Genomic DNA, 115,343 nt, shown 5'->3' with positions numbered 1-115,343 from the left:
CAAGCTCTTGCGATGTTCTTTGAAAAAGTGAAAATGTGGCAAGAAGGAAAATAATAAAAAAGGTATCCATATTTGGATACCTTTTTATGTATTGCTTATTAAGCTTCTGGTGTACGGATAACAAGTACGTCACAATTAGCTGAACGTACGATTGCTTCTGAAACTGAACCGATTAGGAAGCGTTCTACTGCATTTAAACCAGTAGCTCCACAAATAATTAAATCTGCATCTACGATTTTAGAAAGCTCTTTTGTAATAATATTTTTAGGAGATCCATACTCAATTATTAGGTTTACGTTTGCTAAGCCTTCATCTTCAGCTTGTTTTTTGTAACCATTTAATAATTCTTCTGAGAAAGCTTGTGCACGTTCTGCAATTGAACGGTCATATGCTTCGATAGCAGCGAATGAACGTGTATCAATTACGTTTACTAGGTTTAATACAGCACCTTCGTTACGTTTAGCAACATCGATTGACTTACGAAAAGCGTACTCCGCTTCTTTAGAACCGTCTACTGCAACTACAATGCTTTTATAATGATTAGCCATTTGTATTACCTCCCTATTTGTATAATGTAATTATACCAAATCATTTTCTAAAGGAAATACTTTCCGGAGAAAATTTGTGAATAAGTAAAGGCGTTTACTATGAAATACCTCGTTTCAACTGATTAGTAGTAATATTTAGTATTTTAAAAATGTTACGAATTTAATTAGTATTTGCTTTAATTAAAGCATTTTTTTCACTTGTTTGGTAAGATGGAAGTGCAAGGGGGTCATCATCTACGAGGAATCGTATTTTGGTGAGATATTGCTTAGTTCATAGGTTATGAAAGGGGATTGGAAATATGAAGATTGGTATTCCAAAAGAAATTAAAAACAACGAAAATCGCGTAGCAATGACACCAGCAGGGGTTGTCTCGTTAACGCATGCTGGCCACGAAGTGTATATTGAAGCAGGAGCTGGTATTGGTTCAAGCTTTACAGATGCAGATTACGCGGCAGCGGGTGCACATATTGTTGCATCAGCAAAGGAAGCATGGGCTCAAGAAATGATTTTAAAAGTAAAAGAACCCGTAGCATCGGAATACGATTACTTTTATGAAGGACAAATCTTATTTACCTATTTACATTTAGCGCCGGAGCGTGAACTAACGCAGGCATTAATAGATAAAAAAGTTGTAGGTATTGCCTATGAAACAGTACAACTTGCAAATGGCTCTTTACCTTTATTAACGCCGATGAGTGAAGTTGCAGGTAAAATGGCAACTCAAATTGGTGCACAATATTTAGAGAAAAATCATGGTGGTAAAGGTATTTTATTAGGTGGAGTATCTGGAGTACAACGCGGAAAAGTAACAGTTATTGGTGGCGGAATTGCTGGCACAAATGCTGCGAAAATCGCTGTTGGTATGGGAGCGGATGTAACGGTTATTGATTTAAGTCCGGAACGTCTACGTCAATTAGAAGACATGTTTGGTCGCGATGTACAAACGTTAATTTCTAACCCTTATAATATTGCAGAATCAGTGAAAAGCTCAGATTTAGTTGTAGGGGCTGTTCTAATTCCTGGTGCTAAAGCACCGAAGCTAGTATCGGAAGAAATGATTCAATCGATGCAACCAGGCTCTGTTGTCGTGGATATCGCCATTGACCAAGGTGGGATTTTTGCGTCATCTGATCGCGTGACAACACACGACGATCCAACATATATTAAGCATGGAGTTGTACATTACGCTGTTGCCAATATGCCAGGTGCTGTACCACGTACGTCAACGATTGCTTTAACAAATAATACAATTCCATATGCGCTACAAATAGCAAACAAAGGCTATAAGCAAGCATGTATAGACAATCCTGCATTGAAAAAGGGTGTTAATGCATTAGATGGGCATATTACTTATAAAGCAGTAGCAGAAGCTCAAGATTTGCCATATGTGAATGTTGATGAATTAATAAAATAAAATACTAAAATAAATATAGAAAAATTTTGCGGTTCATTACCGTTACGTACGGATGATATAAAAAGTGTTAGATTGACGGCAGTCAATCTAACACTTTTTTGCTATGCTGTTGATGTCCGCTACGGCGGGTATACTGTAAGCCGCAACCCTCACTGACGCGTGGTTTGTTGCGACTTACTATGCGTGCGTTTCCGCAGGAGTCGCCGCCTCCGCTACCATCAACTAGTGCTCTCTTATGATTGCAAAAGAAAGAAAAGCTAACATTTTATTCATTTTACATAGTGGAAATTTATTAACAACTTTGAATGAAACACCAAAGTAATTAGTTCCATCCTCTACAACTGTAAAACAGTTTGTTAATTACAGTACAATTAAGTCTTTAGGGAATTTTGTTAAAACTTCTACACCATCATTTGTCACTACGACATCATCTTCAATTCGTACACCTGTCACATCTGATTTGTAAATACCGGGCTCGATTGTAAACACCATACCTTCTGCCATAACCATGTCATTCGCTCCTGTAACAGATGGGAATTCATGTACGGAAATACCAAGTCCATGACCAAGTCGATGTGTGAAATATTCTCCATAGCCTGCATTAGTAATCGTATCGCGAGCAATTTTATCTAAATCCATTGCGCGTACTCCAGGTTTTACTGCCGCAATTGCATTTGTATTAGCAGCTAATACGGCATCATAGATTGCTTTTTGTGCCTCAGAAGGCTCTCCAAATGCAACTGTACGTGTGATATCTGAGCAATAGCCATCGTAAATTACCCCTAAGTCAAATAAAATCATATCGCCTTTTTCGACTTTACGAGAGCCTGGTTTACCATGTGGTGAAGCCGTTTTAGGACCACTTAACACCATTGTCTCAAAGGACATTTTACAGCCCTTTTCTTGAATAGCGCTTTCAATAGCTGTTAAGATTTCCATTTCAGTTTTACCTTCAGCAATTTCTTTACAGCCTACTTCAATTGCGTAATCTGCAAGCTGTGCGGCTTTACGAAGCTTGTTCAACTCATCTTCATTTTTAATAACACGCATTGCATTAATTTTTTCATCTAGACGTACAAAATTTGCCTGTGGAAATGATTGTTGTAAAGCTTCTAAGCGCTCTACAATAAGCTGTGCTTTTTCAATTGCAAACGTTAATGGATTTACATTACGAGCAATAATTGCTTGTGCAAGAATATCCATAGCATTGTCTGTATCTTGGTGACCGATGACTTCATATGACCAGCCTGCAGCTTTTGCATCTGGAATCTCCATTTGTGGACAAATTAAAAAAGGCTCTGCCTCTTTAAAAATCATCACTCCTAGTAATCGTTCGTGGGGATTACTTTTGAAACCAGATACGTAAAAAACATTATCGGGAGTCGTAACGAAAGCAGCATCAATTTGATTTTTTTGTAAATAATTTTGGATTTCTTGTACTTTTGACATCATCCATTTCCTCCTCATATTGCACCTAGTTTGCTGATGTTAGCCTATAGCGTTACGCCTTTATGTAGCTTCAATGATTTAAGGTGAAAGCAAGGCAAAGTTTACTAGTGCCCACTCCTTAAAAGTAAAACACGGCGTGGCTTTTTCTCGGCATTTGTATGTCGGGAAAAGCTAAGCACTATACACTTTTCATATCCTGTTTAAGCATATCAAAAAAAGGGAAAAAGCGCATGGATAGCGAATTAAAAGATGGAGCAAATATTCTCAATATCAGGAGGAACGATTAATGCAAATTAGTTATCATGGACATTCTGTTGTTAAAATTCAAACAAATGGTAAAACAATTTTAATTGACCCTTTCATTAATGGAAATAGCCAAACTGATTTAAAGGTTGCTGAAGAAGCACCAGATATTATTTTGCTTACACATGGGCATAATGACCATGTGGGCGATACAGTAGAGCTTGCAAAGAAAAAGGATGCGCTAGTTATTGCACCGAATGAGTTAGCAAACTGGATTTCATGGCAAGGTGTGAAAGCGCATCCAATGCATATTGGAGGAGCGAGAGAGTTTGATTTTGGAAAGGTCAAATTTACACAGGCATTCCATGGCTCGTCTTATGTAACAGAAAACAATGAAATTATTTATATGGGTATGCCTGCAGGTGTTTTATTGTTTATCGAAGGATTAACAATTTACCATGCTGGTGATACAGCACTATTTAGTGATATGAAATTAATTGGAGAGCGTCATCCAATTGATGTTGCGTTTTTACCAATTGGCGATAATTTTACGATGGGTCCTGAAGATGCGGCATGTGCAGTATCATTTTTAAAGCCGAAGATCGTTGTACCGATCCATTTTAATACATTCCCTCCAATCGAACAGGATCCGCAAATTTTTGCTAATTTAGTGCAAAATGCAGAAGTTCAAATTTTAAAAGCGGGTGAAAAAGTAAACTGTTCCTAATCATTTAAGTTGCTGTACTATAATGATTGACACCACGTGCGTAGTTGAAATAATGGGAAACGTAAAACATTTTACACCTTTATACTCAATATTTTCGCAAAAAATATGGTACACTAATAACAGAATTAATTGCTTGAGAAATAGGTGATATTTTGTCAACAAAACATGAGAAGATTTTACAATACATCGAATCACTACCCGTGGGCGATAAAATTTCAGTACGACAAATTGCAAAGGAAATGCAAGTGAGTGAGGGAACGGCTTACCGTGCCATTAAAGAAGCGGAAAATCGCCGCCTTGTAAGTTCTATTGAGCGTGTAGGAACAATTCGTATTGAGAAGAAAAAGAAAGAAAATATCGAACGATTAACATTTGCAGAAATTGTTAATATTGTAGATGGCCAAGTGCTAGGTGGCAAAACCGGTCTACATAAAACATTAACAAAATTTGTAATCGGTGCGATGCAATTAGAAGATATGATGCGTTATACAGATGCAGGTAGCTTACTGATTGTCGGAAACCGTTTTAAAGCTCATGAAAATGCGCTCCGAGCAGGTGCAGCTGTATTAATTACAGGTGGATTTGATACAACGGATGACAACAAACAGCTTGCCGATTCATTAGATTTACCGATTATTTCTACTAGTTATGATACTTTTACTGTGGCAACGATGATTAACCGTGCGATTTATGACCAGTTAATCAAAAAAGATATTTTATTTATTGAGGATATTTTCGTGCCAATGACCGAGACATCTGTGCTCCATAATGATGAAACGATTCATCACTTCCATAAGTTAAATGAGCGTACAACTCATGGTGCCTTTCCGGTAGTAACTGCTATGAATAAGTTAGTTGGAATGATTACGGTTAAAGACGTAATCGGTAGGGAAGAGGACGAGCTTATTGAGAAAGTGATGACGAAAAACCCAATTGCTGGATCAATGAAAATGAGCGTCGCTTCAGCAGGGCATCGCATGATTTGGGAAGGTATCGATTTACTACCAATTGTTAATGACGATAATGTTTTACAAGGGGTAATTAGTCGACAAGATGTGTTAAAGGCGTTGCAGCTAGCGCAAAGACAGCCTCAACACGGTGAGACCATTGATGATTTAGTGAAAAATGAAATGAAAGTACTTGGCGATGAAGATTTAATCGTGGAGTTTAAAGTGACACCGCAAATGACAAACCAATATGGGGCTATTTCTTATGGAGCATTTACAACTTTACTAGCCGAAGTTGGATCATTTGCATTAAAGCGTCGTAAGCGTGGCGATGCAGTTGCAGAAAACATGACAATTTATTTCATAAAGCCTGTTCAAATGGAGAGCACACTTACTGTCAAACCTCGCATATTAGATATGAGTCGTAAGTTCGTAAAAATGGACTTCGAAGTATTTAATCAGCAAATGCTTGTCGGTAAGGCAATGATGATGTTCCAACTATTAGAGCGTTAAGCAAACAAAAAAGGGATGGCCTAGGGCAAATACTAGGTCATCCCTTTAACAGTTTTTTTCAATTATATGTGCAATGCAGTGTAATAGTTATCGATTAATACGAAACTCTTCATCAACAAATTGACCATAGTGACGAGCCTTTTTAATATTTTCAACAACAACAAAGATGCCTAATACGACAAGAATTGCTACAATGATAAATGTAAACGTTCCAGGGAATAAGTATGCTTGGTTCAATGCAAATGCAAGAATGAAAGAACCTAAACCTATATTTGACTTACTTTTGTACCAATTTTTAGCAATAGGTAATGGAGAACGGAACTGTTTTGTTTTAAAATAAAAATAAAAGACAAATGATATAATTATTGCAAACACAAAAATTAAATTGAACATAGTAAACCTCCTAGCATAACTAGACATTATTGTAACGATAATTGAGGAAAAATGCTAACGGTTATTACTATCATTTTGGGGGAAACCATTTTGAAAAGACAAATCATCGACACAATTGCTTCATATGAGACAATCGTTATTCATCGACATGTACGTCCAGATCCTGATGCATATGGGTCACAGTTAGGGTTAAAAGAATTGATTTTAGCAAATTATCCAGAAAAGAAAGTTTACGCTGTTGGTGAGCATGATACATCCTTGTCGTTTTTAGCTGAACCTGATCAAATAGCGGATGATGTATATGAAAATGCATTAGTTATTGTTACCGACACGGCGAATACTGAGCGTATTGACGATCAGCGCTATACAAAAGGGAAAATGGTCGTAAAAATAGATCACCATCCTAATGACGATCAATACGGAGACTTATTGTGGGTAGAAACAACTGCTAGTTCATGCAGTGAGATGATTTATGAGCTTTTTGAAGAAGGAAAAGAAATCGCTGATTGGAAACTTTCAGATGCATCCGCACGATTATTATTCGCTGGGATTGTAGGAGATACAGGTCGCTTCCAATTCCCAAGTACGACTGTAAAAACATTTAAAGTTGCAGCGGAACTAATTTCATATAACTTTGATCGAAATCAAATTTTCGATGGGATGTATGAAATGGAGCAAAAGCTGTTATCTTTACAAGGATATATTTACCAAAATTTCATTATGGATGAAAATGGCGCAGCGTATGTTAAGCTGACAAAAGAATTGCTTGCCGAATTCAAAGTTGTACCATCTGAAGCCTCGCTTTTAGTAGGTTGCCTAGGTAGCGTAAAGGGAATTTGTGCATGGGTAATTTTCATAGAAGAGGAAGACCAAATTCGTGTCCGTCTGCGTTCTAAAGGTCCGATTATTAACACATTAGCGAAGGAATTTAATGGTGGTGGGCATCCACTTGCTTCTGGTGCAACTGCCTATTCATGGCAAGAAGCGGATCGCGTCACTACACGTTTAAAAGACATTTGTAAGGCATATCAATAATTTTTGAAAGGCAGGGATTCTTTTGACACATGTATATACACAAATGCATACGAGCGCGGATTTATTAAAAAGCACGATTCGGCTTGAACAATTGATCCCTTTTTTACAAGAACAAAATACGCAGGCCTGTGCAATCGTCAATTCGAAGTTGTACGGGCTTTTGCCTTTTTGTAAAGCAATGCAGCAGGCAAATATTCATGCTGTAATAGGGCTTTCGGTGAAGGTGCAATGGGATAATAAAATAATACCGCTCGTGCTGTATGCACAAACACAGGAAGGTTACCAGCATCTTTTAAAGATTAGTAGTGCTGTTTCTATTCGAGAAGATGAGGTATTGCCTTGGAGATGGCTTGAAGGCTATGCAGCGGGTTGTATAGCATTACTTTCGGCAATGGATGTAGCGGAAATAGCAGAATGGACAGAAATGACAAGTGCTTTACAACAAGTATTTGGAAAACGTTTATATGTAGGAATTGCAAGATCAGGAGGAATAATAGCAGACAATGAAGCTATGATTTCACATTGGTGCGAGACAAAAGAAATTACAATCGTAGCTACTCAGCGTTGTTATTTTTTACAACCTGAAGATCATTTTGCTTATGAGGTTGCGAGAGCAATTGATACAGGGGAAAAACTTCAAGACACAATGTTAACAGCCCATTTAGAAAACTATTTTGTACCAACTGAGGAACAGTGGAAGGGATGGTATTTAGACCGTCCTGAATGGATTGAGGGAAGTGTAGGCATGCTTGCAAGCTGTGTAGCAAAAATTCCTGAAATGCATGTTCAAATGCCCAAATTTCCGGTACAAGAGGGTGAAACAGCTGAAAGTTTGCTAGTAAAAGAAACGTTTTCTGGTTTAGCTGAGCGCCTAAAGCTGTCTGAGGTACCTGCAATTTATCGAGATAGATTGCAATATGAACTAGAAATTATATGCTCAATGGGCTATGCTGATTACTTTTTAATCGTTGCAGATTTTATGCGCTTTGCCAAAGAAAATCGCATCTTGACTGGACCAGGACGTGGTTCTTCGGCAAGTTCGCTTGTTGCATTTAGTCTCTCCATTACACAGGTAGATCCACTTGCCTATGGATTATTGTTTGAACGATTTTTAAATCCTGAACGTGTAACATTGCCTGATATTGATATTGACTTTGTTGATAGTAAAAGACAACAAGTTATTCAATACGTCGCACAAAAATATGGCAAGGCGAATGTTGCGCAAATCATTACGTTTGGTACTTTATCTGCGAAAGCAGTGGCGAGAGATGTTGCACGTGTTTTTGGATTTGATGCTGAAGTGATGGAAAAAATATCGAAAATGATTCCGAACAAACCAGGTATGACTTTGCAAAGAGCTGTAGCGGAGTCGCAAAACTTTCAAAGTTGGTTAGCTGAAAATGAATACCATCGACGTTGGCTTGACGTAGCTTTAAAATTAGAAGGCTTGCCAAGAAATGCTTCTACCCATGCTGCCGGCATTGTCTTAGCACCGACGCCATTAGTTGATACGGTCCCAATTGAGGATGGACATGAAGGGATTTATTGTACTCAATGGCCGATGGGGGACGTGGAAGAACGTGGGCTTGTAAAAATGGACTTTTTAGGGTTGCGCAACTTAACAATTTTAGAGCAAGTACGTTGGTCTATATACAAAGCAGGGGGACCGTGGATAGAGTTTGATCTTATCCCGATGCATGATGAGCGCACCTTTCAGTTACTTCAAAAAGGAGATACAGTAGGTATTTTCCAATTAGAGTCAGATGGCATGAAACAAGCATTACGTGATATTCATCCAACGCATTTTTCAGATATTGTTGCTGTCAATGCACTTTATCGTCCAGGGCCGATGGATTTTATTCCTGTCTATGCAAGAAGAAAGGCAGGCAAAGAGCATGTAACGATGCCCCATCCATTGCTAGAGCCAATTTTACGTGAAACATTTGGCGTAATTGTCTATCAGGAGCAAATTATGCAAATTGCTGCAACTATGGCCGGTTTTACAATGGGGCAGGCGGATTTATTACGCCGTGCGGTTAGTAAGAAAAATCGCGATATATTAGAGGAGCAACGCACTGCCTTTGTAGATGGAGCATTGAGACAAGGTTTTGTTAGGAGAGATGCAGAAGATGTCTACGAGCTAATTGTACGCTTTGCGGACTACGGCTTTGCAAAAAGTCATGCTGTTGCCTATAGTGTCATCTCGTATCATATGGCGTATTTAAAGGCTCATTACCCACAAAGCTTTTATGCAGCATTATTAACAAATGCAACAGGAAATGTAGAAAAAATTCAACAGCTTGTTACGGAAGCAAAAGAAAAAGGCATTCCATTTTATCCGCCATCATTATTGCAAAGTACTAAATTCTTTTTAGTAGAAAAGGATGGAATTCGCTATAGTTTATCTGGCGTTAAAGGTGTACCGCACACCTTTTTAGAGAAAGTAGTAACGTTACGTAAAACGAATCCAGATGCCTTTCATAATTTATTTGATTTGGCTGTAGCTTTAAGTGCGCAGCATTTTAAACCGAATGTAATGGAGTCTCTCGTTTATGCAGGTGTGCTCGATTATTTAGGGAAGGATCGTGCTGTACTTGTGGCTACCTTAGAGGCAGCATTAAAACAGGCAGAGCTCGTGCGCCCAACAGAAGATGTAGATATAGAAACAGCAACTGCCTTTAATTTTGGGAAACCGAAGTATATGCAAGCTGAAGCGATGTCTCAGAAGGAAAAACTCCAGCATGAGAAAGAATGTTTAGGTTTTTATATATCTGCTCATCCAGTTACTGAAGAAAGAAGTTACTGGGGAGAAATTACTGTAACATGTGCTGAACTGAAGTATGCGCGTGAAGGAACGTATGTAAAAATGATTGGCTTAATTGAAGAAGTGAAAAAAATAAGGACAAAAAAAGGAGAGCAAATGGCCTTTGTCCAGCTTCAAGATGAATTTGGAATCGTATCAGTAACCTTATTTCCACAAGTATTTCAACTAGTACAGGAAATTTTGATAGAAGATGAATTGCTTTATATTGAAGGTACACTTGAAAAACGTTTTGGGAAATCGCAAGTGAAAGTAAAACATGCACAATCGACTAAAAAGATATGAAATTAAACAAGATTTTAGAAACTGCATAGAATTTTATGCAGTTTCTTCTTTACTTTTAAACAGTTATTTTGTAAGATGTAGTCAATGCTAAAAAAGTGGTCAGACCACTTTTTGATAACGGGAGTTAATCATATGGATAAACAAACCGAACAAAAAAAAGTGTTTTTAGAAATCGTTCAGCAATTGCGTCAACTTATTCGAATGGAAAAAATTCAAGCTGGAGAGAAGCTTCCTTCTGAACGTGTTTTATCAGAAAGGTTAGGTGTTGGGCGATCCTCTGTAAGGGAGGCACTGCGCAGTTTAGAGTTACTTGGACTCATTGAAACGCGACATGGTGGAGGTACATTTCTTGCCTCAACACATAAGCATCAGCTTGTAGAAGTACTGTCGATGTTTATATTAGAAGATGAAAAATCAAAAAAAGATGTCGAATTAACGCGACAAATTCATGAAAAGGAAGCAATTCGCGTAATAAGTTGTACAGAGATTCTTCGTACACTACCTGTGTGGGATAGTTTTTTTGTGAAGCTGGAAATTGAAGGAACAGTAAATTGTCGTGATGTATTGAGAGAAATATTAGTTACGTCAGGCAATCGGCTTTCGCTGAAAATCTGGTTTCAACTTGCAGCATATGACGGTGACCGTTTAAATCGAAACTCAACGGAAGATGAAAAACTAATCCTTCAAACGATGTTGAAATCGATGCAACTTGGCTATGAAAAAGAAGCATTACTAGCTTACGAGCAGTGGATGGGTACTGGTCAAACTTTTTAGACAATAAAGGGGGAGTCAAACATGGCAATACGCGACATATTTAACGCAAATCGAAAAAAGAAACAGGATGGTCAGGAAAAGGCATTTCCAGAAGGACTCATGACAAAATGTCCAGAATGCCGTCATATTCAGTTAACAAAAGAATTGGAAAAGCATCATAAAGTATGCACGAAGTGTGGCCATCATTTTAAAATGACTGCACAAGAGCGTGTTGACTATTTCTTAGATGAAGGATCATTTGTTTCTATGGACGACCATTTACAAACAAGTAATCCGCTTAATTTCCCTGCCTATGTTGAGAAAATTAATGCTGATCAACAAAAAACAGGTTTAAATGAGGCTGTATTGACAGGTTTAGGTACGCTTGATGGAGAAGAAGTTGTAGTAGCGATAATGGATTCTCATTTCCGTATGGGCTCAATGGGCTCTGTTGTTGGAGAAAAAATAACACGTGCGGTTGAAAAAGCAACTGAATTAGGTTTGCCGTTTATTATTTTCACTGCAAGTGGTGGAGCTCGTATGCAAGAAGGTGTACTTTCTTTAATGCAAATGGCGAAAACAAGTGTTGCCTTAAAACGTCATAGCAATGAAGGCTTATTATTTATTTCAATCTTAACGCACCCAACTACTGGTGGCGTTTCTGCAAGCTTTGCCTCTGTAGGGGATATCAATATTGCAGAACCTCAGGCACTAATCGGCTTTGCAGGAAGACGTGTAATCGAAGAAACGGTAAGAGAAAAACTACCGAGTGATTTCCAAACAGCAGAATTTTTATTAGAGCATGGTCAACTGGATGCCATTTTCCATCGTAAAGATTTACGGAAACAAGTATCTGTGCTTGTAAAAATGCATACGAAAGGTGGCGTGCAACATGTCTAAAAATTTAGCTTTTGAAGAGCCAGTAGTTCAACTGCGCGAAAAAATTGATGAATTAAAAACAATTGCTGCTGAAGCGGACGTAGATATGACAGGGGAGATTGAAAAGCTAGAAACGCGTTTAACGCAACTTGAGCAATCAATCTATGCCAATATGAAGCCGTGGGATCGCGTGCAAGTAGCAAGACATCCTGAACGACCAACAACACTACAGTATATTGAAGCTATGTGTGAAAACTTTATTGAATTACATGGAGATCGTACGTTTGGCGATGATGCAGCGATTCTAGGCGGTATTGCCCTTTTTGAAGGACAACCTGTCACTGTTATTGGACATCAACGTGGTAAATCAACAAAAGAAAATATTCGTCGTAATTTTGGTATGCCCCATCCAGAAGGCTATCGTAAAGCGTTGCGCCTAATGAAACAAGCAGAGAAATTTAATCGCCCAATCATTTGTTTCATTGATACAAAAGGTGCCTACCCTGGTAAAGCAGCGGAAGAGCGTGGTCAGAGTGAGGCGATAGCTCGTAATTTAGTAGAAATGGCGGGATTATCAGTACCAGTCATTAGCATCGTTATTGGAGAAGGCGGTAGTGGTGGTGCCCTAGCTTTAGGCGTAGCAAATCGCGTTTACATGTTAGAGAACTCTACTTATTCTGTTATATCTCCAGAAGGTGCTGCTTCAATTTTATGGCGTGATGGTAGCCTTGCTAAGCAAGCAGCTGAAGCAATGCGAATTACTGCACCTGATTTAAAAGAGCTTGGTGTGATTGATGGTATTATTCCTGAGATAACTGGCGGAGCACATCGCAATGTGGCGAAGCAGGCAATCTATATAAAAGAATGTATTAGCGACACACTAAAATCATTAAATTCTTTAAATGGTGAACAATTAATCGAGGATCGATATGATAAATTTAAAAAAATCGGACAATATATAGAAGAATAGACAAATCACATGGCGATGCTCTAAAGGTCTAATCCGTTAAATTAAAGCGAAATATTTTTATAAAATGTTAAATTTTAGATGCTTTGTGATGGAAAGAGTGTGTGAAAGCGCATTCTTTTCATTTTTTATGTAAAAGTTATGTTTTTCTAGCTCCAGAACCCTTACATAGTTTGTTTTTTCGTGTTAATGTGAATAATATTAGATAACACTGCAGGAGGTTGTTCGACAATGAAAAAAATTGCCGTATTAACAAGTGGTGGAGATGCCCCTGGCATGAACGCAGCCATTCGAGCAGTCGTTCGTAAGGCAGCTTATCACGGAATGGATGTTGTAGGAATTAAGCATGGTTATGAAGGTTTAATAAAAGGATCTTTTGAGCCGCTCGATTTAGGTTCTGTAGGTGGCATCATTCAAAGAGGAGGTACCAATTTATTTTCAGCACGGTGCCCTGAATTTAAGGAAGATGCTGTTCAACAGCAAGCAATTGCTAATATGCGTGAAGCAGGTATCGAAGGGTTAGTTGTTATCGGGGGTGATGGTTCTTACCGAGGTGCAATGGATCTTGTAAAAAAAGGTTTTCCAGCTGTTGGAGTGCCTGGCACAATTGATAATGATGTTCCTGGAACAGAATACACAATTGGCTTTGATACCGCGCTCAATACAGTCGTAGAATCAATCGATAAAATTCGTGATACAGCGACTTCCCATGAAAATTCTTTTATTGTTGAAGTAATGGGGCGAGATGCAGGTGATATCGCATTATGGGCAGGGCTTGCAGCAGGTGCTGAAACGGTCTTAATTCCTGAAGAAGAATATGATTTAGACGACATCGTATCACGCTTAGAGCGTGGTGAAGCACGAGGGAAAAAGCATAGTATCATTATTGTGGCAGAGGGTGTAATGTCAGGTGGCGAGTTGGCAAAATTACTGAAAGAAAAGACGGGAAAAGAGACGCGAGTTTCTGTTCTTGGTCATATTCAACGCGGTGGTTCTCCAACAGCACGTGATCGTGTTCTCGCAAGTCAATTTGGTGCACATGCGGTAGAATTATTAATGGAAGGTAAATCTGGTCGAGCTGTAGGAATACGCAACCATACAGTCATTGACTACGATATGCCAGAGGCTTTTGAAAAGAATCATGAGTCTGATGTAAGCTTATATACTTTAATGAAAGAACTATCAATATAATTTTGCGTAAAACGGAGTGGGCAGAGAATGAGAAAAACAAAAATCGTATGTACAATTGGTCCGGCAAGTGAGTCACCAGAAATTTTAGAAAAACTAATTGAAGCAGGTATGAATGTAGCTCGCTTGAATTTTTCACACGGTTCACATGAAGAACATGAAGTGCGTATTAATTTAATTCGTGAAGTTGCAAACAAATTAGGGAAACCAGTAGGTATTTTGCTCGACACAAAAGGACCTGAAATTCGTACGCATAACATGCAAAATGGGGAACTACATTTAAAAGCAGGTCAGGTAATCGACATTTCGATGACGGAAGTAGAAGGAACAGAGGCAAGTTTTTCTGTTACGTATGAACGACTGATTGAAGATGTACAACAAAACTCAATTATTTTATTAGATGATGGCTTAATTCAATTACGTGTGTTAGCAACAGATACGGAAAAAGGGCTTATTCACACAATAGTAGAAAATGCAGGTGTCTTAAAAAATAAAAAGGGTGTTAACGTCCCTGGGGTTTCAGTTCAACTACCTGGAATTACTGAAAAAGATGCACAGGATATTCTATTTGGTATTAATCAAGGTGTGGATTTCATTGCAGCTTCATTCGTTCGTCGAGCTAAAGATGTTTTAGAAATTCGCGAATTACTTGAGCAAAATGGCGGTAGTCATATTCAAATTATCCCGAAAATCGAGAACCAAGAAGGTGTCGATAATATCGACGAAATCATTTTAGTATCTGACGGATTAATGGTTGCACGTGGTGACTTAGGCGTAGAAATTCCAGCTGAAGAGGTACCATTAGTTCAAAAGAAATTAATCTTAAAATGTAACCAGGTTGGCAAACCAGTTATTACGGCAACTCAAATGTTAGACTCCATGCAACGTAATCCTCGTCCAACACGCGCTGAAGCAAGTGACGTTGCGAACGCCATTATTGATGGAACAGATGCGATTATGCTATCTGGTGAAACAGCAGCAGGGACATACCCAGTTGAATCCGTACAAACAATGAACAAAATTGCACAACGTACAGAAGATTCATTAGATTATAAAGCAATCGTTTCTACACGTAGTCGTGAAAAAGAAGCAAATATGACAGAGGCTATTTCTCAGGCTGTAGCATATACTTCGATAAACTTAGGCGTAAAAGCTGTACTAGCACCAACAGAAAGTGGAAACACGGCTAGAATGATTGCAAAATATCGTCCTGGTGTGCCGATTGTCGCTGTTACTGGCTCTGAAAACACTGCAAATACACTAACGCTTGTTTGGGGTGTTTATCCTGTAGTTTGTGAACGCGTTACAACGACAGACGAAATTTTAGAACTAGCAGTTGACGAAAGCTTGAAGCATGGTTTTGTAAATCATGGTGATGCAGTTGTTATTACAGCAGGTGTTCCTGTAGGGGAAGCTGGTACTACAAACTTAATGAAGGTACACATTATTGGCGATTTACTTGCGCGTGGTCAAGGGATTGGCAAAGCGTCAGTAATTGGTAATACAGTAGTAGCAAAAAATGCAGCTGAGGCATTAGCCTATGATACAGAAGGATGTATTTTAGTAACGGTCGGTTCAGATCGTGATATGATGCCAGCTATTGAAAAGTGTATCGGGCTAATTACAGAGGAAGGCGGACTGACAAGTCATGCCGCTGTAGTAGGGTTAAGTCTTGGTATTCCTGTAATCGTCGGTGTAAAAGAAGCAACAACATTAATTCGCCACGGTCAAGAAATAACAATGGATGCTGAAACAGGTGTTATTTATAAAGGACATGCAAGCGTACTTTAATAGATAGTAAAAAGGCTCTAGTATGGGGTAACCGTACTAGAGCCTTTTAAATAACAATGAAAATTAGTATTTACGCCTGTTTATTTTTTAGTTGAAACTTATTGGGCTATAATAACGTATAGAAGGTATAGCTTTTTCAATAGAAAGGAGAAAAATATGAAAAAATTTTTTCTTAGTTTTGTTGTATATGCATTAGCCGAACTGGCGTTATTAATAGTTATTGGTCAAAATATTGGTGTTTTCAATACATTATTGCTTGTTGTCGCAACGACTATCATTGGCATTTATATAGCGAAAAATAAAGGTATCAATTCAGTGAAAAACGTAAAACATATGGTTGCGCGAGGAGAAGCCCCTGGACCAGCATTAGTGGATGCAATGTTGAATTTTAGTGGCGGTGTGCTTTTAGCATTGCCAGGTTTTATAACAGATATAATTGGTTTATTAATGCTACTACCAGTGACACGTAAATTGTTCCAACCACTTGTATTTTATTGGATGCGTAAAAAAATGAAAAAAGGTCAATTTATTATCGTTCAAAAATAGACTTTTCTTTCAGCTTAACAGCTAAAAATAAAAAAATTGGGCTGAGTAAAATACCGTAAAAACCAAATAATAAGATGGAGGCAGCGCTGATGAAAAACGTATGAAACGTTCGTAATTGCAACGTATTTGACCAAAGCATAGATTCAGCGAGCTGCCTTGTTAATTGAACAAACAAATACAAAAGTAAAATCGCACCACATAAAAAGGTATTGCCATTGAAATAGAAGTAAATGCTCATTGGTACAAGAAAGACGCCGATACCAAAGAAGGGTAGTACATCTGCAAATGCTACAATGAATGCTTTAATAATGGCTTGTTCAAATTGAAATATCATAAAGCCCGCGCAAAGTATAAGTAGTGTTATCGTAAATAATTGAAATTCTACGAATACAAAGTAATGAAAAAGTTGCATGACTTTCGAAAAATGAGATTGCCATTGATTTCTATATTTTTTGGGGACATATTGAAAGAACCAGTAACGAGATTTTCTTGTTTCGATTAATGCAAAATAATATGCTACAAGGAATATAAAAACTTCAATGACGTGCTTCATAAATATTTGAAATAAATTTGCTGTATAAACGACGATAGAATCGAAAATAGACATTGATTTTTCTTGCAAAAACTGTATAAATATGGATTCATACTCAGTGAACAATGGAAAGTTTTGAAGTGTGTCACGTATTTCAGGAAAGATGAGAATAATACTGTTTATTGAGATGACTATGAGGAGAACTATACAAGAAAGTATCAATATTTCTACGATAATAGCGGCAATCCAGTAATTGATTTTAAAGTACTTATGAAGGAAATTTATTATAGGATATGTTGTAAATGATAAAAATATAGCAAGTGATACAGGTAAAACGAACCAAAGAATCACTAAATAAAAAACAAATAATAAAACATTAATAGTTCTTTCGTATGAAAAATATTTAATATTCCTCAATTTAACAAATTCACCCCAATTCAAATGAAAATATATTGTCAAAATATACAAAATACCCTCTTTAGTACGCTTATATAGTCGCTCGTCCGACTTTTTCTTAATTTGAAGGTTTTTCATTCACAAAGCTGTCAAAAATGATTATAATAACAATGTAAGCGATTTACTTAATGGTTCATGTGAGCAAAAACGTAAATGCTAAGGTTGAAAAAGCGTTTACAACAAAAATTATTAGTATGAGGGAGCGATAATTTATGTCAGCAACAAAAGGATTAGAAGGTATCGTAGCAGCGGAATCTAAAATCAGTTCAATTATCGATGACACACTTACATATGTTGGTTACAACATTGATGATTTAGCAGATAACGCATCATTTGAAGAGGTAATTTACCTACTTTGGCATACTCGTTTACCTAAAGCGGACGAGCTTGCTGAATTAAAACAACAATTGGCAGACAACATGGCTATTCCACAAGCAATTGTAGACCAATTCAAAACTTACCCACTTTCAACTGTACATCCAATGGCTGCACTTCGTACGGCAGTATCTTTACTTGGTGTATTCGATGAAGAAGCGGATGTTATGGATCCAGAAGCTAACTACCGTAAAGCAATTCGTCTACAAGCTAAAATTGCAACTGTTGTTACTGCATTTGCACGTGTACGTAAAGGTTTAGAGCCAATCCAACCTAAAGCAGAACTTAGCTATGCAGCAAACTTCCTATATATGTTAAAAGGTGAAGAGCCAGCACCAATCGAAGTAGAAGCATTCGATAAAGCGTTAGTATTACATGCTGACCATGAATTAAATGCATCAACATTTACTGCACGTGTATGTGTAGCTACATTATCAGATGTTTATTCTGGTGTAACTGCAGCTATCGGCGCATTAAAAGGACCACTTCACGGTGGTGCAAATGAGCAAGTTATGAAGATGTTAACTGAAATTGGTTCTCTTGAAAACGTTGAATCTTACATTCAAAATAAATTAGATAACAAAGAAAAAATCATGGGCTTCGGTCACCGCGTATACCGCAAAGGCGACCCACGTGCACCACACTTACGTGTAATGTCACAAAAATTAACTGAACTAACTGGTAAACCAGAGCTTTACGAAATGTCAGTTAAAATCCATGACATGATTGTTGAACAAAAGAAATTACCTGCAAACGTAGACTTCTTCTCTGCATCAGTGTACGATTCTTTAGGCATCGATCATGACTTATTCACACCAATCTTTGCAGTTTCACGTACTTCTGGTTGGGTAGCACATATTCTTGAGCAATATGCTAACAACCGCCTGATCCGTCCACGTGCTGAGTATGTTGGACCAGGTATGCAAAAATATGTTCCAATCAGCGAGCGCTAATTTGGAAAATATGCTAGAATATTTGGGACTGTGTTACCTATAACACAGTCCTATGATTATGAATTTAGGAGGCAACAACAATGTCAAACAAAATTGTAGTTGAAAACGGCGTACTTAATGTACCAAACAATCCAGTAATCCCATTCATCGAAGGTGATGGAATCGGTCCAGATATTTGGGCAGCAGCATCTCGCGTAATTGACGCAGCTGTAGAAAAAGCTTATAACGGTGAAAAGAAAATCGAATGGTTAGAAGTTCTAGCTGGTGAAAAAGCATTCAACCAAACTGGTGAATGGTTACCACAAGAAACTTTAGATAAAATTAACGAATACCTAATTGCAATTAAAGGTCCTCTTACTACTCCAATCGGTGGTGGTATCCGCTCTCTAAACGTAGCATTACGTCAACAACTTGATTTATATGTTTGCCTACGTCCAGTACGTCACTTTGATGGAGTACCTTCTCCAGTTAAACGCCCAGAAGACGTTGATATGGTTATCTTCCGCGAAAACACAGAAGACATCTATGCTGGTATCGAATTCGAATCAGGCTCTGAACAAGCTAAAAAAATCATCAACTTCTTACAATCAGAATTTGGTGTAAATCAAATCCGTTTCCCAGAAACTTCAGGTATCGGTGTAAAACCAGTATCTAAAGAAGGTACTGAGCGTTTAGTTCGTTCTGCTATCGAATATGCAATTAAACATAACCGTCCATCTGTGACACTAGTTCACAAAGGAAACATCATGAAATTCACTGAAGGTGGATTCAAAAAATGGGGTTATGAATTAGCTGAAACTGAATTTGCTGATCAAACATTCACTTGGAACCAATATGATGCAATCAAAGCTGACCAAGGTGAAGAAGCAGCAAACAAAGCACAATCTGAAGCTTTAGCAGCTGGCAAAATCTTAGTAAAAGATTCTATCGCTGATATCTTCTTACAACAAATCTTAACTCGTCCAACTGAGTTCGATGTAGTAGCTACAATGAACTTAAACGGTGACTATATTTCTGATGCATTAGCTGCACAAGTTGGTGGTATCGGTATTGCTCCAGGTGCGAACATTAACTACGTAACTGGTCACGCAATCTTCGAAGCTACTCACGGTACAGCTCCAAAATATGCTGGTCAAGATAAAGTAAACCCATCTTCAGTATTACTTTCAGGTGTATTAATGCTTGAACACTTAGGATGGCAAGAAGCAGCTGACATGATCACTAAATCTGTTGAGAATACAATCTCTTCAAAAGTTGTAACTTATGACTTCGCTCGTTTAATGGACGGCGCTAAAGAAGTGAAATGTTCAGAATTCGCTAACGAACTAATTAAAAACCTATAATTTTTACGAATCTGTAAAAATTATCACTGTAACAATCCAGCGTGATTAACAGATATTTGTTTAATGTAAAATTGGTTTGCTACAGTAATATTAGTACCTGGTTTAATGGAGGGAGAGAGAATTTATTCTCCTCCCTTTTTTTAGCATACAACCTAAAAAAGGAGCGTATTCAAATGACTTTGAAACGTAAAAAAATCTCAGTAATCGGTGGCGGATTCACCGGCGCTACTGCAGCATTTTTAGCAGCACAAAAGGAACTTGGCGATGTTGTATTAGTAGATATTCCACAAGCTGAAAACCCAACAAAAGGTAAAGCTTTAGACATGTGGGAAGCTGCTCCAATACAAGGTTTTGATTCTTTTGTTAAAGGTACTTCTAACTATGCAGACACTGCAGATTCTGATGTAGTAATTATTACTGCGGGTATTGCCCGTAAACCTGGCATGAGCCGTGACGACTTAGTTCAAATTAACCAAGGTGTTATGAAAACTGTTTCAAAAGAAATCGCTGCTCATTCGCCAAATGCAACCATTATCGTATTAACAAACCCTGTTGATGCAATGACTTACACAGTATTCAAAGAAACAGGTTTCCCTAAAAATCGAGTAATCGGTCAATCTGGTGTACTTGATACTGCTCGTTTCTGCGCTTTTGTTGCGGAAGAGCTAAACATCTCTGTAAAAGACATCACTGGTTTTGTATTAGGTGGTCATGGTGACACAATGGTACCACTTACTCGTTATTCATTTGCTGGCGGTATTCCTTTAGAAACGTTAATCGCCCCAGAGCGTTTAGAAGCAATCGTTGACCGTACGCGCAATGGTGGTGCAGAAATCGTGAACTTACTTGGAAATGGTTCTGCCTATTATGCTCCAGCAGCAGCACTTATTGAAATGGCTGAAGCAATTATTAAAGATCAAAAGCGTATCCTACCATCAATCGCATACTTAGAAGGTGAATATGGGTACAACGATATTTATTTAGGAGTCCCAACATTACTAGGTGCTAATGGTATCGAAAAAATCTTTGAGCTTGAATTAACTGACAAAGAAAAGGCAGCATTGGATAACTCTGCTGAAGCCGTAAAAGCAGTGATGAAAGTTTTAGCTTAATAAAAGCTTATGAAATCGAGTAGGAATCATTCTTACTCGATTTTTTTATTGTACATAAAGAAACTGTCAAAACAGCCTCTATTATTCTTCATAATATGCATACACATAAAATGGTTATTCTGCTTTTCATTGTACTTTTAGAATAAAATTGATACTATGAAGGTAGTATGATAGAAAAGGGGTTGGCGTATCTTTGCTTCAAAAGAACAGTAAGCTTGGTCTCACTATTGATGAAATTACAGTCGGCGAGAAGATTCATATTACTGAAAAAATAGAAGATAAGGATTTATTGCTTTATTTAGGACTTACAAATGATAATAATCCGCTTTACATTCAACATGATTATGCAGCAATGACGCCTTTTAAAAAGCCGATTGTACCAACTATTATGTTAAATGGTATTATTACGTCAGCGGTGTCGAAGTATATTCCAGGACCTGGTGCGCGTATTATAGAACAACATTTAACCTATTTAGGGCCACTCTATCATTATGAATTATTCGATACGCTTTTAGAGGTAACAGCAGTAAATAAAGTACAGAATACCATTACCGTTTCTGTGCTCTCCTATAATGAACAAAAGCAGCTTGTAATTGAAGGTACATTGCTGGTGACACCACCACTGGCATTATAGCGAGCGTCTTGAGATTTGAAATGGGGGTTTCAAATCACTAACGGAGGCAATACACATGACAAAAACTATTTTAGTTGTAGAAGATGAATTTTCTATTGCGACCTTATTAAAATATAACTTAGAGCAAGCTGGCTATTTAGTTGAAACAGCAGCAGACGGTTTAGAAGGGTTAAATAAAGCAATGGAAATACAGCCTGATTTAATCCTTTTAGACTTAATGCTTCCTAAGCTGGATGGCATGGAAGTTTGTAAACAAATTCGTCAACAACGTATGAATACTCCAATCATTATGCTAACGGCAAAAGATGATGAGTTCGATAAGGTGCTTGGTTTGGAGCTAGGGGCAGACGATTATATGACAAAACCCTTTAGTCCACGGGAAGTTTTAGCACGTGTCAAAGCAGTCTTAAGAAGATTTACACAAAATGTTGTAATAGAGGATAAGGATGAGCCTCAAGAAAAAATGTATGAGTTTGGTCAACTGCGTGTATTTCCTGAGCGATTTGAAGTATTTTTACAAGAAGAAGCACTTGAATTTACACCGAAGGAATTTGAGCTACTCATTTATTTACTAGAAAATAAAAACCGTGTATTAACTCGTGATCAGTTATTGAGTGCTGTTTGGAAATATGATTTTGCAGGCGATACTCGTATTGTGGATGTGCATATTAGTCACCTCCGCGATAAAATTGAAGAAAATAGTCGTAAACCGATGTTTATTAAAACAATTCGTGGTCTTGGCTATAAATTTGAGGAGCCGAAAACTTCATGAAATCAATGAGCAACCGCTTATTCTTGACATTCATGCTCTCGCTCGGATCAATTCTTGCTGTCCTAATGATTGTTATAGGTCAGCTTTTTCCTGTTTATGTAGAACAATACAATGATCGATCGAGTTCCTATAGTCAAGAAGCAATGGAAAAAGTACTTGATGAACGGCAAATTTCCTTATCTGAGGAAGATAAGAAAGCATTATTTGCAGCTCAAACAATCGAAATGAAGGACTCACTGCTGTCATATGTACGTGCTCGGCTTTATGGTGTGTTAGCGATATTATTTACAATTACGCTTATATTAATTGCTATTGTAAGCCGCTATATGATTCGAAATTTTACCGCACCGATTGATAATGTGACCGAAACGGCACTTGAATTGGCAAAAGGAAATTATCGTGCCCGTGCACACGAAAATGAGCATGAGCGCATGATACCACTGAGTCACTCTATCAATATTTTAGCGCGTAATTTACAGGATATTACGACGATAAGAGAGGTAGAGGAAGAAAGGCTAAAAACACTAATTGAAAACATGGGCAGCTCACTTATGATGATTGGTCGTGAAGGCAACATATCAATCGTCAATCGAGTGTTTTTAGAACGTTTTGGAATGCAACTGGAGCATGTGCAAGGAAAAGTCTTCCGCACGATTGGTTTACCGAAAACGCTTGAGCAATTTATTGACCATGTGTTTTTAACGGAAATGCCATATCGACAACAAATAAAGATGGAAGTACAACAAGAGCTATACAATAAAGAAGTATATGGTGCACCAGTAATTGGTGATCACGGACGATGGCTAGGCGTAGTCATTGTCATGCATGATATTACGGAGCTTGTTCGACTTGAGCAAATCCGTAAAGATTTTGTAGCCAATGTTTCGCATGAACTACGTACACCGATTACATCGATTAAAGGCTTTTCTGAAACATTACTGGATGGTGCCTATAAAGATGAAAAGATGCTGCTATCTTTTTTAGAAATTATGCATAAAGAGAGCAATCGTCTACAAATGCTCATCCAAGATTTATTAGAGCTGTCTAAAATTGAACAACACGGATTCACTGTAAATATTATGCCAATGGGCTTGCAGGATGTTCTTATACGTGGTGCAGAATTAACAGGTCCGCGGCTCGATGAAAAAAATATGAGCTTTCAAGTGGATATTGCCCGTGATGTAGAAGTAATGGGGGATGCCAATCGGGTTATTCAAATTGTTACGAATCTAATTACAAACGCGATTACGTATTCACCTGAAAATACAACAGTAACGATTCGCTTGAAGGAAAATGACACATATGGAATTATTGAAATTGAAGATGAAGGTATCGGCATAGAAAAGAATGAAATTGCACGCGTCTTTGAACGTTTTTATCGTGTCGATCGTGCACGTAGCAGAAATTCTGGTGGAACTGGGTTAGGGCTAGCCATTGTGAAGCATCTAGTGGAGGCTCATCATGGACGGATTCAGGTAGAAAGTAAAGTTGGCGTTGGCACAAAGATGATTGTAATGATTCCAAAAAAATTAACAAATTCTTTACAATAATAATATATAAGATTCAAAATAGAGGGCTATACTATTTTATAGAAACCCCCTATTTTGTATGATAAGATGAAAATAATTTTGAAATCTAACTATGCTTGTATGAAGATTTTTTATGGTTACTACTTAGCTTCACCACAGAAAGAATCTATTTCCTATTTTGGGGAAATGGATTCTTTTCTGTTTTACACATCGTTGATTTAGGTGTAAAGTATAGTAGCATAAAAAATTGAGAGAAGGTTGACCATGAAAATCGTCAAAAGTTTCGTGCAAATTGGCTATCTTTATATAGTGTTATTTATAGGAAATAGTATTGCGCGTTTACTTCACTTGCCGATTCCAGGTAGTATAATTGGGCTTGTTTTATTATTTTTACTATTACAGTTTCATCTTATTAAACTAGAATGGATCGAGTTAGGGGCAGGATTATTACTTAGTGAATTGTTATTGTTTTTCATTCCTTCAGCGATAGGCGTCATTGATTATGATGCGTTAATCGGTATACAAGGCATGAAAGTTGTAGTTGTTATTGTAGTAAGTGCATTCGTCGTGATGTTAGTGACGGGTTTTACTGCACAGTGGTTAGAGAGAAAGAAGGGTGACGCTGTATGAGTATAGTTATTGCTGTCATCAGTTTACTAGGAACCATTGCTATTTTTTATGCTTGCAAAGCATTCTATCAAAAGTTTCCTAAAGAATGGCTTACTCCGATATTGATTAGCCCATTAATTATTATTGTATTGTTACTATTAACCGATACATCTTATGCGTCATATAATGCAGGGGCAAATATTTTGTCCAATTTATTAGGGCCTGCAACAGTTGCATTCGCTGTACCGATTTATAAAAATTTTAATCTATTAAAAAAACATGCTTTTGAAATTATTTTTAGCATTGCTGTCGGGTCGGCTGTTGCAATTGCTTCATCATTTATCATTGCACGCGTTGTTGGACTAAATGATGAACTTGTTCATAGCTTAGTGCCACGTTCGGTCACTACTCCTATTGCGATGGATATTTCCAATATGATAGGAGGATCACCTACTCTTACAGCTGTTTTTGTAATGACAACTGGTATATTAGGTAGTTTGATTGCGCCAATCGTTATTCGAATATGTCGTTTCCAAAAGCCATCTGCAAGAGGCTTAATGCTTGGGATGGGTGCTCACGGCACTGGTACATCAAAAGCATTTGAATTAGGAGAACTAGAAGGTACCTTTGCTAGTTTAGCGATGATTGTAGCCGCCCTAATAAGTATTGTTTTATCAACAACATTTTTCCCAGTATTAGAACACCTAGTTATGAATATCCTGTTGCCTTAATGGCGACAGGATTTTTTCTTTTATAAGTGCCAGGCACACAAACAATTCTGAAATTTTCAGTAGGGTTATCCAAGTAAAAATCCACGAAGACTCCTGCGGGAACGCACAAAACGTAAGCCACAACAAACCACGCGACAGCGAGAGTTGTGGCTTACGTGTGTGCCCGCGGAAAGCGAAGTGGATTTTTACAATTTAGAAGCCGCCATTATGTAGGTATCCATGCTAAGTACCAGGCACTCAAACAATTTCCGTGCTAGTCAGACTCCTGTGTGCCCGCGAAAAGCGACCGCACGGAACAGAAATCACCTGCAGTATTTTTTCTTTGTCTATAGTCTGAGTTTACTTTATGAAATTATTTTGAATCTTTTTAAAAGCTATACCGTATACAATAGTACTAAGCAAAAGGGAGGAACAGACATGAGTGTGAAAAAGACACTAATGATGGTGGGACTTGGGATATTCGGCATTGTAGCACTTATCGCTGTATTTACTTCGTGGTACACAGTCGATGAATCGGAGCAAGCTGTTGTTATAACATTTGGTCGTGCTGATGAGATGGTCACAAATCCAGGCTTACATTTTAAATTACCTTGGCCCGTACAATCAGTTGAGATTTTATCGAGAGAAACATTCAGTTTACAGTTTGGTTATAAGCAAAATAAAGAAGGCGAATTGGAAGCCTTTGATGCAGAAACGAAAATGATTACAGGTGATGAATATATTGTTCTAACAGATCTTGTTGTTCAATGGAAAATTACAGATCCTCGTAAGTACTTATTTAATGCACAAAATCCAGAAGAAATTTTACATAGCGCTACATCAAGCGCGATTCGCTCCATAATTGGTAGTTCGACTATTGATGCTGCGCTAACAGATGGAAAAGCAGATATTGAAGCAAAAACAAGAGAATTACTTGTTTCACTCATAGACAAATATGATATTGGAATTGGTGTATTAGGTGTTAAATTGCAGGATGTAGAATTACCGAATGCAGAGGTACGTGCAGCATTTACAGCCGTAACAGACGCACGTGAGACAAAAAATACAAAAACGAATGAAGCTCAAAAATACAAAAACCAACGAATTAGTGAAGCGAATGGTGAAAAAGATGCGATTATTTCAAAAGCAAATGGTGCAAAAACAGCACGTATTGAACAAGCACATGGGGATGTAGCAGTTTTCAATAAAATGTATGAGCAATACAAAGGTAATCAACAAATTACACGCGAACGTTTAATTTTAGAAACTCTTGAAAATGTGTTACCTAAGGCACAAATTTATATTATGAACGATGATGGTAGTACGATGAAGTATTTACCACTACAGGCGTTACAACCAACTACACAACAACAAGCACCAACACAACAACAAGCACAAACAGAGCAACAATCAACGCCAGAGAAAAAAGAAGGGAGCGGTAATTAATGGACCAGAAAAATAAAGATCTTGAAAAATTTCTAAGTTTTTTATCGGGGAAATCAAAAAATACTGCTTCTAGTGATGGAGACAAGGTAATTAAGATGTCAAAAAAGGGCACATTAAATCCTAAAAAGTACATTTCTCTTGTTGTAACATTAACGATTGTTTTTGCTGTTGCGGTTATTCTCTTTGCTAATGTGTATATTGTAAAAGAATCTGAATATGCAGTAGTTCGACAGTTCGGTGAAGTTGTAAAGTTTGAACGTGATCCAGGCTTGAAAATGAAGGTGCCTTTTATTCAAACAGTGACAACACTTCCGAAAAATCAATTAACTTATAATATTTCAGAGGAAGAAATTAATACAAAGGATAAAAAACGTATCATAATTGATAACTATGCTGTGTGGCGTATTACAGATCCGAAAGCGCTTATCTCCAATGCTGGAACGCTAACGAAGGCGGAATCTAGGATGGCGGAGTTTATTTATTCGGTTATTCGAACAGAGCTTGGTCAACTAAGATACGATGAAATCATTAATGATGAAAACTCTTCACGAGGCAGTTTAAATGACCGTGTGACAGCACGTGTGAATGAACTATTACTAAACGATAAGTACGGTATTGAAGTAGTAGATGTGCGCATTCGTCGAACAGACTTGCCAGCAGAAAATGAGCAGTCTGTATTTACGCGTATGGTATCTGAACGTCAATCTACTGCACAGCTATATTTATCAGAAGGTGATGCGGATAAACGCCGTATTGAAGCACAAACAGATAGAGAAGTGCAAGAAATGCTAGCAACAGCCAACAAAGAAGCGGCATTGATTCAAGCGGAAGGAGAAGCGGAGGCAGCGAAAATTTACAATGGCTCATTTTCGAAAGATCCTGAATTTTATTCACTATACCGCACATTAGAATCATATAAGAAAACAGTTGGTGAAGATACGGTCATCATATTGCCTTCAACTTCACCATATGCAAAACTATTATCAGGCTATATAGAGTAATATTGTAATCCTTGCAGGGGTTTAATACATTAGTTGATGGTAGTGGAGTTGGTGACTCTTGCGGAAAGCACCCCCATAGTAGACATCAACTGTTAGCAAAAAAAGTGTTAGATTGACGGCCGTCATTCTAACACTTTTTCTCTTTTGTTCCGTTTAAAGTGCCTGGCACCAAAACAAAGAAAATAATGCAAACAAATAATTGGTGGTGTTATAGATTGCTATTTTCTGATAAAATGATGATGTTTAGAAATAACAAATGGGGGTATTAGCTGTGAAATTATATTTTAGCACGTGGCTCCAAAATTTAGGGATTGCTTGTAGTATTGCATCGCTTTTTACACTTTTCTTTCGTATAACTGATTTTGCATGGGTGACGAAAAGTGTTTATTATATTCCGGTATTTTTTGTAATTTTGTTTTTATTAGGTTTAGTCATTGCAGAGGATGTACGAAAAGTTTTCAAAAAAATGTTCTGGTACGAGAAACGTAAAGAAAAACGTCCAATATGGCAAGTTGGAATTGGCTTTATTTTCTTCTTATCACAAATCGGTGTGATTATGGTATTCAGTACAGGGCTAACACATTTAAAGCTAGGTGGAATGCCTTTATTTTTCGTTATTGCTTTTATGAATGCCTTCATTATGACAGTTATTTATGAGGAAATATTCCACCGTAAAGAAAGAGTTAATAATGTAAGTCAATAATAGTAGGTGAGTCGATTGCAATTTGCAATTGACTTTTTTTATGGATTTAGCAGAAAATACACATGAATTTTTTATCTGATATGCGTCCTATGATTGGTAAAAAGTTTACTTTCCCGATAAAGTAGAGGAAAGAGCATTTTCAAACATACGTTTTCGTTTTACAATTAAAAGAACGACGACTTCAGGAGGATAATAAAATGACTAAGGAAAAATTACTATTACTAGACGGTAATAGTTTAGCTTACCGTGCATTTTTTGCGTTGCCATTACTAACGAATGATAGCGGTATTCATACGAATGCTGTGTACGGCTTTACAACAATGTTGCAAAGAATTTTAGAGGAAGAGCAACCGACGAAGATGCTCGTTGCTTTTGATGCAGGTAAAACGACGTTCCGTCACGATACATTTACAGAATATAAAGGTGGCCGCCAAAAAACGCCACCAGAACTATCAGAGCAGTTTCCTTATATTCGTAAACTTATCGATGCTTATGGGATTAAGCGTTATGAACTTGAAATGTACGAAGCCGACGATATTATAGGAACATTAGCAAAAGAAGCTGCACAACAGGATATGGAAGTAATTATCGTGTCAGGAGATCGCGACCTTACACAGCTGGCAACAGAGAAGGTAACAGTGTACATTACGAAAAAAGGTATTACTGAAATTGAAAAAAATACGCCCGCATTTATTGAAGAAAAGTATGGCTTAACACCTCTTCAAATTATAGATATGAAGGGTCTCATGGGGGACGCTTCAGATAATATTCCTGGGGTACCTGGTGTTGGAGAAAAGACAGCTGTTAAATTGCTAAAAGAGCATGGTTCAGTTGAGGCACTATATGAAGCAATGGATACGCTAAAAGCTTCAAAGATGAAAGAAAAGCTAGTTGCAAATGAAGAACAGGCACTTATGAGTAAAAAGCTTGCTACAATTTTTACAGAGGCGCCAATTGAAGTAACTTTTAATGACCTTGCTTACAGTGGGCCAAATGAAGAAGAGTTAATTAGTGTGTGGCAAGAGCTTGGCTTCAAATCACTACTTGAAAAAAGTGATTTTTCTGTGGAAGAAGAACATCGTGCTCCATTTGACTTTGACATTATACAAGAGGTAAAGCCAGAGCAATTAAAGGATGTCATGGCGATACATTTAGAGTTAGAGGACGAGCATTATCATACATGTCAGCAGTTAGGTATCGCATTAACTGATGGTACTGATACGTTTTATGTGCCATTCGATGTGGTCTCTACATCAGATGAACTTCGTCGTTGGCTAGAGGATGCAACTAAAACTAAATATATTTCAGATACGAAGGCAGCTCAGGCAGCTTTGAAACGAGTAGGCATTCATTTAGCAGGTGTCGAGTTTGACCTATTGCTAGCTTCTTATATCAATAATCCGGCACTTAGCGGTGATGATGTGGCTACACTAGCAAAAGACCTTGGATATCGTGAAGTGCAAGCTAATGAGGCGGTCTATGGAAAAGGAGCAAAACGTGCTATTCCTGCTATCGAAATTTTAGCTGAACATGCCAGTCGAAAAGTGTTTGCTGTGTGGGAATTACAACCTAAGCTAGAGGCATTGCTAAAGGAAAATGAACAGTTTGACTTGTATAAAAACCTAGAACTACCATTGGCTTCGATTTTAAGCGAGATGGAAAGCGAAGGCATCACAGTGAATCGTTCAACACTTGAAACGATGGGGCAAGAGTTGAGTAATAAGATAGTCGTTATTGAGCAGGAAATTTATGCTGAAGCAGGAGAAGCGTTTAATATTAATTCACCAAAGCAGTTAGGCGTTATACTTTTCGATAAGCTTGGGTTGCCAGTCATTAAAAAAACGAAAACAGGTTATTCCACAGCGGCTGATGTGTTGGAAAAATTAAAGCCTGAACATGCCATTATCGAGCATATTTTATTGTACCGTCAGCTTGGTAAGTTACAATCTACTTACATTGAAGGTTTGCTAAAAGAAATTCATGAAGCGGACAGTAAAGTGCATACACGCTTCCAGCAAGCACTAACGTCAACGGGACGTCTAAGTTCAACAGATCCTAATCTACAAAATATTCCTATACGCTTAGAGGAAGGTCGTAAAATACGTCAGGCATTTGTGCCATCACAAGAAGATTGGATTCTTTTCTCGGCTGACTATTCACAAATCGAATTGCGTGTCTTAGCGCATATGTCTGAGGATAAAAACTTAGTGGAAGCTTTCCGCGAAGGCATGGATGTTCATACACGTACAGCTATGGATGTTTTCCATGTTACTGCAGAAGAAGTTGATAGCAATATGCGTAGGGCTGCTAAAGCAGTTAACTTTGGGATTGTTTATGGAATTAGTGACTATGGTTTATCACAAAATTTAGATATTACACGTAAGGAAGCAGCTATTTTTATTGAGAAATATTTTGCCAGCTTCCCAGGTGTTAAAAAATATATGGATGAAATTGTACAAGATGCGAAGTTTAATGGTTATGTCACAACGCTATTAAATCGCCGTCGTTATTTACCGGATATTACAAGTTCGAATTTCAATTTACGTAGTTTTGCGGAGCGTACAGCGATGAATACACCGATTCAAGGAAGTGCTGCAGACATTATTAAAAAAGCAATGATAGATATGGATGCACGCTTGAAAAAGGAAAACATGCAAGCAAAGCTTCTTCTACAGGTACACGATGAATTAATTTTTGAAGCACCTAGGGAAGAAATTGCATTACTAGAAAAAATCGTGCCAGAAGTAATGGAAAATGCCATTGAACTAAATGTTCCTTTGAAAGTGGACTTTGACTTTGGGGCAACATGGTACGATGCAAAGTAAGGAGGGGTTACAATGCCTGAATTACCAGAGGTAGAAGGTGTCGTAAAGGCATTAAAGCCAGAAATTGAAGGTCGCACAATAAAGCAGGTACAGCTTTCAGAAGTTATTCGCTTTTCTTATGATGAAGGAAAGCAATGTATAGTGAAGCAAGCTGAGCCGGATGCATTTGAGATGGCATTATCTCAAATGAAGATTACGAAAATTGAGCGTCGTGCAAAATATATATTTTTTCATTTGATGAAAGAGGAATTGTCCTATGTTTTGGTCAGTCATTTAGGCATGACAGGTGCATGGTTTATTGTGGACACTCCTGAAGATATCAATGAGGAAAAATTTAAAAAGCATATTCATGCGACTTTTCAAATGGCTGACGGCGGCTATTTAATATACTCTGATATTCGTCGTTTTGGTGAGCTGCGGTTTTTAACGAAAATAGAAGATCATGCACCACTAACAAAAATGGCGCCTGAACCGTTTGATGCGGCTGCGAGCGATTATTTTATAGCTAAATCATTGCTACCGAAATATGAGAAAAAGGCTGTTAAAGAAGTAATTATGGACGGACAAGTTATCTCGGGCTGTGGCAATATATATGCCACAGAGGCGCTGTTTGCACAAAAAATTCACCCTGCCCGCAAAATGAACCGCATAAGTGAAAAGCGTAAACGTGCACTTTTTGATGCAATTGTTGCCGTTCTGCGTCAAAGCATTGAAGCAGGAGGTTCGACAATTTCGGATTATCGAAATATTAACGGTGAAGCAGGGAGCATGCAAAACCGATTACAAATGTATGGAAAGAAAATATGCCCGGTGTGTGGTACAGAGACGAGTCAAATGACAATTGGTGGACGTACATCTGTATTTTGTCCAAATTGTCAACATTAAAGGGGAATTAATTATGATTATCGGACTAACAGGAAGTATTGCGAGTGGCAAAAGTACAGTCGCAAAAATGATGACAGCACTTGGTTTACCGATTGTCGATGCAGATGTTGTTGCACGTGATGTGGTAAAACCAGGAACGGAAACGTTAGCACTCATTGTTCAAAATTTTGGTGAAGATATTTTGCTTGATGACGGCAATCTAAATCGTCCAAAGCTTGGGGATATTATTTTCCATGAGCCTGCGAAACGAAAAATTTTAAATGATATTATGCATCCTGCTATTCGTCAGGAAATGCTCCATCAACGTGATGCATATTTAGAGGCAGGACAAAAATATGTCGTAATGGATATTCCATTACTGTTCGAAAGCAAATTGCAGCATTTTGTTGAGCGCATACTTGTAGTTTCAGTTAGCGAAGAGGTGCAGCTTCGACGATTAATGGAGCGCAATCAATTATCAAAAGAAGATGCGTTAGCACGCATGCATTCGCAGTTACCGATGTCTGTGAAAGAAAAAAGTGCACATGCTGTCATTTATAACAATGAAAATTTACAGCAAACAGAAGAGCAGTTAATTAAGATTCTTACTCATTGGGGCGTACTTTAGAAAAGTGCGGGGATAATAGTACTGTCAAAGGCATCAAGAAGTTTACTCTTGATGTCTCTTGTTATTTTTTTAGTCTTTTTAGAATTGAAATGTCATTCAACTACCCAATTGAACATCCTATTTGATCAAATCCCCTTTATAAAGATGTTTTTCATATTTGAATAATCGTTTTTTTAAGTTAGCAAAACACGATTTACGTTGTTTAGTTGATTGGAGCGGAGGGCAGGCGACTCCTGCGGGAACGCACAAAACGTAAGACGCAACAGACCGCGCGTAGCGAGGGTTGCGGCTTACGGTGTGCCCGCGGAAAGCGCCTGCCCAGAGCGGAAATCAACGGTAGTAGCCAAATGCATTCTTTTGCGCAGCGATAATTGCTGCGCATTTTTTTGCTTTTATGCGAAATAATAAGGATGAAGTACTGAATTTTTTCATTTCTAAAAAGGTTCTATTTTTCAGAAAATAAGAACTTTTTTATTATGGATATATAATGTTCATCTTTTTTGAAATTGTGTTATACTAATTAGCATAAAGCATCATAAAGTATATAATGAATATGAGTATGCACTCACAGGAGGATTTTATAATGACAGTCTCAGTTGCTATTAACGGTTTCGGACGTATCGGACGTATGGTATTCCGCCAAGCGATCGTACAGGAAGGTTTAAATATTGTTGCAATTAATGCAAGCTACCCAGCAGAAACGTTAGCACATTTGATTAAGTATGACACAAATCACGGAACATTCGAAGGTACGATTGAACCAGCGGGCGATGCTTTAATTGTAAATGGTAAACATGTCCAAATTATTAGCGAACGTGATCCATTAAAATTACCATGGGCTACAATGGGTGTAGATATTGTAATTGAAGCAACTGGTAAATTCAATGATCGTGAGAAAGCAGCTATGCATCTTGAAGCAGGCGCAAAAAAAGTTATCTTAACAGCACCAGGTAAAAACGAGGATGTTACAATTGTTTTAGGTGTAAACGATGAAAAGCTTGATGTTGAAAAACATGACGTAATTTCAAATGCTTCTTGTACAACAAACTGCTTAGCACCAGTAGCAAAAGTGTTAAATGATACATTTGGTATCGAAAGCGGTTTAATGACAACAGTTCACGCATATACAAATGACCAAAAAAACTTAGATAATCCACATAAAGATTTACGTCGTGCGCGCGGTTGTGCACAATCTATTATTCCAACTTCAACAGGTGCCGCAAAAGCATTAAAATTAGTGTTACCTGAATTGGAAGGTAAAATTCACGGTATGGCACTTCGTGTTCCAACACCAAATGTATCATTAGTTGACCTTGTTGTAGATTTAAATACTGATGTTACAGTAGATTCTGTAAATGCTGCATTTGTGAAAGCTGCAACTGAGGGGCCAATGAAAGGCATTTTAAACTTCTCAATCGAGCCGCTTGTATCTATTGATTACAACACAACAACTTTCTCATCAACAGTTGATGGTCTTTCCACAATGGTAATGGGAAATCGTAAAGTGAAAGTACTTGCTTGGTACGACAACGAGTGGGGCTATTCTGCACGTGTTGTAGACCTAGTGAAAAAAGTTGCAAAAGCATTAGAAACAGTTAGCGCTTAATGAAGTCATAGCACATTGAAATCTTAATGGTTTCAATGTGCTTTTTTTTATAAGCTTACTATTTGACTCTAAAGTGTAAAAATCCACTTCGCTTTCCGTGGGCACGATGTAAGTCGTCGTCTACTGCTGCTTACATTGCGTGCGTTCCGACAGTAGTGTGCATGAACTTTTTATTTGGGAACGGATTAGCAATTGCAAAAGCATTTTTTTGTTGTTTTCGTCTTATTCAAGACGCTTCTAGTACGTTGTTTGCTGAAAAGAAAATGAGGGAAAATGTACACTGTTCTAGGTCTGAAAGCATCTGCCATACTCCGGTTGGATGAATGAGCTTTTCTTACTTGTAGGAAATTTGTTATAATATAAATATCAAATTGTTGTGGAATCAGGAGAGTAAAAATATGAGATGTCCTTCTTGCCAATTTAACGGAACACGTGTAGTGGATTCGAGGCCAGTAGATGATAATAAAGAAATACGTAGACGTCGTGAATGTGAGTCGTGTGGCTTTCGTTTTACAACGTTTGAAAAAATTGAAGAGACACCGTTAGTCGTTGTGAAAAAAGAAGGCTCGCGGGAAGAATTTAGCCGCGAGAAGGTTTTGCGCGGTCTTATTCGTGCTTGTGAGAAACGTCCTGTCGCTCTAGATGTATTAGAGGCACTAGTAATGTCTATTGAAAAAGACCTTCGACGTATTGGAAATGCTGAAGTACGATCAGAGGATGTTGGAGAAATGGTGATGGACCGCTTAGCAAAAATCGATGAAGTTGCCTATGTTCGTTTTGCTTCGGTTTATCGTCAGTTTAAGGATATCAATGTTTTTATCGAGGAAATAAAAGAAATTATTCAACGTCAAACAGAGCAAAAATCATAGGAAAAACAGAGAGGGTGAATGACGTTGATTCATTTGTATAAAGAATTGCAACCAGCAGATACTTTTGACATTCGTCTACCTCATGCGCTTTCCACGATGGAACGTCAATTAGTAACGTTATTTTATCAACCACTAACTGGTGCTGAACCAATTAGTCTTTATTTAACGTTATGGGCTGAAGCAGAGCAAATGCCAAGACAGCAAATGAATCATTATTATTTAATGAATGTGCTCGGGCTGCCAATAGGCAAAGTGTTCGAAGCGCGTATTGCCCTTGAAGCAATCGGTTTATTGCGAACATGGAAAAAAGAAGAGCAAGAACAGCGATGCTTTGTATATGAGCTCATGCGCCCTCTTGATGCAGATAGCTTTATGAAAGATCCACTATTGTCTATGTTTTTGTTTAGTAAAATTGGAGAACAGGCGTATCGGAAGTTGCGCCAACGTTTTATTCAACCTGTAAGAGGTGCAGAATTTAAAGATGTATCACGTGCCTTTATGGATGTTTTTAAACCAGTCAACACCAATATACCTACAGACCTGCAAGGTGGGATTGAAAGCAAAGAAAATTCGCAAAAAGTTTATCCGTTTTATTTTGAGCAATTTGATTTTGAGTTGTTACAGGCAGGTTTATCTGACCAGTTAGTACCAGCAAATTTATTGACGCTTGAAGTGCGCGAAACAATTGCGAAACTAGCATTCTTATATCATTTAACTGCGTTGGATATGCAAAAAGTTGTTATTTTAGCACTTGATGATGATTTAGGTATTTCATTAGAACGTTTGCGAAAAGCAGCAGCTGATTTTTATAAACTCACAGTTTCTAAAGAGCCACCGAAGCTTGCAAAAGTATTTGCTTCCCCAGTAGAGGAAGATGCTGTTCAAAAAACGAAGGATGAGGAGTTGCAACATTATTTAGAATCAACACCTCCTGTCCAAGTGTTACGAGATATTAATAATGGGAAAGAACCATTGCAAACATCTGTCCAGCTAGCTGAGAGCTTAATCGTCCAACATGGTATGCCAGTAGGCGTAGTCAATGCACTCCTTGAGTATGTCATGCTCTCAACGGATATGAAGCTACCAAAGAAGTATGTAGAAACGATTGCCGACCATTGGGTACGAAAAAATATTAAGACGGCGAAGGAAGCAATGGAGCTTGCACGCCAAGAACATGATAAATATACAACGTGGAAAAATAAACCACAGACGCCGACTAAAAATAACCAATATGCTAAAGGTCGAGTAGACAATCAGCGTAAGGAAAAGGTGCCTGAGTGGTTTTATAAACGCAATGAGCAACCCGAAGAAAGCGCATCTTCTTCAAGCGCAATGGATTTTGAAAAAGAGCGTCAAAAAATATTAGCAATGCTAGGGAAAAGCGATAAGTAAGGTAGGTGAATGGCAATCGAACCAATTAACAAGCCATTAAAAAGAGCAATTAATGTACCATCATTTCAAGAGCGATATGAAGCGATGCGTAGAGAAATTTTAGAACACCCTAGAGTGCAAGCTTTTTTAGCAGAGCATGCTGAAGAGCTTAGCTATGATGCCGTCGAACGCAATTTACCAAAGCTTCATGAATTTATTAGTCAATCTACTGTTTGCTGTGGCTGCGATAATACAGCACATTGTACAAACTATTTAAAAGGTTTTATTCCAACATTACGTGTAGTACGCAATACGGTAGAAATTGATTACGTACGCTGTGAACAAAAGGTACGTGAGGATGAACGTCGTGATGTTGCTAATATGATTGCCAGTATGCATATGCCGAAAGATGTGCTTCAGGCGACAATCCAAGATTTAATGATTGATGATGAATCTCGTGTCCTTATTGCGCAAAGAGCGGCACAGTTTGTTAAGAAAACAGAGGAAACAGGGAAGCTTCCAACGAAAGGTTTTTATTTATATGGAAAGTTCGGTGTAGGAAAATCCTTTGTGCTTGGTGCACTTGCTAATGAACTAGCTTCAAAGAAGATTCGTTCAGTCGTTGTTTTCGTACCTGAATTTTTACGTGAAATGAAAAATGCTATCGGTGACAATACTTTAAATGACAAAATAGATTATGTGAAAAAGGCGCCAGTGTTAATGCTTGATGATTTAGGAGCGGAAACGATGTCAGCTTGGACGCGCGATGAAATCTTGGGTACTATTTTCCATTATCGAATGGCAGAGCAATTGCCAACATTCATTACTTCCAATTTTAATTATGATGAATTAGAACATCATTTAGCTCAGTCCCAAAAAGGAATTGAGGTTGTGAAAGCTGGACGTATTATGGAACGTATTAAAGCTTTAACAGAACCAATTGAAATGCGTGGCAAAAATCGACGTTTATAATATTGGCAGTTGCATTTTACGACAATCGAGCGTATACTGTCACATATACTATATATCACAATGCAATGATGAGGACATGAATTTTGTGTAACAGCTTTTAGAGAGGGAAGTCATCGGCTGTAAGCTTCCTAGTTTGGGCACATTTTTTACTACCTACTGAGCAGCGAAAGGGAATATCTTTCGCCGGTCCCTAGCCCGTTAGCTAGCCTTGAGCTTCGTCTGACTATTTTGTCGGAAGGAAGAAGGGTGGAACCACGAGCATACGCTTCGTCCCTTTTGTGAGGGACGGGGCTTTTTTGTTTTTCAGTAGTTTTTATTGCTCAAACTTACACTAAACATAAAGTCCATTGTTTCATCGTGCATCACAAAAACAACCAAATAAGGAGTGCAAAAAAATGTCAGATATGATTAAATTAACGTTCCCTGATGGCGCTGTAAAGGAATTTGCAAAAGGTACATCTACTGATGATGTAGCATTATCTATTAGCCCAGGACTTCGTAAAAAAGCATATGCAGGTAAAGTAAATGGGGAATTAGTAGATTTAAAAACACCAATTGAAGCAGATGCAACAATTGCAATTATTACGCAAGATGATGGGGAAGCATTAGAAATCCTTCGTCACTCAACTGCCCATCTTACAGCACAAGCGATTAAACGTTTATTCCCAGAAGTGAAGCTTGGCATTGGTCCAGTTATTGAAGGTGGCTTCTATTATGATATTGATGCACCAACACCAATCACTGCTGAAGACCTTCCAGCAATCGAAAAAGAAATGAAAAAAATTATCGCTGAAAATCTAGAAGTAGAGCGTAAAAATGTAAGCCGTGCAGAAGCACAAGCAATCTATGAAGAAATTGGCGATGAATACAAATTAGAATTACTTGAAGCGATTCCAGCTGATGAGCAAGTGTCTATTTACTATCAAGGTGAGTTTTTCGACCTTTGTCGTGGTATTCATGTACCATCAACAGGTAAACTACGTGAGTTTAAATTACTATCATTAGCAGGTGCTTATTGGAGAGGAAACTCTGATAACAAAATGCTTCAACGTATTTATGGTACTGCTTTCTTCAAAAAAGAAGAATTAAAGCATCACTTACAAATGTTAGAAGAAGCAAAAGAACGTGACCACCGTAAAATCGGTAAAGAATTGGAGTTATTCACAACTTCTCAAAAAGTTGGTCAAGGTTTACCACTTTGGTTACCAAATGGTGCAACAATCCGTCGTGTTATCGAACGCTATATTGTAGATAAAGAATTATCTCTTGGTTATAAACATGTATACACACCAGTACTTGGTTCAAAAGAGCTTTACCAAACTTCTGGTCACTGGGATCATTACCAAGATTCAATTTTCCCACCAATGGAAATGGACAATGAAACATTAATTATGCGTCCGATGAACTGTCCACACCATATGATGGTTTACAAAAATAGCATGCACTCATATCGTAACTTACCACTACGTATTGCTGAGCTTGGTACAATGCATCGTTATGAAATGTCTGGTGCTGTTTCAGGATTACAACGTGTACGTGGTATGACTTTAAACGATGCACATATTTTTGTTCGTCCAGATCAAATTAAAGCAGAGTTCCAAAAAGTTGTACAATTAATTTTAGAAGTATACAAAGACTTTGATTTAAAAGATTACTCATTCCGTCTTTCTTACCGTGACCCTGCGGATACAGAGAAATACTTTGATGATGATGCAATGTGGGAAAAAGCGCAAAGCATGTTAAAAGAAGCGATGGATGAGCTTGGCCTAGACTACTTCGAAGCTGAAGGTGAGGCTGCATTCTACGGTCCTAAACTTGACGTACAAGTAAAAACAGCGATCGGTAAAGAAGAGACATTATCAACTGTACAATTAGACTTCTTATTACCAGAACGCTTTGACTTAACATACGTAGGTGAAGACGGCAAACCACACCGTCCAGTTGTAATTCACCGTGGTGTTGTGTCAACAATGGAACGTTTTGTAGCATTCTTAATTGAAGAATACAAAGGTGCATTCCCAACTTGGTTAGCGCCAGTTCAAGTAGAGGTAATTCCTGTATCGAACGAAGCACACTTTGATTATGCAAAACAAATCGAAGAACAGTTGACAGCAGCAGGTTTACGTGTTGAAATGGATGACCGTGAAGAAAAACTTGGTTACAAAATCCGTGAAGCACAAATGAAAAAGATCCCTTACATGCTTGTTATTGGAGATAAAGAAGTTGAGGCAAACGGTGTTAACGTGCGTCGCTACGGCTCAAAAGATTCAGAAACAATTTCTTTCGAGGACTTCCTAGCGAATATTAAAGCTGAGGTTACACGTTTTTAATAGAACAAATGATTAGATATTGTTCTTTCGTTGTGCTATAGTACGTATAAAGTTTCATTGTATTGCACATAATAATGATAAGATTGTAAAAAACATATTTGACAATCTAAATTGTACATGCTAATATAATTAAGGTTAATGAATACAAAGTTTGTGGTTGAAGTAGAGGCTGCCCGCTTCTCACCTGATACAACGCTTAGGCTGTGAACAGGTATTACACGTTGAATTGTTTTGCGTACACTTACGCATGCACATATAGCGGGCGGACATCTTCAAAAATGTCCGTCCTTTTTTTATGGACATGACAAGAGGATGTACCGTTCAACCGGGCAAGGCTTTGCCCAAACCATGTATTCGCGACAACTACTTGGAGGTGGATTACTATTAGCAAAGACATGTATGTAAACGAAGGCATTCGCGCACGTGAACTTCGATTAATCGATCACAATGGTGACCAGCTTGGTGTAAAGACACGTAACGAAGCGCTAGAAATCGCCACTCGTGTAAACTTGGATCTTGTCCTTGTGGCCCCTCAAGCCAAGCCGCCAGTCGCTCGTATCATGGACTATGGTAAATTTAAGTTTGAACAGCAAAAGAAAGACCGCGAAATTCGTAAAAATCAAAAAGTCATCGTGATGAAAGAGGTTCGTTTGAGCCCAACAATCGATGAACATGATTTCCAAACAAAGCTACGTAATGCGATTAAATTCCTTGAAAAAGGTGATAAAGTTAAATGTAGCTTACGTTTCAAAGGTCGTGCGATTACACACAAAGATATTGGTCAGCGTGTATTAGATCGATTTGCTGAAGCTTGTGCTGAAGTATCTACGGTTGAACAAAAACCGAAGATGGAAGGCCGAAGCATGTTCTTAGTTCTTCAACCAAAGAACGAGAAATAGTATTAGACGAAACAGTTTAGGAGGAATTCGACATGCCAAAAATGAAAACTCACCGTGGAGCTGCGAAACGTTTCAAAAAAACGGGTTCAGGTAAATTAAAATATGACCGTGCTTATGGAAGCCACTTATTCGCAAACAAATCTACAAAACAAAAACGTCACCTACGTAAAGGTAAAGTTGTATCATCAGGTGACTTCAAACGCATCAAATCATTACTTGTTTACATGAAATGATTGACTACACAAAATAAACTAATATTCATTTTTTAATGAAAAGCAGGAGGTAATTCATATGCCACGCGTAAAAGGCGGAACAGTGACGCGCAAACGTCGTAAAAAAGTATTGAAATTAGCTAAAGGTTACTATGGTTCTAAACATACATTATATAAAGTTGCTAACCAAGCAGTAATGAAATCAGGTCAATATGCATACCGTGACCGTCGTCAGAAAAAACGTGATTTCCGTAAATTATGGATCACTCGTATCAACGCAGCTGCTCGCATGAACGGTCTTTCATACAGCCGTTTAATGCACGGTTTAAAAGTTGCTGGTATCGAAGTTAACCGTAAAATGTTAGCTGACTTAGCTGTAACAGATGCTGCAGCATTCACACAATTAGCAGAAGCTGCTAAAAAAGCAGTAGCTAAATAAAAAAGAGCGACATTAGTCGCTCTTTTTTATTTCTGCCCCGAAAGCGAAGCGGCAGGGGCAAAATAAAGTTATTTCTGTCCCGAAGGGAAGCGGCAGGAGAAAAATAAAGTTTCTGCCCCGAAAGGGAAGCGACAGGGGCAAAATAAAGTTTCAGCCCGGAAAGCGAAGCGACAGGGGTAAATAAATTAGTGTATAGTTAAGACTGATGGGGGTTATTTCATCAGTCTTTTTACATAGGAGGTTGTTTTAATGGCTCAAGCATTACTTGCCTATATGGCAATTGTTTCAGTCGTATTGCTCGTCATGATGGGCATGGATAAATCACGCGCAAAAAAGCATGAATGGCGCATTGCAGAGCGTACGTTATTTACACTAGCTATTGCAGGTGGGGCAGTTGGTGGCGTGTTAGGCATGTATTTATTTCGTCATAAAACACGCCATAACAGCTTTGCGTTTGGCTTCCCATTGATTGCGGCTATTCAAATTTTTATTATTGTGCAATTATGGGGCAGCTCTTTATAGAAATTGTGTGAGTGACTGGCACTTCCGCGGGCACTTTTTGCGTTAAAAAACACATCCTCATGTGGAGGATGTGTTACGCATAAGTTGTTCAATGGGTTGCTTCCAGTTAATTTTAGCGTTAGGGTAGTTAAATAGGATTTCTTGCTGAAGATATTCGAAGTCACTCCTAGTAAACCCTTGTAAAGTTGCGGCATCACGAGCACCAACAAAAATGGTAACGACCTCAAATGCATCTTCTGTTGTGCCTAAGTATTTTTCACCTTCAAAAAGCGCACCTTTAAAAGAAATAAAGAAATTCTTTCGAACATTTTTTACGTCATCATAAAAGTAATATTGGCCTTTTTCATAGGCTTCATCGAGTTTTCGTTTAGGATCGGTTATATATCGAATCGCTTTATAGAATACATAGATAATAAGCGCTATCACAGCAAGTCGAATAAGTAACGGTAACATTTTAAAATTCCCCCTTGAAGAAAGGTTATTCCTACCTATACGATTAGGGGAGACAATTAGTTTCACTTTTTAAAAATATTTTTTAGAAATTTAGGAGAAAAAAATGAATTTACAACAATTATTTTCGATGCAAAAAGAACTAGATCATTTTATTGAAACGACACAAAAAATTGAACGTGATGTTTTTAAAGAAAAGGGCCTCGCATTAATGGTAGAACTGGCAGAACTTGCAAATGAAACACGCTGCTTTAAGTTTTGGAGTACGAAAGGGCCGTCCGAGCGTGATGTGATTTTAGAGGAGTATGTGGATTCTATTCATTTTATTTTATCGCTAGGACTATTAAAAGGGTATACGTCTATTGAAAAATGGCCTGTTGTTGAGGAGAAGCGAGATTTAACAGAAACATTTTTAATGACACAGGATTATATATTAACATTTGTTAACGATCCAACAGAGGATAGATATTTAGCGATATGGCAATGCTATGGTTTACTTGCGTATAACCTCGGTTTCACATTTGAGGATGTCGTGTCAGCATACATTGAAAAAAATGAAGAAAATTATAATCGTCAACGTAGTGGCTATTAATTTACTAGACTAAAGAGTAAAAAAAACACCAATTTTCAGACAAATTCACTAGGAATATTTCGGTAAACGAAGTATAATAGATGAGATACAAAATGTAGGAGGCAAAAGGATGACACAACTAGATTCAACTTTGCAAATGTTTAAAGATTTAACAGACGCGAATGGGATTGCAGGTAACGAGCGTGCACCACGCGAGGTAATGAAAAAATACATCGCACCATACGCAGATACTGTAGAAACAGATCATTTAGGTAGTGTAATTGCTAAAAAAGTGGGCGATGAAAACGGCCCAAAAATTATGGTTGCTGGCCATTTAGACGAAGTAGGCTTTATGGTGACACAAATCGATGAAAAAGGATTCATCAAATTCCAAACAGTTGGTGGCTGGTGGAGCCAAGTAATGCTTGCACAACGCGTAACAATTACAACACGTAAAGGTGAAGAAATTATTGGGGTAATCGGTTCTAAACCACCTCATATTTTACCAGCTGATGTGCGTAACAAAGTGGTAGACATTAAAGACATGTTTATCGATGTTGGCGCAGCTTCAAAAGAAGAAGTACTTGAGTGGGGAGTATGCCCTGGTGACATGGTAACACCTTATTTCGAATTCAATGTAATGAAAAATGACAAATACTTATTAGCTAAAGCATGGGATAACCGTATTGGCTGTGCAATTGCAATTGATGTCATGAAGGCATTGAAAGATGAAAAACATCCAAATATCCTATATTCTGTAGGGAACGTACAAGAAGAAGTAGGTCTTCGTGGTGCGAAAACAGCCACACATAAAATTCAACCAGATATCGGTTTTGCAGTTGATGTAGGTGTGGCAGGAGATACTCCAGGTGTAACACCGAAAGAGTCAAACAGCAAAATGGGTGCAGGTCCACAAATCGTTGTTTACGATGCTTCAATGGTATCACACCGTGGTTTACGTGAATTTGTTTTAGATGTGGCTGATGAAAACAATATCCCATATCAATTTGAAGCAATGGCTGGTGGCGGTACAGACGCTGGTTCAATCCATGTAACTGCAAATGGTGTGCCTGCTTTATCAATCGGTATTGCAACACGCTATATCCACTCACACGCAGGTATTTTACACCGTGATGACTACGATAACGCTGTTAAGCTAATGGTTGAAGTTATTAAAAAATTAGACCGCGATGCAGTAAACAAAATTACATTTGATTAATTGTTACAATAAACAAAAAAGCCTTCTAACTAAAATGTTAGAAGGCTTTTTTTTATGCTTATATCTGAGTAAGTTTGCGTTGTACACTAGCGGTAAAATTGATCAAAACATTAAAGGTTAACTAGATTAACAATAATATTTTGGTGAAATTCAATGTTTTTTTATTGTGAAACGATAAATTTTAGTTTAAAATCAAATTGAAAATAAACCAATGAGGTGTTTTTATGAAAATAGCAACAACTTTGTTTTTAAAAATAGCGGTGATTCTTATGGCCATTCCAGTTCTAGTATTGTGTATTTTTCTTGTGCCTGAATTAGGAGAGCTTGCAGCAAAACTGCTCCCATCGTTTTCAGCAATAAAATATATCGTTTCGATTATTTTTTATGCTTCTTCGATTCCATTTTACTTTGCTTTATATCAAGCTTTTCAACTTTTACGCAACATCGATCAAAATAAAGCATTTTCGGAATTATCCGTTAAGTCATTAAAGAAAATCAAATACTGTGCCATTACAATTAGCAGTTTACATGTGCTAGCTTTGCCACTCTTTTACCTATTTGCAGAGATGGACGACGCACCGGGTGTAATATTTGTTGGATTGCTTGTACCTTTCGCATCTATGGTCATTGCTGTATTTGCGGCGGTACTTCAAAAACTATTACAAGAAGCGATTGATATAAAATCAGAAAACGACCTAGTAGTTTGAGAAGATTGATAGTTGGAGGTGTTTGATGAAACGAGGTGCAACGATATTTTTAAAAGGAGTGATTCTCCTTATAGGAATCGTGACGTTAACTTTATATTTATTTTGTGTGCCTGATATAGCTAGTAGTGATGTAAAAATGAATCCAGGTTCTGCTTATTTACAATATCCTTTTTTACTAGCTGCCTATGCATTGGCTCTCCCATTTTTTATTGCGTTATATCAAGCATTTAAGCTTTTAATTTACATTGATAAAAATAATACCTTTTCGCAATTATCAGTGGGGGCATTAAAGGTTATTAAGTTCTGTGCAATCATCATCAGTGCATTTATTGTAGGTGGAACCTTTTTTGTTGCGGTATTTCTTGATGGAGACAGAGCTGGTATTATGGCATTAGGGTTATATTTTACTTTTGCTTCAAGTGTCATTGCAACCTTTGCTGGTGTTCTCCAACATCTTGTTAAAGAAGTCGTAGATATAATATCTGAAAATGAGTTAATAGTGTGAGGTTGAGGATATGGCAATTATAATTAACATCGATGTGATGTTAGCAAAACGAAAAATGAGCGTAACGGAACTTTCGGATAGGGTTGGCATAACGATGGCTAATCTTTCTATCTTAAAAAATGGAAAAGCAAAAGCGATTCGCTTATCTACTTTAGAGTCGATTTGTAAGGCACTAGAATGTCAGCCAGGAGATATTTTAGAATACCGAAGTGATGAAACTACGCTAGATTAATAAAGGAAACATTAAATTAGCAGTAAATGCTAGCATATTTTTAAATGGAGCTTGCCTACGGGTAGGCTCTTTTTTATAGTGCTTTACATAAGTTTGCAGGATGGACTGGAATCGTTTAGGAGCTTCATTATTCGTTAGCCGATATGCTCTTCGATTGTAGAAAATGCATAAATATTCAAACGGACGCATTTTTGTCACAAACAACATATGAATTCTAACTTTTGAAAATAAACATAAAAATTCAGTTGATTTTATATTTATGCATGTGTATACTAAACTCAACAGTTACAAAAGCAAGGAGAGAAGGCTATGAAATTACTAGAAGAAGTACAGTTAAAGTTAGTATCAAGCTTAAAAGGAAAAGACTTACTAACTTTGCTAGACTATACAAGTGAAGAGGTTCAGCAATTAGTTGCACTTTCGACGCAACTTAAAATGATTACAAAAGAAGGCAAATGTCCGAAGCTGCTTGAAGGAAAAACACTCGGCATGATTTTTGAAAAACATTCAACTCGTACTCGTATTTCATTTGAAGTGGGAATGGAACAATTGGGCGGTAAAGGTATGTTTATGCATGCGCGTGATTTACAAATTGGTCGCGGTGAATCAATATATGATACTGCACATGTGTTATCAGGTTATTTAGATGGAATTATGATTCGTGCAAACTCTCATGCGATGGTTAAAGAGCTTGCAGAGCATGCAACGATTCCTGTAATTAATGGCTTAACGGATATATATCATCCTTGCCAAGCATTAGCTGATTTAGAAACAATCGCTGAAATTAAAGGTGAATTACAAGGTCTTAAAATTGCATATGTTGGTGATGGCAATAACGTGGCGCACTCTTTAGTAGTCGCTTCTGCACACGTCGGTATGAACGTCGCAGTAGCAACGCCTGTTGGCTATGAATGTGATGCAGAGGTTATCGCAAAAGCACAAGCTATCGCAATGGCAAATGGCAGTACAATTACAATTACGAATGATCCAGTAGCAGCAGTTCAAAATGCAGATGTAGTGTATGCAGATGTTTGGACATCAATGGGCCAAGAAGAGGAAGCGGCGAAACGTTTACACGATTTTGCTGGTTATCAAATTAATGATGAGCTAGTGGCACATGCAAAGCCAAATTATATGTTCCTACATTGCTTACCAGCACATCGTGAAGAGGAAGTGGCAACATCTGTTATAGATGGCCCGAATTCTTATATTTTTGAGCAAGCAGAAAATAGACTCCATGCTCAAAAAGCTGTTTTAGCTTCAATTATGGCTTAAAAAAAGGATATGATAGTTGACTCTCTAATTGAGAGTTCCTATATACAAAGTTCACATTCGCAACAGAGGGTGTTAATGTGAGCAACATACTAGTGGCATACAGACAGAGGGATGTAAGCTGCGCGCGATGTACGTTGTCAAGATGGATGACTTCATCGCTACATAGTGAAAGTAACCTGGGAGACGCTGGGTTACTTTTTTTATTTTAATAGCACATATACATAGTTTTCCTATATGTTATAGTGAAATGAAAAATAAATCTATATAATAAGGACAATACGAAATTTTAGGAGGGCTTTAATTGAATATTGATCATATCGAGGCATTTTTATATGTAGTTCATTATAAAAGTATTCATAAGGCTGCTAATGCTTTGTTTTTATCACAACCAACTGTAACAGCTCGCATCAAAACATTGGAACGTGAGTTAAATGTTGAATTATTTTATCGTGATGCGCGAAGTGTTATATTATCGGAAAAAGGAAAGGACTTTTTGCCATTTGCCACACAGATTGTGCAAACGTTCCAGCATGGAAAAAAACAATTGCAGGAAACACATGCTTCAAATGAAGTTTGCATCGGAACAAACGGTGTGACGGCTCAATACTTTTTAGCCTATGCACTACCTAAATGGAAAGAACGTTTTCCGAATATGCGTTTTCAAATCATTACAGGTTCTACTGCGATCATTTTAGAAAAATTACAAAGTCACCAAATTGATTTTGCTTTTATTCAATATGTGCATAAAGAAGGGGTATGCAATGAGTTGTTATTAAATAATGCTGTGAAGCTCGTTATGCATCGCGATCATCCATTTATACAAGAGACCAATATAACAGCAAAAAAATTGGCAAAGCAAAAAATGGTGTTTTTTGAATGCGGTGCGTTTGATTGGAATTATGTGCATAAAATGTTTGAGGTAGAAGGCGTGTCAGCAAATTTTGAAGTTCGTACAGACCATTTAGAAGTAGCAAAGGCATTTATTCGAACGAAAGAATATGTGAGCTTTTTACCACATCTATGTGTGAAAACGGAGCTTGAAAGTGGCGAGTTTGTTGAAATAGATGTGAAGCATTTACTCGATATAAATCAGCATATTTTCTTAACGTATTTAAAGAAGGATACGCTAGAATCAGCTTTTTGGGACAACATTTTAAGTACAGCCACTCAATTTGAAAGTATCCAAAAGCTGCATTGATAAAAAATTTTATAGAACATAAAATTTTTTTCTATTACAAGAACTATTGCATTCACGTCCATTGAACGGTAATATCTTCCTCAATCCTATTTTATTTATGAATGTCCATCTGACAGCATAAGTGAAATATTATTTTTTAGCTTAAAGCATACTTAACCACTAAGTTTAGTAAAAATAATAAATTCGAGGAGGATTAACATTATGGTGAGACAGGATAAAATTCGGTTTGGGGCGATTATACACGGTGTAGGTGGGAATATTTCTAGCTGGCGCCATCCAAAAGTAGCTAGCAATCAAAGTGTGAGTTTACCTTTCTATATACAACAGGCGCAGAAGGCGGAGCAAGGGAAGTTTGATGTTGCCTTTATCGCAGATGGTTTATTTATCAATGAAAAGTCGATTCCTCATTTTTTAAATCGCTTTGAGCCACTAACGATATTATCTGCACTAGCTGTTTCAACAAAAAATATAGGGCTCGTTGGAACGGTATCGACATCCTATAGTGAACCATTTACGGTGGCACGACAGTTTGCATCACTCGATCATATTAGCAACGGTCGGGCAGGCTGGAATGTTGTAACGACGCCATTAGAAAGCTCGGCGTTAAACTACAATAGAACGATAGAACAGCATCCAAGTCATGCAGAACGTTATCAAATTGCAGAGGAATATTTAGAGGTGACAAAAGGACTTTGGGATTCATGGGATGATGATGCCTTTATAGCAGATGTGGAACATGACGTGTTCTTCGATCCGAAAAAATTACACACATTGCAACATAAGGGCAAATACTTTTCTGTGCAAGGACCACTTAATATTGCACGCTCAAAACAAGGTCAGCCTGTAATTTTCCAAGCGGGATCATCTGATGCGGGTGTTCGTCTAGCTGCAAAAGATGCTGATGCAATATTCACGCATGGGGCGTCGTTAGAAGAAGCGCAGAAATTTTATAAAAAGGTGAAAACGGAGGTTGCTGCTTTTGGACGAAATCCTGATGAAGTAAAGATTTTCCCTGGGATATCGCCAATTATTGGGGACACGATTGAAGAAGCGGAGGCAAAGTATCAGGAAATAGTAGAACTCGTTTCGATTGAACGTGCACTTGCTTATCTTGGTCGCTACTTCGATCATCATGATTTTACTCAGTATGATGTGGATGCATTGTTTCCAGAGCTAGGTGATATTGGAGCAAACAGCTTCCGTAGTACGACAGATTATATAAAAAAATATGCCAAGCAAGAGGGGCTTACGCTTCGTCAAGTAGCATTACGTGAAGCAACGCCAAAAACAGCATTCTTTGGCACTGCTGAACAGATTGCCGATTTGGTTCAAGATTGGTTTGAAAAAGAAGCGGCAGATGGTTTTATTGTTGCTGTAACAGTGCCAGGTGCACTTGATGATTTTGTCGATAAGGTTGTACCGATTTTGCAATCACGTGGTATTTACAAAGAGGAATATGAAGCAGATACATTGCGTGGTAATTTAGGCTTACCGTTTAAAGAAAGTCGATACGTCAAACAGTCTGTTTAAAAACCAAGTAAACTTATTCGAATAAATATATTTAGAGGAGGTATTGTATGAGTTATTCTTTAGGCATATTAGACCAAAGTCCTCTTATCGAGGGTGCAACAAACGAGCAAGCATTACAACAAACAGTCGCTTTGGCGCAAAAGGCTGAGCAGCTAGGATATACACGTTTTTGGGTGTCGGAACATCATAATAGCGAGACATTAGCGGGGACATCACCAGAAGTTTTAGTATCGTATTTACTTGCAAAAACGACATCGATTCGTATTGGTTCCGGTGGTGTTATGTTACAACATTATAGCCCCTATAAAGTTGCAGAAAATTTTCATGTGTTAGCATCGTTGGAACCAGGAAGAGTGGACTTAGGCATTGGCAAAGCACCAGGGGGTCTACCGCTGTCCACAAAGGCATTGCAATATGGCACGCTAAACAATGGTGAAGACTTTGAGGAACGGCTAACGTTTTTGCAACAATTAATTGCTAACACGCTACCAGTAGAACATGAGCTAAATGGTGTGCAGGCAACACCTATTCCAAAAATAAAGCCATCGTTATTTTTACTCGGTGCAAGTCCGAAAAGTGCAGAAATTGCAGGAAAACTTGGTATTGCCTTTGTCTTTGCGCGTTTTATCAATAGTGATATCGATGTTTTGACTGAAGCGGCTAAGACCTATCGTACGCATCTGCCGAATGGTCATTTTGCTGTTTCAATTGCAGCACTTGCTGCACCAACAACGGAAGAAGCGCAGGCATTAGTAGGGGAACAAAAAATTACAAAGGTGCATTTAGCAAGTGGGCGTAGTTTGACCCTACAATCGGTTGAATTAGCCGAAAAATTTGGGCAAGAATCAGGGGAGGCGTTCACTGTCCAACAGTATGATGCTGATATTGTATTTGGCACCCCTGAAGATATCAAAGCTACATTAGATGCCTTTCACAAGCAATTTCAAATTGATGAATTCATTGTGCATACGCCTATTTTAAAGGCATTTGAACGACAACGCTCATTTGAACTATTAAGTCCTGTGAATTTACACTTACAACAAAAAGAAACAGTGAGCTAAGGAGGCAGGAACATGGCAAAAAAGATAGATGTAGTCGTTTGGTCAAAGCAAGGCTGTAGTTATTGTGACGAAGTAAAAGCGTATTTACAAGAGTTGGAAATTCCGTATAAAACAGTTGATGTCACACATAACGATGCTTTTCGGGACATTTTACAAGCAAAGTATGGTGTCCGTTATGTACCTATAGTAGAAATTGGGTCAAGTGAAGATGGTGTGTACAAAGCTGTGACAGAAATAGGGCTTGAGCATGTCAAAACAGCACTTGCTATTGATTTACCATCAAAAGTATAGAAAAGAGGGAGATTTTATGAGGAAACTTGCGCTCTATATAACTTGTGTGCTTACGTTATTTTTAACGGCTTGCTCAAGTACTGAAAAATCTCAGGTAGGTACTAGTGACAACGCTAAAGCACAAAGTAAAAATGACGTTCAAACGATACTAGTTGGCACAGGCACACAATTTCCGAATATTTGCTTCCTCGATGAAAAGGGGAAGTTAACAGGCTATGATGTAGAACTTGTTCGAGCGATTGATGAAAAGCTACCTGAGTATAATTTTGAATTTAAAACGATGGAGTTCTCGAATCTATTACTAAGTTTAGAAACGAGAAAAATAGATTTAATCGCACATCAGATGGAAGTTAATCGTGAGCGTGAGGAAAAGTTTCTATTTAACAAGGAGCCTTATAATGTATTCCCATTACAAGTAACAGTGAATGCAAAAAATAATGATATACAATCAATCGCTGATTTAAAAGACAAAAATGTTACTGTCTCACCAACGAGTAACTCTGCAGTCTTTATTGAGCAATACAATAAAGAGCATAATCTAGGGATCAACATTGTGTATTCCTCTGGTTCAGTGGATGTTAATAATCAACTTGCAACTGGTCGTATTGATGCGATAATTACGACACCATTTGCAGTGAGATACTATAACGAAAGCAATGAAGCCCAGCAAAAAGTAGTAGGAGAAGCACTTTTAAACTCAAAAGTTTACTTCCTACTGAACAAGGATGAAGTGACATTACAGGAACGTATCGATGAGGCAATTCGAGAGTTAAAGACGGAGGGAGTCATTAGCGAGCTTAGTAAAAAATGGCTAGGTGATGATTACACTGTAGACTTCTAGACGACATAGGAGAGGGAGAAGGAAGTATGGCAAATGATTTTGACTTGATGCTAATAGCGAATGTACTTCCGATATTGCTTCAATATTTACCCGTAACACTTGAAATTTTAGTATGCTCCATCCTTTTTGGGATGTTACTTGGAATTGTAGTAGCTATACCAAAGCTACTGCAAATACCTATTTTGAAGCAAATAGTCACGGTATATATTTCATTTATTCGTGGCACGCCTATTTTAATACAGTTGTTTTTAGTGTTTTATGGCATTCCAGCAATATTAAAGTTAGTTCATATTGATGTTACAAGAATGGATGCTATTTATTTTGTCATGATAACCTATACATTCAGTAATGCTGCAGCGTTTGCTGAAATTTTCAGAGCAGCTATATTAACGATTGATAAAGGACAAATGGAAGCGGCGTTGTCAGTTGGCTTAAATCGAGCACAAGCATTTTTCCGTATTATACTACCGCAGGCGCTACGTGTTGCTTTTCCAAATATGTCGAATACAATGATTAGTTCGTTAAAGGATACTTCCTTGGCATTTTCAATTGGTGTAATGGATATGGTCGGTCGGGGAGAAACGCTTATTGCTTCGACGACACGGGCCTTAGAAATCTATTTGGCACTTTCAGTTGTTTACTATTTTATTGTGTTGCTATTAGAAAAAGTATTAAAACGCAATGAACGCTATCTCAATCGTTATATGAAAGAAATAGCGACGAGCTAGGGGGATTTGATAATGACGATAGATGTAGCATTTATGATAGATGCGTTGCAGGAAATTATTAAGGTGTTGCCATTAACCTTGTTTATGACTATTACACCTGTATGTTTAGGTATAGTAATCGGTATAGTCGTAGCCTTTGTTCGGATACAACAAATAAAAGGTATAGCACCATTATTAAATTTTTACGTATCCTTTTTTAGAGGCACACCGATTATTATGCATATTATGTTAATTTACTTTAGTGTACCAATTGTTGTGGATACAATCGCGCATATGTTGAAGCTGGATTTTCATTCAAATACTATACCTATATTATTTTTTGTATTACTGGCTTTGACGTTAAGTGCGGGTGCCTACGCTTCGGAGATTATCCGATCTGGTATTTTAAGTGTTCCAAAAGGTCAATTGGAAGCAGCGTATGCTGTAGGGATGACGTTTTCACAGGCAATGCGACGCTTGATTTTACCACAAGCTTTTAGTAAATCGATACCTAATTTTACAAATGTCTTTATTGGCTTTTTACATGCGACTTCTTTAGCGTTTTTTGTGTCAATTAAGGAATTAACAGGCGCTGCAAATATTGTAGCTTCAGTTAATTTGAAATTTTTAGAGGCATTTATAGCAGTCGGCTTAATTTATTGGAGTGTTTCGATTGTCGTTGAATGGATTGCCCATCTAATAGAAAAAAGAGTGACGGCTTATAGTAAGGGTAGCGTGTAGTTATGTTTAAATGACCCCGACAAATAAAAAAGATGAATTGAAAGGAGTGTTGTCTATGGCAGTAGCAGAAATTGTTATTGAACATTTACGACAAGAAGATTATCCAGCTTATTTGGAAGTGCTTGTGGAGAGTTATGCGCAGTATGAGAAGGATTATAAAGATCCAGCACATTGGGCGCAATATTTACAAGATATTCGGGCATCAGTTGGAAATCCGAATGCCGAGACGATATTAGTCGCAAAGCGTGAGCAAGAAATAGTAGGAGGACTGCAGTTATTTACAAACTCTGAAAAAGCATATGGTCTTCCTGAACTTGGTATTGAATCAACAATTGTACGTTTATTAGCAGTTCATCCTAAAGGGAGAGGGCAGGGCGTAGCCAAAAAATTATTAGAAGAAAGTTTTGCTTTTGCTCGCGAGCGTCAAGATCAGTCTCTGTATTTGCATTCAGGTGATATTATGCAAGTTGCAATTAATCTGTATTTATCACTAGGATTTGTTAGAGACGAGTCAAAAGAGTTTTACAAGGGCAATATATTGGTGAAAAGCTTTCGTTATGATTTGTAAAAGAAAACCCGCTGATAAGCATACTATCAGCGGTTTTTTTGTTTAAGTGAGACTGACCTTAAATCGTTCCATATGCAAGGTAAGGGAAAAATCCTTCGAAAAACCGTTCAGTTGCGGGCATGAAATAGGAACCAAAGTGAAAATCGGGATCAAGCGTTGTAACAATCCATTTTCCAGCAGTTGAATGTGCATCTATATAGAGCACAGCTCCACCATCTTCTGTAGCAATTAAAATATCAGCATGCTCAGGCGGCCAAAAAACGCCATGTTGATGCCAAGTGCAATCTGCCAATGAGAGATAGCCATTGAATAAAGAATGCGCTGGATTTTGCAGTACTAAACCACTAGAAGCATCTTTATCAAGCCACCACCAGAAGTTTGTTATGCGTTCTTCCCAATGTTGCGCAGGAATCCAATTCCATGGTTGTGGTCCAAAAGCAACGATAATGCCACCATTTTCTGCAAATGCGTGGATTTTTTTAACGCTTGCTAGCAATAGCTGATAGTTTAATTGGGAGGGGACGATAAGCACATCAAGGTCGTCAATATCGGTTTCTAAAAAATCTGGATGGTAAATTAGCTTTGTAATATATTGATTGAACTTTGGTTCGTGGAACGTACGGTAATGGGATTCATGCCCACTGTAAATAACCCCAATTTTTCTCATTGATCATTGTCCTCCTTTAAAGCTTGTACCTCAGTTTCAAGCCAGGCTAGAAACTGCGGGCGAATGCGATCAGTAGATTTGTTTTCACCTGCATAGCCAAGCAGTTCACGTCCTGCGTGAACTAAAATCGTCCCATTTGTTGAAAAGCGGTCAATGTATGTAACTGGCTTACCATTGGCAAACGTTAATAAAATCTCAGCGTTTGCTGGTGCATGATGATAGCCGCGTGCGAAAAAGCCTGCAACCCCTTTTTTAAATGTCATATCTTCAGTTAAAACGCCCTCGAAAATAGCTGAGTGCTCCGTTGGAAAGACTTCATAATCTTTGAAATTTTGAATGTGTTGGGGCATAAATAGGCCACAGCCTGGCAACCATTCTCGGAATAAATGCCCACAGTATACAACTATTTTTTTGTTTGCTAAAAATGCTGCAATTTTTTCACGTTGTAAATATAACCATTCTTGGTCAATAAAATTTGGAATAAAGAGTACATCTACTTCGTCCAAATCAACCAGTGGGAAATCATATTGATCCACGATTTTTGCTTCATTACCTGTATCTTTCTGCATGCGACCATTGACACCAAAAGCATGTCCTGGATCTAGTTTTAGCATTGTAAATGGAATGCTCATAAACATATCCTCCTAGTAAAATAATTAAATATCCAATCATTTTTTTGGTAATAAATAATATTAAAAAAACATTTAGAATGCTATGTAAATATTGTTTGACCAAAAATATGTTGCGAATATTAGAATTTTATAAAAAGCAAATTGACATTGAGAATCATTATCAATATACTGTAATATATATTCTATTGCAAATGATAATCATTTTCAATATATTTTCAAAAGAAAGTAGGGAATGCTTTGAAACCAATTGCGTATATTGGTATCGATATTCAATTTGCCAGGTTGTCAGACGAGGATCGCAAACGCGGACTGACATTTTTATATTTATACGATTTGCCGTATGCAGATTTACGTGCTTACGCGGGCCTCATTATTACGAATTTAGTAGAGGAGCAGTTTTTGTTAGAGCATAAAGCGATGCTGGAGCAGTATTTAAAACAGGGTGGCGTAATTTTTTCGCTAACTGAGACATCTTTACCTTGGTTAGTAGGTGTGCCTAATTGGAAACGTTCACCAATTCCATTGAAGGATCGTGAAATCGTTATAAAAGATCCTGCCCATCCATTATTTGCGGGAATTGATGCATATGACATTAACTATCGCAAAGGTGTTAGGGGCTTTTTCTCGCGTGGATATTTTGAAAAAATTCCACTGCATGCAGAGATTCTTGTGACTGATCAAAGTGGAGCAGTCATTATTTATGTAGATCATGAATCAACAAATGGAACAATCTTTGCTGGTGCTGGAACAGATATATATCGTGTGTTCATTGATGAGGATAATACCGCTCGTAAACTAAGTGTGCAAATGCTTGCATGCATTCGTGCCGAATATGCACGCAATCAAGCGAAAGGAGCTCAAATACAATGATTGGGATTGTCACAAATGGACTACCATTTCAAAATCGCTTTTTTGCAGAGGAGGAATTTCATTATTTATATGATGATATTTTACATATTCGAGAGCTGCATCGATATGATTTAGCAAATTACGATACGTTAATTTTATCTTGCCGTTTAGATATTCCTCATTTAAAACGTTATCAATCACAGCTTTTAGCGTTCATTGAATCAGGTAAGCGGCTCATTATTTTTGGTGAAATTTTGGATAATTGGTTTCCTACGATTGATTGGCAAGATTCTGAAGTGAATTTTAGCTGGTGGGTGCGAGATGGTGGAGACTTGCCAATGACAGAGCAAAATATGACACACCCATTGTTTAAATACGTAACACTCCGTGATTTAAAATGGCATTATCATGGCTCATTTTTACCGCCAGAAGGTGCACAGTCTTTACTTGATATTCCTGATGGTCGCTCACTATTTTATGTAGATAATGTAAGCTTTAACGGAGAATTAGTCGTAACAACACTTGACCCTATGTTTCATATAGGACTAGGTTTTATAGATCAATCAAAACCGTTTTTACACGGTATAGCAAAATGGCTTAGAGAGGAAGAAGGACAATGAAAAAATACGGATTTCTAGCAACATTAGCATTAGCGGCGATGCTAGCAGCGTGTGGTGATAAAGATGAGGAGGCAGTAACAGAACAACCGTCTGAAACTTCGGATGTTCAAACAACGGCTGAAGAAAAAGTTGTGACAGACCAACTAGGTAGAGAAGTAACAATACCCGGAAAAATTGAACGTGTCGTGACAGGAGGGATATTGCCATATTTCTCTACATGGTATGTAGCGACAAACTCTACAAAAGAGATAGTAGGTATGCATCCAAATTCGTATAATGCTGCGAAAAACTCTATTTTAGCAAAAATTTCACCAGATGTGTTAAATGCGAAAACGTCATTTATTCAAAATGGTGAAGTGAATATTGAGGAATTATTAAAGGTAAATCCCCAACTGTATGTAGAAAATGCGACAGACGAAAATTCTATTAATAAAATTACTGAAGCGGGTATTCCTGTTGTTGGGGTACAAACAATTGATGCAGCAGCTGCTGAACCATTAGCAACTTTCAATAGCTGGCTAACATTAACGAGCAAAATAACTGGAACGACTGATCGTGCGGACCGTTTTTTACAAGAGGGCGAAAAAGTGCAGTCTGAACTAGATGCCAAATTAAAAGATGTAGCAAAAGAGGACAAGCCACGTGCATTAATTTTATTTATGCATAATGATAAATCGATTACGGTAGGTGGTAGCAACTTCTTCGGCAATCAATGGCTAAACGCAACAGGTGCGATAGATGTTGCTGAAAAGGATGTACAAGGAAGAAAAGAAGTAAATATGGAACAAATTTACTCTTGGAATCCTGATATTATTTACATTACAAACTTTACGGAAACACAGCCTGAAGATTTACTTGAAAATAAAGTTGATGGACAAGACTGGAGTCAGGTAAAGGCAGTGCAAGATGGAAAGGTTTATAAAATTCCATTGGGTATATATCGCTGGTTCCCACCAAGTGGCGATGCACCATTAATGCTAAAGTGGATGGCTCAAAAAAATCATCCAGAGTTATTTTCGTATAAGATTGAAGATGAAATTAAAACGTATTACAAAGATTTCTATGAATTTGACGTAACAGATGAGGAAATACATGATATATTAAACCCTTCTTCTGACGCGGCGAAATATTAAGGATTGATTGTTAAATGAAGAAATGGATTATTGCATTGCTATGGTTGCTACCGATTATGGTAGCAATCATTTCACTCGGTGTTGGTCGATTCGAAGTAGGTCTTGACCATATTATAAAAATTTTAACATCACAAGTGTTCCCAATTGAACAAACTTGGACAAAGATGGAAGAAACAGTTGTGATGAATGTTCGTTTACCACGTATTTTGCTCGCTCTTCTAATTGGCGGAGGGTTAGCGATAGCGGGTGCAGGCTTCCAGGGTATGTTTGGCAACCCGTTAGTTTCGCCAGATATTTTAGGTGTTTCAGCAGGTGCAGGTTTTGGTGCATCATTAGGTATTTTATTATTTGGCCAAAATTTTTCGGCACAAATAATGGCACTTCTTTTTGGTTTAGGCGCTATTGGCTTTACATTTTTAGTAGCAGGTGCAAAAAAGAATGCACCTATTTTTATGTTTGTATTGGCGGGTGTTGTAACGTCGGCACTTTTTAATGCCTTGATTTCCCTTATAAAATTTGTGGCAGATCCAGAGGAGAAGCTACCGGCAATTACATATTGGCTATTGGGGAGTCTAGGCACTGCAACCTATAAAGATTTATATATTGGTGGCCCATTAATTTTAATAGGTATTCTATTACTCTATTTACTGCGTTGGCGATTAAATATTTTAACATTGCCAGAGGATGAAGCAAAGTCAATGGGTGTTCCAGTCGCGCGTTTAAAATGGTTCGTTATTTTTGGTGCAACACTTATAACAGCGGCATCTGTAGCTGTGGCGGGAATTGTGGGCTGGGTTGGTTTAATTATTCCACATGTTGCACGCATGCTTGTCGGCAATAACAATCAATTTGTTCTCCCAGTGTCTGTTGCAATCGGTAGCGTGTATTTATTAATTATCGATGATTTAGCACGCACATTAACAGCAACAGAAATTCCATTGTCCATTTTAACAGCGATTATCGGTGCACCATTCTTTGCTTATTTATTACGTCGTTCAGGAGGTGGCTGGGGATGAACATAGAAGTGGTCGATGGCAATTACTATTATGAGAAACGTCGCACAAAAATGCCTAACCTATATGCGAAAGATATTAATTTTACATTAGCATCAGGCGAAATAATGGCTATTCTTGGACCAAACGGTGCAGGGAAAACAACGATGTTAAAGTGTATTACAGGTCTTCTCGATTGGAAAAAAGGCAAGACGATGATTGATGGTAAGCCTCTTGCAACAATGGATCGTAAGGAATTGTGGAAGCGAGTAGGCTATGTGCCACAGGCGCATAAAATGGTATTTGGTTTTACAGTAGAGGAGCTTGTTGTCATGGGACGTGCGCCATATATTAGTACATTGGCTCAGCCTTCAGCAAAAGATATGGAAGCGGCTCATGTAGCACTAAATACAATTGGGATAATGCATCTTGCTAAAAAATCGTGTAATGAAATTAGTGGAGGAGAGCTACAGTTGGCTTTAATTGCCCGTACGCTCGTGTCAAATCCTGAAGTTTTAATATTGGATGAACCTGAATCACATTTGGATATACAAAAGCAAATTGTTATATTGCAAACGATAAAGCGCTTATCCAAGGAGCGAGGTATTTCTTGCATCATTAATACTCACTACCCAAACCATGCCTTTTACCTTGCAGATCATGTGTTGATGACAGCGAAAGAAAAGGATGTTATATATGGCAATGTTCAAGAGGTAATGACTGAGTCTCGGATGAAAGAATTTTTCGGTATAGAGCTGAAAAAAATAATTTACGAGGAAGAGGATTATTTTGTCGAAACGATGGTTCCTCGCGCACTAGGCCAGAATGTAATATGAGTGCCTGGCACCTTTAAGGAAAAACACGGTCCCTACCATAGTGGAGGAGACCGTGTTTTCATTGGTTATGGAATGAATTGCAATTGTGAAAAATTCCTCGCAACTATAAGTTGAAAATTTTCCCTGGATTCATTAAGTTATGCGGATCGAGTGCTGCCTTAATGCTCTTCATTACGAGTAACGAGGCACCATGCTCCATCGATTGATATTTCATTTTGCCAATACCTACACCATGTTCACCGGTACAAGTTCCTCCGCGAAGCAGCGCATATTGCACAATATGCTCATTAAAACGGTCAGCTAGTGCCCGTTCGTGTGCATCAGTGGGGTCTAACATTAACAATGCATGGAAATTTCCATCTCCGACATGTCCGACAATCCCTCCCGCTAGGCCGACGTTGTTTAGCTGTTCACGGGCATACAATATCGTTTCAGCCAATTTCGAAATCGGAACACAAACATCGGTTGACATAAGCTTTTTCCCTGGGTACGCATGAATATATGCATAGGCCAATGAATGTCGTGCCTCCCATAGCTTATTGCGAGCTGCATTGTCTTGCTCAAACTCGACAGACGTACAGCCGAAGTCCTCAAAAATTTCTGTAGCAAATTCAATATCTGCTTGCATACCTGCATCATTACCGTGGAACTCTAAAAACAGTGTCGGTTTTTCATCATAAGAAGTTTCATTATAAATATTAGCTTGTGTAATAGAAGCTTCATCGACAAGCTCTACACGACCAATGGAAATACCAGCCTGTAACAATGCGGCAACTGCACTGACAGCTTCGCCAACTGTTTCAAATATTGCACGGCCCGCAGTTACAAATTCAGGAATACCATATACTTGCAATGTCAGCTCTGTAAAGCAACCTAATGTACCTTCTGAACCAACAAATAAGCCATTCAAATGATAGCCCGAAGATGATTTAGCTGCTAAGCTTCCAGTATGAATAACAGTACCATCTGCAAGTACAACTTCTAAATCACGCACTTGATCGCGCATAACACCATAACGAACAGCTGTAGTACCACTGGCATTCGTTGCTGCCATTCCTCCAAGTGTCGCATCTGCTCCTGGATCTACCGTAAATTGAAGGCCGTGTTTTTTTAATTCTTTATTTAATTGTGCACGAGTCACACCCGGTTGCACTTTAACGAGTAAATCTTCTGGGCGAATATCTAAAATTGTATTCATTTCAGAAAAATCGATAGAAATACCGTTGGCAATCGGAATAGCATTTCCTTCTAAACTTGAGCCAACGCCAAATGGTACGACTGGTATAAGATTTGCATGTGCGATTTTCATGATGGCACTAACGTCTCCTGTAGAACGTGGAAACACTACTATATCTGGCAAGTTCATTGCATGATGGGATTCATCTTTGCCATGTAGCTCTCGTACCGTCTCGTTTGTTGACACCTGCTCATCTGATAATACCTCTCTAAGTTGATTTACTATTAGCTCTACTGCAACAGTCATTCCAATCCCTCCAAACTTTCTGATAAATCTAATTTATCATGCGATTAGTGGAAATGGAATGTACTGTTTATAAAAAATCAGTGTGCAAATACTTTTTCTAGCTTTTGTACGAATGCATCTTGTTCATCTGTAGACGATTGTTGCCACCATTTTTCGAAAAATACGCCTAGCCCTGGTAGTAAATGCTCTTCACCACGTGAAATGGCATCTTGGACTATATCCTTAAATTCTGCTGCTGATTGACCATGGACATTTGCCGTAATGGCATCTCTTATTTGAAAATTCATCTATTTCGCCTCCTTAGTCATAATTTGTCCACTGAAATTAGAAATATGTATAAAAATTAATGCAAAACATAGGAATTTTTTAAATTCTCTCGATTTTTGCTTAAAATTTAGACAGAAATTCATGCAAATCTTTAAAGATTTATTGTAAAAGGGGCATTCGACGTGCTTTCTATCGCAAGTTAAGCTAATAACACCTAGGAATAATGGACTGTGCACAAGTCGTTAGGAAAGTATCAGTGTCATTTGAAAAACATACACAAATTCTTTCGCCAGAACAGCCATTTGAGGAAATATTAGAATTGGTACAGCCGATGATTACCTCCATTTTAGTAAAGTGCCATATTTACAAAGACTTTGAGTATTATCGTCATATTGCAGCTATTGCTGTGTGGAAAGCTTACGAAAATGCTGATCCTTCGAAGGGGCAATATTCTGCCTATATTTATACAACAGTGAAAGGGGAAATTTTGAAAGAACTTACGAAAGAAAGGCGATTTCAGGACAATGTATCATTAGTGGCTGATGACACCTTGAACATTATACGTTGTCGTGAGGAACAAATAAATCGACTAGAAGAGTGCTCATTAGTAGAAAAAATAATGAATCAGTTAAAAGAGGAAGAAAGAAAGATACTGCAACTTTATTACCTAGAAGGTTATAGGTATGAAGAAATAGCTAAAGTACTACAGCTATCAGTCGCCGCAGTCAAAAAAAGACGCACTAGACTAATGAACAAACTGCGTAGTCACTTTTGTCAATAAACTAAATTACTACTAAAAGATAGTAAAAGTATGCTAATATCAAAATAAATTGAATATTAGCATACTTTACTAATTGCATACAAAGTCCAATTAAAATGCTATGATTTGTAAGAAGTCAAAGAAATATACAATTTTAAGGCCTTCGAAAATAATATGTAGGTATAGATACCTATCTATTTTGATTGTGTATATATTGATATGGAGGGTTAGTATTGGAAAACGCGCGTAATCATTTAATTATAGATAAAAGGGAGCTATGGTATAGTGCGATACCGCTGCTTCTATTGATACCTCTATTAGCTTTTAATAATCAGCTTATTACTATTTTTATAGAAGGAAGTATCGTCGATTATTTAAGATTGATTATGAAAATATTAATTGTTGTTTTTACGATGACAATCGCCATTCATTCATGGCTAGTATTTTCGCATTTATTAATTAATCATACATTATACATAGGCAGTGTTTTTTTCCTTATCGCTTTGCTAGAGATTTCTAATATTGTCATATCAGTCCCGCAAAATTTAGACACTGTATTATTAGGCGTCTGGATACAGATTTTAATGCGGATTGCATTAGTAATAGGTATCCTACTTATGATTATAAAGCCTAGAATAAAGTTAACATTGGCTCACCGTAGGGTAGCTTATGGAATCGCCCTTTTTACTGTTACCATTATGCTTCTTATTTTATATAAGGCACAGCCATTGCTTGAAAATAGTTCTCCGATAATACCACATACAGTCCAATTATTGACTGGGATGATCCAAGGTGTTTCTATCTATTTTTTAAGCAAGCATTATAGAAGTGCGCCGAAACAGGTGCTATGGCTCATTAGTGGGTCAGTATACTTAATTTTAAGCGATCTTTTGTTTGTTTTCAGCAAAGACTACAGTGCGATTTGGATGTTTACTGCTCTACTTTACCAGTTTTTAGCTTATTATGTTTTCTTAAAGGCGATTTACTATACTTCTGTGGAAAAACCTTATCTACAGCTATTGAAAATTAAGCAAGACCTGGAACAATCGCAACAGGAGCTAACTTTTCAAGCTTATCATGATGATATTACCCAACTGCCAAATGAGCGTCTTCTGCTGAAAACATTAAAGGAGGAGTTGCATAAGGATGGTAAATGTAAGGCAGTTATTTCTATTGAAATTGACCGTCTTGCAACCATTAGCGACTCATTAGGTATTAGCAATTCCAATAAAATGATGAAACTTGTAGCGGAAAGGATTCAAGCAATGCTACCTCCGCATTATTTTGCAACAAAGTTACGGGAAAGCCAATTCGTTATTTATGTTAATCATGTACAAACACATGAAGAACTAATACAGTTTTGTCTGAACTTAAAAAGTGCAATGGATAAGCCACTACAAGTACAGCTTTTCTCATTAAAAGGTAATGTGAATATTGGCATTGCATTCAATGAAAAATATTGTTCTGCTGAAGAATTATTGATGCATGCACAGCTGGCAATGCGTGAAGCAAGCCAAATACCGCAACGTTTTCTTTTTTATAAAGAGCATATGTCAACTGGCGTGACAGATCGTATATTACTAGAGCAGGAATTACATAGAGCACTCGAACAACAGGAATTTTATTTGGATTACCAGCCTCAAATTAATTTGAAAACAGGGAAAATTGAATCGGTGGAGGCGCTTGTGCGTTGGCGTCATCCAGTTCGTGGCTTTATTCCACCAGATAAGTTTATAGAGATTGCCGAGGAGTCCGGTCTAATTATTCCTCTTGGTAAATGGATACTAGAAACTGCATGCTTGCAAGCGAAGGCGTGGGAGGCACAAGGTCTACCTAAAATGAAGGTTGCAGTTAATTTATCGCTTGGGCAATTATTTCAGCAAGATTTAGTGCAAATGGTGAAGGAGATTTTACAGCAAAGTAAGCTTGAACCAAGCTATCTTCAGTTGGAAATAACCGAAAGTATGACAATGAATATTGATCAAATGACCCAATTATTACATGAATTAAAAGGACTAGGAATTCAAATAGCAGTCGATGATTTTGGGACAGGTTACTCGTCCTTGTCATATTTAAAAGAATTTCCAATTGACTGTTTAAAAATCGACCGCGCTTTTGTACATAATATCCAGCATGACGCTAATGATGAAGCGCTCGTTTCTATGATTTTGTCTATGGCTAAGCATTTACGTCTAAAGGTTGTGGCTGAGGGGATAGAAGAAGTTGCTCAACTGGCATTCCTTATAGCAGGCGATTGCGATTATATACAAGGTTATTTATTTAGTAAACCTATTACTGCCGAGCAGCTGACTGCGACGTTTAAAGATTTACATGTTCATGCTGATCAGATTTTAGAGCAGTTTAAATGCGGTGAAAAATATCACATTTAATGCAGTGAGTGTAAGGAAATAAAAGGCAAAATCCGCTTTGACTTAAGTTAGGACAGCAAATTTGGATGTAATATGCTGGCCGACAAAAGTACAATGCGGATTTTTTTAGGTTGGGGTGTTATTTAATGAACGAGGTATTCTTCTTTTAGCTCGGAAATCGTAACTTCAGAGCGTTCTTCTAGTGAGCGTCGTAAATGAACGGTTGCTGTTTTGCCATCTTCATGTAGCTTATCAATCCATACAGAAACGCCATTATAGCTCACTTCATATTCCTTTGGAGAGGCAACAATTTCTTGTGCGCGTAAATAATCCAATCGAAGACCCTCCTTATTTTTTTTGCTTGTTTTTCGTTACGGAATTAATAAGCTCCGTAAATTCTTGAGAAAATTCTTCTTTTACTTTGTTTGGTGCAATTTTTTGGTTTTTTGGCGTCTGCGGTAATGAACCTTTGTTATTGCTTTGCCCTTGCTTATTATCTCTTCCCATGTTTGGATGCTCCTTTCGCTTTAATATTTCTTAATATGGCTTCGAATTGATATTTTTATCAAGGGAAAAACTAGGGAAACATAAGAATAACATGTAGCAATGCAAAAAAAATGAGTGTATATGTTTGCTTATGAAAGGTCGAGTTTAGGTAAATGATAAGAGCAATATTTATTTCTTTATTGAAAAATTATTATCTAACAGTGCCCAGTTTTGTGGGAAAGGAAAACCTAAAGCCCAATAGCTAATACCACGGAGATTATATTCCTTTGTTAGGTCGAACTTAGCTTGTGCGCTTCTTGCATCTTCAAACCATACTTCATGATTTTTTCCTTGCTTGTCAACATAGCGAAAATAAGGAGATTGTGCCGTTCTGTCATATTGGATAGTTGCTCCATATTGTTGCGCTCTTGCCACCGCTTCTTGCGGGCTAAATGTTTCTGCTTCTTGACCTTTCACGTGTGGAACGAGCCAATCACGTGCATAAATTTGGAAGCCTAAAAATATTTTATTAGCAGGCATTACTGTTAGAGCATATTCTACAACTTTCCTCATTTCATTAATTGGAGAGATTGCCTGTGGAGGTCCAAGTCGATAGCCCCATTCATAAGTCATCAGTATAACGAAATCCGCAATTCTTCCATGTGCCTCATAATCATATGCTTCATAAGTTGACCCTGCTGGAGATGGACCTGTTTTTGGAGCAAGTGCGGTTGATACTAAATAACCTTTCGGGTGAAGGCGATCAACTGCTAATTGAAGGAATTGGTTATAGTTTTCTCGATCTGCGGGTAGGACATTTTCGAAGTCTACATTTAGTACTTTATAGCCTTTATCGTCCATGACTTTTAAAATATTATCGATAACTTTTTCTGATAATTGCTCATTCGATAATATTACATGGGTTAAGTTGGATCCAGTTTCTGTTGATGTGAAGTTCGTAACGGTTAACATCGGAATAATATTTTGAGAATTAGCAGCATCTAGCATTGCTTTGTCGTTCAAAGGTTCTAATGTTCCGTCTGCGTTCATCAAATAAGCAAACGGACTAAAATAAGTAAGAAGATAACCCACTGCATTTAGGGACTGAACAGCTTCATCGGGTGTTTGGTACGTATAGGCATTTACTTCAACGATAGGTTTCGTTCTTGGAATAACTAAGTGTGAACCGACATAAATCATATTGGGGTTTGTAATATCGTTTTCCTCTATAATGGCTTGAACGGTTGTACTATAGCTCCTAGCAATTTGTGATAATGTCTCGCCAGCTTCCACAATATGAATGATTGGAGGAATGATTAGTTTTGTTCCAGGTGTTAAAACATCGGGATTTGTAAGATGATTTACTTGGATAATGGATTGCAATGACACGTTATATTGTTGGGCAATGGACGACAATGTTTCGCCTTTTTTAACGGTATGCGTTGTAAAAGAAGAAGGTATAACGAGCGATTGTCCAATCACTAATTGATTTGGGTCAGGTAAAGCATTCAATTGAATAATAGCACTCATTGGTGCAGCATAGCGGTTCGCAATTTGCCAAAGTGTTTCACCAGCGCTTACCACATGTATTAACATTCGGACTCCTCCTAAATAGGTTTTGTTAATGCATCATATGTAACCAAATATCTACCTAATGATGAAATGTAGTGTAATTTTTAATTGTTTCATCATTCAATACTCATATTTTTTTCTTATTCGTTATACATAGTATAGTACGTGCGAATTGTATCATTTGAGAAAGGAGCTGGACGTTGAAGAAAGTAAAGCTCACAGGAAGAATTGTTAGTCCAGGTGATCCAGATTATGACGAAGCGAGAACAAATAATAATTTAAGTCTGCCGAAATTCCCGAGTAAAATTGTCTTCTGTCAAAGAACAAAAGATGTAATCAATGCTTTAAGGTGGGTCAGGGAAAATAATGAAGATTTTCGAATAAGGAGCGGGCGACATCATTATGAAAATTATTCCTTAGTCAATAACGGTCTAATTATAGATGTGAGTGAAATGAACAACATCACAGTTAATTTGGAAGATGGAACTGCTCGAATTGAGGCTGGTGCTAATCTGGGAAAGGTATACCGTACATTATGGGAGCATGGTATGACAATCCCAGCTGGAACCGAAAGTAGTGTAGGGATTGTTGGCTTAACACTAGGTGGTGGCATTGGCATGCTATCCCGTCCTTTCGGGCTTACTTGCGATCACTTGCTGGAAATTGAAATGGTCAGAGCGAGTGAACATCTAGGAGCCGAGCTAATCCAAGCAAGCCGACAGGTGAATAGTGATTTATTTTGGGCTAGTTGTGGCGGCGGTGGGGGCAATTTCGGTGTTGTTACTGCCCTTACGTTCAAGCTTCAACCAATTTCAGACGTTACAGTTTTCGCTATCGTGTGGGAGTGGGATGATTTTGAGATTGCTTTTGATGCTTGGCAAAAATGGGCGCCATTTACGGATGAACGCATAACTTCACAAATAGAGCTAAAATCACAGGAAGTAGGCGAAATTGTGGTGCAAGGTTTATTTGTTGGTGCGGCTTCTGAATTAAAAAAGCTTTTGCGGCCTTTAAGAAAAAGTGGTTCACCTACGGAAGTGTGGATAAAAGAAGTACCGTACATTAAAGCAGTACGATTTTTTGATGTTGCAAGTGGCAATCAACCAGCATTCCGCAAAAGATCAGGTTCCTTTATTGAAAAGCCTTTTCCGCATGTGGCAATTTCAAAAATGAAACAATTTTTAGCAGATGCCCCTAATAGAAATGCTAGCATCTGGCAACAGTCGCTAAGAGGTGCTGTAGGTCAGGTTGCATCAAGCAGAACCGCCTATTATTATAGAAATGCGCTAATTGCCCAAGAATATATCACTTCATGGGAAAATCATGAAGATGAAAAGGAAAATGTGCAGTGGGTTGAGGATATAAGAAGGACTTTATCTCCTTTTACAATGGGGGATTATGTGAATTTTCCAGATCAATCTATTCAAAATTGGCCTACCGCTTATTATGGACGTAATTTTAGACGACTAAGAGAAGTGAAAACCAAATATGATCCTTACAATGTTTTTACATTCCCTCAAAGTATTCCAACGATTAAAAAGTGGATGTAATGCTAGAACAAGTTTTTTAGAATATCGTTAGATGGAAAGTAGAGTGCATAGAAAATTAGCATTCTACTTTTTTGTTAACTTCACTATTATTATTTCCTTGATAATTATTGAAAGCACAGTCAAAATGGAGATATTACATATATTTCTAGAAGGGGTAAATGCGATGATGGATGTTATGGAACGCAATAATGTGAAGATAATTGGAAAAGGGAAGCAGCCGATACTTTTTGCGCATGGATTTGGTTGCGACCAAAATATGTGGCGCTATATTACGCCAGCTTTTGAGGAGCATTATCAAATTATTTTGTTTGATTATGTTGGTTCAGGTAATTCAGATTTAAACGCTTATCAATCCGAAAAATATCAGTCTCTCCAAGGGTACAAGCAGGATGTTTTAGACATCATTGAGACTCTTGGACTGCAACAAGTCATTTTTATTGGTCATTCGATTAGTTCAATGATTGGTTTGCTTGCATCCATTGAACGCCCTGATTATTTTGAAAAACTAATTATGATTGGCCCTTCGCCACGGTATTTAAATGATGGAAATGGCTATGTTGGTGGATTTGAGCTGAGTGATATTACAGAAATATTAGAAATGATGGAAATGAATTTTTCAGGCTGGGCTAGCTTTCTAGCGCCGATTGCCATGAATAATCCTGATTCTCCAAAACTAACAATAGAGCTTGAACAGACTTTTAAATCTGCTAACCCAGTTATTGCAAGGGAGTTTGCCGAAGTAACGTTCTTATCAGATCATCGAGGCGACTTAATAAAGGCTAGTGTTCCTATTTTAATTATGCAATGTTCGGATGATAGTATAGTTCCAATTGAGGTTGGTGAATATTTGCACAACCATTTAAAAGCAAGCACGTTTCGATTGATGACTGCAAAAGGTCATTATCCTCATATTAGTCACCCAGAGGAAACGATTCAGTTAATTACACAATTTCTGTAATGGAATATGAAAGGATTATGAATAATTCATGGATAAACGATTGAACTATGCACCTTGTGGATTTATTGCCATTACGCATGATGGAATGATGATAGAGGTGAATCAAACCTTTCTGGAGTGGATGGGTTATGAACGGGTGGATTTATTACACCAGCATATTGAATTGCTAATGTCCAAGCCGAATAAGATGATTTTTCATTCTTATTTTTACCCAACTATAAATCTTAACGATCGTGTAGAAGAACTGTTTATCAGTTTAAAACATTGCAATGGTACAGCTGTTCCTTTTCTATTGAATGGCAGGAAGTATTTGGTGGGAGAGACTGAATGGATTGATTGTATTTTAGTACCGATGAAAAAGCGCATTGATTATGAGTTAGAATTACGCTCAGCGAAAAAGCAACTAGAGGCTGCTTATTTAGAAAAGGATCAGGCTTTAGCTAAATTAGAGCAACTGCATTTGGAAATTGGGAAAAAACAAGATGAGCTATTAAACATCAACGCTACATTAGTAGAACTATCCGTTACTGATAAGCTAACAGGATTGAAAAACAGAAGATTTTTTCAAGAGCAGCTTGAGGAGCAGCTAGCTATATTTCACGAATCAGCAAAACCATTCTCTCTTTTAATTTTAGATATCGATCATTTTAAAAAGGTAAATGACACATTCGGACATCAAGTAGGTGATGAAGTCCTTGCCCAATTGGCACAAATTTTAAATGCCCAAGCTCGTCAAGGTGATGTAGTTGCTCGTTTTGGCGGGGAGGAATTTGTCATCATTTTACCTGAAACAGATGTGACTGCTTCGTGGACTATTGCCGAGCAATTACGTCAAGCTGTTGAACAGGCACAGTGGCAAACTGGTAGCATCACAATCAGTATCGGTATTGCAACAGTAACTGAAGAGGATACCGATTTGACGATTTTGAAAAAGGCTGATAAAGCTTTGTATGTTTCGAAGGAGAATGGAAGAAATAGAGTAAGCACTTTTGAGTGCCAGACACCCAAACAATTCTGACAATTGCCTACATTTTGCTGGACTATGTAATTTGTTGTTTTCTACTGTATAATAATGAACAGTAAATAGGAAAAAGGCGGTACGAAAGACGATGAAGAGAATAGAATCTACGCAAAATGCGTTAGTGAAATATTGGAAAAAATTAGCGACTACGCGAAAAGAGCGTGAGCGTTCAGGTGAGTTTTTAGTTGAAGGCTTCCATTTAGTAGAAGAAGCGTTGAAAAATAGTGGTCAAGTGCTACAGCTAATTGTGCGTGAGGGCGTTGATTTACCAATGCTATGGCCAATTGATGATGTCGCAATGGTAGAAGTGACAGCAGCTGTAGCAAAGGAATTTGCAGAGACTGAGACATCACAAGGAGTCTTTGCAGTTTGTAAGCAGATGACGGTAGAGCAAGATGTGATGGTTTCTTGGCGCAAGGTTCTTCTAATCGATGCTGTACAAGATCCAGGAAACATTGGAACAATGATTCGAACAGCGGATGCAGCTGGTTTAGATGCGGTTATACTTGGCAATGGCTGTGCAGATCTTTATAACCCGAAAACATTGCGTTCTGCGCAAGGATCACATTTTCATATTCCAGTGATTCGTGGAGAAATAGAAGATTGGATTGATATGCTTCAGGAAAATGGTGTGCCTGTATTTGGAACAGCACTTGATGAGGATGCTGTCGTTTATAATGATATTCAGCATACGGGTGCTTTTGCTATTATGATGGGGAATGAAGGCAGTGGCATTAATCCGCAGTTATTAGCAATGACGGATCAAAATATCATTATTCCTATTTTTGGACAAGCAGAATCATTAAATGTCGCAGTTGCAACAGGTATTGTTTTATATGGATTTGTAAAATAAGTATTGTCTTACACATATTAGACAAGTCGATATCGCCGATAAAACGCTGGCAATCGCCGATAAAACTACGGCAATTGATCATAACACAGCAGCAAGCGCCGATAAATCAAATCATATTGCAACAAGGAACAGATGCCCCTTGCTTTGAAGCGGCGTAATAATGTATAATCACATTTAAATTGTAATTAAGTATATTGAAATGCTTTGACCGGGAAGTAGTAAAGATTGTGAATGGACGACAGGGAGCGTAGGCCAGAGATTGAGAGCCAGCGCCGAACCAATGCAATTTTGAATTCGGCCTGCGAGCAGCTACCGGGACCAGCAAGTGAAAATGGCTGTAAAGGTATGCCGGCTTCAATCGAGTCGTTATGTCAATGAAGTGATTGTGCGGAGTTAATCGTGCAATAACTAGGGTGGTACCGCGAATATGTCCTCGTCCCTTTTTTGGGGGCGAGGTTTTTTTGTGCCATTTGTGCAGGCGGGCACTTATATGAACAAGGAGGTTTTACACATGGAAGAGCAATTAAAGCAATTAGAGCAAGAAGCGCTAGCGAAAATTGAAGCAGCAGCAAATTTAAAAGAATTAAATGATGTGCGTGTCGCTTATTTAGGGAAAAAGGGGCCAATTACAGATTTATTAAAAGGCATGGGGAAACTATCGGCTGAGGAACGTCCGAAAATGGGTGCTTTAGTTAACACAGTTCGTGAAAATGTCACTGTGGTGCTAGAAACAAAAGTAACTGTTTTAGAAGAAGCAGCTATTGCTGAAAAATTAGCAAGTGAGTCGATTGATGTTACATTACCTGGCCGTGATATTAAAGTAGGTAACCGTCACCCATTAACACGTGTTATCGAAGAAATTGAAGATTTATTTATCGGTATGGGTTACGAAATTGCTGAAGGACCAGAAGTAGAAAAGGATTACTATAACTTTGAAGCTTTAAACTTACCAAAAGGTCACCCTGCACGTGATATGCAGGACTCGTTCTATATTTCCGAGGAAATATTATTACGTACTCATACATCACCAGTACAGGCTCGCACAATGGAAGCAAAAAAAGGCGAATCCATTCGTATAATTTGTCCAGGGAAGGTATTCCGTCGTGATAATGATGACGCAACACACTCTCACCAATTCATGCAAATTGAAGGTTTAGTAATTGGCGAAAATATTCGTATGAGCGACCTTAAAGGAACGTTAGATACGTTAGCGAAAAAAATGTTCGGTGCTGATCGTGAAATTCGTTTACGCCCAAGCTTCTTCCCATTCACAGAGCCTTCTGTAGAGATGGACATTTCTTGCTTCAAATGCGGTGGCTCAGGCTGTAACGTATGTAAAGGCACAGGTTGGATCGAAATTTTAGGTGCGGGTATGGTACATCCAAATGTGCTTGAAATGGCTGGTTATGATCCGAAGAAAGTTTCTGGTTTCGCATTTGGTATTGGTGCAGAACGTATTGCTATGTTGAAATATGGTGTCGACGATATTCGTCATTTCTATACAAGTGATACACGTTTCTTATCACAATTCGAGCGAACAGAGGCGTAAGGGGGACTATAAATGTTAGTATCATTAGAATGGTTAAAAGATTATGTAAGTACACAGGACTTAGCGCCTGAAGATTTAGCAGAAAAAATTACACGCTCTGGCATAGAAGTAGACGCAGTTATTGACCGTGCTAGCGGTATGGATAAAGTCGTTGTCGGTTATGTTGTGTCAAAAGAGAAGCACCCTGAAGCCGATAAATTAAACATTTGCCAAGTAGATGTTGGGGAAGCGGAACCACAACAGATTATTTGTGGAGCGCCAAACGTAGATGCAGGTCAAAAAGTAATCGTTGCTCGTCCTGGTGCACATTTACCAGGTGGCATTAAAATTAAAAAAGCAAAGCTTCGTGGGCACGAATCAAACGGTATGATTTGTTCATTGCAAGAGCTTGGTATTGAAGGTAAGTTAGTACCGAAAGCTTATGCTGAAGGCATTTATGTGTTACCAGCAGATGCAGAGGTGGGTTCTGATGCACTAGCGGTTTTAGGTCTTCGTGATACTGTGCTTGAGCTTGGCTTAACACCAAACCGCTCCGATGCGCTTTCAATGTTAGGGGTAGCTTATGAGGTTGGTGCAATTCTTTCCGAAGAAGTAAAGTACCCAGAAATCGCTTATAATACATCTTCTGAAAAGGCAGGGGACTTATTAAAGCTTCGAGTGGAAGATCTACAAGCAAACCCAATGTACGTAGCGAAAGTTGTGAAAAACGTTAAAATTGCAGAATCACCAATGTGGTTACAGCACCGCTTAATGGCAGCTGGAGTACGTCCTCACAACAATGTAGTCGATGTGACAAACTATATTTTAATGGAATATGGTCAACCACTTCATGCATTTGACTATGATAGCTTAGCAACAGGTGAAATTGTTGTTCGTAAAGCAACAGAAGGTGAAAAAATCACGACTTTAGATGACCAAGAACGTACATTAAAGGCGACTGATTTAGTGATTACGAATGGCAAAGAGCCAGTAGCGATTGCAGGTGTAATGGGTGGAGCAAACTCTGAGGTAACAGAATCTACAACAACTGTTGTTATTGAATCTGCCTATTTCGATGGCTTAACAGTGCGCCAAACTTCACGTAATCTAGGTCTTCGCTCGGATGCATCAGCTCGTTTTGAAAAAGGCGTTGATCCAAACCGAGTGCTTCCTGCAGCAGAACGTGCAGCAGCGTTACTTGCTGAGTTAGCTGGCGGTGAAGTGTTAGAGGGTACGTGTATCGTAGATGAATTAGATAAAACACCAGCACGTGTTGTTGTCTCTCCAGACTTTATTAACGAACGTCTTGGCATGAAAATCTCATTAGAAGATATGCTTTCGATTTTAGAGCGTTTGAAATTTGGTGTAGAAGCAGCGAATGGCTTATTAATTATCGATGCTCCAACACGTCGTCAAGATATTAAAATTGAAGAAGATATCGTTGAAGAAATTGCACGTTTATATGGTTACGATGAAATTCCAATGACTTTACCAGAAGGTGCTAACCAAGTTGGGACATTGACAGCTTACCAAGCAAATCGTCGTGTAGTGCGTAACTTTATGGAAGGCGCAGGACTTTATCAAGCTGTCACTTATTCTTTAACATCTGCAGCACTATCACAACGCTTTGCACTAAAAGCAGAGCCTGTAACGCGTTTATTAATGCCGATGAGTGAAGATCGTTCAACACTACGTCAAAGCTTAATTCCACATTTAATTGAAGCAGCAGCATATAACGTTGCGCGTAAAGCCGATAGTGTAGCATTATACGAAGTTGGTTCTGTCTTCCTTGGTCAAACAGAAGAGGGGCTACCGTTTGAAGAAGAGCATGTTGCAGCTGTTTTAACAGGTAAATGGTTAGATCATGCTTGGCAAGGCGAGAAAAAGGAAGTAGATTTCTTCGTATTAAAAGGGATTATCGAGGGCGTAATTGGTAAGCTTGGTTTAGCAGATCGTATTACATTTGTTAAATCAGAAGTAGCTGGTTTACATCCTGGACGTACAGCTAGCATCTTATTAGATGGAGAACAAGTTGGTATTATCGGTGGCTTACATCCTGCAGAACAAAAAACATGGGGTGTAAAAGATACGTACGTAATGGAAATGAATTTAGTAGCATTACTTCATGCAAATGCAAGTGAAGCACCACTTGGTTATAAACCAGTTCCTCGTTTCCCAGCTATGTCTCGAGATATCGCATTAGTTATGGACCGTGCAACAGCAGCGGGTGAAGTAATTACCGCTATTCGTTCAGCAGGCGTAAAGCTGTTGAAGGATATTCGTGTGTTCGATGTCTACGAAGGTGAAAAAATGGAGGCAGGTAAAAAATCTGTTGCCTTCTCATTAACATATTTCGATCCAGAACGAACATTAACAGATGACGAAGTTGTTGCAGCACATAACAAAGTGTTAAAAGCAATCGCCACAATTGAAGGAACAGAAGTACGTTAATTTATACTAATTTAACAAGCTGTCTTGAAATTAGAGACAGCTCAGAGTGTCGACAAAAGGCACCAAGAAGTTAACTCTTGGTGCCTTTTGTCTTTTTTATTACCTATTAAGTTAATTGGAGCGGAGGGCTGGCGGCTCCTGCGAGAACGCACGCCACGTAAGTCGCAACAATCCGCACGTTAGCGAGGGCTGCGGCTTACAGTTGCCCGTGGAAAGCGCCAGACCGTAGCGAAATCAATGGCAGTAGTCCTCTATATTTATTTTAGCTTCCGAGCCTTCTCAGTATTCGCAAAATGCCATTTCGTGATAGAACGCAAAAATTCCTCGCCTTGTCCACGCCAAATTCGTGCCGCTAATGCATCAACCTTGCTAGATGCTCCTTTTTGTAACTCTATGCCAGCTAGCTCACTTAGTTGGTCCATTTCCTTTAAGAATGCAGCGCGTGCCAAAATCGAAGCGGTAGCGACTGAAACATGTAATTGTTCTGCTTTCGTTGAAAAAAGTACATCATCTCTAACAATTTCCCGCTCATTTTTTAAGTAATTGTAATAGACCCCGCGCTCTGCGAACTGATCAATTAATATATGTGCAGGCTTTTCAGGGGCCATTTTTGACAATGTATTGCCGAGCGCCTTATTATGCATCATTGCTTTCATTTTGCCCTGAGAGTAACCTTTTGCTTGTAATACATTATATTTTTCATTGCGTAATACGAGTACGCTATGGATACATGCCGCGCGTAAATCTGGAGCTATTTTTCGCATATAGTCATCAGTAAGCATTTTAGAATCTTTAACGCCGAGCTCATTTATTAGTTCGATTTTTGAAGAAGGAACGTAAACTGCCGCGACTGTTATAGGCCCAAAATAATCGCCTGTCCCTGTTTCATCGGAGCCTAACACAGACATTGAAGCAAAGCCCTCGGGAAGCGTATCTCCTTTTGCTCCAACAGGTGAGGACTTTTGGGTTGTTGTTACCCCAGGGGAACCCCATCTTGCCGCTTCTCGCTCAGCGCCCCCTCCTTGAAACATACATTTCCCCGATTTGTACATCGTAATAGCTGTATCAGGAAGTTTTGCGGCGAATACGACACCTGGTGCTTTTCGCTCCACATAATAACTTGCGTAATAAGACATCACCTCTTTTTGTGCATTTGTTGAAATTAAAAGTACAATATTTGACATTTAACCGTTCCTTTCTATCCTCATTGTTCACAATTTTATACCTTTCATGTTATGATAATATATAGCTTTTTTGTGTGGACGTTGCTCATTACTGTCAAAATCGTGAGCAAAATGATTTTATTGGAGGGTGCGACTATGGAAAATCAAGAAAAGAATAAAATTTCTGTGGAAATATATGGTCATACATATAAAATGGTCGGCTCCGAATCCATTGGACACATGCGACTTGTCGCTTCTATTGTTGATGACCGTATGCGCGAAATGAATTTACATAATCCCTCACTTGATAGCACAAAGCTTGCCGTCCTTACAGCTGTAAATACGGTGCACGATTATTTACTCTTAAAAGAGCAAATAGAATTACTAGAAGAAGAATTGAAAAAATTAAAGGGTTGAAGTGAATGCTAGATTTAATCATATTAGTAGTTCTATTAGTTGGACTACTAGTGGGGGCAAAACGTGGCTTCATTGTACAAATGATGCATATTGTCAGCTTTGTCGTTGCCCTAATTGTTGCGTATATTTATTATAAGCCATTAGCACAGAAATTTGTGTTTTGGGTGCCATATCCAGGTGTTACGGATTCGGGAAGCCTCGGGGTTGTCATTGACAGCTTAGATTTAGACCGCACGTTTTACCGTGTTATTGCATTTGCGGTTATATTCTTTGCTGTGAAAATTACAATGCAAATTGTGGCATCTATTTTTGATTTTATTGCCTATCTACCGGTGCTTAATACAGTAAACCGTTGGCTTGGTGCACTGCTTGGCATGATTGAAAATTATTTAATTTTGTTTATTGTGTTGTATGTTTTGGCATTAGTACCGATTGATTTGGTGCAAAATTTAATGTCGAAGTCGTTCTTATCAGGCCTCATTTTGGAGCATACGCCGATTATTACAAAGATGTTCCAAAATTGGTGGTATATTTATCTCCATGCTTCATAAAATTTGGCGTCTACGCATGGAAAACTGAATGTGGTGTTCACTTGTTTGTCCGTAGAAATCCGCTTAAATGGCGAAGTTGCTGTTAAGGGCACAGCTATTTTGTGCGCAGAGCCGTAATGAATAGGCAATAGTAATCGATGCACTTCTCTCGGACTAGAGGGAAGTGTTTTTACGATAGGAGGAATTCTAAATGAACAAAAAAACAATTATTCGTACACTAGAGAAAATTGCATTATATATGGAGTTACAAGGTGAAAATCCGTTTAAGGTATCCGCCTTCCGAAAGGCCGCTGCTGCACTTGAAGGAGACGAACGCTCCCTAAGTGAAATGGAAGATGTGACAAAGCTTAAGGGAATCGGTAAAGGCACAGCTGCTGTTATTGAAGACCTAATTGAGACAGGAGAATCAAGTCTCTTAAAAGAATTACAAGATATCGTGCCAAAAGGCTTACTGCCACTATTGAAGTTGCCAGGTTTAGGCGGCAAAAAAATTGCCAAGCTTCACCAAGAGTTAGGCATTGACTCTGCAGAAAGCTTACAGGCTGCATGTGAGGCTGGTAAAGTGCGCGAGCTAGCGGGCTTTGCAGCGAAAACTGAAGAAAAAATTTTAAAGGAGCTTGCTAACTTTGCCAATCGTTCGGAACGTTTGCCAATTTGGCTGCTAGAGCCTGTTGTTTTACAAATTGAAGCACTTCTCGGTAGTATGGAGGAAGTGGCACGTTTTTCAGTAGCTGGAAGCTTCCGTCGTGCCTCAGAAACGAGTAAAGATATTGATTTTATCGTTGTAACTGAAGCGGTTGAGGTAGTCCGTGAAAAGTTATTGAGTGAACTTGCAATTCAGGAAGTCGTAGCTGCAGGTGATACAAAGATTTCAGTTATTTTAGATTTAGATGAACCGATAAGTGTTGATTTTCGATTAGTGAAGGATGTTGAGTATGCAACAGCCTTGCACCATTTTACTGGTTCAAAAGATCATAATGTTCGTATGCGTCAACTTGCAAAAGCACGTGGGGAGAAAATTAGTGAATATGGTGTAGAGCAAGCAGATGGCTCAGTACTGACATTTGAGGATGAGGCGGCATTTTTTGAACATTTTGATATGCCATTTATTCCACCTAGCTTACGAACGGGGTCGACTGAGTTTGATCGCCAAAGTGAAGTAAAGGATTTAGTAAAGCTAGAGGATATTGTGGCAGATTTGCATATGCATACGACATGGTCAGATGGTGCATACTCCGTTGCCGAAATGGGAGATGCATTAATGTCACGTAGTTATCACTATGGCGTTATTACCGATCACTCACAGTATTTAAAAGTGGCGAATGGTTTAACACCTGCACGTTTAGAGAAGCAACGAGTGGAGATTGATGCATTTAACGAAGCACATCCAGACTTTTATTTATATGCGGGAACAGAGATGGATATTTTACCGGATGGTTCGTTAGATTTTGATGACGAAGTACTAAAAAATTTAGATTTCGTAATAGCCTCTATTCACTCGAGTTTTACACAATCACAGGATAAAATTATGGCGCGTTTGCACACGGCAATGCAAAATCCGTATGTTCATATGATTGCCCATCCAACAGGTCGCATTATTGAGGATCGTGCAGGTTATAATCCAGATATAGCACAGCTAATTGAATGGGCGAAGGAATATGGTAAAATTTTAGAGTTAAACGCAAATCCATATCGTTTAGATTTATGTGTTGAGCACTTAGAAATGGCTGTTGCAGCAGGTGTCCCTGTAGCGATAAATACCGATGCTCATGATACCGCTCATTTACGTTTTATGGATATAGGTGTGCGCTATGCAAATAAGGCATGGCTGAAAAAAGATATGATTGTCAACACATGGACGCGTGAACAGTTTGAGGCGTTCATTCGACGAAATAAATAGGTTGAGGAGGTGTTCTCAGTGATCGCAAACCGCGCATTGAAAACACTAGAATATGATAAGGTACGTCAACAAGTGGCTACATACTGTACTTCTTCAATCGGCAAATCAGCCATTGATGAGCTTGTACCACAAACAGACTATGAAAAAGTAGTTCAGTTGTTAGAAGAGATGGATGAAGGGCTATCCATTTTACGTGTAAAAGGTAATGTGCCAATGGGTGGAATTTTCGATGTTCGACCTGCTGCAAGACGTGCCCAAATCGGCGGGATGCTTTCAGCGATGGAATTAATGGAAGTATCAAGTACGATTCGAGCTAGTCGTATTCTTCGCAATTTCCTTGAGGATTTAGAGTCCGAAGAAATTATTGAAATTCCTCATTTCATTACTAAAAAAGAAATGATGCCTGTACTAACGGGATTACAGCATGAAATAAATAACTGTATTGACGATAACGGCGCTGTTTTAGATTCAGCAAGCCAAACATTACGATCTATCCGTCAATCTCTGCGTGCTGAAGAGGCTAAAGTGCGTTCGAAACTAGAAAGCTTAACTCGAGGTAGTAATGCGTCAAAAATGCTTTCAGATGCCATTGTTACGATTCGTAACGACCGATATGTAATTCCAGTTAAACAAGAATATCGTCATCATTATGGTGGAATTGTGCATGATCAATCATCATCTGGCCAAACATTATTTATCGAACCAGATTCAGTTGTACAAGCAAATAATGAAATACACCGACTTAAAATGAAAGAGCAGACGGAGATTGATCGTATTTTGCTTGCTTTAAGTGCGATGGTGGAGGAAGTTGCACCAGATTTATTTAACTTAGTGAAAATATTAGGTGAAATTGATGTCATTTTAGCAAAGGGCAAATACGGCCAAGCCAATAAATGCACGATGCCAAAAATGAACAAGGACGGTTATATCCGACTTGTACGAGCGCGTCATCCACTTTTACCTATTGAAACTGCGGTTGCTAATGACATCGAATTCGGGAGAGACATTACAGCAATTGTAATTACAGGACCAAACACTGGTGGTAAGACCGTTACGTTAAAAACAGTAGGTCTTTGTACGTTAATGGCGCAGGCAGGCTTACCAGTGCCAGCATTAGATGGTTCAGAGCTAGCAGTATTTGAGCAGCTTTTTGCTGATATCGGTGATGAACAATCAATTGAACAATCGCTTTCTACATTTTCATCTCATATGGTAAACATTGTCGACATTTTAAAGCAGTTTGATCACGAATCACTCGTGTTATTTGACGAATTAGGTGCAGGAACAGATCCACAAGAAGGTGCTGCCTTAGCTATTTCGATTTTGGATGAAGTGCATGGTCGCGGCGCACGTGTCATGGCAACGACGCACTATCCTGAATTAAAAGCATATGGTTATAATCGTCCTGGTGTTGCCAATGCAAGCGTAGAATTCGATATTGAAACTTTAAGTCCGACATATCGCTTACTCATTGGTGTGCCTGGTCGTTCTAATGCATTTGAAATTTCTAGTCGTCTTGGCTTACCAGAGTCCATTATCGATCGTGCTAAAAGCTTCACAGGTACGGACCGTCATGAGGTGGAGTCTATGATTGCTTCCTTAGAAGAAACGAGACGCCAATCAGAGGACGATGCCGAGCGCTCCCATGACTTACTATTAGAGTCTGAGGCACTTCGCAAAGAGCTACAAGACAAGCTTCAAGCATATGAAGATCGCAAAGAAGCACTCGATAAAAAAGCGAAAGAAAAAGCACGTAAAATTGTGGATGATGCAAAAAGAGAAGCAGAAACAATTATTACAGAGCTGCGCGAAATGCGTAAAAATGCTAATCAAGTAGTGAAAGAGCATGAGCTTATTGAGGCACGTAAACGTTTAGAAGAAGCGACACCACTTGAGCATAACAAAGTATTGAAAAAAGCAGCGCAAGTTAAGGCGCGTGCACAAAACTTGGTTGTCGGTGATGAGGTAAAGGTGTTAAGCTATGGTCAACGAGGTACTTTACTTGAAAAAGTATCTGATGCTGAATGGGTTGTACAAATGGGCATTTTAAAGATGAAAATTGCCGATACAGATATAGAATACATTAAACCTGAGAAAGAGCCTGTACAACGAGTTTCTGGTGTGAAAAATCGAGATAGCCATGTGAAATTAGAGTTAGATTTACGTGGGGAGCGCTATGAGGATGCGATTATTCGCACTGAAAAATATATAGACGATGCGCTGCTTTCAAACTATGGTCGAGTGTCGATTATTCACGGCGTTGGGACAGGGGCATTGCGTCAGGGCATACAAAGTTACCTGAAAAAACATAAACGGGTGAAATCCTTCCGTTTTGGAGAAACAGGCGAAGGTGGATTTGGCGTTACTGTTGTGGAATTGAAATAAGCTGTAAAGGGGACGGAGAAAATGCTAAATTCTAGCTTTTGGCGATATCCAATTATCGAAACGGCAGGATATTTTAGTGTTGTTGTGTTATGTTTAGTCGTCTCGATGGCATTGTTCGAAGTCGTTACGAAATATAAAAATTGGGAAGAAATAAAAAATGGTAATGTAGCTGTTGCGCTTGCAACCGGCGGTAAAATATTAGGGATTTGCAATATTTTCCGTTATTCGATTGCTCGCCATAGTACACTGAGTGAAATGATTGGGTGGGGACTATTTGGTTTTACGTTACTAATTGTGGCCTATTTCTTATTTGAATTTATGACGCCACGCTTTAACGTGGATCAGGAAATTGCCAATGATAATCGCTCAGTAGGCTTTATTTCCTTTACGATTTCAGTCGGTCTATCGTTCGTTATTGGGGCAAGTATTGCATAGGAGTGTTATGAGATGGAAAAATTAGCGAAAGTTCTAATCATAGTCTGCATCGCATTTTTGGCAGTCGGTATTTACTATATGTTTACCGTATAATTTTTTAATGTAGCCTCAATAATATGAGGGAATGTCTAGCTGTAGAGAAACTTGGAATTCAAGGTTCTCTACAGTTTTTTTGTATCGAAAACGTGAAGCACTAATAGAGAAAATCTATTTTCTTTACAAAATGATAGAAATACTTTTGAAGAAAATTATTTTTTTAATATAGAAATAGGGAGCGCATCAATTGTATAAAAAACGAAACAATGAATGAACATTCATAAGGGGAGTCGACTTTAAACCTTTATGTGGTAGTTATATAAATGTTGTAAAACGCATAATAATTAATCGAAAATACATTTATTTTCTATTTTGTGTTTGAAAGTACATTTCTTTTTCATTATAATTAAATTAAGAATTTACAAAGTTTGGGACAAAGGGGAGAGGACGTATGACAGCAAAACCATGGCTAGCAAATTATCCTGAAGAAATACCACCGTCTTTAACGTTTGAGGAAATTCCTGTGCAAGAGTTTTTAACACGTGCCTATAAAAAGAAACCATCTAAAGTGGCAATTCATTTTATGGGTAAGGATTTGACGTACACCGAGTTATATGAGTCTGCACTTAAGTTCGCGAACTATTTACAAGCACTTGGTGTAGAAAAGGGAGATCGGGTGGCAATTATGTTACCAAACACGCCACAAAGTGTAATCGCTTACTATGGGGCGATGTATGCTGGAGCGGTCGTAGTACAAACAAATCCACTTTATACTGAACGTGAATTGCAATATCAATTGACGGATTCAGGTGCGAAGGTCATTTTAGTAATGGATATTTTATATCCGCGCGTGATGAAAATCATGAAAGAAACAGCGCTTGAAAATGTCATTGTAACAGCGATCAAAGACTACTTACCATTCCCAAAAAACTTAGTATATCCATTTATTCAAAAAAAGCAGTACGGCTTTAGTGTGAAAGTTGAGCATAGCGGGCAAAATCATTTATTTACAGAAATTATGAAGTCCTCACCTGTAAAAATGATTGAAATGCCATTTGATTTCGAAGAAGATCTTGCATTACTTCAGTATACAGGCGGGACGACAGGGTATCCGAAAGGTGTTATGTTAACGCATAAAAACTTAATTGCCAATACGACAATGTGTGACGCCTGGATGTATAAATGTGTCCACGGCGAGGAAACGATTATGGGTGTGCTTCCATTTTTCCATGTTTATGGGATGACAACAGTCATGCTACTATCGGTGTTCACTCAAAATAGAATGGTGCTATTACCGAAGTTTGATGCAGAAACAGCTTTGAAAACGATTGATAAGCAAAAGCCAACATTGTTCCCTGGTGCTCCGACATTATATATTGGTTTATTAAATCATCCGGATATTGCGAAATATGATTTATCGTCTATTAAAGCATGCCTAAGTGGCTCGGCTTCATTGCCTGTAGAAGTACAGGAGCGATTTGAGGCAGTAACAGGTGGGAAGCTTGTCGAAGGTTATGGGTTAACCGAAACCTCTCCAGTAACGCATGCAACACCAATTTGGGGTAACCGTGTCATAGGTTCAGTAGGTTTACCATGGCCGAATACGGATTCTGTCATTTTACGTACAGGGGATACTGAACAACTTGCTGTTGGTGAAGTAGGCGAAATTGCTGTTAAAGGTCCGCAAGTGATGAAGGGCTATTGGAATCGTCCAGAGGATACAGCTGCGACTTTTGCAGATGGTTGGTTCTTAACGGGTGATCTTGGGTATATGGATGAAAAAGGTTTCTTCTATGTAGTTGACCGGAAGAAAGATTTAATTATAGCGGGTGGCTTTAATATTTATCCTCGTGAAGTCGAAGAAGTATTATATGAGCGGGAAGAAATTCAAGAATGCGTAGTAGCAGGCATTCCAGATCCGTATCGAGGAGAAACAGTAAAAGCTTATATTGTTGTAAAAGAAGGATATTCGATTACTGAAGACGAATTAAATAAATACTGTCGTCAGCACTTAGCTGCTTTTAAAGTGCCACGCTTTTATGAATTCCGAGATGAGTTACCAAAAACAGCAGTCGGAAAAATTCTACGTCGTACTTTAGTGGAAGAAGAAAAAACAAAAATGGCGAATAAAGAAGCAAAATAACTACGTGGTAAAGTATTGACAAGCGCCAATGTAAAATATAATATGAAAATATGAATGAATAACCATTCATATTTTCATATTTTTTTGTTTCTTTAAAACCACGCCATGTTAATCATGAAGAACCGGTTCAAAAATTTGTTTCGAAACTTCAGCGTTTAGAATTACACAGTGTGTCACATATTGGCAAATTATTTATTTTAACGATTAGTCAATTATGTCACAAAATATAATTAGGTGTGCGTATGTTTTTTGTAGGTGGTGATTTAAAAATGAAGCGAGATAAGCCAAAATATAAGCAAATTATTGATGCAGCTGTTTTCGTTATTGCAGAAAATGGTTATCACCAAGCGCAAGTATCGAAGATTGCAAAACAAGCAGGAGTAGCCGATGGAACAATCTATTTATATTTTAAAAATAAAGAAGATATATTAATTTCTGTCTTTAATGAAAAAATGGCTGTTTTTGTAGAGTCATTACAAGATATAATAGAAAATGGGAGTACGTCGAAAGACAAACTTTCACGGATGATTGAAAATCATTTTAGTGTTCTAGCTACAGATCGATCACTTGCGACCGTTACACAATTAGAACTTCGACAATCAAATAAAGATTTGCGACAAAAGATCAATGGTGTATTAAGAGATTATTTACAACTGCTTGATCAAATTTTAATTGAAGGTATGGTTTCTGGTGAGTTCAATCAAACGATGGACGTTCGCTTAGCGCGTCAAATGGTATTTGGAACAATTGACGAAACTATTACGTCTTGGGTTATGAATGACTATCGATATGATTTGATAGAACAGGTTCCGAAAGTTCAGGCATTAATCCTGAACGGCATTAAAGCTTAAAAGGATGTGGAGAAATGGAATTTCTAAGTTGGAAAGTAGAAGATGGAGTAGCGATTATTACGATTGCACGTCCTCCAGCAAACGCATTATCTCGCGGAATCATTGCAGAAGTAAATGCTGTGCTAGATGCCGTAGAAAACGATGACGCAGTACGTGTCCTTGTACTTCATGGCGAAGGCCGTTTCTTCTCAGCAGGTGCAGATATTAAAGAATTTACAGAAGTTGACTCTGGGGAAGAGTTTACGAAGCTTGCAGGTCATGGTCAACAAGTATTTGAACGCGTTGAGTCGTTCCCTAAGCCAGTAATCGCTGCAATTCATGGTGCCGCACTTGGCGGTGGTCTAGAATTAGCTATGAGCTGTCATTTGCGCTTTGTAACAGAATCTGCGAAATTAGGATTGCCTGAACTACAACTAGGTCTTATTCCAGGTTTCGGTGGCACACAACGTTTACCACGTTATGTTGGGGTAGCTAAAGCAGCAGAAATGATGTTTACAAGTGATCCTATTTCCGGTACAGAAGCAGTGCAATGGGGACTAGCAAACCGTGCTTTTACAGATGAAGTATTACTTGATGAAACACTAAAGGTAGCGAAAAAGATTGCGAAGAAGAGTCCAATTGCATTAAAAGAAGCGATTCAAGCATTACAATATGCGAAACATGCTTCATTTTATGAAGGTATTCAAGCAGAAGCTAAATCATTTGGTACAGTATTTGTATCAGAAGATGCTAAAGAAGGAATTCAAGCATTTATTGAAAAACGCGAGCCTGTGTTTACTGGCAAATAGTTTTCCATCAGTGTTGTTAACCACTTAAGGGGAGTTTATCAACTCTGAAAATATATAATATTTACAAGTTTACTTGGGAATTTAAAAAACGTTGCAGGGGGTATGAAATATGAACATTTTTGCATTAATTAAACGTACGTTTGATACAGAAGAAAAAATCGTTGTGTCGGGTGGTAAAATCCAAGAGGACGGCGCTGAATTCATTATTAATCCTTATGATGAGTATGCAATTGAAGAAGCAATTCAAGTTCGTGATGCAGCTGGTGGTAAAGTAACAGTTGTTACAATCGGTGGCGAGGATGCAGAAAAGCAATTGCGTACAGCATTAGCAATGGGTGCAGATGAAGCGGTTCTTATTAATACAGAAGATGATTTAGATGAATTAGATCAAAATGCAGCTGCATTCATTTTAGCTGAGTACTTAAAAGATAAAGATGCTGACTTGATTTTAACAGGAAATGTGGCTATTGACGGTGGTTCAGGTCAAGTAGGTCCACGTGTTGCAGATTTATTAGGCATCAACTATGTTACAACAATTACAAACCTTGAAATCGATGGCACATCTGCAAAAATCGTGCGCGATATCGAGGGTGATTCAGAAGTGATTGAAACGTCTTTACCACTTTTAGTAACTGCTCAACAAGGTCTAAATGAGCCACGTTACCCATCTTTACCAGGCATTATGAAAGCGAAGAAGAAACCGCTTGCAGAGCTTGAATTAGATGATTTAGATATCGATGAAGATGATGTTGAAGTAAAAGTAGAAACAGTCGACATTTACTTACCAGCTCAAAAAGCAGCAGGTCGTATTTTACAAGGCGAACTTTCTGAGCAAGCAAAAGAGCTAGTCAACCTACTTCATTCAGAAGCGAAAGTTGTTTAAGTGTTAGCGCAAATCGAATCTTAAAGGGTAACGGAGGGAATATACTATGTCAAAAAAAGTATTAGTATTAGGTGAAGTTCGTGAAGGAAGCTTACGTAATGTATCTTTCGAGGCAATTGCAGCAGCAAAACAAATCGCTGATGGTGGCGAGGTTGTTGGCGTACTTTTAGGGGACGCGGTTGCAGGATTAACAGGTCCATTATTCGAGTATGGTGCAGATCGTGTTGTGACGGTGGAACATCCACATTTAAAACAATATACATCAGATGGCTATGGACAAGCTTTATTAGCTGTTATCGAGCAAGAACAGCCAACGGGCATTGTGTTTGGTCATACTGCAAATGGTAAAGATTTATCTCCAAAAATTGCGAGTAAATTACAAGCAGGTCTTGTTTCTGACGTAACGTCGATTGAAGGTGCTGGTGACGATGTAGTATTCATTCGTCCAATCTTCTCTGGTAAAGCTTTTGAAAAGGTAAAAGTAAAAGAGGGCATTGTGTTAGCTTCAATTCGCCCGAACAATATTGCACCTTTAGAAAAAGCTGCGGGTAAATCAGGTGATGTATCTTCTGTCACTGTAGATATTACAAACTTACGTTCAATCATTAAAGAGGTTGTACGTAAATCTTCAGAAGGTGTAGATCTTTCAGAAGCAAAAGTAGTTGTAGCTGGTGGTCGTGGTGTTAAATCAGAGGAAGGCTTTGAACCATTAAAGGAATTAGCTGATTTACTTGGCGGTGCAGTTGGTGCATCTCGTGGTGCATGTGATGCTGAGTACTGTGATTATTCTTTACAAATCGGTCAAACAGGGAAGGTTGTTACACCAGACCTATACATCGCAGCAGGTATTTCAGGTGCAATTCAACATTTAGCAGGTATGTCTAACTCTAAAGTAATTGTAGCGATTAATAAAGATCCTGAAGCAAATATCTTCAAAGTAGCAGACTACGGTATTGTAGGCGATTTATTTGAAGTGATTCCGCTTCTAATCGAAGAATTTAAAGCATTAAAAGTAAACGCATAACAAACAGAAGCAGGAAGGATTAATCCTTCCTGCTTTTTGTATGGATGAATCTAGCGAAAGGCATTATTTGAAAATTATCGTAAAATAAAATATTGACATAACTAACAGTAAACATTATAGTGGTGAATAATCATTAATTTTTCAATAATATTGTTTTGAAACGCAAAGATTAGGAGTAGTAAAAGCTCATTATTCGGTAAAGAGAGCTGCGGGTTGGTGCAACGCAGTCCAATAAGACTTTGAACTTGCCTAGGAGTGGTAAGATAAATAGAATTGTCGGATTATTCTATTTGTTTGACGATTAACCTTCGTTACAAGGTTTTTAAGTTGGGTTCTTATTGGACCAATTAGAGTGGTACCGCGGTTGCTTATGGCATATCGTCTCTTCTTTCATTTGATTATGAAGGAACAGACGGTATGCCTTTTTTGATTTTAGGAGGTAAGAAAGTGGAAAACAACAATCAACAATTAAAACGAACTATGACCTCGCGCCATATTACAATGATGGCGTTAGGTGGTGCCATTGGTGCTGGATTATTTAAAGGAAGTAGTGCAGCCATTGATATGGCAGGGCCGTCTGTGCTTATTGCGTACTTAGTAGGAGGCATTATTTTATTATTTGTCATGCAAGGTTTAGCCGAAATGGCTGTTCGAAATAAAGAAGCAAGAACGTTCAGGGATTTAGTTGAGTCGGTGTTAGGAAAATACCCTGCATATTTCCTTGATTGGATCTATTGGAAAATGTGGGTTTTAAATATTACAGCAGAATCAGTAGTGGCTGCTATTTTTATTCAATATTGGCTACCTCAATATCCGATTTGGATACTTGCTCTATCTGTTTCAATATTAGTGACAGCCGTTAACCTGTTATCCGTAAAACTATTTGCAGAAACAGAATACTGGCTAGCCATGATTAAAATCACTGTTATTATTGTATTTATTATTGCAGGACTTATTTTATTGTTTGGTACGTTTGGAAATCATACAGCAGTTGGTTTTTCTAACTTAACTGAACACGGAGGCTTTTTCCCTAACGGATCAACGGGGTTAATAGCTGCAATGCTTGTCGTCATTTATTCTTATGGTGGAACAGAAATCATTGGGATTACATTAGCTGAAACAAAAAATCCTGAAAAAGTAGTACCAAAAGCTGTTCGCAGTACATTAGTCCGTATCGTTACGTTCTATCTACTTCCGTTCTTTATTATCGTAAGCTTGATTCCTTGGAATGAAGTAAATGGTGTCCCTGAAAGTCCATTTGTAATGGTATTTAAAATGATCGGAATTCCAGGTGCAGACCATATTATGAATGCTGTTGTTTTACTTGCTATTATTTCTTCAATGAATTCCGGGCTTTATGGATCATCTCGCGTGCTGTATACACAAGCTGTAGACGGTCGTGTTCCTAAAATCTTTGCGCATTTATCTAAACGAAAAGTTCCTGTATATGCTATTTTAATGTGTACGTTAGCTTTATATTTAGGTGTAATCTTTTCTTTATATGCTGGAAGCAAGACTTTCGATTTCTTAATGGGATCGCTTGGCTATACAGTATTATTTATTTGGTTAATTATTGCGATTGCTCATTTAAAATCACGAAAAAAACAATCAGAAAACACAAGCGCATATGAAGTTAAATGGTTTCCATATACAACGTGGATTGCTATTATTGCGTTAAGTGCCATACTCATTGGGATTATTTTTACAACCTCTATTATCGTGACAGGAATTACGTTAGCAATTTACATTTTTATTACGTTAACGTATGTATTTAAAGGCCGACATCAAGTGAATTAATTGGCGTTATTTATTTTCTTGACACTTTTTTCATAAAATATACATTGCAGGCAGATTGTTCGCTCAAGCTATTTTATCCATGCTATACTACAACCATAGTAAGATTTAAGGAGGATTTCAAATGGCAATTGTACATGCAACAGATGCAACGTTTCAAGATGATATTAAAGAAGGCTTAGTATTAGTCGACTTTTGGGCTGCTTGGTGTGGACCATGTAAAATGATTGGACCAGTTCTTGAAGAAATGGACGCTGCAGGTAGTGCGGCTAAAATCGTAAAAGTAGATGTGGATAACAACCAAGGTACTGCAGCACAATACCAAATCATGTCTATCCCTTCATTGCTTTTATTCAAAAACGGTGAATTAGTAGACAAAACTGTTGGTTTCCAACCAAAAGAAGCATTAGAAGCTTTCATCGCTAAACATGCTTAATTCGTAAAATAAAGAGCTGAGCCATCTTTAGATGTGCTTGGCTTTTTTTCGTTATATAATAGATAGAGGAAAATCAATAAACGCTCGTTTTTCAATAAATTTTCTTGTTTTTTGTAACGATGAAAGGCAATAAGAGAATGGTAATGGAATGGCGGTTATTATTAAGACATCAAAAAGGGGGGCAGGTAGGCGATGAATGATTTAATTAAACGAAAGCTTGATATTTTACCAGATCAGCCTGGCTGCTATTTGATGAAGGATCGACAAGGGACAATTATTTATGTAGGTAAGGCAAAGGTGCTTAAAAACCGAGTACGCTCGTATTTTACAGGAACGCATGAAGGAAAAACTCAGCGCCTTGTTGGTGAGATTGAGGATTTTGAGTACATTGTGACTTCTTCTAATTTAGAGGCACTCATTTTAGAGTTGAACCTTATTAAACTACACGATCCTAAATACAATATCATGCTAACGGATGATAAAACGTATCCGTATATAAAAATTACGAATGAAAAATATCCACGGCTTATTACAACACGGAAAGTAAAAAAAGATAAAGCAAAATACTTTGGCCCTTATCCAAATGCGTATGCAGCAAGTGAGACAAAAAAGCTGCTTGATAGACTATACCCACTTCGAAAATGTGTACAATTACCTTCAAAAGTTTGCTTGTATTATCATATGGGACAATGCTTAGCGCCGTGTGTAAAAGAAATTGATGCACAAGTATATCACGATATGATTGAAGATATGACGAAGTTCTTAAATGGTGGAGTAGAGACAGTAAAAAAAGAGCTTGAAGCGAAAATGTTGGCTGCAGCTGAGCAACTAGAATTTGAGCGAGCGAAAGAGTTCCGCGATCAAATTGCACATATTGAAACGGTTATGCAAAAGCAAAAAATTGTGTCCAGTGATACTACGAATCGCGATGTATTCGGTTATGCAGTTGAAAAGGGCTGGATGTGTGTGCAAGTCTTTTTCGTTCGTCAAGGTAAGTTGATTGAACGCGATGTTTCTATCTTCCCTATTTATCAGGATGTTGAGGAAGAATTTTTAACATTTGTTGGCCGCTTTTATGAAAAGCCTGAGCATATTAAGCCTAAGGAAATTTTTATTCCTCAGTCAATTGATGCAGCAATTTTAACGGAATTATTAGAGGTTAAAGTGCTAACGCCGAAGCGAGGACAAAAAAAGGAACTAGTAGATTTGGCCATGAAAAATGCAGAAATTGCTGTGGCGGCAAAATTCCAGCTAATTGAGCGACAGGAAGAGCGAACAATTGGTGCTTGCGAGGCATTGGGTGAAGCAATGGGGATTTCAGCACCTCTTCGCATTGAAGCATTTGATAATAGTCATATGCATGGTGCTGATGCGGTATCAGCAATGGTTGTGTTTATTGATGGTAAACCTGCAAAGAAGGAATATCGTAAATACAAGACACGCACAGCCGCTAAACATGACGATTACGGAGCAATGCAAGAAGTGATACGTCGCCGTTACACGCGTGTATTGAAAGAAGGATTGCCATTGCCTGATTTAGTTCTAATAGATGGCGGTAAAGGACAGATGGAAGTAGCGCGAGAAGTGTTAGAGGATGAGCTTGGTCTTGTTATCCCAATTGCGGGCTTAGCAAAAGATGAAAAGCATAATACATCACAGCTTTTATTTGGAGATCCGCCCGATGTCATTGCATTAAAGCGGACAAGTGACGGGTTTTATTTACTACAGCGTATTCAGGACGAAGTACACCGTTTTGCCATTACATTTTTACGCCAACAGCATGAGAAAAATGCTATTCAATCTGTTCTAGATGGAATTGAAGGTGTTGGTCCAAAGCGCAAGCAACAATTATTGAAGCATTTCGGCTCTGTTAAAAAGATTCGTGAGGCAAGTGAGCTTGCACTTCAAGAAGCGGGAATACCTGCGAACTTAGCGAACAGTATTTACAATTATTTTCAACAACAGACATTGTCAAAGGATTAGACATATGCTAAGGTTGTCATAGAACAAAGAAGTGAAAACACTATCTTGTTCTATTACACCTTGTATGAATGTTTATGTGAGCAATGCATAAAAAGGAAGTATTTTCATAAAGGGAAAATTAATAAATTCACTATTTTAAGTGATGATAGAGGTGCAAGATTCAATAGTAGCACATTGAAGGATGGACAAATCCAGTGACAATTTGTGAAAGGGGAGCTTGCCGAAGTGAAGTATCGTTGTTTCCGATACTTTGCTGGTTTTGCATTTAATAGATGTAAGACTGTCGAATCTTTACGTTTCGGAGAGCTATCACACATGCGCAAGCTTTTTATTGTACATGTTGCAGGCAGCTTTCACGTTATGTGAGGGCTGCCTTTTTGCTGTTCTAGAGACGAATTGATAAAAGGAGAATGATGAAAATGGCGAGTATTGTATTGAAATTTGGCGGACCTGCAATAGCTTCAACTGAGCAGATTCGAGAGGTCGCTAAAATAGCGATAGCCAAAAAAGAGCTTGGCTATGAAGTAGTAGTGGTGACTGCAGCAATGGGTCGCACAGCTAAAGACTTAGCGAAGATGGGACGTGATTTATCAGACGATGCTTCTAAACGTGAGATGGATGTACTACTATCAACGACCTCACAATTAGCAAGTGCCCTTTTTGCAATTGCTTTACAAGAGGAAGGCTATGATGCAGTTTCATTGACTGGTTGGCAGGCTGGTGTGCATACAGATGCGAAACATTTTAATGCACGTATCGACCATATCGATGTGAGCCGTATGAAAGAACATTTGATACAAGGACAAATTGTCGTTGTTGCGGGGGAGCAAGGCATTAATAGTGCACACAATATAACAACACTTGGTAAGGGTGGAGCCGAAACCACAGCAGTAGCCATTGCAGCCGCATTAGAAGCGGAACGTGTTGACATTTATACAAATGTGGATGGAGTTTATACAGCAGATCCTCGTCATATTGAAAAAGCAAGAAAGTTAAAGGAGATTTCATATGATGAAATGCTTGAACTATCACATTTAGGTTCACATATTTTACATCCACGTGCAGTGGAGCTCGCAAAAAAGTTTCAAATCCCAGTCATTATTCGTTCAAGTGTAGTAGATACAGAAGGTACTTTATTGAAGGAGGAAGTTGAAATGGAGAAAAATTTAATTGTACGTGGTGTTGCTTATGAGTCTGATACCATTCGCCTAACAATCGGTTATGATACATACTCAACTGCATCGTTAGCAGATATGTTTGCTATACTTGCAGACAATCGCATTAATGTTGATATTATTGTGCAAGCTATTATAGAAGGTGTGAGACCATCAGTATCTTTTACAATTTTAAAAGAAGAGTTTGCTGATGCTTTACGTGTACTAGAGGATAGTAAATTGTCACTTGGTTTTAGCTTTGCAGATTTTGAAATTGGCTTAGCGAAAGTTTCAATTATAGGATCAGGCATGGCATCAAATCCTGGCGTTGCTGCACGAATGTTTGACCGTTTACGCCGCGAGGATATTGCAGTAAAAATGGTCAGTACTTCTGAAATTAAAGTTTCTGTTGTTGTACCACAGGACGAAATGATCCGTGCTGCAAACGCATTACATGAGGAGTTTAATTTAGCAGAAGAGATTCCCGTAAACTAAAAGGTAGAAGTTCGCTACGGGCGTACGCTTTCCGCGGGCACATACGTAAGCCGTAACCCTCGCTAACGCGCGGTTTGTTACGTCTTACGTTCCGTGCGTTCCCGCTGGAGTCGTCCACCCTTCGCTCCAATCACCTAATCACATTGCTAAATAAATTCTATTTTATGACCACGAATCCAAAAGTTAGTCTTCTATAAAATAAGTACAGATGACTACTGCGGTTGATTTGCGCTACGGGCGTACGCTTTCCGCGGGCACATACGTAAGCCGTAACCCTCGCTAACGCGCGGTTTGTTACGTCTTACGTTCTGTGCGTTCCAGCTGGAGTCGTCCGTCCTTCGCTCCAATCACCTAATCCCATTGCTAAATAAATTCTATTTTATGACCACAAATTCAAAAGTTAGTCTTCTATAAAATAAATGCAGATGACTACTGCGGTTGATTTGCGCTACGGGCGGACGCTTTCTGCGGGCACATACGTAAGCTGTAACCCTTGCTAGCGTGCGGTTTGTTACGTCTTGCGTTCTGTGCGTTCTGAGCAGGAGTCGTCCGTCCTTCGCTCCAATTCACTAAACGAAGCGGTAGGAATATTCCAATTGATTACTAAAAAAGGATAAAAAAATGACAAAAGGCATCAAGAGTTACTTCATGTTGCCTTTTGTCGATACTCAGAAAGGATTGCTTTTCTAACAAAATCGCAATGCTTTACTAGCTTATCCATTTTGAATTGTATTCATAATACGCTCTTTAACATCCCATTTAACTGTAAACATGACGAACTGGTGCTTTTCGCGCTTCTCATCATAACATTCCGTTAAGTATCCTTTTGCTTGTTGGATTTGTTCAGCAATAAACCCTGCTTCTAGTCTGAAGCTTCGATTATGAATTTGCAAAAGTGTTGGTTCATTTGTTAAATGGAAAATGCGTCCATCTTTAGACTCCTTTGTCAATTCAAGAGTACCCCAGCACGCATCCGCGAAAAATGCGATAAGTTCTTCTTGACTTTTACAAGGGAACTTCCGTGCAAGCTCTTTTCCAGCCCAATAAAGTACGTCATCTTCATGTTTACCGAGTATAGAAGATAGTATATGATCACGGATTAATTCATATCCAAATGGTGAGATTGTATTAGATGGATTATTTAACATTGAAATCCTTCTTTCTTAGAATTTTCTTATAATTTAGCGTCAATAAAGTAAAGGTAGAATTTTCGAGAAGAAACGACACGTTATGTACTAGATTGCTTCTATAATAAGGGCTATTAAAAACTCTATGTTACCTTGACGCTCGTAGCACTTGAGAGTACAATAAACATGTCATAATATTGTACCATGATGAAATACACAGTCAATGGAGTATCATTTACAAAATGGTGACTTCTTTTGTTGTGCTATTTTAAGTACTAAGGGGGGTAACAGTCTTGTCGAAAGATCGAGAGTTTTTATGGCGTCGCTTACATTCTCTACTAGGTATCATTCCAGTAGGTCTGTTTTTAACGATGCACCTATTCATTAACTTTACAGCAACAGGCGGAGCAGAAAGTTACAATGATGCTACCGCAGTAATGGAAAAGATTCCATTTCTTATCCTAGTAGAGTGGATTGTCATCTACATTCCATTAATGTTCCACGCATTTTATGGTGTGTACATCGCATTCACTGCTACACCAAATACAGGGCGTTTTAGCACATACCGTAACTGGATGTTCTCATTACAACGCTTCACTGGTGTATTTTTAGTAATTTTCATTGCATGGCATATTTTCCAAACTCGTATTCAAAAAGCGCTTGGTACACACGTTGATTACGACATGATGGCAAATATCGTAAGTAATCCATTTATGCTTGGATTCTATATTGTTGGTATTATATCAGCAACTTTCCATTTATCAAATGGCTTATGGGCATTCCTAGTAAGCTGGGGTATCACACAATCTCCTCAGTCTCAAAAGATTGCTACTTATGTAACAAACGTTCTTTTCGTAATTCTAAGTGTAGTTGGTGTGGCTGCTATTTTAGCTTTCGTATAATTTAATAAAGCTACTATAGAAGTGCATGCAATCTTTGCAATTTTTTAAGAGGAGTGAGAAATAATCATGGCGAAAAGCAAAATAATTGTTGTCGGCGGCGGTTTAGCTGGTCTGATGGCAACGATTAAAGCAGCTGAAGTTGGTACTGAAATTGATTTATTCTCATTAGTTCCCGTAAAACGCTCACACTCTGTATGTGCGCAAGGCGGAATTAATGGTGCCGTAAATACAAAAGGTGAAGGGGATTCTCCTTGGATTCACTTTGATGATACAGTATATGGTGGGGACTTCTTAGCGAACCAACCACCTGTTAAAGGTATGTGTGATGCAGCCCCTGGTATTATTCACTTAATGGACCGTATGGGTGTAATGTTCAACCGTACGCCAGAAGGTTTATTAGACTTCCGTCGTTTCGGTGGTACGTTAATGCACCGTACAGCATTCTCAGGTGCAACAACTGGTCAGCAATTACTATACGCGTTGGACGAGCAAGTTCGTTCTCACGAAGTAGCTGGATTAGTTAACAAATATGAGCACTGGGAATTCCTTGGTGTAATTATCGATGATGACGGCGTTTGCCGCGGTATCGTAGCACAAAATATGCGTACAGAAGAAATTAAATCATTCCGTGCAGACGCTGTTATTATGGCGACTGGTGGCCCTGGTATTATTTTCGGTAAAACAACAAACTCTGTTATTAACACAGGTTCTGCTGCTTCTATCGTATACCAACAAGGTGCTTCATACGCGAATGGTGAGTTCATTCAAATTCACCCAACAGCGATTCCTGGAGATGACAAAAACCGTCTAATGTCAGAATCTGCTCGTGGTGAAGGTGGTCGTATTTGGACATATAAAGACGGTAAACCTTGGTACTTCTTAGAAGAAAAATACCCTGCATACGGTAACTTAGTACCACGTGATATTGCAACACGTGAAATTTTTGACGTTTGTGTAAACCAAAAGCTTGGTATCAACGGCGAAAACATGGTATACCTAGATCTTTCTCATAAAGATCCACACGAATTAGATGTTAAACTTGGTGGTATCATTGAAATCTACGAAAAATTCGTAGGTGATGACCCACGTAAATTACCAATGAAAATTTTCCCAGCAGTTCACTATTCTATGGGTGGATTATGGGTTGACTACAACCAAATGACTGAAATTCCTGGTCTATTTGCAGCAGGTGAATGTGATTATTCTCAACATGGTGCAAACCGTCTAGGTGCAAACTCATTATTATCTGCTATTTATGGTGGTATGGTTGCAGGTCCAAATGCAGTTGATTACGTTAAACATCTTAAAAAGCATGCTGAAGATTTATCTCAAGATATTTTCGAAGCACGTGTTAAAGAAGAGCAAGCTAAGTGGGATGCTATCATGAAAATGGACGGCACAGAAAACGCTTACCTTCTTCATAAAGAGCTTGGTGAGTTAATGACAGCTACAATGACAGTTGTACGCTTTAACGACCAACTTGAAGAAACATATAAAAAACTTGGGGAATTCCAAAAACGTTGGGAAAACATCAATATCAACGATACACAAAAATGGAGTAACCAAGGTGCTCACTTTACTCGTCAGTTGAAAAACATGCTTTACTTAGCGAAAGTAATGACAAAAGGTGCTTTACTTCGTAATGAATCTCGTGGTGCGCACTATAAACCAGACTTCCCGCAACGTGATGATGAAAACTTCTTAAAAACAACTATGGCGAAATTCGACCCAGCTACGGGCGAGCCAGTTATCACATATCAAGAAGTAGACGTTTCATTAATCCCACCACGTAAACGTGACTACTCTGCGAAAGGAGACTAAGAATTATGGAAATCGCAGCTAATACTGGAAGAAAAGTAAAAGTTGAAATTTTACGTCAAGATACACAAGGTGGCCAAGGCTACTGGCAGAAATTCGAAGTTCCTTACCGTCATGGTATGAACGTTATTTCTGTGTTAATGGAGATTCAAAAAAATCCAGTGACAGAAACTGGTGAAAAAACAACACCAGTTTCTTGGGACATGAACTGTCTTGAAGAAGTTTGTGGAGCATGTTCAATGGTAATCAATGGCCGTCCACGTCAATCATGTTCAACACTGATTGATCAATTGACTGAACCAGTTCGCCTTGAACCAATGAAAACTTTCCCGGTTGTACGTGACTTACAAGTAGACCGTGATCGTATGTTCAACGCACTGAAAAAAGTAAAAGCATGGGTACCAATCGATGGTACTTATGATTTAGGTGAAGGTCCTCGTTTGCCAGAAGGTAAACGTCAATGGGCTTATGAATTATCTAAATGTATGACTTGTGGTGTATGTATGGAAGCGTGTCCAAACGTGTCTGAAAAAGCTTCATTCATTGGGCCAGCACCATTATCACAAGTACGTCTATTTAACACACACCCAACAGGTGCAATGATTAAGGACGAACGTTTAAATGCAATTATGGGTGACGGCGGTCTTGCTAACTGCGGTAACTCTCAAAACTGTGTAGCTGCTTGTCCTAAAGGGATTCCTTTAACAACATCTATCGCATCTTTAAACCGTGCAACAACAGTGCAAATGTTCCGTAACTTCTTCGGTTCTGACCATTACGTTGACTAATTGTACAATGAAAATCCCTTACACAATTGTGTAAGGGATTTTTTTATAGACTGTTAGTTATAAGAAAATAGGTGATTCGGGAATAAAACACTAAAATTTCTGATTTTTCTATCATAATATAGCAATTTCCTTTATAATGAATTTATATTCATTTTTAAACTATTAAAATACGGCTAAATACACAACAGTTTCGTAAAACATAAGTTGGATACAGAACGAAGGGGGAAGTTAAATATGAAAGCAAGTTATATTGGGGATTTTGAGAAATGGGCAAATGATTTTTCATTTTATATTGAAGTACGTGTTCGTTTTTCAGAAACGGATATGTATGGCCATATGAATAATACAGTTAGTTTTACATATTTTGAACAGGCTAGGATTGATTATTTTAATCATCTGGGCATATTAATGCCTTCTGCAATTGATGACAATGTAAATGGGATTCCAATCGTAGCGGATTTACAATGTGATTATAGAAAGCAAGTTTTCTTCGATGATGTCATTCGCGTGTATACGAAAGTAGCTAAAGTAGGGAATTCATCAATGGATATTCATTACTTAGCAAAAAATCAAAAGGATGAAGTATGCTTTACAGGACGTGGTACCGTTGTACAAATGGACCCTCGAACAGGTAAAAGTGTGCCAATAACAGAAGAAGAAAAGGCACATTTAGCTGCATTAGCTATTATTTAGCTTGCATCAGCAAAAGTCACTTCTATAAGTGGGGATATAGCTAAATGCTAAATGCGTAGATGTCACAAATTTAAAGAGGAACTTTTCGAGCAGGTTCAAAAGAGCTGGACGTAATTACGCAAAGGTAATTGATTCATCTTTTATTTGTAAATTGCGCTATTATAGAAGAACTTCCGATTTTTTTGTGGAAACTACGTATATTAATGAAAATAGCCGTCACCGCTCAACACTCCTTAACATAAGTTACAATACGTGCGGGGGAGGAGGGTGTGACTGAAAATGAATGGCTCTCATCATCGTTCTCTATTAACAAACCGAGAACGTGAAATATTTGCGCTTTTATTAGCTGAAAAAACAACGAGGGATATTGCAGGGCAACTTGGTATTAGTGAAAAAACAGTGCGAAATCACATTTCCAATACAATTCAAAAGCTGGGTGTAACAAATCGATCTCAAGCGTTGATTGAGCTGTTACGCTTAGAAGAATTTAAATTAGACTAATGGACTCTTGCTATTTCGTGAAAAAAACGACAAAATAGAACTATTCAACGTATTTTTAGGAGTGGAATAGTTATATGTCGGATGAAGTAACAAAGCACTCACCTGAAACCGTTGCAACGGTTGAAAAGGAACTACGCTATATAGCGGCCATTGTGAAGCAAAAAGGAAGAGAAATTGTTTCACACTATGCGATTACGCCGCCACAATTTGTTGCATTGCAGTGGTTAGAAGAGCTTGGTGATATTACAATTGGCGATTTATCAAACCGTTTATACTTAGCTTTTAGTACGACAACAGATTTAGTGGACCGAATGGAGAAAAATGAATTAGTCAAGCGAATGCGTGATGAAAATGACCGTCGTGTCGTTGTCGTTCATCTTCTCGAAAAAGGCGAACGTATTATTCAAGAGGTTATAGAAAAAAGACAGCAATATTTGCAGGAAATGCTTGTTGGATTTAACGAACAAGAAGTCGCGCAATTATCAAGCTATTTACAAAAACTACATGTACACATGAAACAGGATTGAGGCGGAAAGTATGAATGCCCCGATAGGCGTTATTGATTCAGGAGTAGGCGGTTTAACCGTAGCAAAGGAAATAATAAAACGTTTACCGAATGAAACGATTTATTATATCGGTGACACTGCAAGATGTCCCTATGGTCCACGAACTCGTCAGGAAGTACGAAATTTTACTTGGCAAATGGCAAAAGCGCTAGAGAAAATGAATATCAAGATGCTAGTCATTGCTTGTAATACAGCGACTGCAGTAGCACTCGAAAGTTTACAACGTAATATGCCTTTTCCGGTATTAGGCGTTATTAATGCTGGCGCACGTGCAGCTGTAAAGAAAACGAAGCGACATGAAGTCGTTGTGCTTGCAACAGAAGGAACAATTAAAAGTGGGGCATATGAAGAAGCATTATTATCTCTGAATACGTCTACCCACATTATTCCATTGGCTTGTCCAACATTCGTACCACTAGTAGAAAGTGGCGAATATAAAGGTGAATTTGCAAACAATTTAATTGCTGATGGCTTAAAACCGTTAAAAAACGAACAATTTGATACGGTCATTTTAGGATGTACACATTATCCTATTTTGCAAAAACAAATTGAAGCTGTTGTCGGAGAAGATGTATTCGTGCTATCTTCTGCGGAAGAAACAGCAAAGGATGTTGAGGAAATGCTTGCGTATAATGGCACTTTAGCAAATTCAAATGCTAAGCCCGCACATAAATTTTTTGCAACGGGTTCTGTTCCAATTTTCCGTTCGATTGCAGAAAGTTGGCTAGAGCAAGGTACGCTTGACATAAACCGTATTACATTAAAATAAAAATCAGCTTAGCTTAATAGCTAGGCTGATTTTTTTATTTCGTAATAATGTATGGAGCTAAATGTTTTACATAAATAAATAGATTGCAACGAACATCGCTGCACTGCCAGCCATTACAAAAACATGCCAAATTGCATGGTTATACTTAATGTTTTTGTTCTTATAAAAATAAGTGCCTGCAGTATAAAAAACACCACCGATTAAAAGTGTCATAAACCCATTGAATGAGATGTAGGCAACTAATGGCTTATAGGCGAAGACAATGAGCCATCCCATACCAATATAGACGATTAAAGATATTTTTTTAAAACGATACACGAAAAATTGCTTTAGAATGATACCGATGAAGGCAAGTACCCATTCAATAATAAAAATGCTCAATCCAAGCTTTCCACCAACCGCAATTAATGCAATCGGTGTATAAGTGCCAGCGATTAATAAGAAAATGGAGCTATGATCTAGTTTTTTTAAAAGCACCTTATTTGTCGGCAGTGAGTGATACAAGGTGGATGCTATGTATAAACAAAACATCGATAAACCAAAAATAATGTAACTAATAAGCTCGGTGCTTGTACCAGTTGTTAAAGCTTTATGCACTAATAGAAGGGTAGCAGGAACTGTCAAAAATGCACCTATTCCATGAGTTAGCGCATTCCAAAATTCTTCCTTTATGGTATAACTACTATGCCCAATTGTTGGTTGAGACATGACCATCACCTCTTTCTTTATTATATTACTATAACATGAGGAGATTTTTCATTGTAGATGAAAATGTAATGCAATTTATATGATAAATATCATATATTGGGCGTAGTAAATCGTCGCACCAATGTAAAATATGATAAAATAAGGGCGCGAAAGATTTTAGGAGGCACGATTAATTATGACAAGATTTGATGGTAGAAATGCAGATGCATTGCGTCCTGTAAAAATGGATAGCGATTATTTATTACATCCAGAAGGCTCAGTTTTGATCCAAGTTGGAAATACGAAAGTAATTTGTACGGCAACAGTTGAAGATAAAGTACCAGGTTTTTTACGCGGCCAAGGTAAAGGATGGATTACAGCTGAGTATTCCATGCTACCACGTGCCACAGCACAACGTACACCACGTGAATCGTCACGCGGAAAAGTAAACGGGCGTACAATGGAAATCCAACGTCTTATTGGGCGTGCATTGCGTGCTATCGTCGATTTAGAGGCTTTGGGTGAACGTACGGTATGGATTGACTGTGATGTGATTCAAGCGGATGGTGGGACACGTACTGCGTCAATTACAGGTGCATTTGTAGCGATGACACAGGCGATTGCTAAGCTTGCTGAAGAAAAACAACTAGAAAAATTCCCAATTACAGATTTCTTAGCTGCTACTAGTGTAGGCATTGTTGAAGAGCAAGGTGCAATTTTAGACTTAAACTATGTCGAAGATGTTGATGCAGCTGTAGATATGAACATCGTCATGACTGGTGCTGGCCGTTTTGTAGAACTACAGGGTACAGGGGAAGAAGCAACATTTTCAAGAGAAGAATTAAATGAATTGCTAGCATTAGGTGAAAAAGGAATCCAAGAATTAATTGAACTACAAAAACAAGCGCTTGGAGATCTGGCTCATAAAGTAGGAGGAAACAGCTAATATGAAACAAGTTGTAATTGCTACAAAAAACAAAGGCAAAGCCAAAGATTTTGAAGCGTTATTTGCGCCCCTTGGCTATGAAGTGGTGACGATGTTTGATGTCGCACCAAATATGGAAATAGAGGAAACAGGCACTACATTTGAAGAAAATGCTGTGTTAAAGGCAGAAGCTTTGGCGAAAGAGCTTGCTACTATTGTTATTGCAGATGATAGTGGGCTAGCTGTGGATGCGTTAAATGGTGAACCAGGTGTTTATTCGGCACGTTATGCTGGAGATCATGATGACGAGGCGAATATGGTGAAGCTATTGCAAAATTTACAAGACGTGGAAGATGATAAGCGGACAGCTCGATTTTGTTGCTGTATTGCCATTGCAGGTCCAGATTTTGAAACGACAACTGTTTTCGGCACTTGTGAAGGTGTAATTGCACGTGAAAAACGTGGTACAAATGGCTTTGGATATGATCCAGTCTTTTTTGTACCAAGCTTAAATCGTATGATGGCTGAGTTATCGCCAGAAGAAAAAGGTGCTATTTCTCACCGTGGAAATGCCATTCGTAAGCTAAAGGATCAATTGCCAAATCTTATTAAGTAAGAGGTGATTTCTATGCAAATATTAGTCATGAGTGATACACATGGAGATAGCGCTGTTATTGATAAAGTACGTAGCTTTTATCCAAATGTAGAAACTTTGATTCATTGTGGCGATAGTGAGCTTCCCTTTTCCCATGAAGCACTCAACGATATGAAGAAAGTTCGAGGAAATTGTGATATCGATAAAGCATTTCCAGATGAAGTCATTATTGAAGTGGAAGATGTTACTCTGTTTGTGACACATGGTCATTTATTTAATGTGAAAACATCCATTTTATCATTGTCGTATCGTGCAAAGGAGGTCGATGCACAAATTGCCTGCTTCGGCCACTCGCATGTATTAGGTGCTGAAATGATTGATGATGTCCTATTTATAAATCCAGGAAGCTTATTAAAGCCAAGAGGTCGCAACGAAAAAAGCTTTGCAGTTATAAATATTCAAGATGATTATTTTCAGGTCAATTTCTTAACAGATGACAATGATTGTATTTCAACGCATAAGTTTGTTCGGAAATAAGTCATAATAAGTCATAAGAAATGACCCTTATATAAAAACGCTTAAGATTCTGCTAAAAGAGAGTTTAAGCGTTTTTATATTTATGCAAAGCAATGTTGCTGGAAATTATGTCCACGGATTAATTGCATTATAGTAGAAAAACTAAATGAAAAGAACAAGGGTGATTAAATGACAAAGACAAACAACATAGGTTGGAATTTCGATAATAGCTATGCTCGTCTACCAAGTTCATTCTATAGCCGTCTTCAATTGAATCGTGTACAAGCGCCTAAATTGGTGATTGTTAATGAGGCAGTTGCTAAGTCCCTTGGATTAGATTATCAAGCCCTTCAACGTGAAGACAGTATCGAGATACTTGCAGGTAATGATGTGCCAAGTGGTGCATGTCCGCTTGCACAGGCTTATGCAGGACATCAATTTGGGCATTTTAATATGTTAGGAGACGGTAGAGCACTGCTTCTAGGCGAACAAATCACACCAACAGGGGAGCGCTATGATATTGGGCTTAAAGGGTCAGGGCGAACATCGTATTCTCGAGGGGGTGACGGTCGCGCGGCACTCGGTCCGATGCTCCGCGAATATATTATTAGTGAAGCGATGTATGCACTAGGCATTCCGACTTCTCGTAGTTTAGCGGTGGTGACGACAGGCGAAACGATCATACGTGAAACTGAACTGCCTGGTGCTATTTTGACGCGTGTTGCAAGCAGTCATTTGCGTGTGGGGACATTTCAATATGTGGCACAATGGGGGACGGATGAAGAGCTTCAGCTTTTAGCCGATTATGCGATAGAACGCCATTTCCCAATGATTGATCAGAAGCACCCTAATCGCTATTTGAGCCTCCTTCAGGAAGTTATGGAGAGACAGGCTAAACTCATTGCACAATGGCAACTAGTTGGCTTTATTCACGGTGTTATGAACACTGATAATATGACCATTAGCGGTGAAACAATTGATTATGGTCCTTGTGCTTTCATGGATACGTATAACCCTGCAACAGTTTTTAGCTCAATCGATAGACAAGGTCGCTATGCATATGGAAACCAGCCACCTATTGGAGGGTGGAATATTGCGCGTTTTGCTGAATCATTGCTTTCGCTCATTCATGACAACGAAGAAGAGGCAGTGACATTAGCCCAAGAAGTATTACAACAATATCCTCAGTTGTATTACGCCAATTGGTTATCAGGCATGCGAGCGAAATTAGGGATTTTTAATGAAGAAGAGCAAGATGCAACATTGATTGAAGAACTGCTAACATTAATGGAAAAGAATGATGCCGATTTTACGAATACATTCCGTGCTTTAACTTTTAATAAATGTGAGGAAACAGTTCTATTTGATAGTAAAGAATTTAAAAATTGGTATGAGCAGTGGCAAGCAAGACGTGAAAGACAAGAGGAAACAGAAGCGGCCTCACAACAATTAATGCGAAATAGCAATCCAGCAATTATTCCTCGAAACCACAGAGTAGAAGAGGCATTAGAAGCTGCTGTTACGCACGGTAATTATCAAGTGATGGACAAGCTATTACAGGCTCTTTCACAGCCATACGCCCATTTAGCTAATCAAGAAGAGTATGCCACGCTACCAGCACCAACAAGCTGTCCGTATCAAACGTTCTGTGGCACATAAAACATAGCTTTAAAACGAAGGAATTAATTTCCTTCGTTTTTTTATTGAAGTAAAAGGAAAGCGGTAACAGCACAAAACCTTTAAGCATACGTTATGTATGAATAACAGAAAAGGAGACTGTGCAACGTGCATCAATATTCTAAAGGTTGGTTTGTAAAGGAGCTACGTGCAAAGGGAATATTAGTACATCCTCAATTAAAGAGCCATCTAGGGCTTTTTAAAGAATCTGAACTACGCAATTTATATTACCGCTATGTTGACAAGCAACCAATCGATACGGAGAAATGATAGGTTGGTTTAAATAAAGGGGAACCACTAGTTTATAGGAAAATAACGAAACACCAGATTGATGGACAAAAGATATTGTCGATGAATCTGGTTTTTTATTGATTCGTTTAATAGAAGCGGTAGCAAAATTGCATTACAATTGCCATTGCAATCATATCCGACATTTCGAGTACCTCTGCTTCGATCTCATCAAAAACTTGCACATCTTCTTGATAGTCTTTTTGAATCATGGTAACAGCTTCTTTTTTCGTTAAAGCTAAATGGCTATAAAACATTTGCTGTACAGCTTCTTTACTCAAATAAGGATTAATCGTACTTAAAAATATAGCGATGTCATCGGCATTACGATACCATTCTTTTTCTTTTGCTGCTGCTGTTGTCGCATCGCCTTTATTCGCTGCTGTAACGAGCTGCGCTGCAATAAGTAGATGCTCTTTAATAAGCTCAGCGTACCGATCAGCTATTTGATCTCCATAGAATGGACGAAGACAATTTCCTAAATCCGTTGCATTGCGTAAAAGACGCGTTTGCACAAATGGTAAATCTGGCAAACCAAAGACAATGCTAATAATGGTCATCCTCGTCCAATTGACATGCTCCATCCACAACAGTCGATTCATCGCTAAATAATCAGATTCGGCTTTACTAATGCACTTTCGATTATCGCGCTGTGGTTGTAAAAAGTGCCGGATAGGGGCTGTATACTGCTTGTATGGGGCAGTATAGATGGCGCTTAATGAATTGCTATAATATTCATTTGAATACGGAAACAATGCACGTTCACTCCCTCAAGTATACATTCTATTGTAGAATACTCGACAAGATCTTTCAGTGTGCATGAATGCAGAGCGTCCATTATTCTTCATACAACATTTTCTTTGTCATACCCCCATCGACGGTAAGGTTAATACCAGTAACAAATCGATTTTCGGGATTTGTTAAATACAGACATGCTTGTGCAATATCTTCTGGCACGCCAACACGTCCTGATAAATGTTGTGCATGATCGATTGAACGTAGCTGTTCATAATCCCCCGTTTCAATCCAACCAGGCGAGATACAATTGACCGTAATCAGATCTTGTCCTAAAGAGCGTGCTAAAGCGTGTGTTAAAGCGACAATACCGCCCTTTGAAGCGGCATATGCTTCCGTATCGGGCTCAGACATAAAAGCCCGTGTAGAGGCTAAAGAAACAATCGAACCACCATTCTCATTCATCCGCATTATTTTAGCCGCCTCTCGTGAACAGAATAAAACACTCGTTAAATTCGTTTGTAAAATATCATGCCATTGTGCAAACGTAATATCATAAGGAGACAATTGTAGAAACTTTCCAGCATTGTTAATTAAAATTGTAATCGTCCCGTAATGTTGAACCGTTTGCTGCATTAAAGAAATAATATCTTGTTCCTTTGTAACATCTGTCTCTACGAATATTGCCGAATAACCTTGCCCATGCATTTCTTGCTCCAGCTGTTTACCGAGCTCTACATTGACATCTGCAATGACAACCTTCGCACCACTTTTTGCATATGCTAGCACCACACCTTTTCCAATTCCTTGTGCACCACCAGTCACGACAACAACAGCGTTTTCAAACATACTCATTCCTCCAATTTTTACTTTTCATTATTTTAGCAAAAATAGGGCAGTGAACTATATTGAAATGTCATAAAGAAACATCTAGATTCATACAATAAATAGGTATATAATATTTTCAAGGCAAACCTTGCCTTCATAGTAAAAATAATGTTGACATTATGTTATAAACGACATATAATAAATATTGTCTTTCCTAAGAGAAAATTAAATTAGAAATTAGGAACATACATCATGTCTCAGTAGCTCAGCAGGATAGAGCAACGGCCTTCTAAGCCGTCGGTCGGGGGTTCGAATCCCTCCTGGGACGTCTAAAGGTTCAGATAGAATAAGTTTGAACCAACTGGAAAGCGCTTCAAATCCTTTAATATCAAGGGTTTGAGGCGCTTTTCCTTTTTTTGAGAATACGTTAGAAAAGGATAGAAAATGAAAAGTTTCTACACATTTTCTACACAAGAAAATGTATCACGAAGTCGCTTCTTGGCTGTAATTACACTAAGCCGAGCAGACTTCTGGGTAACCCATATTTCATTAGTTTTTATTTATCATTTATTTCTTTTTTTATCATGGAAATAGTGTTCCTAGAAAGGCCGGTTTCACGATGAATATTCATAATTGATTCTTTATATTTCCGTGTATCAAGGATCGGTAAATTTAAAATCACAATATCAATTTCATCATCGGTTATTCGCTTCCACTCATTAAGGATTTCTTGCTTATTACGTCCAAAACGGCTTAAATCATGGATAACTAACACATCACCGAACCGCATTTTGGATCTCATTTCACGATAAACTAAACGAGAAAAATCTTTACCTGACTTTTTTTTGCACCCAAAAGCTTCAAGTTCTTTCAGCTGCCAATCTATATTTTGATCATCAGAACTAATCCTCGCATAACCAAAATCATTATGTATTAACTCCTTTACAACTTAAAACGAACATTATAAACCTTGATATTACTACACTTTTATTTGTTCAGCTAGAGTCGACATAAAATGAACATTTTCTTAAGAAATATGCCGCCTTTAAGGCGGCCGGCTATTAATGAGCTGCTTTCCTTTTCAATTTGATGAATAAGAAATTTATCTAAGCAATAGTGTCTGCATACGCTGTGGTGTTTAATTTGTTTGTGAGCTAATAAAATACCATATATTTGGTAATATTTGACACAATTAGTAATGTTAGTTAAAAATATATCATACAAATGGGAGTTGTTTATTTATGGCACATGAAGTAATTACAATATCATCTGGAAGTATCGAAACTGGATTAACTAATCTTAAAATAACTATTGAAGGCGAATCTAAAATGCCTTTTTGGAATCATGATTTAAAAGTTAAGGCTGTTCTTGTATTGTTAAATTCAATCGATATTAAACATTATTACGAGGACAATCTTCAAGACCAAGGATATCAATCAGCGAAGGAAATTATTGATAGTACTAAGTACGCTTTTGGTCTATATGTAATTTGATTAATAGCAATTACATATAGGGGTGTTGAAACAGTTTTTGACGTAATTATAGTGAGGTGTTTTAAATTAAACGAATGGTAATGCTGTCTTTATTGTCTTTATTTTTAGTAGGCTGCGGAGAACCTGATGTTTACGATATGTTAGAACAAATGGAGAAAGAAGAATTAAAACGAATAAAAAATATGACTGAGGAAGAACGCAAAGCTGAGGAAGAAAAGACCGCGCAAATTAAGGCTGAAGAAGAAGCTAAATATTTAGCCGAATTAGAGCAAGCAGAATGGGAATCCGAATATGCGGATGTAATTTACTACAAAATAAGCCGGTATTCATCAGATGGCAAATTTGTAGATAAAGATAAATATTTGTTAACACCTCTTTCTGAAACCAAATTACAAATGTATAAATTCAAAAACCGAGGCTTTAATGCCAACTTAGATTCTAAGTCGGTAATTGTAAATTCAGCTTTTTTAGGTGGTGTACCTAGAGGGCAATTTGATATTTATGCTGTTGTTTGGACACGTGATGGTCGAGCATTAGAAGACATGATAAGAGTTAAAGTGGCTCATCTAGACATTAGTCGTGGATGGTAGATATATAAGGGGTGGCGTCAGATTTATGTGGAATTACAAAGTTAAGAAAAAAATCTTCCAAAACAACACTTTGGGAGTATATTCTTCTTCAACAATCTGGCCAGATTGTGGAGTAACTCATATATTCCTAGTGGACTTAATACGAATTACACAAGGATATTTAGGACGTTTCTTATTTTATTTTCATTATTTTTGTTGAACTTACCTTATTATTCTCAATGGTTAAATTACTATATTTTGTATATCGATTTTTGTATAATTATAATATCTTTAATTGAAAGAGGAGAAAATATTGAGTGATTTAATTGAACATTTTAAAGCTAACTTAGATGACACTTCATTAACTGAAAATGATATACAAAGGTTCCTTGAAGAAAATACAGAACTTATTCCGACCCCTTTTTTATTAAATCACCACCTACACTTTAATAGTATAATATCAAAATTCAAGATAAGTGACGGACTTATTTCTGATTTTGCCTTTCTAACTAAGTCTTCAGATTTTTGGAATTTAGTCTTGGTAGAATTAGAGGACCCTAAGAAAAGAATATTTACATCTAACAACGAACAAATTAAATTTCATTCAGACTTTAATCATGCAATGGATCAAATAACAGAATGGAAAGGTTATATTGAACAAAATTCTGAAGAAATAAAGAGAAGAATAGACCCTATCCGAGTCCCCTTAAATGATCGACCAATTAGGTTTAAATATGTATTAATATATGGTAGGAATTTAGAAAAAGAAAATGATCATAGAAGAACTAGGATGTTTGCACAAAAGACCAATGATGACGTAAGGGTAATGACTTTTGATTCTTTAATTTCAGAATATACTTTAGCACAATATAGATATGGGAAAATGATATTATCTCATTGGCGTGAAGGGTATAAAGTAAAATCGGTTCCTACCAATTTAGACACAAGTATATTTGCTTATTTAACCCCTGTGAAATTAAAATTAGAGCTAGAGGAAAAAATGTCGTTAATTCAACAAGGTTACGAAATAGAAAAATGGGAAAAAGGAAGTCCTTTAAGTTACAATAGCAAATATACTGAAGAAACCTTTAATGCCAAGATGTCACAGCGGTTTAAGTCCACTTAAAATAACATTGATAATGCCTCTTTGGTAACTATTTAACTCCTAAAGGTATAGTATAAATTATGCGTTTTTGTACTTTTCTAATATGTCATTTTTACGATATTCAAATCGACTACAAGTTTTACTAATTTTTATCTTACAACAATTTCTGTTCAAAGAACTTTTTTGTTTTTTCTTTGTTATGCACAATCCTTGAATAAATGATTGTGCATCGTTTTGTTTAAGGACACATTCTAATTCAACAAATGTACTTAATTTTATGAAGAACATAATCAAACTTATTTTGTTACGTAGAACAACGATATTTTTCAATAGATAATGAGATGTTCAACAACCGGGCGCAATTCTTGAAGATGAATTGTGCCTTTTTCAGCAATAGGGCCATGATTGTTGAGGAACTCATGTATTACGTAGTAGACACATACTGTGCAATATATAATTTTCGTTTTAGATAACTTTTGAAATAGTGTACTTAAGCGAAAGTGCAGTTTAATTCAAAAAGGATAATGAGGTTAAAGATTCTTGTCTAAATGGATGGTGGTTCTACTAGAACCACCATTATCATTGATATTTTTGGAGTATCGTTATTGGAATAGATAGTTCAGTATCTATTCCATATAAGAAATTTTTTAACAATAATCAAGTTCTATATAGATTTTTGATACTATAATGTTTTTGCGTAAGGATTCTTCTCTTCAATAGCTGGAATAAAATTCAATCTCTTATTACCATCTACCTACTTATATAAGTAGGTAGATGTAGACCTATGAATTAATAGTAATTTACTAAAACTAGTCTACTGTGATTATTGTTTTAATCAGTCACTGTAGACCTTTTTTATTGCCTTTGAACAGGGAAAAAGAAGTGGATGATTCAATTTTACGGATTTCCTTATACCTATCTCAATAATATATTCACTAGATATATTATTTCATACTCGATATACTAATTATAAAGGAAATTTTTACATTGGAAAAATATGTAGGGGGAACCGGGATTATGTATATCAATAAAGTGAAAATAAATAATTTTAGGAATTTTAATGAAACGGAAGTTGAATTAGGAAAACAAATGGTTATTGTTGGGGAAAATAAAGTTGGAAAGTCTAACTTCATGCATGCGCTAAGATTGGTTTTAGATCCAACTTTATCTGAATCAAGCCGTTTATTACAGCTTTCAGACTATTGGGATGGTCTAACTCGACCATTAAATGACGAAGAAATAAGAATAGATATTGAACTTACTGGGTTTGAACAAGATGATAAATTAAAATCTGTCCTTTCTGATTTTTTAGTGAAAGCTTCGCCATTAACTGTAGGCTTAACGTATAGATTTTTTCCAGAAGATGAAGACGGAAAAAAAGTTTATAATTTTAAAGTTTATGGAACAGAAACAGGAAATATTTTTAGTTACGAACAAAGGAAATGGTTGCCGCTTGAGGTGTTATCAGGGTTAAGAGACACCGAGAGTGATCTATCAAATTGGAGAAAATCTCCTTTAAGGCCTTTAATTGAAAGAGCAATTGAAACGACAGATAAGCAAGAACTAGAGAAAGTTGCTGCGGACATTACAAGTTCAACAGATTCTTTGAAAGAATTGGACGAAATTGAATCATTAACTGAAAGAATAAATACTCAATTAGAAAATATTGTAGGAGATAGACATTCGATAGAAACTAGCCTTGGTTTTTCTCCTGCTGATGCTTCAAAACTTTACCGGGCAATAAAGATGTTTATTGATGATGGAAATAGAGGAATTAATGAGGCCAGCTTAGGATCTTCCAATTTGCTATATTTAGTGCTGAAGCTTCTTTCTTTAGAACAATATGTAGATGAAAATGAACGTGCTCATACTTTTTTAGCTATTGAAGAACCAGAGGCACATCTACATCCTCATTTACAAAGATTACTTTACAAATATTTGTTGAATCATGATAAGTTGATAGTTGAAGGTTCTCAAGAGCAGCATCAAATTCATAGTGTTTCTAATATTTTAACAACGCACTCACCTCATATTGTAAGTGTCGCTCCATTAAAATCTATTGTTTTATTAAAAGAAACGCACGGAGAAGATAAATCTACAAAAATAGTCTCTACTGCAAAAATTTCTTTAGATGATAAAGATGTGAAAGATTTGGAGCGCTACATTAATGTCACAAGAGGGGAAGTTCTTTTTTCTAAAGGGGTAATATTAGTTGAAGGAGACGCTGAAGAGTTTCTGTTACCTTCACTGTCAGAATTGCATGGAATTGATCTTGATAAACATGGAATTACTGTGTGCTCGGTATCTGGTACCAATTTTCTTCCATATATTAAGCTTTTGGGGAGTGAAGGATTAAATATTCCTTTTGCAATTCTTACCGACTATGATCCAAGAGATACGCTACCTCTAATTCATAATCGGTTAATAAAATTATTAAATTTTATAGATAAAGAACATGATTATAAAGATTTAGGAACTGAAGATCTAATTATCTATGGAAAAGAATTTGGTATATTTACAAATAGCCACACTTTAGAGGTTGATCTATTTGATACAATGCCTAATGAAATTACAGAAACATTAATTGAATTGACAACAAATAGTAAGGCGATCAGTAGAGCACAAGGCTGGAAGTTAGCAAGTAACATTAAAGGAGATGAAAACAGCTATCTTTCCGACATAGAAAGTATTGGTAAAGGAAGATTTGCTCAGAGATTATCGACTAATCTTACAAGTTTATCAGTTGTTCCTGAGTATGTGAAGGGAGCCTTAGATTATGTCATCGCTAGAGTTTGATAAGGTACTTTATAGAGAAGCTTCTAAAGATTTATCAAATAATGAAGAACAACTAAAAGTTTATAATTCTACAGGGAATTGTGTCGTTCTTGCGGGTCCAGGTAGTGGAAAATCTAAAATTCTTACATTAAAGTTAGCAAGAATCTTGAATGAAGATATAGAAGGACCTCAAGGAATTGCTTGTTTAACTTACAATAAAGAATGCGCTAGAGAACTTAAAGAGAAGCTATACAAATTAGGAATCATTGAATCAACTACAGTTTTTATTGATACTGTACATTCTTTTTGTTTAAATCATGTGATTAGACCATACAGACATTTAGTGAACACTAATTTACCAAATGAAATTAAAGTTGCTACTTCAAAGGAAGTAAGGGAAACAATGCTTCGAACATTCAATCTAACTATTGGAAAGTATGAACGGTATACTTCATACTGGTCAACAGCGTTTAATGTTTATAGAAGAACGTTTATAGAGAGGAAATCATCCGAATGGAAAACTAACGACAGCGATATAGCAGGATGGATTCTTAATTACGAAAACTCATTAAGACATCAAGGGTTAATTGATTATGATGATATGGTTTTGAATGGGTTGTGGATGATTGAGGAAAATCAATGGATTCAAGGATTACTTCAAGCTAAGTTTCCTGTTATAGCAGTTGATGAGTATCAAGATTTAGGTGCATCCTTAGATAGAATAATAAGAGTTCTCTGTATAGAAAATGACACTCGTCTTTTAGCGGTTGGGGATCCTGATCAATCAATATATGGATTTACAGGAGCTCAACCTAGTTTATTAAATGACCTTGCTCATCAATCAGGTGTATTAAAAATTAGACTAAAAAAGAACTACAGATCAAAGGGGAATATTGTTAAGGCATCGATTGCTTCATTATTAGAAGAAAGAGATTTTGTTTCAAGCAGAGATGAAGAAGGAAGTATTAAGTTTTATGGTATTAAGGACGGTATAGATGCTCAATGTGATTATATTTGCGAAGAAATAATCCCTAAAATTCTTTCTTCAGATCCTTCCAGTACGCTTGGGGATATTGGAGTGTTGTACATTGATAAAAATGATGGGGATCGAATTGCTGAGAAAGTAGCAAAGGAAGGTCTACAATATATTCGAGTGGATGGAAATGCTCCTTACAGTAAAAATAAGCTAACTGTGTGGATAGAAAACTGTGCAATGTGGTGTTCTGGAGGATGGTTAAAGGGAAGACCACAATTTTCTGAAATTGAGCGTACTTTCATTTCATTTTTTTCACATTCAAATATTTCAGATGCAAAACTAGAAAGTAAGAAATTAGATCTATTCCAATTTTTATTTCAAAGCAGAGATGTTGAACTTAAACTAAGTGATTGGCTTGATGAATTTAATAATCGTATTGTTTCTGAATCATTAGATTGTTTTACTGAAGAGCCAGATATAGTAAAAGAATATGATAAATTAATTGAATCGGCAAAAAATGGACAACTAAAAGACTTTAAAGTATCTTCTTTATCTCGACAAGTAGGATCTAAAAGCCATTTAAATTTATATACGTTGCATAGTTCTAAGGGTTTAGAGTTTAAGTATGTCATTATGTTTGGTTTGGAGCATGGAAGGATACCTTGGTTGAATGCTAATGAAGATAAGATAAATGAGTCAAGGAGATTATTTTACGTAGGTCTAACTAGAGCAAAAGATGAAATTCATTTATTATATTCAGGATGGTATTATGATTACTTTGATAGATATCAAAATCATGGGCCATCTAACTTTGTCTTAGAACTTAAAGAGTTTGTAGATAATAATTTGTAAATCGATATTTTGCCTTTTGGTGTTGCACTTAATATTACAATTCGTCAATTTCAAAAATAAAATAGAGTATTTAATTTTTATTAATCCACTCTCAATTGAAATAATAAAAATAGAACAGATTTTGAGATTATTAATGGTATCCCAGATGTGAAATTTGCTCCTATTATTGGTATGGAATCACATATATACATAGGCGGGAAATTTAATAAATGAGATATTTAGTATACCCCTTATAAGAGGAATAACTAAATAAATTGCGAGACTTTAAGTTCTAGAAAATAGGATGAATTCCCTATTTGTTTAGCGATAGAGGCAATAGATTTATTCCATTAAGGTAAAGGGTGCGATTCCTGAATATGAATTGTACCCTTTTCAGCAATAGGGCCGGATTGTTGAATAAGGGGTCTAGTCAGATTTATACGGATTCACAACGGTAAGCAAAGAAATATCCCCAAATGAAAGTTAGGGAATAACCCCCCATTCAATTGAATGAAGTGACCCCTAAAAGTTAGACACGGTTTTTTCATTTAGGCAGCTTGGGTAAACTGAGTTCGGTATTGTACCGGACTCAGTTTTAATTTTGCC

At 37.8% G+C, this 115,343-nt stretch carries 111 protein-coding genes, 1 tRNA gene, 1 riboswitch and 1 other annotated feature (1 of these 114 running past the window's edge); of the genes, 94 read left to right on the top strand and 18 right to left on the bottom strand.

Features of this window, described 5'->3' with window-relative positions:
* Positions 1-54 carry the 3' end of a class I SAM-dependent methyltransferase gene (locus tag ACIP9G_RS16250; protein ID WP_340823055.1) on the top strand. The gene continues 876 nt to the left of window position 1, outside the view, so 54 of the gene's 930 nt are visible here — the last part of the coding sequence; its start codon lies beyond the left edge, outside the window; its stop codon occupies positions 52-54.
* A 44-nt stretch (positions 55-98) separates the two neighbouring features.
* Here the strand turns inward: ACIP9G_RS16250 and ACIP9G_RS16245 are convergent, their stop codons facing one another.
* A complete protein-coding gene (locus ACIP9G_RS16245) occupies positions 99-548 on the bottom strand; it encodes a universal stress protein (protein WP_139860572.1) in 450 nt (149 codons plus the stop codon).
* A 299-nt stretch (positions 549-847) separates the two neighbouring features.
* Between ACIP9G_RS16245 and ald the strand changes: the two genes are divergently transcribed.
* Positions 848-1,963 carry an alanine dehydrogenase gene (gene ald / locus ACIP9G_RS16240; RefSeq protein ID WP_340823056.1) on the top strand — a complete coding sequence of 372 codons (1,116 nt, stop codon included), beginning with the start codon at positions 848-850 and terminating at the stop codon, positions 1,961-1,963.
* Positions 1,964-2,323: 360 nt separating this feature from the next.
* Here ald and ACIP9G_RS16235 read toward each other — a convergent pair whose 3' ends face one another.
* A complete protein-coding gene (locus ACIP9G_RS16235) occupies positions 2,324-3,412 on the bottom strand; it encodes a M24 family metallopeptidase (RefSeq protein ID WP_401020861.1) in 1,089 nt (362 codons plus the stop codon).
* Positions 3,413-3,698: 286 nt separating this feature from the next.
* On the opposite strand from ACIP9G_RS16235, the gene ACIP9G_RS16230 reads away from it, so the two are divergent.
* Both ACIP9G_RS16230 and ACIP9G_RS16225 read left to right on the top strand, forming a co-directional pair.
* Positions 3,699-4,382, top strand: a complete 684-nt coding sequence (locus ACIP9G_RS16230) for a metal-dependent hydrolase (RefSeq protein WP_401020701.1) — start codon at positions 3,699-3,701, stop codon at positions 4,380-4,382.
* 152 nt (positions 4,383-4,534) lie between these two features.
* Positions 4,535-5,842, top strand: coding sequence for a DRTGG domain-containing protein (locus ACIP9G_RS16225; protein ID WP_340823061.1), 1,308 nt, complete (start codon positions 4,535-4,537; stop codon positions 5,840-5,842).
* A gap of 87 nt (positions 5,843-5,929) precedes the next feature.
* On the opposite strand, the gene ACIP9G_RS16220 is transcribed toward ACIP9G_RS16225, so the two are convergent.
* Positions 5,930-6,235 carry a YtpI family protein gene (locus tag ACIP9G_RS16220; protein WP_340823063.1) on the bottom strand — a complete coding sequence of 102 codons (306 nt, stop codon included), beginning with the start codon at positions 6,233-6,235 and terminating at the stop codon, positions 5,930-5,932.
* Positions 6,236-6,325: 90 nt separating this feature from the next.
* Between ACIP9G_RS16220 and ACIP9G_RS16215 the strand changes: the two genes are divergently transcribed.
* From ACIP9G_RS16215 to ACIP9G_RS16180, 8 genes are all read left to right on the top strand, one after another.
* Positions 6,326-7,270 carry a DHH family phosphoesterase gene (locus tag ACIP9G_RS16215; protein ID WP_401020698.1) on the top strand — a complete coding sequence of 315 codons (945 nt, stop codon included), beginning with the start codon at positions 6,326-6,328 and terminating at the stop codon, positions 7,268-7,270.
* 22 nt (positions 7,271-7,292) lie between these two features.
* A complete protein-coding gene (gene dnaE, locus ACIP9G_RS16210; protein ID WP_401020695.1) occupies positions 7,293-10,376 on the top strand; it encodes a DNA polymerase III subunit alpha in 3,084 nt (1,027 codons plus the stop codon).
* A gap of 132 nt (positions 10,377-10,508) precedes the next feature.
* Positions 10,509-11,150 carry a FadR/GntR family transcriptional regulator gene (locus ACIP9G_RS16205; protein ID WP_401020693.1) on the top strand — a complete coding sequence of 214 codons (642 nt, stop codon included), beginning with the start codon at positions 10,509-10,511 and terminating at the stop codon, positions 11,148-11,150.
* A gap of 21 nt (positions 11,151-11,171) precedes the next feature.
* Positions 11,172-12,029: an acetyl-CoA carboxylase, carboxyltransferase subunit beta gene (accD, locus tag ACIP9G_RS16200; protein WP_340823068.1), complete on the top strand. Its 858-nt coding sequence runs from the start codon at positions 11,172-11,174 to the stop codon at positions 12,027-12,029.
* The gene (locus ACIP9G_RS16195) at positions 12,022-12,978 is read left to right on the top strand and encodes an acetyl-CoA carboxylase carboxyltransferase subunit alpha (protein ID WP_340823070.1); all 957 of its coding nucleotides are present in this window, start codon (positions 12,022-12,024) and stop codon (positions 12,976-12,978) included. Before accD ends, ACIP9G_RS16195 begins: the two co-directional genes overlap by 8 nt.
* 228 nt (positions 12,979-13,206) lie before the next feature.
* Complete coding sequence (pfkA, locus tag ACIP9G_RS16190) at positions 13,207-14,166, top strand: 6-phosphofructokinase (protein ID WP_340823072.1); 960 nt, start codon at positions 13,207-13,209, stop codon at positions 14,164-14,166.
* Positions 14,167-14,193: 27 nt separating this feature from the next.
* Positions 14,194-15,954, top strand: coding sequence for a pyruvate kinase (gene pyk, locus ACIP9G_RS16185; protein WP_340823073.1), 1,761 nt, complete (start codon positions 14,194-14,196; stop codon positions 15,952-15,954).
* 156 nt (positions 15,955-16,110) lie between these two features.
* Entirely contained in the window at positions 16,111-16,500 is a 390-nt protein-coding gene (locus ACIP9G_RS16180; RefSeq protein WP_172772408.1) for an FxsA family protein, read from the top strand.
* Here the strand turns inward: ACIP9G_RS16180 and ACIP9G_RS16175 are convergent.
* On the bottom strand, positions 16,484-17,566 hold the full coding sequence (locus ACIP9G_RS16175; RefSeq protein WP_340823076.1) for an AI-2E family transporter: 1,083 nt from the start codon (positions 17,564-17,566) through the stop codon (positions 16,484-16,486). The genes ACIP9G_RS16180 and ACIP9G_RS16175 overlap by 17 nt on opposite strands.
* Before the next feature lie 134 nt (positions 17,567-17,700).
* Here ACIP9G_RS16175 and citZ point away from each other — a divergent pair, with 134 nt between their 5' ends.
* The 23 genes from citZ (at position 17,701) to ACIP9G_RS16060 (ending at position 42,212) form a co-directional block, all read left to right on the top strand.
* Positions 17,701-18,816: a citrate synthase gene (gene citZ / locus ACIP9G_RS16170; RefSeq protein ID WP_401020687.1), complete on the top strand. Its 1,116-nt coding sequence runs from the start codon at positions 17,701-17,703 to the stop codon at positions 18,814-18,816.
* A gap of 80 nt (positions 18,817-18,896) precedes the next feature.
* Positions 18,897-20,159, top strand: coding sequence for an NADP-dependent isocitrate dehydrogenase (icd, locus tag ACIP9G_RS16165; protein ID WP_340823079.1), 1,263 nt, complete (start codon positions 18,897-18,899; stop codon positions 20,157-20,159).
* 173 nt (positions 20,160-20,332) lie between these two features.
* The gene (gene mdh, locus ACIP9G_RS16160; protein ID WP_401020684.1) at positions 20,333-21,271 is read left to right on the top strand and encodes a malate dehydrogenase; all 939 of its coding nucleotides are present in this window, start codon (positions 20,333-20,335) and stop codon (positions 21,269-21,271) included.
* A 193-nt stretch (positions 21,272-21,464) separates the two neighbouring features.
* Positions 21,465-21,905 carry a MaoC/PaaZ C-terminal domain-containing protein gene (locus tag ACIP9G_RS16155; RefSeq protein WP_340823081.1) on the top strand — a complete coding sequence of 147 codons (441 nt, stop codon included), beginning with the start codon at positions 21,465-21,467 and terminating at the stop codon, positions 21,903-21,905.
* Between the two features lie 55 nt (positions 21,906-21,960).
* The gene (locus ACIP9G_RS16150; RefSeq protein WP_340823083.1) at positions 21,961-22,677 is read left to right on the top strand and encodes a response regulator transcription factor; all 717 of its coding nucleotides are present in this window, start codon (positions 21,961-21,963) and stop codon (positions 22,675-22,677) included.
* Positions 22,674-24,227 (top strand): two-component system histidine kinase PnpS, encoded by a 1,554-nt coding sequence (pnpS, locus tag ACIP9G_RS16145; protein WP_401020681.1) that lies wholly within the window; start codon positions 22,674-22,676, stop codon positions 24,225-24,227. Before ACIP9G_RS16150 ends, pnpS begins: the two co-directional genes overlap by 4 nt.
* 243 nt (positions 24,228-24,470) lie before the next feature.
* Positions 24,471-24,836 carry a CidA/LrgA family holin-like protein gene (locus tag ACIP9G_RS16140; protein ID WP_401020680.1) on the top strand — a complete coding sequence of 122 codons (366 nt, stop codon included), beginning with the start codon at positions 24,471-24,473 and terminating at the stop codon, positions 24,834-24,836.
* Positions 24,833-25,546, top strand: a complete 714-nt coding sequence (locus ACIP9G_RS16135) for an LrgB family protein (protein WP_340823087.1) — start codon at positions 24,833-24,835, stop codon at positions 25,544-25,546. Before ACIP9G_RS16140 ends, ACIP9G_RS16135 begins: the two co-directional genes overlap by 4 nt.
* A 417-nt stretch (positions 25,547-25,963) precedes the next feature.
* Positions 25,964-26,971 carry an FtsH protease activity modulator HflK gene (gene hflK, locus ACIP9G_RS16130; RefSeq protein WP_401020678.1) on the top strand — a complete coding sequence of 336 codons (1,008 nt, stop codon included), beginning with the start codon at positions 25,964-25,966 and terminating at the stop codon, positions 26,969-26,971.
* Positions 26,971-27,972 carry a protease modulator HflC gene (gene hflC, locus ACIP9G_RS16125; RefSeq protein ID WP_401020675.1) on the top strand — a complete coding sequence of 334 codons (1,002 nt, stop codon included), beginning with the start codon at positions 26,971-26,973 and terminating at the stop codon, positions 27,970-27,972. Before hflK ends, hflC begins: the two co-directional genes overlap by 1 nt.
* Before the next feature lie 271 nt (positions 27,973-28,243).
* Entirely contained in the window at positions 28,244-28,675 is a 432-nt protein-coding gene (locus ACIP9G_RS16120) for a DNA polymerase I (RefSeq protein ID WP_401020673.1), read from the top strand.
* A gap of 197 nt (positions 28,676-28,872) precedes the next feature.
* Entirely contained in the window at positions 28,873-31,500 is a 2,628-nt protein-coding gene (gene polA, locus ACIP9G_RS16115; RefSeq protein WP_401020671.1) for a DNA polymerase I, read from the top strand.
* A gap of 12 nt (positions 31,501-31,512) precedes the next feature.
* Complete coding sequence (gene mutM / locus ACIP9G_RS16110) at positions 31,513-32,385, top strand: bifunctional DNA-formamidopyrimidine glycosylase/DNA-(apurinic or apyrimidinic site) lyase (RefSeq protein WP_401020669.1); 873 nt, start codon at positions 31,513-31,515, stop codon at positions 32,383-32,385.
* Positions 32,386-32,398: 13 nt separating this feature from the next.
* The gene (gene coaE / locus ACIP9G_RS16105; RefSeq protein WP_401020667.1) at positions 32,399-32,992 is read left to right on the top strand and encodes a dephospho-CoA kinase; all 594 of its coding nucleotides are present in this window, start codon (positions 32,399-32,401) and stop codon (positions 32,990-32,992) included.
* Between the two features lie 583 nt (positions 32,993-33,575).
* Entirely contained in the window at positions 33,576-34,598 is a 1,023-nt protein-coding gene (locus ACIP9G_RS16100; protein ID WP_340823097.1) for a glyceraldehyde-3-phosphate dehydrogenase, read from the top strand.
* A gap of 398 nt (positions 34,599-34,996) precedes the next feature.
* The gene (gene nrdR / locus ACIP9G_RS16095; RefSeq protein WP_172772392.1) at positions 34,997-35,467 is read left to right on the top strand and encodes a transcriptional regulator NrdR; all 471 of its coding nucleotides are present in this window, start codon (positions 34,997-34,999) and stop codon (positions 35,465-35,467) included.
* An 18-nt stretch (positions 35,468-35,485) separates the two neighbouring features.
* The gene (locus tag ACIP9G_RS16090) at positions 35,486-36,859 is read left to right on the top strand and encodes a replication initiation and membrane attachment family protein (protein ID WP_401020665.1); all 1,374 of its coding nucleotides are present in this window, start codon (positions 35,486-35,488) and stop codon (positions 36,857-36,859) included.
* A gap of 15 nt (positions 36,860-36,874) precedes the next feature.
* Positions 36,875-37,810, top strand: coding sequence for a primosomal protein DnaI (gene dnaI, locus ACIP9G_RS16085; protein ID WP_340826441.1), 936 nt, complete (start codon positions 36,875-36,877; stop codon positions 37,808-37,810).
* Between the two features lie 395 nt (positions 37,811-38,205).
* Positions 38,206-40,140 carry a threonine--tRNA ligase gene (gene thrS / locus ACIP9G_RS16080; RefSeq protein ID WP_401020664.1) on the top strand — a complete coding sequence of 645 codons (1,935 nt, stop codon included), beginning with the start codon at positions 38,206-38,208 and terminating at the stop codon, positions 40,138-40,140.
* A 395-nt stretch (positions 40,141-40,535) separates the two neighbouring features.
* A complete protein-coding gene (infC, locus tag ACIP9G_RS16075) occupies positions 40,536-41,039 on the top strand; it encodes a translation initiation factor IF-3 (protein ID WP_024363824.1) in 504 nt (167 codons plus the stop codon).
* A 32-nt stretch (positions 41,040-41,071) separates the two neighbouring features.
* Positions 41,072-41,272, top strand: a complete 201-nt coding sequence (rpmI, locus tag ACIP9G_RS16070) for a 50S ribosomal protein L35 (protein ID WP_024363825.1) — start codon at positions 41,072-41,074, stop codon at positions 41,270-41,272.
* A 58-nt stretch (positions 41,273-41,330) separates the two neighbouring features.
* Entirely contained in the window at positions 41,331-41,690 is a 360-nt protein-coding gene (gene rplT, locus ACIP9G_RS16065; protein WP_024363826.1) for a 50S ribosomal protein L20, read from the top strand.
* 249 nt (positions 41,691-41,939) lie between these two features.
* Complete coding sequence (locus tag ACIP9G_RS16060) at positions 41,940-42,212, top strand: DUF1294 domain-containing protein (protein ID WP_340823103.1); 273 nt, start codon at positions 41,940-41,942, stop codon at positions 42,210-42,212.
* Between the two features lie 57 nt (positions 42,213-42,269).
* Here the strand turns inward: ACIP9G_RS16060 and ACIP9G_RS16055 are convergent, their stop codons facing one another.
* Positions 42,270-42,665 (bottom strand): sigma-w pathway protein ysdB, encoded by a 396-nt coding sequence (locus ACIP9G_RS16055; protein ID WP_172772388.1) that lies wholly within the window; start codon positions 42,663-42,665, stop codon positions 42,270-42,272.
* Positions 42,666-42,768: 103 nt separating this feature from the next.
* Between ACIP9G_RS16055 and ACIP9G_RS16050 the strand changes: the two genes are divergently transcribed.
* The 14 genes from ACIP9G_RS16050 to ACIP9G_RS15985 all read left to right on the top strand — a co-directional run bounded on the left by ACIP9G_RS16050 (position 42,769) and on the right by ACIP9G_RS15985 (position 54,108).
* On the top strand, positions 42,769-43,254 hold the full coding sequence (locus ACIP9G_RS16050) for a dUTP diphosphatase (protein WP_401020662.1): 486 nt from the start codon (positions 42,769-42,771) through the stop codon (positions 43,252-43,254).
* 109 nt (positions 43,255-43,363) lie between these two features.
* Positions 43,364-44,452 (top strand): M42 family metallopeptidase, encoded by a 1,089-nt coding sequence (locus ACIP9G_RS16045; RefSeq protein ID WP_340823105.1) that lies wholly within the window; start codon positions 43,364-43,366, stop codon positions 44,450-44,452.
* Positions 44,453-44,676: 224 nt separating this feature from the next.
* Complete coding sequence (locus ACIP9G_RS16040; protein ID WP_401020660.1) at positions 44,677-45,159, top strand: DUF2975 domain-containing protein; 483 nt, start codon at positions 44,677-44,679, stop codon at positions 45,157-45,159.
* Between the two features lie 25 nt (positions 45,160-45,184).
* A complete protein-coding gene (locus ACIP9G_RS16035) occupies positions 45,185-45,664 on the top strand; it encodes a DUF2975 domain-containing protein (protein ID WP_401020657.1) in 480 nt (159 codons plus the stop codon).
* Between the two features lie 10 nt (positions 45,665-45,674).
* On the top strand, positions 45,675-45,896 hold the full coding sequence (locus ACIP9G_RS16030; protein WP_340823111.1) for a helix-turn-helix domain-containing protein: 222 nt from the start codon (positions 45,675-45,677) through the stop codon (positions 45,894-45,896).
* Positions 45,897-46,205: 309 nt separating this feature from the next.
* On the top strand, positions 46,206-47,171 hold the full coding sequence (gene argF, locus ACIP9G_RS16025; RefSeq protein ID WP_401020656.1) for an ornithine carbamoyltransferase: 966 nt from the start codon (positions 46,206-46,208) through the stop codon (positions 47,169-47,171).
* A gap of 301 nt (positions 47,172-47,472) precedes the next feature.
* Complete coding sequence (locus ACIP9G_RS16020; RefSeq protein WP_401020654.1) at positions 47,473-48,369, top strand: LysR family transcriptional regulator; 897 nt, start codon at positions 47,473-47,475, stop codon at positions 48,367-48,369.
* Between the two features lie 201 nt (positions 48,370-48,570).
* A complete protein-coding gene (locus tag ACIP9G_RS16015; protein WP_401020651.1) occupies positions 48,571-49,899 on the top strand; it encodes an LLM class flavin-dependent oxidoreductase in 1,329 nt (442 codons plus the stop codon).
* A gap of 47 nt (positions 49,900-49,946) precedes the next feature.
* Positions 49,947-50,960, top strand: a complete 1,014-nt coding sequence (locus ACIP9G_RS16010) for an LLM class flavin-dependent oxidoreductase (RefSeq protein WP_401020649.1) — start codon at positions 49,947-49,949, stop codon at positions 50,958-50,960.
* Between the two features lie 12 nt (positions 50,961-50,972).
* Entirely contained in the window at positions 50,973-51,251 is a 279-nt protein-coding gene (locus ACIP9G_RS16005) for a glutaredoxin family protein (RefSeq protein WP_401020647.1), read from the top strand.
* 16 nt (positions 51,252-51,267) lie between these two features.
* On the top strand, positions 51,268-52,092 hold the full coding sequence (locus tag ACIP9G_RS16000; RefSeq protein ID WP_340823118.1) for a transporter substrate-binding domain-containing protein: 825 nt from the start codon (positions 51,268-51,270) through the stop codon (positions 52,090-52,092).
* A 26-nt stretch (positions 52,093-52,118) separates the two neighbouring features.
* A complete protein-coding gene (locus ACIP9G_RS15995) occupies positions 52,119-52,820 on the top strand; it encodes an amino acid ABC transporter permease (RefSeq protein ID WP_401020644.1) in 702 nt (233 codons plus the stop codon).
* A gap of 12 nt (positions 52,821-52,832) precedes the next feature.
* Positions 52,833-53,540 carry an amino acid ABC transporter permease gene (locus ACIP9G_RS15990; protein ID WP_340823121.1) on the top strand — a complete coding sequence of 236 codons (708 nt, stop codon included), beginning with the start codon at positions 52,833-52,835 and terminating at the stop codon, positions 53,538-53,540.
* Positions 53,541-53,595: 55 nt separating this feature from the next.
* Positions 53,596-54,108 (top strand): GNAT family N-acetyltransferase, encoded by a 513-nt coding sequence (locus tag ACIP9G_RS15985; protein WP_340823122.1) that lies wholly within the window; start codon positions 53,596-53,598, stop codon positions 54,106-54,108.
* A 58-nt stretch (positions 54,109-54,166) separates the two neighbouring features.
* Here ACIP9G_RS15985 and ACIP9G_RS15980 read toward each other — a convergent pair whose 3' ends face one another.
* Together ACIP9G_RS15980 and ACIP9G_RS15975 are read right to left on the bottom strand one after the other, a co-directional pair.
* Positions 54,167-54,775, bottom strand: a complete 609-nt coding sequence (locus ACIP9G_RS15980; RefSeq protein ID WP_401020643.1) for a type 1 glutamine amidotransferase family protein — start codon at positions 54,773-54,775, stop codon at positions 54,167-54,169.
* Positions 54,772-55,407 carry a hypothetical protein gene (locus ACIP9G_RS15975; protein WP_401020641.1) on the bottom strand — a complete coding sequence of 212 codons (636 nt, stop codon included), beginning with the start codon at positions 55,405-55,407 and terminating at the stop codon, positions 54,772-54,774. Before ACIP9G_RS15975 ends, ACIP9G_RS15980 begins: the two co-directional genes overlap by 4 nt.
* 237 nt (positions 55,408-55,644) lie before the next feature.
* Between ACIP9G_RS15975 and ACIP9G_RS15970 the strand changes: the two genes are divergently transcribed.
* The 5 genes from ACIP9G_RS15970 to ACIP9G_RS15950 are packed head-to-tail and all read left to right on the top strand — an operon-like array spanning position 55,645 to position 59,837.
* Complete coding sequence (locus tag ACIP9G_RS15970) at positions 55,645-56,277, top strand: hypothetical protein (RefSeq protein WP_401020639.1); 633 nt, start codon at positions 55,645-55,647, stop codon at positions 56,275-56,277.
* Positions 56,274-56,876, top strand: a complete 603-nt coding sequence (locus ACIP9G_RS15965) for a hypothetical protein (RefSeq protein WP_340823127.1) — start codon at positions 56,274-56,276, stop codon at positions 56,874-56,876. The genes ACIP9G_RS15970 and ACIP9G_RS15965 overlap by 4 nt, the downstream gene beginning before the upstream one ends.
* Complete coding sequence (locus ACIP9G_RS15960; protein ID WP_401020636.1) at positions 56,873-58,009, top strand: ABC transporter substrate-binding protein; 1,137 nt, start codon at positions 56,873-56,875, stop codon at positions 58,007-58,009. The genes ACIP9G_RS15965 and ACIP9G_RS15960 overlap by 4 nt, the downstream gene beginning before the upstream one ends.
* A gap of 14 nt (positions 58,010-58,023) precedes the next feature.
* Complete coding sequence (locus ACIP9G_RS15955; RefSeq protein ID WP_340823130.1) at positions 58,024-59,025, top strand: FecCD family ABC transporter permease; 1,002 nt, start codon at positions 58,024-58,026, stop codon at positions 59,023-59,025.
* On the top strand, positions 59,022-59,837 hold the full coding sequence (locus ACIP9G_RS15950; protein ID WP_340823132.1) for an ABC transporter ATP-binding protein: 816 nt from the start codon (positions 59,022-59,024) through the stop codon (positions 59,835-59,837). The genes ACIP9G_RS15955 and ACIP9G_RS15950 overlap by 4 nt, the downstream gene beginning before the upstream one ends.
* Before the next feature lie 103 nt (positions 59,838-59,940).
* Here the strand turns inward: ACIP9G_RS15950 and ACIP9G_RS15945 are convergent, their stop codons facing one another.
* Both ACIP9G_RS15945 and sspI read right to left on the bottom strand, forming a co-directional pair.
* Positions 59,941-61,320 (bottom strand): FAD-binding oxidoreductase, encoded by a 1,380-nt coding sequence (locus ACIP9G_RS15945; RefSeq protein ID WP_401020633.1) that lies wholly within the window; start codon positions 61,318-61,320, stop codon positions 59,941-59,943.
* A 77-nt stretch (positions 61,321-61,397) separates the two neighbouring features.
* Entirely contained in the window at positions 61,398-61,607 is a 210-nt protein-coding gene (gene sspI, locus ACIP9G_RS15940) for a small acid-soluble spore protein SspI (protein WP_340823136.1), read from the bottom strand.
* A 236-nt stretch (positions 61,608-61,843) separates the two neighbouring features.
* On the opposite strand from sspI, the gene ACIP9G_RS15935 reads away from it, so the two are divergent.
* Both ACIP9G_RS15935 and ACIP9G_RS15930 read left to right on the top strand, forming a co-directional pair.
* Positions 61,844-62,368, top strand: coding sequence for a sigma-70 family RNA polymerase sigma factor (locus ACIP9G_RS15935; RefSeq protein ID WP_401020630.1), 525 nt, complete (start codon positions 61,844-61,846; stop codon positions 62,366-62,368).
* 212 nt (positions 62,369-62,580) lie between these two features.
* Positions 62,581-64,737 carry a putative bifunctional diguanylate cyclase/phosphodiesterase gene (locus ACIP9G_RS15930; protein WP_401020627.1) on the top strand — a complete coding sequence of 719 codons (2,157 nt, stop codon included), beginning with the start codon at positions 62,581-62,583 and terminating at the stop codon, positions 64,735-64,737.
* Between the two features lie 122 nt (positions 64,738-64,859).
* Here ACIP9G_RS15930 and ACIP9G_RS15925 read toward each other — a convergent pair whose 3' ends face one another.
* The 3 genes from ACIP9G_RS15925 to ACIP9G_RS15915 form a co-directional block, all read right to left on the bottom strand.
* On the bottom strand, positions 64,860-65,051 hold the full coding sequence (locus ACIP9G_RS15925) for a small, acid-soluble spore protein, H family (protein WP_340823141.1): 192 nt from the start codon (positions 65,049-65,051) through the stop codon (positions 64,860-64,862).
* A gap of 13 nt (positions 65,052-65,064) precedes the next feature.
* Entirely contained in the window at positions 65,065-65,223 is a 159-nt protein-coding gene (locus ACIP9G_RS15920) for a YfhD family protein (protein WP_172772364.1), read from the bottom strand.
* Between the two features lie 168 nt (positions 65,224-65,391).
* Positions 65,392-66,798, bottom strand: a complete 1,407-nt coding sequence (locus ACIP9G_RS15915; protein ID WP_401020624.1) for a LysM peptidoglycan-binding domain-containing protein — start codon at positions 66,796-66,798, stop codon at positions 65,392-65,394.
* Positions 66,799-66,974: 176 nt separating this feature from the next.
* Here ACIP9G_RS15915 and ACIP9G_RS15910 point away from each other — a divergent pair, with 176 nt between their 5' ends.
* From ACIP9G_RS15910 to pheT, 6 genes are all read left to right on the top strand, one after another.
* The gene (locus tag ACIP9G_RS15910) at positions 66,975-68,324 is read left to right on the top strand and encodes an FAD-binding oxidoreductase (RefSeq protein WP_401020622.1); all 1,350 of its coding nucleotides are present in this window, start codon (positions 66,975-66,977) and stop codon (positions 68,322-68,324) included.
* Positions 68,325-68,487: 163 nt separating this feature from the next.
* Entirely contained in the window at positions 68,488-69,282 is a 795-nt protein-coding gene (locus tag ACIP9G_RS15905) for an alpha/beta fold hydrolase (protein WP_401020619.1), read from the top strand.
* Positions 69,283-69,310: 28 nt separating this feature from the next.
* Complete coding sequence (locus ACIP9G_RS15900; protein WP_401020617.1) at positions 69,311-70,300, top strand: sensor domain-containing diguanylate cyclase; 990 nt, start codon at positions 69,311-69,313, stop codon at positions 70,298-70,300.
* 91 nt (positions 70,301-70,391) lie between these two features.
* Positions 70,392-71,156, top strand: a complete 765-nt coding sequence (locus ACIP9G_RS15895) for a TrmH family RNA methyltransferase (RefSeq protein WP_401020616.1) — start codon at positions 70,392-70,394, stop codon at positions 71,154-71,156.
* Positions 71,157-71,667: 511 nt separating this feature from the next.
* Positions 71,668-72,705, top strand: coding sequence for a phenylalanine--tRNA ligase subunit alpha (gene pheS, locus ACIP9G_RS15890; protein WP_340823148.1), 1,038 nt, complete (start codon positions 71,668-71,670; stop codon positions 72,703-72,705).
* 12 nt (positions 72,706-72,717) lie between these two features.
* Positions 72,718-75,135, top strand: coding sequence for a phenylalanine--tRNA ligase subunit beta (gene pheT, locus ACIP9G_RS15885; protein ID WP_401020612.1), 2,418 nt, complete (start codon positions 72,718-72,720; stop codon positions 75,133-75,135).
* Positions 75,136-75,392: 257 nt separating this feature from the next.
* On the opposite strand, the gene rnhC is transcribed toward pheT, so the two are convergent.
* The gene (rnhC, locus tag ACIP9G_RS15880) at positions 75,393-76,319 is read right to left on the bottom strand and encodes a ribonuclease HIII (RefSeq protein WP_340823151.1); all 927 of its coding nucleotides are present in this window, start codon (positions 76,317-76,319) and stop codon (positions 75,393-75,395) included.
* 135 nt (positions 76,320-76,454) lie between these two features.
* On the opposite strand from rnhC, the gene zapA reads away from it, so the two are divergent.
* The 14 genes from zapA (at position 76,455) to ACIP9G_RS15810 (ending at position 93,573) form a co-directional block, all read left to right on the top strand.
* Positions 76,455-76,715, top strand: coding sequence for a cell division protein ZapA (gene zapA, locus ACIP9G_RS15875; protein WP_024363855.1), 261 nt, complete (start codon positions 76,455-76,457; stop codon positions 76,713-76,715).
* 5 nt (positions 76,716-76,720) lie between these two features.
* Complete coding sequence (locus tag ACIP9G_RS15870; RefSeq protein ID WP_340823152.1) at positions 76,721-77,266, top strand: CvpA family protein; 546 nt, start codon at positions 76,721-76,723, stop codon at positions 77,264-77,266.
* A 190-nt stretch (positions 77,267-77,456) separates the two neighbouring features.
* Complete coding sequence (gene polX / locus ACIP9G_RS15865; RefSeq protein WP_401020609.1) at positions 77,457-79,166, top strand: DNA polymerase/3'-5' exonuclease PolX; 1,710 nt, start codon at positions 77,457-77,459, stop codon at positions 79,164-79,166.
* Positions 79,167-79,184: 18 nt separating this feature from the next.
* Positions 79,185-81,551, top strand: coding sequence for an endonuclease MutS2 (locus ACIP9G_RS15860; RefSeq protein ID WP_401020607.1), 2,367 nt, complete (start codon positions 79,185-79,187; stop codon positions 81,549-81,551).
* Positions 81,552-81,572: 21 nt separating this feature from the next.
* Positions 81,573-81,986: a DUF350 domain-containing protein gene (locus tag ACIP9G_RS15855; RefSeq protein ID WP_010860124.1), complete on the top strand. Its 414-nt coding sequence runs from the start codon at positions 81,573-81,575 to the stop codon at positions 81,984-81,986.
* 487 nt (positions 81,987-82,473) lie between these two features.
* On the top strand, positions 82,474-84,165 hold the full coding sequence (locus tag ACIP9G_RS15850; RefSeq protein ID WP_401020604.1) for an AMP-binding protein: 1,692 nt from the start codon (positions 82,474-82,476) through the stop codon (positions 84,163-84,165).
* 269 nt (positions 84,166-84,434) lie between these two features.
* Positions 84,435-85,016 (top strand): fatty acid metabolism transcriptional regulator FadR, encoded by a 582-nt coding sequence (locus tag ACIP9G_RS15845; RefSeq protein WP_172772354.1) that lies wholly within the window; start codon positions 84,435-84,437, stop codon positions 85,014-85,016.
* Between the two features lie 14 nt (positions 85,017-85,030).
* Complete coding sequence (locus tag ACIP9G_RS15840) at positions 85,031-85,804, top strand: enoyl-CoA hydratase (RefSeq protein WP_401020601.1); 774 nt, start codon at positions 85,031-85,033, stop codon at positions 85,802-85,804.
* A gap of 109 nt (positions 85,805-85,913) precedes the next feature.
* Positions 85,914-86,687, top strand: a complete 774-nt coding sequence (locus ACIP9G_RS15835; RefSeq protein ID WP_340823162.1) for an electron transfer flavoprotein subunit beta/FixA family protein — start codon at positions 85,914-85,916, stop codon at positions 86,685-86,687.
* A 46-nt stretch (positions 86,688-86,733) separates the two neighbouring features.
* A complete protein-coding gene (locus ACIP9G_RS15830) occupies positions 86,734-87,711 on the top strand; it encodes an electron transfer flavoprotein subunit alpha/FixB family protein (RefSeq protein ID WP_340823163.1) in 978 nt (325 codons plus the stop codon).
* A gap of 156 nt (positions 87,712-87,867) precedes the next feature.
* Positions 87,868-88,100: a binding site (T-box leader), on the top strand.
* Positions 88,101-88,158: 58 nt separating this feature from the next.
* Positions 88,159-89,508 carry an amino acid permease gene (locus ACIP9G_RS15825; protein ID WP_340823165.1) on the top strand — a complete coding sequence of 450 codons (1,350 nt, stop codon included), beginning with the start codon at positions 88,159-88,161 and terminating at the stop codon, positions 89,506-89,508.
* A gap of 121 nt (positions 89,509-89,629) precedes the next feature.
* Positions 89,630-89,941, top strand: coding sequence for a thioredoxin (gene trxA, locus ACIP9G_RS15820; protein ID WP_024363864.1), 312 nt, complete (start codon positions 89,630-89,632; stop codon positions 89,939-89,941).
* 192 nt (positions 89,942-90,133) lie between these two features.
* A complete protein-coding gene (uvrC, locus tag ACIP9G_RS15815) occupies positions 90,134-91,924 on the top strand; it encodes an excinuclease ABC subunit UvrC (protein ID WP_401020596.1) in 1,791 nt (596 codons plus the stop codon).
* A gap of 138 nt (positions 91,925-92,062) precedes the next feature.
* A riboswitch (Lysine riboswitch) is annotated at positions 92,063-92,241 on the top strand.
* Positions 92,242-92,343: 102 nt separating this feature from the next.
* Positions 92,344-93,573: an aspartate kinase gene (locus ACIP9G_RS15810; protein WP_401020594.1), complete on the top strand. Its 1,230-nt coding sequence runs from the start codon at positions 92,344-92,346 to the stop codon at positions 93,571-93,573.
* A 713-nt stretch (positions 93,574-94,286) separates the two neighbouring features.
* On the opposite strand, the gene ACIP9G_RS15805 is transcribed toward ACIP9G_RS15810, so the two are convergent.
* Positions 94,287-94,721, bottom strand: a complete 435-nt coding sequence (locus ACIP9G_RS15805) for a YslB family protein (RefSeq protein ID WP_340823172.1) — start codon at positions 94,719-94,721, stop codon at positions 94,287-94,289.
* Positions 94,722-94,993: 272 nt separating this feature from the next.
* Here ACIP9G_RS15805 and ACIP9G_RS15800 point away from each other — a divergent pair, with 272 nt between their 5' ends.
* From ACIP9G_RS15800 to racE, 7 genes are all read left to right on the top strand, one after another.
* On the top strand, positions 94,994-95,602 hold the full coding sequence (locus tag ACIP9G_RS15800; protein WP_340823173.1) for a succinate dehydrogenase cytochrome b558 subunit: 609 nt from the start codon (positions 94,994-94,996) through the stop codon (positions 95,600-95,602).
* Between the two features lie 66 nt (positions 95,603-95,668).
* Positions 95,669-97,423 (top strand): succinate dehydrogenase flavoprotein subunit, encoded by a 1,755-nt coding sequence (gene sdhA, locus ACIP9G_RS15795; RefSeq protein WP_340823174.1) that lies wholly within the window; start codon positions 95,669-95,671, stop codon positions 97,421-97,423.
* A 5-nt stretch (positions 97,424-97,428) separates the two neighbouring features.
* A complete protein-coding gene (gene sdhB, locus ACIP9G_RS15790; RefSeq protein ID WP_340823175.1) occupies positions 97,429-98,208 on the top strand; it encodes a succinate dehydrogenase iron-sulfur subunit in 780 nt (259 codons plus the stop codon).
* 234 nt (positions 98,209-98,442) lie between these two features.
* Complete coding sequence (locus tag ACIP9G_RS15785) at positions 98,443-98,901, top strand: acyl-CoA thioesterase (RefSeq protein WP_340823176.1); 459 nt, start codon at positions 98,443-98,445, stop codon at positions 98,899-98,901.
* Positions 98,902-99,180: 279 nt separating this feature from the next.
* Positions 99,181-99,402: a helix-turn-helix domain-containing protein gene (locus ACIP9G_RS15780; RefSeq protein ID WP_172772342.1), complete on the top strand. Its 222-nt coding sequence runs from the start codon at positions 99,181-99,183 to the stop codon at positions 99,400-99,402.
* Positions 99,403-99,476: 74 nt separating this feature from the next.
* Positions 99,477-99,929 (top strand): MarR family winged helix-turn-helix transcriptional regulator, encoded by a 453-nt coding sequence (locus ACIP9G_RS15775; protein ID WP_401020591.1) that lies wholly within the window; start codon positions 99,477-99,479, stop codon positions 99,927-99,929.
* Between the two features lie 10 nt (positions 99,930-99,939).
* Positions 99,940-100,737 carry a glutamate racemase gene (gene racE, locus ACIP9G_RS15770; protein WP_340823177.1) on the top strand — a complete coding sequence of 266 codons (798 nt, stop codon included), beginning with the start codon at positions 99,940-99,942 and terminating at the stop codon, positions 100,735-100,737.
* A gap of 66 nt (positions 100,738-100,803) precedes the next feature.
* Here the strand turns inward: racE and trhA are convergent, their stop codons facing one another.
* On the bottom strand, positions 100,804-101,445 hold the full coding sequence (trhA, locus tag ACIP9G_RS15765; RefSeq protein ID WP_401020589.1) for a PAQR family membrane homeostasis protein TrhA: 642 nt from the start codon (positions 101,443-101,445) through the stop codon (positions 100,804-100,806).
* A 175-nt stretch (positions 101,446-101,620) separates the two neighbouring features.
* Between trhA and rph the strand changes: the two genes are divergently transcribed.
* From rph to ACIP9G_RS15740, 5 genes are all read left to right on the top strand, one after another.
* The gene (gene rph / locus ACIP9G_RS15760) at positions 101,621-102,370 is read left to right on the top strand and encodes a ribonuclease PH (protein WP_340823181.1); all 750 of its coding nucleotides are present in this window, start codon (positions 101,621-101,623) and stop codon (positions 102,368-102,370) included.
* Position 102,371: 1 nt separating this feature from the next.
* Complete coding sequence (locus tag ACIP9G_RS15755) at positions 102,372-102,965, top strand: XTP/dITP diphosphatase (protein WP_401020587.1); 594 nt, start codon at positions 102,372-102,374, stop codon at positions 102,963-102,965.
* Between the two features lie 12 nt (positions 102,966-102,977).
* A complete protein-coding gene (locus ACIP9G_RS15750; RefSeq protein ID WP_401020585.1) occupies positions 102,978-103,481 on the top strand; it encodes a metallophosphoesterase in 504 nt (167 codons plus the stop codon).
* Between the two features lie 168 nt (positions 103,482-103,649).
* Complete coding sequence (locus ACIP9G_RS15745) at positions 103,650-105,119, top strand: protein adenylyltransferase SelO (protein WP_401020584.1); 1,470 nt, start codon at positions 103,650-103,652, stop codon at positions 105,117-105,119.
* Positions 105,120-105,245: 126 nt separating this feature from the next.
* Complete coding sequence (locus ACIP9G_RS15740; protein ID WP_340823188.1) at positions 105,246-105,407, top strand: DUF2639 domain-containing protein; 162 nt, start codon at positions 105,246-105,248, stop codon at positions 105,405-105,407.
* A 107-nt stretch (positions 105,408-105,514) separates the two neighbouring features.
* Here ACIP9G_RS15740 and ACIP9G_RS15735 read toward each other — a convergent pair whose 3' ends face one another.
* Both ACIP9G_RS15735 and ACIP9G_RS15730 read right to left on the bottom strand, forming a co-directional pair.
* Entirely contained in the window at positions 105,515-106,180 is a 666-nt protein-coding gene (locus tag ACIP9G_RS15735) for a hypothetical protein (protein ID WP_401020581.1), read from the bottom strand.
* A gap of 82 nt (positions 106,181-106,262) precedes the next feature.
* Positions 106,263-107,009, bottom strand: coding sequence for an SDR family NAD(P)-dependent oxidoreductase (locus tag ACIP9G_RS15730; RefSeq protein ID WP_401020579.1), 747 nt, complete (start codon positions 107,007-107,009; stop codon positions 106,263-106,265).
* A 233-nt stretch (positions 107,010-107,242) separates the two neighbouring features.
* Here ACIP9G_RS15730 and ACIP9G_RS15725 point away from each other — a divergent pair.
* Positions 107,243-107,316: transfer RNA gene (locus ACIP9G_RS15725), tRNA-Arg, on the top strand.
* 228 nt (positions 107,317-107,544) lie between these two features.
* Here ACIP9G_RS15725 and ACIP9G_RS15720 read toward each other — a convergent pair.
* On the bottom strand, positions 107,545-107,922 hold the full coding sequence (locus tag ACIP9G_RS15720; RefSeq protein ID WP_401020859.1) for a recombinase family protein: 378 nt from the start codon (positions 107,920-107,922) through the stop codon (positions 107,545-107,547).
* Between the two features lie 307 nt (positions 107,923-108,229).
* Here ACIP9G_RS15720 and ACIP9G_RS15715 point away from each other — a divergent pair, with 307 nt between their 5' ends.
* The 5 genes from ACIP9G_RS15715 (at position 108,230) to ACIP9G_RS15695 (ending at position 114,758) form a co-directional block, all read left to right on the top strand.
* Complete coding sequence (locus ACIP9G_RS15715; RefSeq protein WP_401020577.1) at positions 108,230-108,481, top strand: hypothetical protein; 252 nt, start codon at positions 108,230-108,232, stop codon at positions 108,479-108,481.
* A 74-nt stretch (positions 108,482-108,555) separates the two neighbouring features.
* Entirely contained in the window at positions 108,556-109,071 is a 516-nt protein-coding gene (locus ACIP9G_RS15710; RefSeq protein WP_401020573.1) for a hypothetical protein, read from the top strand.
* A gap of 292 nt (positions 109,072-109,363) precedes the next feature.
* Positions 109,364-110,176 carry a Shedu immune nuclease family protein gene (locus ACIP9G_RS15705; RefSeq protein WP_401020570.1) on the top strand — a complete coding sequence of 271 codons (813 nt, stop codon included), beginning with the start codon at positions 109,364-109,366 and terminating at the stop codon, positions 110,174-110,176.
* A 996-nt stretch (positions 110,177-111,172) separates the two neighbouring features.
* Positions 111,173-112,951: an ATP-dependent nuclease gene (locus ACIP9G_RS15700; protein WP_401020568.1), complete on the top strand. Its 1,779-nt coding sequence runs from the start codon at positions 111,173-111,175 to the stop codon at positions 112,949-112,951.
* Complete coding sequence (locus ACIP9G_RS15695; RefSeq protein ID WP_401020565.1) at positions 112,932-114,758, top strand: ATP-dependent helicase; 1,827 nt, start codon at positions 112,932-112,934, stop codon at positions 114,756-114,758. Before ACIP9G_RS15700 ends, ACIP9G_RS15695 begins: the two co-directional genes overlap by 20 nt.
* The last annotated feature ends 585 nt before the right edge of the window (positions 114,759-115,343 follow it).

This window comes from Lysinibacillus sp. NPDC093197 (assembly GCF_044754025.1).
GTDB lineage: Bacteria > Bacillota > Bacilli > Bacillales_A > Planococcaceae > Lysinibacillus.
The sequence above is the reverse complement of the archived record's forward strand: the minus strand, read 5'-3'. Positions and strand labels throughout refer to the sequence as shown.

Bases quoted from the DNA above. Each gene is read 5' to 3' on its own strand.
- ACIP9G_RS16245 (WP_139860572.1), bottom strand. From the start codon at position 548: ATGGCTAATCATTATAAAAGCATTGTAGTTGCAGTAGACGGTTCTAAA.
- ald (WP_340823056.1), top strand. From the start codon at position 848: ATGAAGATTGGTATTCCAAAAGAAATTAAAAACAACGAAAATCGCGTA.
- ACIP9G_RS16235 (WP_401020861.1), bottom strand. From the start codon at position 3,412: ATGTCAAAAGTACAAGAAATCCAAAATTATTTACAAAAAAATCAAATT.
- ACIP9G_RS16230 (WP_401020701.1), top strand. From the start codon at position 3,699: ATGCAAATTAGTTATCATGGACATTCTGTTGTTAAAATTCAAACAAAT.
- ACIP9G_RS16220 (WP_340823063.1), bottom strand. From the start codon at position 6,235: ATGTTCAATTTAATTTTTGTGTTTGCAATAATTATATCATTTGTCTTT.
- ACIP9G_RS16205 (WP_401020693.1), top strand. From the start codon at position 10,509: ATGGATAAACAAACCGAACAAAAAAAAGTGTTTTTAGAAATCGTTCAG.
- accD (WP_340823068.1), top strand. From the start codon at position 11,172: ATGGCAATACGCGACATATTTAACGCAAATCGAAAAAAGAAACAGGAT.
- ACIP9G_RS16195 (WP_340823070.1), top strand. From the start codon at position 12,022: ATGTCTAAAAATTTAGCTTTTGAAGAGCCAGTAGTTCAACTGCGCGAA.
- pfkA (WP_340823072.1), top strand. From the start codon at position 13,207: ATGAAAAAAATTGCCGTATTAACAAGTGGTGGAGATGCCCCTGGCATG.
- pyk (WP_340823073.1), top strand. From the start codon at position 14,194: ATGAGAAAAACAAAAATCGTATGTACAATTGGTCCGGCAAGTGAGTCA.
- ACIP9G_RS16180 (WP_172772408.1), top strand. From the start codon at position 16,111: ATGAAAAAATTTTTTCTTAGTTTTGTTGTATATGCATTAGCCGAACTG.
- ACIP9G_RS16175 (WP_340823076.1), bottom strand. From the start codon at position 17,566: ATGAAAAACCTTCAAATTAAGAAAAAGTCGGACGAGCGACTATATAAG.
- citZ (WP_401020687.1), top strand. From the start codon at position 17,701: ATGTCAGCAACAAAAGGATTAGAAGGTATCGTAGCAGCGGAATCTAAA.
- icd (WP_340823079.1), top strand. From the start codon at position 18,897: ATGTCAAACAAAATTGTAGTTGAAAACGGCGTACTTAATGTACCAAAC.
- mdh (WP_401020684.1), top strand. From the start codon at position 20,333: ATGACTTTGAAACGTAAAAAAATCTCAGTAATCGGTGGCGGATTCACC.
- ACIP9G_RS16150 (WP_340823083.1), top strand. From the start codon at position 21,961: ATGACAAAAACTATTTTAGTTGTAGAAGATGAATTTTCTATTGCGACC.
- pnpS (WP_401020681.1), top strand. From the start codon at position 22,674: ATGAAATCAATGAGCAACCGCTTATTCTTGACATTCATGCTCTCGCTC.
- ACIP9G_RS16140 (WP_401020680.1), top strand. From the start codon at position 24,471: ATGAAAATCGTCAAAAGTTTCGTGCAAATTGGCTATCTTTATATAGTG.
- ACIP9G_RS16135 (WP_340823087.1), top strand. From the start codon at position 24,833: ATGAGTATAGTTATTGCTGTCATCAGTTTACTAGGAACCATTGCTATT.
- hflK (WP_401020678.1), top strand. From the start codon at position 25,964: ATGAGTGTGAAAAAGACACTAATGATGGTGGGACTTGGGATATTCGGC.
- hflC (WP_401020675.1), top strand. From the start codon at position 26,971: ATGGACCAGAAAAATAAAGATCTTGAAAAATTTCTAAGTTTTTTATCG.
- polA (WP_401020671.1), top strand. From the start codon at position 28,873: ATGACTAAGGAAAAATTACTATTACTAGACGGTAATAGTTTAGCTTAC.
- mutM (WP_401020669.1), top strand. From the start codon at position 31,513: ATGCCTGAATTACCAGAGGTAGAAGGTGTCGTAAAGGCATTAAAGCCA.
- coaE (WP_401020667.1), top strand. From the start codon at position 32,399: ATGATTATCGGACTAACAGGAAGTATTGCGAGTGGCAAAAGTACAGTC.
- ACIP9G_RS16100 (WP_340823097.1), top strand. From the start codon at position 33,576: ATGACAGTCTCAGTTGCTATTAACGGTTTCGGACGTATCGGACGTATG.
- nrdR (WP_172772392.1), top strand. From the start codon at position 34,997: ATGAGATGTCCTTCTTGCCAATTTAACGGAACACGTGTAGTGGATTCG.
- ACIP9G_RS16090 (WP_401020665.1), top strand. From the start codon at position 35,486: ATGACGTTGATTCATTTGTATAAAGAATTGCAACCAGCAGATACTTTT.
- thrS (WP_401020664.1), top strand. From the start codon at position 38,206: ATGTCAGATATGATTAAATTAACGTTCCCTGATGGCGCTGTAAAGGAA.
- infC (WP_024363824.1), top strand. From the start codon at position 40,536: ATGTATGTAAACGAAGGCATTCGCGCACGTGAACTTCGATTAATCGAT.
- rpmI (WP_024363825.1), top strand. From the start codon at position 41,072: ATGCCAAAAATGAAAACTCACCGTGGAGCTGCGAAACGTTTCAAAAAA.
- rplT (WP_024363826.1), top strand. From the start codon at position 41,331: ATGCCACGCGTAAAAGGCGGAACAGTGACGCGCAAACGTCGTAAAAAA.
- ACIP9G_RS16060 (WP_340823103.1), top strand. From the start codon at position 41,940: ATGGCTCAAGCATTACTTGCCTATATGGCAATTGTTTCAGTCGTATTG.
- ACIP9G_RS16055 (WP_172772388.1), bottom strand. From the start codon at position 42,665: ATGTTACCGTTACTTATTCGACTTGCTGTGATAGCGCTTATTATCTAT.
- ACIP9G_RS16050 (WP_401020662.1), top strand. From the start codon at position 42,769: ATGAATTTACAACAATTATTTTCGATGCAAAAAGAACTAGATCATTTT.
- ACIP9G_RS16045 (WP_340823105.1), top strand. From the start codon at position 43,364: ATGACACAACTAGATTCAACTTTGCAAATGTTTAAAGATTTAACAGAC.
- ACIP9G_RS16040 (WP_401020660.1), top strand. From the start codon at position 44,677: ATGAAAATAGCAACAACTTTGTTTTTAAAAATAGCGGTGATTCTTATG.
- ACIP9G_RS16035 (WP_401020657.1), top strand. From the start codon at position 45,185: ATGAAACGAGGTGCAACGATATTTTTAAAAGGAGTGATTCTCCTTATA.
- ACIP9G_RS16030 (WP_340823111.1), top strand. From the start codon at position 45,675: ATGGCAATTATAATTAACATCGATGTGATGTTAGCAAAACGAAAAATG.
- argF (WP_401020656.1), top strand. From the start codon at position 46,206: ATGAAATTACTAGAAGAAGTACAGTTAAAGTTAGTATCAAGCTTAAAA.
- ACIP9G_RS16015 (WP_401020651.1), top strand. From the start codon at position 48,571: ATGGTGAGACAGGATAAAATTCGGTTTGGGGCGATTATACACGGTGTA.
- ACIP9G_RS16010 (WP_401020649.1), top strand. From the start codon at position 49,947: ATGAGTTATTCTTTAGGCATATTAGACCAAAGTCCTCTTATCGAGGGT.
- ACIP9G_RS16005 (WP_401020647.1), top strand. From the start codon at position 50,973: ATGGCAAAAAAGATAGATGTAGTCGTTTGGTCAAAGCAAGGCTGTAGT.
- ACIP9G_RS16000 (WP_340823118.1), top strand. From the start codon at position 51,268: ATGAGGAAACTTGCGCTCTATATAACTTGTGTGCTTACGTTATTTTTA.
- ACIP9G_RS15995 (WP_401020644.1), top strand. From the start codon at position 52,119: ATGGCAAATGATTTTGACTTGATGCTAATAGCGAATGTACTTCCGATA.
- ACIP9G_RS15990 (WP_340823121.1), top strand. From the start codon at position 52,833: ATGACGATAGATGTAGCATTTATGATAGATGCGTTGCAGGAAATTATT.
- ACIP9G_RS15985 (WP_340823122.1), top strand. From the start codon at position 53,596: ATGGCAGTAGCAGAAATTGTTATTGAACATTTACGACAAGAAGATTAT.
- ACIP9G_RS15980 (WP_401020643.1), bottom strand. From the start codon at position 54,775: ATGAGAAAAATTGGGGTTATTTACAGTGGGCATGAATCCCATTACCGT.
- ACIP9G_RS15975 (WP_401020641.1), bottom strand. From the start codon at position 55,407: ATGAGCATTCCATTTACAATGCTAAAACTAGATCCAGGACATGCTTTT.
- ACIP9G_RS15965 (WP_340823127.1), top strand. From the start codon at position 56,274: ATGATTGGGATTGTCACAAATGGACTACCATTTCAAAATCGCTTTTTT.
- ACIP9G_RS15960 (WP_401020636.1), top strand. From the start codon at position 56,873: ATGAAAAAATACGGATTTCTAGCAACATTAGCATTAGCGGCGATGCTA.
- ACIP9G_RS15955 (WP_340823130.1), top strand. From the start codon at position 58,024: ATGAAGAAATGGATTATTGCATTGCTATGGTTGCTACCGATTATGGTA.
- ACIP9G_RS15950 (WP_340823132.1), top strand. From the start codon at position 59,022: ATGAACATAGAAGTGGTCGATGGCAATTACTATTATGAGAAACGTCGC.
- ACIP9G_RS15945 (WP_401020633.1), bottom strand. From the start codon at position 61,320: ATGACTGTTGCAGTAGAGCTAATAGTAAATCAACTTAGAGAGGTATTA.
- sspI (WP_340823136.1), bottom strand. From the start codon at position 61,607: ATGAATTTTCAAATAAGAGATGCCATTACGGCAAATGTCCATGGTCAA.
- ACIP9G_RS15920 (WP_172772364.1), bottom strand. From the start codon at position 65,223: ATGGGAAGAGATAATAAGCAAGGGCAAAGCAATAACAAAGGTTCATTA.
- ACIP9G_RS15915 (WP_401020624.1), bottom strand. From the start codon at position 66,798: ATGTTAATACATGTGGTAAGCGCTGGTGAAACACTTTGGCAAATTGCG.
- ACIP9G_RS15905 (WP_401020619.1), top strand. From the start codon at position 68,488: ATGATGGATGTTATGGAACGCAATAATGTGAAGATAATTGGAAAAGGG.
- ACIP9G_RS15900 (WP_401020617.1), top strand. From the start codon at position 69,311: ATGGATAAACGATTGAACTATGCACCTTGTGGATTTATTGCCATTACG.
- ACIP9G_RS15895 (WP_401020616.1), top strand. From the start codon at position 70,392: ATGAAGAGAATAGAATCTACGCAAAATGCGTTAGTGAAATATTGGAAA.
- pheS (WP_340823148.1), top strand. From the start codon at position 71,668: ATGGAAGAGCAATTAAAGCAATTAGAGCAAGAAGCGCTAGCGAAAATT.
- pheT (WP_401020612.1), top strand. From the start codon at position 72,718: ATGTTAGTATCATTAGAATGGTTAAAAGATTATGTAAGTACACAGGAC.
- rnhC (WP_340823151.1), bottom strand. From the start codon at position 76,319: ATGTCAAATATTGTACTTTTAATTTCAACAAATGCACAAAAAGAGGTG.
- zapA (WP_024363855.1), top strand. From the start codon at position 76,455: ATGGAAAATCAAGAAAAGAATAAAATTTCTGTGGAAATATATGGTCAT.
- ACIP9G_RS15870 (WP_340823152.1), top strand. From the start codon at position 76,721: ATGCTAGATTTAATCATATTAGTAGTTCTATTAGTTGGACTACTAGTG.
- polX (WP_401020609.1), top strand. From the start codon at position 77,457: ATGAACAAAAAAACAATTATTCGTACACTAGAGAAAATTGCATTATAT.
- ACIP9G_RS15855 (WP_010860124.1), top strand. From the start codon at position 81,573: ATGCTAAATTCTAGCTTTTGGCGATATCCAATTATCGAAACGGCAGGA.
- ACIP9G_RS15850 (WP_401020604.1), top strand. From the start codon at position 82,474: ATGACAGCAAAACCATGGCTAGCAAATTATCCTGAAGAAATACCACCG.
- ACIP9G_RS15845 (WP_172772354.1), top strand. From the start codon at position 84,435: ATGAAGCGAGATAAGCCAAAATATAAGCAAATTATTGATGCAGCTGTT.
- ACIP9G_RS15840 (WP_401020601.1), top strand. From the start codon at position 85,031: ATGGAATTTCTAAGTTGGAAAGTAGAAGATGGAGTAGCGATTATTACG.
- ACIP9G_RS15835 (WP_340823162.1), top strand. From the start codon at position 85,914: ATGAACATTTTTGCATTAATTAAACGTACGTTTGATACAGAAGAAAAA.
- ACIP9G_RS15830 (WP_340823163.1), top strand. From the start codon at position 86,734: ATGTCAAAAAAAGTATTAGTATTAGGTGAAGTTCGTGAAGGAAGCTTA.
- trxA (WP_024363864.1), top strand. From the start codon at position 89,630: ATGGCAATTGTACATGCAACAGATGCAACGTTTCAAGATGATATTAAA.
- uvrC (WP_401020596.1), top strand. From the start codon at position 90,134: ATGAATGATTTAATTAAACGAAAGCTTGATATTTTACCAGATCAGCCT.
- ACIP9G_RS15810 (WP_401020594.1), top strand. From the start codon at position 92,344: ATGGCGAGTATTGTATTGAAATTTGGCGGACCTGCAATAGCTTCAACT.
- ACIP9G_RS15805 (WP_340823172.1), bottom strand. From the start codon at position 94,721: ATGTTAAATAATCCATCTAATACAATCTCACCATTTGGATATGAATTA.
- sdhA (WP_340823174.1), top strand. From the start codon at position 95,669: ATGGCGAAAAGCAAAATAATTGTTGTCGGCGGCGGTTTAGCTGGTCTG.
- sdhB (WP_340823175.1), top strand. From the start codon at position 97,429: ATGGAAATCGCAGCTAATACTGGAAGAAAAGTAAAAGTTGAAATTTTA.
- ACIP9G_RS15785 (WP_340823176.1), top strand. From the start codon at position 98,443: ATGAAAGCAAGTTATATTGGGGATTTTGAGAAATGGGCAAATGATTTT.
- ACIP9G_RS15780 (WP_172772342.1), top strand. From the start codon at position 99,181: ATGAATGGCTCTCATCATCGTTCTCTATTAACAAACCGAGAACGTGAA.
- ACIP9G_RS15775 (WP_401020591.1), top strand. From the start codon at position 99,477: ATGTCGGATGAAGTAACAAAGCACTCACCTGAAACCGTTGCAACGGTT.
- racE (WP_340823177.1), top strand. From the start codon at position 99,940: ATGAATGCCCCGATAGGCGTTATTGATTCAGGAGTAGGCGGTTTAACC.
- trhA (WP_401020589.1), bottom strand. From the start codon at position 101,445: ATGTCTCAACCAACAATTGGGCATAGTAGTTATACCATAAAGGAAGAA.
- rph (WP_340823181.1), top strand. From the start codon at position 101,621: ATGACAAGATTTGATGGTAGAAATGCAGATGCATTGCGTCCTGTAAAA.
- ACIP9G_RS15755 (WP_401020587.1), top strand. From the start codon at position 102,372: ATGAAACAAGTTGTAATTGCTACAAAAAACAAAGGCAAAGCCAAAGAT.
- ACIP9G_RS15750 (WP_401020585.1), top strand. From the start codon at position 102,978: ATGCAAATATTAGTCATGAGTGATACACATGGAGATAGCGCTGTTATT.
- ACIP9G_RS15745 (WP_401020584.1), top strand. From the start codon at position 103,650: ATGACAAAGACAAACAACATAGGTTGGAATTTCGATAATAGCTATGCT.
- ACIP9G_RS15730 (WP_401020579.1), bottom strand. From the start codon at position 107,009: ATGTTTGAAAACGCTGTTGTTGTCGTGACTGGTGGTGCACAAGGAATT.
- ACIP9G_RS15715 (WP_401020577.1), top strand. From the start codon at position 108,230: ATGGCACATGAAGTAATTACAATATCATCTGGAAGTATCGAAACTGGA.
- ACIP9G_RS15710 (WP_401020573.1), top strand. From the start codon at position 108,556: ATGGTAATGCTGTCTTTATTGTCTTTATTTTTAGTAGGCTGCGGAGAA.
- ACIP9G_RS15700 (WP_401020568.1), top strand. From the start codon at position 111,173: ATGTATATCAATAAAGTGAAAATAAATAATTTTAGGAATTTTAATGAA.
- ACIP9G_RS15695 (WP_401020565.1), top strand. From the start codon at position 112,932: ATGTCATCGCTAGAGTTTGATAAGGTACTTTATAGAGAAGCTTCTAAA.